102 protein-coding genes and 1 tRNA gene (1 of these 103 only partly in view) are annotated in these 114,888 nt (G+C 74.2%); 72 read left to right on the top strand and 31 right to left on the bottom strand.

Going from position 1 to position 114,888, the window contains the following annotated elements; translation table 11 throughout:
• The 6 genes in view from RSE42_RS13965 to RSE42_RS13940 are tightly spaced (at most 11 nt apart) and all read left to right on the top strand, a layout consistent with a single transcriptional unit that may run on beyond the window.
• Positions 1-557, top strand: partial view of a glycosyltransferase family 4 protein gene (locus RSE42_RS13965; RefSeq protein ID WP_415296674.1) — the 3' end only. Its footprint begins 625 nt before the window's first position; only the last 557 of its 1,182 coding nucleotides appear in the window; its start codon lies off the left edge, out of view; the stop codon is at positions 555-557.
• Positions 554-2,332, top strand: coding sequence for an ABC transporter ATP-binding protein (locus RSE42_RS13960; RefSeq protein ID WP_415296673.1), 1,779 nt, complete (start codon positions 554-556; stop codon positions 2,330-2,332). Before RSE42_RS13965 ends, RSE42_RS13960 begins: the two co-directional genes overlap by 4 nt.
• The gene (locus RSE42_RS13955; RefSeq protein WP_415296671.1) at positions 2,329-3,426 is read left to right on the top strand and encodes a glycosyltransferase family 2 protein; all 1,098 of its coding nucleotides are present in this window, start codon (positions 2,329-2,331) and stop codon (positions 3,424-3,426) included. The genes RSE42_RS13960 and RSE42_RS13955 overlap by 4 nt, the downstream gene beginning before the upstream one ends.
• Entirely contained in the window at positions 3,423-4,673 is a 1,251-nt protein-coding gene (locus RSE42_RS13950; RefSeq protein ID WP_155098538.1) for a glycosyltransferase, read from the top strand. The genes RSE42_RS13955 and RSE42_RS13950 overlap by 4 nt, the downstream gene beginning before the upstream one ends.
• A complete protein-coding gene (locus tag RSE42_RS13945) occupies positions 4,670-5,806 on the top strand; it encodes a glycosyltransferase family 1 protein (RefSeq protein WP_415296669.1) in 1,137 nt (378 codons plus the stop codon). Before RSE42_RS13950 ends, RSE42_RS13945 begins: the two co-directional genes overlap by 4 nt.
• Before the next feature lie 11 nt (positions 5,807-5,817).
• Positions 5,818-6,951 (top strand): glycosyltransferase family 1 protein, encoded by a 1,134-nt coding sequence (locus RSE42_RS13940; protein ID WP_415296667.1) that lies wholly within the window; start codon positions 5,818-5,820, stop codon positions 6,949-6,951.
• A 102-nt stretch (positions 6,952-7,053) separates the two neighbouring features.
• On the opposite strand, the gene wecB is transcribed toward RSE42_RS13940, so the two are convergent.
• On the bottom strand, positions 7,054-8,118 hold the full coding sequence (gene wecB / locus RSE42_RS13935; RefSeq protein WP_415296665.1) for a non-hydrolyzing UDP-N-acetylglucosamine 2-epimerase: 1,065 nt from the start codon (positions 8,116-8,118) through the stop codon (positions 7,054-7,056).
• On the opposite strand from wecB, the gene RSE42_RS13930 reads away from it, so the two are divergent.
• The 10 genes from RSE42_RS13930 (at position 8,005) to RSE42_RS13885 (ending at position 20,409) form a co-directional block, all read left to right on the top strand.
• Entirely contained in the window at positions 8,005-9,270 is a 1,266-nt protein-coding gene (locus tag RSE42_RS13930) for a glycosyltransferase (RefSeq protein ID WP_415296663.1), read from the top strand. The genes wecB and RSE42_RS13930 overlap by 114 nt on opposite strands.
• Positions 9,267-10,352 (top strand): glycosyltransferase family 2 protein, encoded by a 1,086-nt coding sequence (locus RSE42_RS13925; RefSeq protein WP_415296661.1) that lies wholly within the window; start codon positions 9,267-9,269, stop codon positions 10,350-10,352. Before RSE42_RS13930 ends, RSE42_RS13925 begins: the two co-directional genes overlap by 4 nt.
• A gap of 56 nt (positions 10,353-10,408) precedes the next feature.
• Positions 10,409-11,707, top strand: a complete 1,299-nt coding sequence (locus tag RSE42_RS13920) for a nucleotide sugar dehydrogenase (protein WP_415296659.1) — start codon at positions 10,409-10,411, stop codon at positions 11,705-11,707.
• Positions 11,704-12,669, top strand: a complete 966-nt coding sequence (locus RSE42_RS13915; protein WP_391516236.1) for a glycosyltransferase — start codon at positions 11,704-11,706, stop codon at positions 12,667-12,669. The genes RSE42_RS13920 and RSE42_RS13915 overlap by 4 nt, the downstream gene beginning before the upstream one ends.
• Positions 12,666-13,553, top strand: a complete 888-nt coding sequence (locus RSE42_RS13910; RefSeq protein ID WP_415296658.1) for a glycosyltransferase — start codon at positions 12,666-12,668, stop codon at positions 13,551-13,553. The genes RSE42_RS13915 and RSE42_RS13910 overlap by 4 nt, the downstream gene beginning before the upstream one ends.
• Before the next feature lie 15 nt (positions 13,554-13,568).
• On the top strand, positions 13,569-15,542 hold the full coding sequence (locus RSE42_RS13905) for a DUF6541 family protein (protein ID WP_415296656.1): 1,974 nt from the start codon (positions 13,569-13,571) through the stop codon (positions 15,540-15,542).
• Positions 15,543-15,654: 112 nt separating this feature from the next.
• Positions 15,655-16,842: a UDP-galactopyranose mutase gene (gene glf, locus RSE42_RS13900; RefSeq protein ID WP_034650576.1), complete on the top strand. Its 1,188-nt coding sequence runs from the start codon at positions 15,655-15,657 to the stop codon at positions 16,840-16,842.
• Positions 16,839-18,836 (top strand): glycosyltransferase, encoded by a 1,998-nt coding sequence (locus tag RSE42_RS13895; protein ID WP_034650571.1) that lies wholly within the window; start codon positions 16,839-16,841, stop codon positions 18,834-18,836. Before glf ends, RSE42_RS13895 begins: the two co-directional genes overlap by 4 nt.
• A complete protein-coding gene (locus RSE42_RS13890) occupies positions 18,833-19,687 on the top strand; it encodes an ABC transporter permease (protein ID WP_034650568.1) in 855 nt (284 codons plus the stop codon). Before RSE42_RS13895 ends, RSE42_RS13890 begins: the two co-directional genes overlap by 4 nt.
• Complete coding sequence (locus tag RSE42_RS13885) at positions 19,687-20,409, top strand: ABC transporter ATP-binding protein (RefSeq protein ID WP_034650565.1); 723 nt, start codon at positions 19,687-19,689, stop codon at positions 20,407-20,409. Before RSE42_RS13890 ends, RSE42_RS13885 begins: the two co-directional genes overlap by 1 nt.
• A gap of 34 nt (positions 20,410-20,443) precedes the next feature.
• Here RSE42_RS13885 and RSE42_RS13880 read toward each other — a convergent pair whose 3' ends face one another.
• Positions 20,444-21,241 (bottom strand): TIGR03089 family protein, encoded by a 798-nt coding sequence (locus RSE42_RS13880; RefSeq protein WP_415296652.1) that lies wholly within the window; start codon positions 21,239-21,241, stop codon positions 20,444-20,446.
• A 178-nt stretch (positions 21,242-21,419) separates the two neighbouring features.
• Between RSE42_RS13880 and RSE42_RS13875 the strand changes: the two genes are divergently transcribed.
• The 3 genes from RSE42_RS13875 to RSE42_RS13865 all read left to right on the top strand — a co-directional run bounded on the left by RSE42_RS13875 (position 21,420) and on the right by RSE42_RS13865 (position 26,996).
• Entirely contained in the window at positions 21,420-21,749 is a 330-nt protein-coding gene (locus RSE42_RS13875) for a WhiB family transcriptional regulator (RefSeq protein WP_021482334.1), read from the top strand.
• A gap of 130 nt (positions 21,750-21,879) precedes the next feature.
• On the top strand, positions 21,880-25,245 hold the full coding sequence (locus RSE42_RS13870) for a glycosyltransferase (protein ID WP_415296650.1): 3,366 nt from the start codon (positions 21,880-21,882) through the stop codon (positions 25,243-25,245).
• A 5-nt stretch (positions 25,246-25,250) separates the two neighbouring features.
• A complete protein-coding gene (locus tag RSE42_RS13865) occupies positions 25,251-26,996 on the top strand; it encodes a DUF5719 family protein (RefSeq protein ID WP_415296649.1) in 1,746 nt (581 codons plus the stop codon).
• A 7-nt stretch (positions 26,997-27,003) separates the two neighbouring features.
• Here RSE42_RS13865 and RSE42_RS13860 read toward each other — a convergent pair whose 3' ends face one another.
• Positions 27,004-27,582 (bottom strand): metallopeptidase family protein, encoded by a 579-nt coding sequence (locus RSE42_RS13860; RefSeq protein WP_336244565.1) that lies wholly within the window; start codon positions 27,580-27,582, stop codon positions 27,004-27,006.
• 145 nt (positions 27,583-27,727) lie between these two features.
• Between RSE42_RS13860 and RSE42_RS13855 the strand changes: the two genes are divergently transcribed.
• Positions 27,728-28,081, top strand: coding sequence for a DUF3499 domain-containing protein (locus tag RSE42_RS13855; RefSeq protein ID WP_009863301.1), 354 nt, complete (start codon positions 27,728-27,730; stop codon positions 28,079-28,081).
• A gap of 1 nt (position 28,082) precedes the next feature.
• Here RSE42_RS13855 and RSE42_RS13850 read toward each other — a convergent pair whose 3' ends face one another.
• Positions 28,083-28,700 carry a dTDP-4-dehydrorhamnose 3,5-epimerase family protein gene (locus tag RSE42_RS13850; RefSeq protein WP_085387525.1) on the bottom strand — a complete coding sequence of 206 codons (618 nt, stop codon included), beginning with the start codon at positions 28,698-28,700 and terminating at the stop codon, positions 28,083-28,085.
• 38 nt (positions 28,701-28,738) lie between these two features.
• Between RSE42_RS13850 and rfbD the strand changes: the two genes are divergently transcribed.
• Complete coding sequence (gene rfbD / locus RSE42_RS13845; RefSeq protein ID WP_085388692.1) at positions 28,739-29,638, top strand: dTDP-4-dehydrorhamnose reductase; 900 nt, start codon at positions 28,739-28,741, stop codon at positions 29,636-29,638.
• Here rfbD and rfbA read toward each other — a convergent pair.
• Positions 29,611-30,474 carry a glucose-1-phosphate thymidylyltransferase RfbA gene (gene rfbA / locus RSE42_RS13840; protein ID WP_034651716.1) on the bottom strand — a complete coding sequence of 288 codons (864 nt, stop codon included), beginning with the start codon at positions 30,472-30,474 and terminating at the stop codon, positions 29,611-29,613. The genes rfbD and rfbA overlap by 28 nt on opposite strands.
• A 121-nt stretch (positions 30,475-30,595) precedes the next feature.
• On the opposite strand from rfbA, the gene rfbB reads away from it, so the two are divergent.
• Genes rfbB through RSE42_RS13825 form a run of 3 tightly spaced genes read left to right on the top strand, consistent with a single transcriptional unit; the run spans position 30,596 to position 33,290 of the window.
• Positions 30,596-31,591: a dTDP-glucose 4,6-dehydratase gene (gene rfbB / locus RSE42_RS13835; protein ID WP_415296646.1), complete on the top strand. Its 996-nt coding sequence runs from the start codon at positions 30,596-30,598 to the stop codon at positions 31,589-31,591.
• A 56-nt stretch (positions 31,592-31,647) separates the two neighbouring features.
• Positions 31,648-33,105 carry a phosphomannomutase/phosphoglucomutase gene (locus RSE42_RS13830; RefSeq protein ID WP_085387526.1) on the top strand — a complete coding sequence of 486 codons (1,458 nt, stop codon included), beginning with the start codon at positions 31,648-31,650 and terminating at the stop codon, positions 33,103-33,105.
• Complete coding sequence (locus RSE42_RS13825; RefSeq protein ID WP_021479800.1) at positions 33,102-33,290, top strand: Trm112 family protein; 189 nt, start codon at positions 33,102-33,104, stop codon at positions 33,288-33,290. The genes RSE42_RS13830 and RSE42_RS13825 overlap by 4 nt, the downstream gene beginning before the upstream one ends.
• 160 nt (positions 33,291-33,450) lie before the next feature.
• Here RSE42_RS13825 and RSE42_RS13820 read toward each other — a convergent pair whose 3' ends face one another.
• From RSE42_RS13820 to RSE42_RS13810, 3 genes are all read right to left on the bottom strand, one after another.
• On the bottom strand, positions 33,451-34,386 hold the full coding sequence (locus RSE42_RS13820; RefSeq protein ID WP_034651706.1) for a glycine betaine ABC transporter substrate-binding protein: 936 nt from the start codon (positions 34,384-34,386) through the stop codon (positions 33,451-33,453).
• Positions 34,387-34,484: 98 nt separating this feature from the next.
• Positions 34,485-35,354: an ABC transporter permease gene (locus RSE42_RS13815; RefSeq protein ID WP_061267508.1), complete on the bottom strand. Its 870-nt coding sequence runs from the start codon at positions 35,352-35,354 to the stop codon at positions 34,485-34,487.
• Positions 35,351-36,712, bottom strand: a complete 1,362-nt coding sequence (locus RSE42_RS13810; protein ID WP_081895783.1) for a quaternary amine ABC transporter ATP-binding protein — start codon at positions 36,710-36,712, stop codon at positions 35,351-35,353. Before RSE42_RS13810 ends, RSE42_RS13815 begins: the two co-directional genes overlap by 4 nt.
• A gap of 585 nt (positions 36,713-37,297) precedes the next feature.
• Between RSE42_RS13810 and ahcY the strand changes: the two genes are divergently transcribed.
• The 5 genes from ahcY to RSE42_RS13785 all read left to right on the top strand — a co-directional run bounded on the left by ahcY (position 37,298) and on the right by RSE42_RS13785 (position 43,430).
• Complete coding sequence (gene ahcY, locus RSE42_RS13805) at positions 37,298-38,851, top strand: adenosylhomocysteinase (RefSeq protein ID WP_370512506.1); 1,554 nt, start codon at positions 37,298-37,300, stop codon at positions 38,849-38,851.
• A 40-nt stretch (positions 38,852-38,891) separates the two neighbouring features.
• Positions 38,892-39,500, top strand: coding sequence for a hypothetical protein (locus RSE42_RS13800; protein ID WP_034651704.1), 609 nt, complete (start codon positions 38,892-38,894; stop codon positions 39,498-39,500).
• 82 nt (positions 39,501-39,582) lie between these two features.
• Positions 39,583-41,118: a sensor histidine kinase gene (locus RSE42_RS13795; protein WP_415296641.1), complete on the top strand. Its 1,536-nt coding sequence runs from the start codon at positions 39,583-39,585 to the stop codon at positions 41,116-41,118.
• Between the two features lie 115 nt (positions 41,119-41,233).
• Entirely contained in the window at positions 41,234-41,893 is a 660-nt protein-coding gene (locus RSE42_RS13790) for a response regulator transcription factor (protein ID WP_034651737.1), read from the top strand.
• Between the two features lie 184 nt (positions 41,894-42,077).
• On the top strand, positions 42,078-43,430 hold the full coding sequence (locus tag RSE42_RS13785) for an acyltransferase family protein (protein WP_415296639.1): 1,353 nt from the start codon (positions 42,078-42,080) through the stop codon (positions 43,428-43,430).
• Here the strand turns inward: RSE42_RS13785 and RSE42_RS13780 are convergent.
• The gene (locus RSE42_RS13780; protein ID WP_034654446.1) at positions 43,403-44,221 is read right to left on the bottom strand and encodes an RDD family protein; all 819 of its coding nucleotides are present in this window, start codon (positions 44,219-44,221) and stop codon (positions 43,403-43,405) included. The two genes, RSE42_RS13785 and RSE42_RS13780, sit on opposite strands and share 28 nt — an antisense overlap.
• A gap of 86 nt (positions 44,222-44,307) precedes the next feature.
• On the opposite strand from RSE42_RS13780, the gene RSE42_RS13775 reads away from it, so the two are divergent.
• Positions 44,308-45,297, top strand: a complete 990-nt coding sequence (locus RSE42_RS13775) for a stage II sporulation protein M (RefSeq protein WP_396052412.1) — start codon at positions 44,308-44,310, stop codon at positions 45,295-45,297.
• Positions 45,298-45,308: 11 nt separating this feature from the next.
• On the opposite strand, the gene RSE42_RS13770 is transcribed toward RSE42_RS13775, so the two are convergent.
• The 7 genes from RSE42_RS13770 to RSE42_RS13740 form a co-directional block, all read right to left on the bottom strand.
• Positions 45,309-46,649 (bottom strand): winged helix DNA-binding domain-containing protein, encoded by a 1,341-nt coding sequence (locus RSE42_RS13770; protein ID WP_415296637.1) that lies wholly within the window; start codon positions 46,647-46,649, stop codon positions 45,309-45,311.
• A 7-nt stretch (positions 46,650-46,656) separates the two neighbouring features.
• Positions 46,657-46,779 carry a hypothetical protein gene (locus RSE42_RS13765; protein ID WP_255179365.1) on the bottom strand — a complete coding sequence of 41 codons (123 nt, stop codon included), beginning with the start codon at positions 46,777-46,779 and terminating at the stop codon, positions 46,657-46,659.
• Between the two features lie 504 nt (positions 46,780-47,283).
• Positions 47,284-48,576, bottom strand: a complete 1,293-nt coding sequence (locus RSE42_RS13760; protein WP_085387531.1) for a DUF58 domain-containing protein — start codon at positions 48,574-48,576, stop codon at positions 47,284-47,286.
• A gap of 10 nt (positions 48,577-48,586) precedes the next feature.
• Complete coding sequence (locus RSE42_RS13755; RefSeq protein ID WP_034656053.1) at positions 48,587-49,561, bottom strand: AAA family ATPase; 975 nt, start codon at positions 49,559-49,561, stop codon at positions 48,587-48,589.
• Between the two features lie 197 nt (positions 49,562-49,758).
• Positions 49,759-51,027 (bottom strand): DUF4350 domain-containing protein, encoded by a 1,269-nt coding sequence (locus RSE42_RS13750; protein ID WP_232322743.1) that lies wholly within the window; start codon positions 51,025-51,027, stop codon positions 49,759-49,761.
• Positions 51,024-51,686, bottom strand: a complete 663-nt coding sequence (locus RSE42_RS13745) for a DUF4129 domain-containing protein (RefSeq protein ID WP_085387532.1) — start codon at positions 51,684-51,686, stop codon at positions 51,024-51,026. Before RSE42_RS13745 ends, RSE42_RS13750 begins: the two co-directional genes overlap by 4 nt.
• Positions 51,683-53,125 carry a hypothetical protein gene (locus RSE42_RS13740; RefSeq protein WP_415296633.1) on the bottom strand — a complete coding sequence of 481 codons (1,443 nt, stop codon included), beginning with the start codon at positions 53,123-53,125 and terminating at the stop codon, positions 51,683-51,685. Before RSE42_RS13740 ends, RSE42_RS13745 begins: the two co-directional genes overlap by 4 nt.
• A gap of 204 nt (positions 53,126-53,329) precedes the next feature.
• On the opposite strand from RSE42_RS13740, the gene mtrA reads away from it, so the two are divergent.
• The 7 genes from mtrA (at position 53,330) to secA (ending at position 64,492) form a co-directional block, all read left to right on the top strand.
• A complete protein-coding gene (gene mtrA, locus RSE42_RS13735; protein WP_034655451.1) occupies positions 53,330-54,013 on the top strand; it encodes an MtrAB system response regulator MtrA in 684 nt (227 codons plus the stop codon).
• Complete coding sequence (gene mtrB, locus RSE42_RS13730) at positions 54,010-55,845, top strand: MtrAB system histidine kinase MtrB (RefSeq protein WP_415296631.1); 1,836 nt, start codon at positions 54,010-54,012, stop codon at positions 55,843-55,845. The genes mtrA and mtrB overlap by 4 nt, the downstream gene beginning before the upstream one ends.
• Positions 55,842-57,602, top strand: a complete 1,761-nt coding sequence (locus tag RSE42_RS13725) for an LpqB family beta-propeller domain-containing protein (RefSeq protein ID WP_144722713.1) — start codon at positions 55,842-55,844, stop codon at positions 57,600-57,602. Before mtrB ends, RSE42_RS13725 begins: the two co-directional genes overlap by 4 nt.
• Before the next feature lie 145 nt (positions 57,603-57,747).
• Positions 57,748-58,656, top strand: a complete 909-nt coding sequence (locus RSE42_RS13720) for a ComF family protein (RefSeq protein ID WP_415296629.1) — start codon at positions 57,748-57,750, stop codon at positions 58,654-58,656.
• A gap of 270 nt (positions 58,657-58,926) precedes the next feature.
• The gene (hpf, locus tag RSE42_RS13715; RefSeq protein WP_021482087.1) at positions 58,927-59,580 is read left to right on the top strand and encodes a ribosome hibernation-promoting factor, HPF/YfiA family; all 654 of its coding nucleotides are present in this window, start codon (positions 58,927-58,929) and stop codon (positions 59,578-59,580) included.
• A 322-nt stretch (positions 59,581-59,902) separates the two neighbouring features.
• A complete protein-coding gene (locus tag RSE42_RS13710; protein ID WP_409141587.1) occupies positions 59,903-61,147 on the top strand; it encodes a winged helix-turn-helix domain-containing protein in 1,245 nt (414 codons plus the stop codon).
• A gap of 279 nt (positions 61,148-61,426) precedes the next feature.
• Positions 61,427-64,492: a preprotein translocase subunit SecA gene (secA, locus tag RSE42_RS13705; protein ID WP_085387536.1), complete on the top strand. Its 3,066-nt coding sequence runs from the start codon at positions 61,427-61,429 to the stop codon at positions 64,490-64,492.
• A gap of 139 nt (positions 64,493-64,631) precedes the next feature.
• On the opposite strand, the gene RSE42_RS13700 is transcribed toward secA, so the two are convergent.
• Both RSE42_RS13700 and RSE42_RS13695 read right to left on the bottom strand, forming a co-directional pair.
• Positions 64,632-65,222, bottom strand: coding sequence for an Rv3235 family protein (locus tag RSE42_RS13700; protein ID WP_415296626.1), 591 nt, complete (start codon positions 65,220-65,222; stop codon positions 64,632-64,634).
• Between the two features lie 28 nt (positions 65,223-65,250).
• Positions 65,251-66,459, bottom strand: a complete 1,209-nt coding sequence (locus RSE42_RS13695) for a hypothetical protein (protein ID WP_415296624.1) — start codon at positions 66,457-66,459, stop codon at positions 65,251-65,253.
• Positions 66,460-66,626: 167 nt separating this feature from the next.
• On the opposite strand from RSE42_RS13695, the gene RSE42_RS13690 reads away from it, so the two are divergent.
• Positions 66,627-67,166 (top strand): hypothetical protein, encoded by a 540-nt coding sequence (locus RSE42_RS13690; protein WP_415296622.1) that lies wholly within the window; start codon positions 66,627-66,629, stop codon positions 67,164-67,166.
• A gap of 92 nt (positions 67,167-67,258) precedes the next feature.
• Here RSE42_RS13690 and RSE42_RS13685 read toward each other — a convergent pair whose 3' ends face one another.
• Entirely contained in the window at positions 67,259-67,474 is a 216-nt protein-coding gene (locus RSE42_RS13685) for a helix-turn-helix domain-containing protein (protein WP_061269161.1), read from the bottom strand.
• A gap of 125 nt (positions 67,475-67,599) precedes the next feature.
• Here RSE42_RS13685 and RSE42_RS13680 point away from each other — a divergent pair, with 125 nt between their 5' ends.
• From RSE42_RS13680 to RSE42_RS13670, 3 genes are read left to right on the top strand one after another with little or no spacing between them, the layout of a single operon-like run.
• On the top strand, positions 67,600-68,301 hold the full coding sequence (locus RSE42_RS13680) for a hypothetical protein (RefSeq protein WP_085387539.1): 702 nt from the start codon (positions 67,600-67,602) through the stop codon (positions 68,299-68,301).
• Positions 68,298-69,674 (top strand): AAA family ATPase, encoded by a 1,377-nt coding sequence (locus RSE42_RS13675; protein WP_085387540.1) that lies wholly within the window; start codon positions 68,298-68,300, stop codon positions 69,672-69,674. The genes RSE42_RS13680 and RSE42_RS13675 overlap by 4 nt, the downstream gene beginning before the upstream one ends.
• Before the next feature lie 4 nt (positions 69,675-69,678).
• Positions 69,679-70,209, top strand: coding sequence for a DUF6912 family protein (locus RSE42_RS13670; protein WP_085387541.1), 531 nt, complete (start codon positions 69,679-69,681; stop codon positions 70,207-70,209).
• Positions 70,210-70,267: 58 nt separating this feature from the next.
• Here RSE42_RS13670 and hisN read toward each other — a convergent pair whose 3' ends face one another.
• The 4 genes from hisN to RSE42_RS13650 all read right to left on the bottom strand — a co-directional run bounded on the left by hisN (position 70,268) and on the right by RSE42_RS13650 (position 74,246).
• On the bottom strand, positions 70,268-71,062 hold the full coding sequence (hisN, locus tag RSE42_RS13665) for a histidinol-phosphatase (protein ID WP_021482063.1): 795 nt from the start codon (positions 71,060-71,062) through the stop codon (positions 70,268-70,270).
• 58 nt (positions 71,063-71,120) lie between these two features.
• Positions 71,121-72,188, bottom strand: a complete 1,068-nt coding sequence (gene rsgA, locus RSE42_RS13660) for a ribosome small subunit-dependent GTPase A (RefSeq protein ID WP_034655119.1) — start codon at positions 72,186-72,188, stop codon at positions 71,121-71,123.
• Positions 72,188-73,537, bottom strand: coding sequence for a 3-phosphoshikimate 1-carboxyvinyltransferase (gene aroA / locus RSE42_RS13655; RefSeq protein WP_043655878.1), 1,350 nt, complete (start codon positions 73,535-73,537; stop codon positions 72,188-72,190). The genes rsgA and aroA overlap by 1 nt, the downstream gene beginning before the upstream one ends.
• A gap of 82 nt (positions 73,538-73,619) precedes the next feature.
• On the bottom strand, positions 73,620-74,246 hold the full coding sequence (locus RSE42_RS13650; protein ID WP_009862310.1) for a DoxX family membrane protein: 627 nt from the start codon (positions 74,244-74,246) through the stop codon (positions 73,620-73,622).
• A gap of 304 nt (positions 74,247-74,550) precedes the next feature.
• Here RSE42_RS13650 and RSE42_RS13645 point away from each other — a divergent pair, with 304 nt between their 5' ends.
• Positions 74,551-75,282 (top strand): sigma-70 family RNA polymerase sigma factor, encoded by a 732-nt coding sequence (locus RSE42_RS13645; protein ID WP_354807208.1) that lies wholly within the window; start codon positions 74,551-74,553, stop codon positions 75,280-75,282.
• Positions 75,279-75,614: a mycothiol system anti-sigma-R factor gene (gene rsrA, locus RSE42_RS13640; protein ID WP_021483111.1), complete on the top strand. Its 336-nt coding sequence runs from the start codon at positions 75,279-75,281 to the stop codon at positions 75,612-75,614. The genes RSE42_RS13645 and rsrA overlap by 4 nt, the downstream gene beginning before the upstream one ends.
• Before the next feature lie 109 nt (positions 75,615-75,723).
• Here the strand turns inward: rsrA and RSE42_RS13635 are convergent, their stop codons facing one another.
• Positions 75,724-75,798 carry a 50S ribosomal protein bL37 gene (locus tag RSE42_RS13635; protein WP_099052597.1) on the bottom strand — a complete coding sequence of 25 codons (75 nt, stop codon included), beginning with the start codon at positions 75,796-75,798 and terminating at the stop codon, positions 75,724-75,726.
• Positions 75,799-76,030: 232 nt separating this feature from the next.
• On the opposite strand from RSE42_RS13635, the gene RSE42_RS13630 reads away from it, so the two are divergent.
• From RSE42_RS13630 to RSE42_RS13620, 3 genes are read left to right on the top strand one after another with little or no spacing between them, the layout of a single operon-like run.
• Positions 76,031-76,960, top strand: a complete 930-nt coding sequence (locus RSE42_RS13630) for a DUF4097 family beta strand repeat-containing protein (RefSeq protein WP_395413137.1) — start codon at positions 76,031-76,033, stop codon at positions 76,958-76,960.
• Positions 76,960-77,559, top strand: a complete 600-nt coding sequence (locus tag RSE42_RS13625) for a PadR family transcriptional regulator (protein ID WP_076405974.1) — start codon at positions 76,960-76,962, stop codon at positions 77,557-77,559. Before RSE42_RS13630 ends, RSE42_RS13625 begins: the two co-directional genes overlap by 1 nt.
• A 50-nt stretch (positions 77,560-77,609) precedes the next feature.
• Entirely contained in the window at positions 77,610-78,413 is an 804-nt protein-coding gene (locus RSE42_RS13620; protein WP_061269170.1) for a DUF4097 family beta strand repeat-containing protein, read from the top strand.
• A 71-nt stretch (positions 78,414-78,484) separates the two neighbouring features.
• Here RSE42_RS13620 and RSE42_RS13615 read toward each other — a convergent pair whose 3' ends face one another.
• Positions 78,485-79,108, bottom strand: coding sequence for a GDSL-type esterase/lipase family protein (locus RSE42_RS13615; RefSeq protein WP_031316757.1), 624 nt, complete (start codon positions 79,106-79,108; stop codon positions 78,485-78,487).
• Between the two features lie 88 nt (positions 79,109-79,196).
• Positions 79,197-80,111 (bottom strand): aldose 1-epimerase family protein, encoded by a 915-nt coding sequence (locus RSE42_RS13610; RefSeq protein ID WP_415296617.1) that lies wholly within the window; start codon positions 80,109-80,111, stop codon positions 79,197-79,199.
• Between the two features lie 108 nt (positions 80,112-80,219).
• Between RSE42_RS13610 and RSE42_RS13605 the strand changes: the two genes are divergently transcribed.
• Entirely contained in the window at positions 80,220-81,215 is a 996-nt protein-coding gene (locus RSE42_RS13605; RefSeq protein ID WP_043655897.1) for an aldo/keto reductase, read from the top strand.
• 102 nt (positions 81,216-81,317) lie between these two features.
• Here the strand turns inward: RSE42_RS13605 and RSE42_RS13600 are convergent, their stop codons facing one another.
• The 3 genes from RSE42_RS13600 to RSE42_RS13590 all read right to left on the bottom strand — a co-directional run bounded on the left by RSE42_RS13600 (position 81,318) and on the right by RSE42_RS13590 (position 87,545).
• Positions 81,318-85,196, bottom strand: a complete 3,879-nt coding sequence (locus tag RSE42_RS13600; RefSeq protein ID WP_415296616.1) for a multifunctional oxoglutarate decarboxylase/oxoglutarate dehydrogenase thiamine pyrophosphate-binding subunit/dihydrolipoyllysine-residue succinyltransferase subunit — start codon at positions 85,194-85,196, stop codon at positions 81,318-81,320.
• Between the two features lie 349 nt (positions 85,197-85,545).
• Positions 85,546-86,742: a sensor histidine kinase gene (locus RSE42_RS13595; protein WP_137281208.1), complete on the bottom strand. Its 1,197-nt coding sequence runs from the start codon at positions 86,740-86,742 to the stop codon at positions 85,546-85,548.
• A complete protein-coding gene (locus RSE42_RS13590; protein ID WP_228075110.1) occupies positions 86,739-87,545 on the bottom strand; it encodes a response regulator transcription factor in 807 nt (268 codons plus the stop codon). Before RSE42_RS13590 ends, RSE42_RS13595 begins: the two co-directional genes overlap by 4 nt.
• Positions 87,546-87,731: 186 nt before the next feature.
• On the opposite strand from RSE42_RS13590, the gene RSE42_RS13585 reads away from it, so the two are divergent.
• The 4 genes from RSE42_RS13585 to RSE42_RS13570 all read left to right on the top strand — a co-directional run bounded on the left by RSE42_RS13585 (position 87,732) and on the right by RSE42_RS13570 (position 91,729).
• Positions 87,732-89,108: a hemolysin family protein gene (locus tag RSE42_RS13585; RefSeq protein WP_415296613.1), complete on the top strand. Its 1,377-nt coding sequence runs from the start codon at positions 87,732-87,734 to the stop codon at positions 89,106-89,108.
• Positions 89,105-90,148, top strand: a complete 1,044-nt coding sequence (locus RSE42_RS13580) for a hemolysin family protein (protein ID WP_415296611.1) — start codon at positions 89,105-89,107, stop codon at positions 90,146-90,148. Before RSE42_RS13585 ends, RSE42_RS13580 begins: the two co-directional genes overlap by 4 nt.
• 155 nt (positions 90,149-90,303) lie before the next feature.
• Positions 90,304-91,110 carry a D-alanyl-D-alanine carboxypeptidase family protein gene (locus tag RSE42_RS13575; RefSeq protein ID WP_085387548.1) on the top strand — a complete coding sequence of 269 codons (807 nt, stop codon included), beginning with the start codon at positions 90,304-90,306 and terminating at the stop codon, positions 91,108-91,110.
• 55 nt (positions 91,111-91,165) lie between these two features.
• Positions 91,166-91,729: a hypothetical protein gene (locus RSE42_RS13570; protein ID WP_144722700.1), complete on the top strand. Its 564-nt coding sequence runs from the start codon at positions 91,166-91,168 to the stop codon at positions 91,727-91,729.
• 39 nt (positions 91,730-91,768) lie between these two features.
• Here RSE42_RS13570 and RSE42_RS13565 read toward each other — a convergent pair whose 3' ends face one another.
• Entirely contained in the window at positions 91,769-92,401 is a 633-nt protein-coding gene (locus RSE42_RS13565; protein ID WP_034655122.1) for a CYTH domain-containing protein, read from the bottom strand.
• Between the two features lie 112 nt (positions 92,402-92,513).
• Positions 92,514-92,586: transfer RNA gene (locus RSE42_RS13560), tRNA-Arg, on the bottom strand.
• A gap of 204 nt (positions 92,587-92,790) precedes the next feature.
• Here RSE42_RS13560 and argS point away from each other — a divergent pair.
• From argS to RSE42_RS13455, 21 genes are all read left to right on the top strand, one after another.
• Positions 92,791-94,476 carry an arginine--tRNA ligase gene (gene argS, locus RSE42_RS13555; RefSeq protein ID WP_415296609.1) on the top strand — a complete coding sequence of 562 codons (1,686 nt, stop codon included), beginning with the start codon at positions 92,791-92,793 and terminating at the stop codon, positions 94,474-94,476.
• On the top strand, positions 94,473-95,861 hold the full coding sequence (gene lysA, locus RSE42_RS13550) for a diaminopimelate decarboxylase (RefSeq protein WP_144722698.1): 1,389 nt from the start codon (positions 94,473-94,475) through the stop codon (positions 95,859-95,861). Before argS ends, lysA begins: the two co-directional genes overlap by 4 nt.
• A gap of 163 nt (positions 95,862-96,024) precedes the next feature.
• Positions 96,025-97,362, top strand: coding sequence for a homoserine dehydrogenase (locus tag RSE42_RS13545; protein WP_086150772.1), 1,338 nt, complete (start codon positions 96,025-96,027; stop codon positions 97,360-97,362).
• An 11-nt stretch (positions 97,363-97,373) separates the two neighbouring features.
• Positions 97,374-98,477, top strand: a complete 1,104-nt coding sequence (thrC, locus tag RSE42_RS13540; protein ID WP_175009213.1) for a threonine synthase — start codon at positions 97,374-97,376, stop codon at positions 98,475-98,477.
• Complete coding sequence (thrB, locus tag RSE42_RS13535) at positions 98,477-99,406, top strand: homoserine kinase (protein ID WP_175009166.1); 930 nt, start codon at positions 98,477-98,479, stop codon at positions 99,404-99,406. Before thrC ends, thrB begins: the two co-directional genes overlap by 1 nt.
• 249 nt (positions 99,407-99,655) lie before the next feature.
• Positions 99,656-101,776: a transcription termination factor Rho gene (rho, locus tag RSE42_RS13530; protein WP_137281212.1), complete on the top strand. Its 2,121-nt coding sequence runs from the start codon at positions 99,656-99,658 to the stop codon at positions 101,774-101,776.
• A gap of 164 nt (positions 101,777-101,940) precedes the next feature.
• Entirely contained in the window at positions 101,941-102,159 is a 219-nt protein-coding gene (rpmE, locus tag RSE42_RS13525) for a 50S ribosomal protein L31 (protein ID WP_021483241.1), read from the top strand.
• Positions 102,160-102,362: 203 nt separating this feature from the next.
• A complete protein-coding gene (prfA, locus tag RSE42_RS13520; RefSeq protein WP_043655669.1) occupies positions 102,363-103,466 on the top strand; it encodes a peptide chain release factor 1 in 1,104 nt (367 codons plus the stop codon).
• A gap of 1 nt (position 103,467) precedes the next feature.
• Positions 103,468-104,487 (top strand): peptide chain release factor N(5)-glutamine methyltransferase, encoded by a 1,020-nt coding sequence (prmC, locus tag RSE42_RS13515; RefSeq protein WP_415296605.1) that lies wholly within the window; start codon positions 103,468-103,470, stop codon positions 104,485-104,487.
• Positions 104,484-105,254 carry an L-threonylcarbamoyladenylate synthase gene (locus RSE42_RS13510; RefSeq protein WP_081895890.1) on the top strand — a complete coding sequence of 257 codons (771 nt, stop codon included), beginning with the start codon at positions 104,484-104,486 and terminating at the stop codon, positions 105,252-105,254. Before prmC ends, RSE42_RS13510 begins: the two co-directional genes overlap by 4 nt.
• The gene (locus RSE42_RS13505) at positions 105,251-106,507 is read left to right on the top strand and encodes a glycosyltransferase family 4 protein (protein WP_081600065.1); all 1,257 of its coding nucleotides are present in this window, start codon (positions 105,251-105,253) and stop codon (positions 106,505-106,507) included. Before RSE42_RS13510 ends, RSE42_RS13505 begins: the two co-directional genes overlap by 4 nt.
• A complete protein-coding gene (locus RSE42_RS13500) occupies positions 106,504-107,055 on the top strand; it encodes a hypothetical protein (protein WP_232322745.1) in 552 nt (183 codons plus the stop codon). The genes RSE42_RS13505 and RSE42_RS13500 overlap by 4 nt, the downstream gene beginning before the upstream one ends.
• 238 nt (positions 107,056-107,293) lie before the next feature.
• Complete coding sequence (gene atpB, locus RSE42_RS13495) at positions 107,294-108,088, top strand: F0F1 ATP synthase subunit A (RefSeq protein ID WP_021482770.1); 795 nt, start codon at positions 107,294-107,296, stop codon at positions 108,086-108,088.
• A gap of 104 nt (positions 108,089-108,192) precedes the next feature.
• Positions 108,193-108,423: an ATP synthase F0 subunit C gene (locus RSE42_RS13490; protein WP_021482769.1), complete on the top strand. Its 231-nt coding sequence runs from the start codon at positions 108,193-108,195 to the stop codon at positions 108,421-108,423.
• Positions 108,423-109,031 carry a F0F1 ATP synthase subunit B gene (locus tag RSE42_RS13485; protein WP_034653505.1) on the top strand — a complete coding sequence of 203 codons (609 nt, stop codon included), beginning with the start codon at positions 108,423-108,425 and terminating at the stop codon, positions 109,029-109,031. The genes RSE42_RS13490 and RSE42_RS13485 overlap by 1 nt, the downstream gene beginning before the upstream one ends.
• Entirely contained in the window at positions 109,031-109,846 is an 816-nt protein-coding gene (locus tag RSE42_RS13480; RefSeq protein WP_043655661.1) for a F0F1 ATP synthase subunit delta, read from the top strand. Before RSE42_RS13485 ends, RSE42_RS13480 begins: the two co-directional genes overlap by 1 nt.
• Positions 109,847-109,955: 109 nt before the next feature.
• Positions 109,956-111,587: a F0F1 ATP synthase subunit alpha gene (gene atpA / locus RSE42_RS13475; RefSeq protein WP_034653508.1), complete on the top strand. Its 1,632-nt coding sequence runs from the start codon at positions 109,956-109,958 to the stop codon at positions 111,585-111,587.
• Positions 111,588-111,589: 2 nt separating this feature from the next.
• Positions 111,590-112,486: a F0F1 ATP synthase subunit gamma gene (locus tag RSE42_RS13470; protein WP_043655657.1), complete on the top strand. Its 897-nt coding sequence runs from the start codon at positions 111,590-111,592 to the stop codon at positions 112,484-112,486.
• Between the two features lie 91 nt (positions 112,487-112,577).
• A complete protein-coding gene (gene atpD / locus RSE42_RS13465) occupies positions 112,578-114,059 on the top strand; it encodes a F0F1 ATP synthase subunit beta (protein WP_021480886.1) in 1,482 nt (493 codons plus the stop codon).
• 132 nt (positions 114,060-114,191) lie between these two features.
• A complete protein-coding gene (locus RSE42_RS13460; RefSeq protein ID WP_021480887.1) occupies positions 114,192-114,458 on the top strand; it encodes a F0F1 ATP synthase subunit epsilon in 267 nt (88 codons plus the stop codon).
• 13 nt (positions 114,459-114,471) lie between these two features.
• Positions 114,472-114,888, top strand: a complete 417-nt coding sequence (locus RSE42_RS13455; RefSeq protein ID WP_034653511.1) for a DUF2550 domain-containing protein — start codon at positions 114,472-114,474, stop codon at positions 114,886-114,888.

Here is a 114,888-nt window from a genome sequence, read left to right as displayed (position 1 = left end):
TCGTCTACGCCGGGACCATGTCGCAGTGGCAAGGGGCCGAGGTGTTCGTCAGAGCGATGGCGCTCGTGCGCGAGAAGGTGCCCGACGCGGTCCTGGTGTATCTCGGTCAGGGAGCATCCTGGCAGACGATCGAACGCGAGGCCCGGAAGCTCCCTGACGGTGGGCGATGCGTGCGCATGCTGCCTCCTGTTCCTCCGGCTGAGGCGTCCGCGTGGCTTCGTGGAGCCCGGGCCGCCCTGGTCAGCATGAGACCGGGCGCCGGATACGACATGGCGTTCCCCACGAAGATCCTCGCCGGCCTGGCGTCCGGCGCACCTGTGCTCTACGCCGGCTCGGGCGTCGCGCGAACTGTGGTGGCGCAGCAAGGGCTCGGCCGCACCGCCGACTGGGACGACGAGAGCGTCGCGGCCGAAATGGTCACGATGCTCGAGAAGGCTCTCGACGGGGAGGAGCGCCGCCAGCTCGCTCGATGGGTCGACGCCAACGCGTCGTGGACCGCGCGTGCGAGCGAGGCTGCGAAGATCATCCGTGGGGCATTGTCGGAAGGAGCCCGATGAAGATCATCGTCGACCGGATCCGAGCGCTCCTTCCCTATCTCCCCCCAGGGGCACGAGCGTTCTTGGTGTGGCATGCGATCGTGTCCAGCCTCCTGGCGCTCGTCGACGTCGTGGCGCTCGGCTTGCTCGCCGCGGTGGTGAGCGTCATGGCGACAGGAGGCGAAGGGCAGGTCCCGTTGATTGGGAGGGTCGATTCGTCGCAGTACCCTTGGATCATCGTCGTTCTCGTGGCGCTGATCTTGCTGAAGTCGGCTGCCAACATCGCGCTCCAGTGGTTCGCCACGCGCAGGTTCGCGCATTTCGAGCTCGAGATTGGGGACCAGCTCTTCGCGTCGTATATGCGGGCGCCTTGGCTCGACCGCCTCAAGCGGACGACGTCGGAACTCGTGCGGCTGTCGGACGTGGGTATCGCGAACACAATCGCCGGTTTTCTCCTCCCCGTGCTGATGCTGCCGTCGCTCGTTGTGACTTTCGTCGCGCTCGTTGCGGTCCTTCTGCTCGCCCAACCCGTTACCGCGCTCGTCACGCTGTGCTATCTCGGTGGGATCGGAGCAATTCTCTACTTTTGGGTGGCGCGCAAGTCCCTGCAGGCAGGGCGTGTCAACCGGGACTACTCGATGCGCGTTGCGGGCCTAATGACTGAAATGGTCGGGGCGCTGAAGGAGATCACCCTCCGCGACAAGTTCGGCGAGGTCGCCTCCGTCATCCGGGAGAACCGTCAGCGTTCGACTCATGCGCGCGCCAACATCTCGTTCCTGGGTGCCGTACCCAGATTCGTAATAGACTCAGCGCTCGTGGGCGGGTTCCTCCTGGTCGGCGCTGTGAGCTACCTCGTCTCAGGGGCAGAAGGCGCGATCAGCGCGGTCGCCCTGTTCGCAGTCGCGGGGTTCCGCATGGTGCCGTCGTTGACCGGCTTTCAGGGTGTCGTGACGACGGCCACGTCGAACGCCGCCCACGTCTCCGCGGTGCTGGCGGATATCGAGATGGCGAAGACTTACACAGCACGTGCCGAGGAACTCGGGAAACACACCCTTCCCGACGACGCGGAACGAATCGTCTTCCGAGGGGTGACCTTCAATTACCCTGATCGGTCGGAGGCCGCGGTGCGGGATGTGAACCTGAGCATCGAGCTCGGCTCATCCGTTGCGCTCGTCGGTGCCTCCGGGTCCGGCAAGAGCACCCTGGTCGATCTCATGCTGGGACTGATCGTGCCTCAGAGAGGATCTATCCGCGTCGGGGACGCGCTGCTCGGAGACGTGCTCGGTGCATGGCGCAGGCGTGTGGGCTACGTGCCTCAAGACGTCGCCATCTTCGACGGCACCGTGGCGCAGAACGTCGCGCTCACGTGGGACGAGGAGATCGACAAGGACAAGGTTCGGGAGGCCCTCAGGCGGGCGCAGCTGCTCGACGCGGTGCTGGCGCGGCCCGGCGGGCTAGAGTCACGGGTCGGGGAACGCGGGCTCGCCCTCTCAGGCGGTCAGAGGCAGCGCCTGGGGATCGCGCGCGCACTGTTTGCTGATCCGCTGGTGCTCGTCATGGACGAGGCCACGAGTGCGCTCGACACCAAGACGGAGTCCGACGTGACGGCAGCGCTGCGTGCGCTGCACGGCGAGGTGACGCTTGTCTCTGTGGCGCACCGTCTGGCGACGATCCGTCATGCGGATCAGGTTTGTTTCATGAGCGACGGAAGACTCGTCGCGACCGGCTCGTTCGACGAGCTCGTCCGGGACGTGCCGGAGTTTGCGGTGCAGGCAACTCTGGCGGGCCTGGCATGAGCGGGCCGACCGTAGACGTGGTCATCGCGGTGCACGACTCTGCGCGCCCCCTGCGCCGCGCGATCGACTCAGTTCTCGACGGAGCGCCGTCTGGTGTTCGGGTGATCGTCGTCCGCCACGGGCTGCCGGCGGAGTCGTTCGGTGACCTCCGCGACGCCTACGAGGCGTCACTCGTGACATGGATCGACTTTGCGGACGGAGTCCGCAGCGCGGCGGGGCCGTTCACGGCCGGTGTCCAGGCGGCGACCGCGGAGTACGTGGGTCTCCTCGGCTCGGACGATCGCTTCGAGGCTGGCGCGTTAGCTCGCATGGTGGGGCGGGTCGCGACGGACCGTCCTGACGTCCTGGTCTATCCGATGCGATACGACGACGGCCCCCCGTTGGCCAACCCGCTGAGCCGCTGGCGGCGCGAGCGCCGCCTGGACCCCGTGCGTGACCGCCTCGCCTATCGGACCGCCCCTCTGGCGCTGTTCAGGAGGACGCTCGTGGACGATCTCGGGCTGCGGTTCACGCCGGGCGTCGCCACGGGTGAAGATGCGGAATTTTCGGCGAGGTTGTGGTTCGCCGACGTCCGCATCGACTTTCACCCGCGCGACCCGGGCTACGTGATCATGGCCGACGCCGGTACCCGTGTCACGATGACGGCGCGACCTTTTCGCCAGGACCTCGAGGCGTACCGCGGTCTCTTCGACTCGGACTGGATCCGTGGACTGGGGCCGCGAGAGCGCCACGCGTTCGTCGTCAAGACGGTCAGGGTCCACGTCTTGGGTGCCTTGCTTGCTCGAGCGTCCGGCGAGGCGTTCTCGGCGGACGACGTCGCAGCTGCTCGGGAGCTCGCGCAGATGGGCGTCCAGCTCGCTCCGCGGATGCTCGACCCGTTCTCTCGTGCGGATCGCGCGGTGCTGGACGTTCTGCTGGACGAGTCGACCGGACCTGACCGCATCCGGGCGGTCGGCGCCGAGCGCGGACGCGCGTCCCGTGTCGCCCGGTGGACGCCTCGGGCACCGTGGCGGATCTTCGATCGCGAAGGGACCCTGCGCCGTCTCGTACGCTACGTGACCTGGCCGGGGCGGAGGCAGGGGACCACGACGTGACGCGCTCCCGCCTCGTCCTCCTCACGAACGAGTACCCCTTCGCTCGTGGCGACGCAGCCTTCCTTGAGACGGAGGTGCCGCACCTCGCCTCCGCTTTCGACGACGTCGTGGTCTTCAACTACCCGCAACCCGGTGACGAGGAACTTGTCGCGATGCCGCCCGGCGTCAGGTACGGCGGCTCGGTCAAAGGCGGCAGTCGCCGACGTGCCCTGGGGCACCTGGCCGTGCCCTCGGTGGCGTCCCGCCTGCTCGGTATGCTCGTCCGCGAGTGGCGTGCCGGGCGCCTTCGGGGAAGGTGGCGGACCGAGACGATGGCGGCGCTGGCCAGCATCAAGCGCGGTCGAGACGCACGACTCCGGGCCGCGCTCCGCGAGCCGGGTTGGCGTACGACGGTCTACGCATACTGGGCTGCTGGGGCGGGGCTGGCGGTCGCGGGGCTGCCGAGATCGTCCGGACCGGTCGCGCTCCGGCTCCACCGGTACGACCTCTACGAAGAGGAGCAGAGGTCCGGTCAGCCTCTGCGGGCGAGCCTGATGAACCGGGCGGACGTCGTCCTAGCCATCTCCGAACATGGGCGCGACTACTTGCTGGAGCACTACCCTGAGCACGTTGACAGCTCGTGGATCGAGCTTTCTCGTTTGGGGACAGCGGACCACGGCGTGCAGCCGCAGCGGGTGGCCGGTGGGCCGCTCGTCGTCGTCTCGTGTTCGTCCCTCACGCCGGTGAAGCGCACGACGTTGATCCTGGACGCTGTCCATGCGCTGAGCCGGTCGCGCCCGGTTCGGTGGGTGCATCTCGGTGGCGGACCGCTCGAGCACGATCTCCGTGAGCGTGCGAGTGCGGTCGCCGATGCCGGGCTCGAGGTCGAATTGCGGGGCCAGATGAGCCACGACGAGGTGATCGACTTCTTCCGCAGCACCTCTGTCGACGTGTTCGTGAACGCGAGCGCGAGCGAAGGCGTCCCGGTGAGCATCATGGAGGCGCTCTCGTTCGACGTCCCCGTCGTCGCCACCGACGTCGGCGGTACTGGTGAGATCGTTGGCGAGGCGCACGCTTCTGGCATCCTGGTCGCCGCAGACGTCGAACCCAGCGAACTCGCGGCGTCGATCGAGCGGGCGTTCCTTGAACGTGAGCGGTTCGCGCCGCGCGAGACGTGGAGGCGTCTGAGCGACGCCGACGAGAACGGTCGGCGCACGGCGCAAGTCGTCGCGCACCTCACACCTCGACGGAAAGGTCAAGCCACGTGAGCGGATCGCCGCGTCCCTCTCTGCTCATCATCTCGTTTTCCCGCCTCGCGTCAGACGCACGCGTCCTGAAGCAGATCAAGCGGTTCGCGGGGATCTATGACGTGACGACGTGCGGCTACGGTCCACGGCCTGACCCGCGGGTAGAGCACGTCCGGATCGAGGACGAGCACTGGCGCACCCACCACGGTCGCTACATCACCCTGCGTACATATCCCCTCGCCCACCGGCTCACGCCCAAGGCGGTCGAGGCGCGGGCGAAGCTGCGCGGTCGCCGGTTCGACCTCGCGATCGCAAACGACCCCGACACCATTCCGCTTGCGTTCTCCTTCGTCCCGCAGCGGCGTGTGCTCGCAGACCTCCACGAGTACTCGCCCCGGCTCCACGAAGACGACGATGTGTGGCGTAGCCGGATCGGGCCCTACTACGCGTGGCTGTGCCGGCGGTACGGCACTCGTGCCGGCGCGGCCACCACGGTATCTCAGGGGCTCGCGGACGAGTACCAGCGCGAGATCGGGCTCCGTTGCGAAGTCGTGACGAACGCGGCTCCGTTCGCTGATCTCCGGCCGGGACCGGTCGGAGATCGGATCAGACTCGTACACAGCGGAGCGTGCCTGCGCAACCGGCAGCTCATGCTCCTGCTGGACGCTGTCGAACTAAGCTCCGCCCCGGTGTCCTTGGACCTGTACCTCGCGCCCAACGATCCGGGTTACCTCGACGAGCTCCGCAGCCGCGCGGGGGCCCTTCCGCACGTTCGCGTGAACGATGCCGTCCCGTACGCGGAACTCGTGCCGCTGCTCAACGGTTTCGACGTGGGAGTCCACCTCCTGCCACCAGTGAACTTCAACAACGCGTGGGCATTGCCCAACAAGTTCTTCGATTATGTCCAGGCCCGGCTGGGGTTGCTCGTCGGACCATCGCCAGAGATGGCTTCGGTGACCACGCAGAGAGGGCTGGGACTCGTCGCGCAGGGCTTCACGGCCGAGGATCTCGCAGCACAGATTGATCGGCTGACGCCGGAGACGGTCGCGTCGTTCAAGGCTGCCAGCGACCGAGCGGCGCGACCCCTCGCGGCGGACGCTCAGGTCGACGTGTGGGAGCGTACACTTGCCAGCTTGCTGGAGTCGGGCGCATGAGCCGTCCATCCGTGCTGATCATCTCGTTCTCGCGCATCGCGAGCGACGCGAGGGTGCTCAAGCAGGTCCGTCTCCTGAGTGAGAAGTTCGACGTGAGAACCTGCGGTCACGGCCCGCGGCCCGAGGGTGTGTCGGAGCACGTCGAGATTCCGGAGGAGTGCCAAGCCTGGGTGAAGGACGCGCGGTGGCTGCTCCTCCGGCAGTACAAGCGGGTCTACTGGACGAACGCGGCTGTCCGTGAGGCGCGAGCAAGGCTGACGGGACGCTGCTTCGACGTCGTGCTGGCAAACGATGTCGAGGCGGTCCCGCTCGCCCTCGCGCTCCGCCCACGCGGTGGGGTGCATGCCGACCTCCACGAGTACGCGCCAGGGATGCACTCCGAACTGCCTCGTTGGAGATGGTTCGTGGCCCCGTACTACCGTTGGTTGTGCCGGACGTACGTGACCCGGGCCAGCTCGACGACCACCGTGGGGCCCATGATCGCTGCAAGGTACGCGCAGGAGTTCGAGATCGATGCCGGGGTAGTTCTCAATGCGACCCCCTTCGTCGACCTCGCGGTGGGGGAAGTCGGTCGTCCGATCCGACTGGTCCACAGCGGGAACGCGATGGTCTCGCGCGGCCTGATGTCGGTCGTCCAGGCGGTCGAGGCATCGACGGCCGACGTGACGTTGGACCTTTACCTGATGCCCAACGAGCCGGAGCACCTCGCCGAACTAAAGAGGCGGGTAGCCGGCTCGGAGCGGGTGCGCGTGCTCGATCCCGTCCCTTACGCGCAACTTGTTGAGAGGCTCAACGAGTACGATGTGGGAATCCACGTCCTGCCGCCGATCAACGAGAACAACCGGTGGGCCCTGCCGAACAAGTTGTTTGACTACGTCCAGGCGCGACTCGCCGTGCTCGTGGGACCTTCACCTGAGATGGCCGCGATCGTCCGGGAGCGCGGCCTGGGCGCGGTCACCGAGGGTTTCACAGCGCAGGACCTGACGACGGTCCTCGACGGGCTGGCATCGGACGAGGTCATGGAGTGGAAGCGGTCGTCCGCCTCTGCCGCGCGCGACCTCTCGGCAGAGGCAGCGACGGCCCCGTGGCTCACTGCAATCCAACGCATCGCGGCCTCAGCCGAGACGGCTGACGACGTGCGGTAAAGGACCGCCGTTGGCCCGCTGTCCGCGGGGCGTAAGCCTGCCGCGTGGGGCCTCCGCAGTTGCACCTCAAGCGCTGGGATCGCGGGCCGGCCGCCGATCGCTTTACGCGCGCGCCTCGAGCGTCTTGATTACGCGGTGCGCGGCGTTGCCGTCGCCGTAGGGAGCGGTGTCGGTAGGTCGGGGAGCGGGCCGGCGGACGGCCGCGGAGATCTCGTCCGCGGTGTCGGCAAGGACGTTCCAGCCCAGGTCCACCGTCTCGACCCACTCGGTCTCGGTGCGGACGGTCGTGCACGGGACCCGCAGGAGGAACGCCTCCTTCTGGAGACCGCCCGAGTCCGTCACCACCCCGGCGCTCGCGAGCACGGCGGCGACGAGGTCGGGATAGGCGAGCGGAGCGTGCACCCGCAGCGAACCCTGTTCGAGGGCGACGCCGTGGACAGCGGCCTTGGCGACCACGCGAGGGTGCGCCAGGAGGACCACAGGGCGGTCCAGCGTCGAGAGGGCTGCGGCGATCGCGCCGAGCCGCTGCGGGTCGTCGGTGTTCTCGGCGCGGTGGAGCGTCGCCACGTAGTACCCGCCGCGCTCGAGGGAGAGCTCCGTCCGGAGGCCGACAGGTTGCTCTGCGACCGTGTCGCGCACCTGGAACAGGACGTCCGTCATCACGTCGCCCACGAGGACCGACCGCTCGGCGAGACCCTCGGCCGCGAGGTGGCCCATGGCGACGTCGGTGGGCGCGAGGCACAGGTCCGCGGCGTGGTCGGTGAGGACCCGATTGTGCTCCTCGGGCATGCGCCGGTTGAACGACCTCAGGCCCGCCTCGAGGTGGGCGAGGCGGAAGTGCAGCTTCACCGCGGCGACGGCGGCCGCGAGGGTCGAGTTGGTGTCGCCGTAGGCGAGCACCCAGTCCGGACGGTGCTCCTCGAGCACCCCGTCGAGCGCGCCCAGGATGGCGCCCGTCTGGACGCCGTGGCTTCCGGACCCCACTCCGAGGTGGACGTCCGGGTCAGGGATCTCGAGATCCTGGAAGAACACGTCGGACAGCATCGGGTCATAGTGCTGGCCGGTGTGCACGATGACGTGCTCGACGCCTGCCGCGGACGCGGCGCGGGCGATCGGGGCGAGCTTGACGAACTGGGGACGGGCGCCGACGACACTGAGGAGCTTCACGGGCGACGATGCTATCCGGTCGCCCTGGTACCGTCCTCCGTGATGAAGATCGTCGCCGTGACCACGTGGTACCCGACCGGGTTGAGCCCGTCGCTCGGTGCGTTCGTCGAGAAGGACGTCGAGGTGCTCGCGCGGGACCACGAGGTCGAGGTCGTCCACCTCGTGCCGCCGTCCCTCCACGACGGGGAGTCCGTGGTCGAGCGGGGCGATGTTCGCGTTCACCGGGTGGTCATGTCGACCCAGAGGCCCGACCACGTAGCGCGCGCGGCGCGTGAGCTGCGTCCCCTCCTTCGTGATGCGGACCTCGTCCACACGATGGCCTTCTCCGCGCTCCTTCCCTTCGCGCTCGGTCGCCCCGATGCGCCCTGGGTCCACACCGAGCACTGGTCGGGCCTGACGAACCCGGGCACGTTGCCGGCGGTCTGGCAGGTCGCCCTGCCGGTGCTGCGACCTCTGCTCGCGCGACCCGACGTCGTCACCGCGGTGTGCGAGTACCTGGCGCGCCCGATCCGCGACGTCCGGTCGGGCAGGACCGCCATCGTCCCGTGCATCGTGCCGAGCCCGACGCCCCTCGCGCCACGTCCCGAACGGGGCGAGGTGCTGCGCCTGGCTGCCGTCGGCGGTCTCATCGACAGGAAGGACCCGGTCCTGGCGGTCGAGACGGTGGCGGCGCTCCGGGAGCGGGACGTCGTGGCGGAGCTCACGTGGGTCGGTTCCGGACCGTTGAGGGACCGTGTCCTCGGGCGGGCGGACGAGCTGGGGGTCGCCGACCGGGTCCACCTGCCGGGCGTGCAGGACGCGACGGGCGTCTCTGACGTCCTCGCGGGTGCCGACATGTTCTTCCTGCCCACGCGTGCCGACAACTTCTGCGTCTCCGCCGCGGAGGCTCTGGTGCACGGACGTCCCGTCGTCGTCGGGGCGACCGGCGGCCAGGGCGAGTACATCCGTTCCGAGGTGGGCAGCCTGGTGGACGTCCAGGACGCCGGAGCGTACGCGGACGCCATCGTCGCGACGGATGCTCGGACCCGGTCGCTCGACGCCGCGGAGATCGCTGCCACGATCGGGGACCGGTTCAGCCCCGAGTCGGTGCAGCAGGGTTACGCCGACGCCTACCGGGACGCTGCGGGCGCCCGGCGAGAGGCGGGCAGGTGACACCTCGGGAGGTCGACGTCGTGGTGGCCGTCCACGACCCTCGTCGTCCGGTGGCCCGCGCGGTCGCCTCGGTGCTCGCCCAGGACGACGTCCACGCACGGGTCACGGTCGTGTGCCACAACACCGATCCTGCCGTGATCGTCGAGGCGCTCGGTGCAGTGCACGCGGCGGGCGGCGACGACCGGGTGCGGACGCTCGAGCTGTACGACGGCGTGCCGAGTCCTGCCGGGCCGTTCAACCTCGGGCTCGACCGCGCCGAGGCGCCTTACGTGAGCATCATGGGGTCCGACGACTGGCTCGAGCGCGGCGCGCTCGCGTCCTGGCTGGAGCTCGCGCGGCGTACGAGCGCGGAGGTGGTGATCCCGCGCCTCGCGCACGCGAACGGTGCGCGGGTCCCGACGCCGGCGGCGCGACCTGGTCGTGTCCGGGACCTCGGCCTCGTCGAGGACCGTCTCTCCTACCGGAGCGCTCCGCTCGGGCTCGTGCGTCGTGAGACGGTCGACAGGCTCGGGCTCCGCATGCGCGAAGGTCTGCGCGTGGGCGAGGACGTCGCCTTCGCGACCGCGCTGTGGGCCGGCGCGAAGGTCGCGTTCGACCGGCGGGGCCCGGCCTACGTCATCGGTGACGACGCGGTCGAGCGTGTGACCTACACCCCCCGCCCGATCGCCGACGAGCTGGCCTTCGTCCTCGACCTCGTCGCCCTGCCGTGGTTCACCGCGCTTCCACCGGCCGCCCGTCGGGCGATCGCCGTCAAGGTCGTGCGCATCCACGTCTTCGGAGCGGTTTTCCATCGGCAGGAACGCGAGCTGTGGACGAGCGAGGAACGTCGTGACCTGAGCGCGGTCGTCCACGCGCTCGACGCCGCCGCGCCGCACTACGACCGGGTTCTCTCGCTCGCCGACCGAAAGCTCCTCGACCTCGCGCGCTCGCGCACCGGGACGGCCGATGCGCTGATCGCGGCGTCGGTCAGGAGGCGGCACCACGGACGCCCGGCGACCGTCCTCACGCGCGACCTGTCGCGTCTCCTCGCGCGCGAGGCCCCAGCGCGCTTCATGGCTGCGTCGTTTCTGACGACGCGTTGAGCACGCCTATTGTTCTCTCGGACCACCATCCTGCCGACGCACCTCTGAGGACCACCATGCGCATCGCCGTCATCGCCCTGGGCAAGATCGGGCTTCCCCTTGCTGTCCAGTTCGCCGACCAAGGGCACGACGTCGTGGGCGTCGACGTCAACCCTGCCGTCGTCGACAAGGTCAACGCCGGGGTGGAGCCGTTCCCCGGCGAGGCCCACCTCCAGGAGAAGCTCACGGAGCTCGTCCCCGCGGGCCGGCTGCGCGCGACGACCGACTACGGGGACGCGGTGCCGGGTGCGGACGCCGTCGTGCTGGTGGTGCCGCTCTTCGTCGACGAGGAGACGGCGCAGCCCGACTTCGGCTGGATGGACGCCGCGACGCGGTCGCTGGCGGAGCACCTGACCCCCGGGACCCTCGTGTCGTACGAGACGACGCTGCCCGTCGGCACCACGCGCAACCGCTGGAAGCCGCTCCTGGAGGAGGTCTCCGGCCTGCGCGAGGGCGAGGACTTCCACCTCGTCTTCTCGCCGGAGCGCGTGCTGACGGGACGGGTGTTCGCGGACCTGCGTCGCTACCCGAAGCTCGTCGGAGGGCTCTCGGAGGCCGGCGCGCAGCGGGCCCGGGAGTTCTACGAGGCGGTCCTCACGTTCGACGAGCGCGACGACCTCGCCCGTCCGAACGGGGTGTGGGACCTGGGGTCCGCCGAGGCGGCGGAGCTCGCCAAGCTCGCCGAGACGACCTACCGGGACGTCAACATCGGCCTCGCGAACCAGTTCGCCCTGTTCGCCGACGAGCACGCCATCGACGTGTACTCCGTGATCGAGGCGTGCAACTCCCAGCCGTACAGCCACATCCACCGCCCGGGCATCGCGGTCGGGGGTCACTGCATCCCGGTGTACCCCCGCCTCTACCTGTCGGTCGACCCGAAGGCGTCGATCGTCCGCGAGGCCCGCGCCGTGAACGCCGCGATGCCGGACCGCGTGGTCGAGCGCGCCGCCGAGGTGCTGGGCGACCTCTCGGGGCTGCGCGCCGTGGTGCTCGGGGCCGCGTACCGCGGCGGGGTGAAGGAGACGGCGTTCTCCGGCGTGTTCGCCACCGTCCGGGCGCTCGAGGAGCGAGGCGCGACCGTCGTCGTCCACGACCCGCTCTACTCCGACGACGAGCTGCGGTCGCTGGGCCTCGAGCCGTACGCGTACGGCGACGCCGCCGACCTCGCCGTCGTGCAGACCGACCACGCGGAGTACGCGGAGCTGGGTCCGGACCGCCTGCCGGGGGTCCGCCTCGTCGTGGACGGGCGTCGGGTCACCGACGCCGCGCGCTGGTCCGGCACGCCGCGCATCGTGCTCGGGGGCGGGACGGCGTGACCACCTCGGGCGGCGCGCCGGCGCGGGTCGTCGCGGTCGTCGTCGCGTACGCGCGCCGGGACCTGCTCGTGGAGGCGCTCGACGCGCTCGCCGTCCAGACGCGGCCGGTGGACGCGGTGCTCGTCGTGGACAACGCGTCGCCGGACGACTCGGCGGTCGTCGCCGCGACCCACCGCGTGGCGCCGACCGTGCTGGAGCTGGCACGCAACACCGGCGGTGCCGGGGGCTTCGCCGTCGGCCTCGCGCACGCGGTCGAGGAGATGGCCGCCGACCTGGTCTGGCTCATGGACGACGACACGATCCCGACGCCGGGGGCGCTGCAGGAGCTCCTGGCCGCGCGCGACGGCTACGGGGGGCCCGTCGCGCTCCTGGGGAGCCGCGTGGTGTGGACCGACGGCCGCGACCACCCGATGAACACGCCGCGGCGGCGGCCGGGCGCGGCGGGCGCCGAGGTGCGGTCCGCGGCCTCGGTCGCGGCGGTGCCGGTACGGTCCTCCTCGTTCGTCTCGATGCTCGTCGACGCGCGCGCGGTCCGGCACCACGGGCTGCCCGTGGCGGACTACTTCATCTGGAACGACGACTTCGAGTACTCCGCCCGCCTGCTGCGCTCGGGGACCGGCCTGCACGTGCCGCGGAGCGTCGTCGAGCACCGGACGAAGACCTTCGGGGCGACGGACGCCGACCCCGGTCCTCGGTTCTACTACGAGGTGCGCAACAAGATCTGGATGCTCACCCGCTCGTCGTCGCTCTCGCCGTCGGAGCGGGTGCTGTACGCCGGGGCCAGCGCACGACGGTGGCTGCGCACCGCCGCGCGCTCGCAGGACCGGCGCACGCTCCTGGCGGCCGGGGTGAAAGGGCTGCGGGACGGGGTGTTCCGCCGCCCGCGGCCCAACAGCCGGGTCCTCGCCGGGCTCGGTCCGGTCAGCGCCTCGGTCGAGCGGCTCGAACGGTCCACGGCGTGACGACGACGCCGTTCTCCGTCCTGCTCCCGTACTACCGCAGCGACGACCCCGAGCACCTGCGGAGGTCGTTCCTCTCGGTGACGGCCGACCAGACGCTCCCGCCGGACGAGGTGGTGCTGGTGCAGGACGGGCCGACGGGCCCGGAGCTCGACGAGGCCGTCCTCGCGCTCGTCGCCGCCTCCGCCGTCCCGGTCGACCACGTCCGGCTCGACGCGAACGTCGGCCTCGCCCGCGCCCTGGAGGCCGGCCTCGTGCGCTGTCGTCACGAGGTCGTCGCCCGGCAGGACGCCGACGACGTCTCGCGCCCGGAGCGCTTCGCCGCCCAGCTGCCGCTCCTCGAGCGCGGGTTCGACCTCGTGGGCAGCGCCATCGAGGAGCTCGACGACAGCCGGCCCGGCGACGGGCTCGTCCGCGTGCCTCCCACGACGCAGGCGGAGATCGTGCGACGGGCCCGGTTCGCGTCCCCGTTCAACCACCCGACCGTGGTGTTCCGTCGCAGCGCGGTCCGTGAGGCCGGTGGCTACGAGCACCTCGACCTCCTCGAGGACTACTGGCTCTTCGCCCGCATGATCGCGCGCGGTGCCCGGGTGGCGAACGTCCCCGACCCCCTCGTGCTGTACCGCGTCGACGCCGGGGCCTACCGACGGCGCGGCGGACGCCGGCTCCTGCGGTCCGAGATCGAGCTGCAGCGGCGCATGCGGGCGATCGGGTTCACGACGCTCGCGCAGTTCGTGCGCAACGTTCTCGTCCGGGGCGGATATCGTGTCCTGGGCGAACCGGTCCGGCGTGCCCTGTATCGGGCATGGGTCGCGGTGGCGGTCCGACGGGAGCCGCTGATGCCCGCCCGGCACGCGAACCGCCGGGCGAGGTCCCGTCGTGAGTGAAGAATCGAGGGCTCGGTGAGCTGGTGGTCCGTCCTGGACGAGCTCGGGTGGGCGCTGCTGTTCCTGTTCGGGCCGGGCCTCGCCGTCGGCGCGGCGCTCGGCCTGCGGCGCGTCTGGTTGCTCGCTGTCGCCCCTGCGGCGAGCGTCGCAGTGCTCGGCGCCGGCGCGGTGCTCCTCGATCTCGTCGGGATGCCGTGGGGCCGGCTCGGTGCGCTCGTGGTCACGGTGGTCGCGGTGGTGTGCGTGCTGGGTCTGCGACGCCTGCTCGGCAGCCGCTGGCCGACCGACGCCGCCTCCCCGCCCTCCACGCTGTGGACCCTCGTGGGTCTCGTCGTGTCGGCTCCCCTCGCGGCGCTCCCGATCAAGCGCGGCATGATCGACCCCGGGATGCCCGCCCAGACGTGGGACACGCCCTTCCACGTGAACGCGGTGCGATGGATCCTGGAGACGGGTGACGGGTCGACGCTCCACCTCGGCGCGGTGTCGAGCAACCCGCAGGTCGAGCGCTTCTACCCGGCCGGGTGGCACGACCTCGTCGCGCTCGTCGTCGGCGACTCGATCCCCGCCGCGGTGAACGTCACGGCCATCGTGGTGGCCGCGGTCGTCTGGCCGCTGGGGCTGGCCTGCCTGGTCGGCGCCGTCGTGCCGATGAGCCGCCTCGCGCCTGTCGTGGCGATGTGCCTGGGCGGTGCGTTCATCGCGTTCCCCGCTCGTATCCAGTCGGTCGGGACGCTCTGGCCCAACGCGCTCGCCTTCGCGCTCGTGCCGGTCGCGCTCGCCCTGACCGTTCGGCTGACGGGGATGCGACGTGCCGCGCTGCCGGGGGCCGACCCCGGCAGCAGACCCGCGGTGCTGACGGGGCTCGTGGCCGTGCTCGGCGGGGTCACGGTCTGCCACCCCAACGGGCTGCTCGCCTACGTGGTGCTCAGCGCCCCGCTGTGGGCGGCGGCGTGGTGGCGTGCCGCACGCGGCTACCGCGAGGCTTCCCGGGCGGTGCGGTCGGTCGTGGTCGGGATCCCTGTCGCGGTCGTCGTGCTGGCCGTCGTCCTCCTGTTCTCCCCTCTGGTCCGCTCGGTGTCGTCGTACCGGCGTGAGCATCTCGAAGGGCGCCTCGACGCCGTCCTCAGCGTCGTCACCGACTCCCAGCAGGGCGCCATGCTCTACGGGAACACGGACCGCGCCTGGTGGCTGCTCGGCCTCGTGGTCCTGGGGATCCTCACGACGTTCCTGCTGCGCCGGGGGCGGTGGCTCACGGTCAGCCTGCTGATCGTGCTGGGCATGTACACGCTCACCGTCGCGCCGCTGCCCGCGCTCCAGTGGGTCGTCGGCCCGTGGTACTCGGACCCCTTGCGCATCGGGGCGCTCTGCGTGGTGGTGATGGCACCGTTGACCGCGCTCGGTCTGGTGGGTGCGGGCGAGGCGGTCCGCCGCGCCCTGGACGGCCGCGGTGCCGGTCGGGCCGCGGTCGCGGCCGAGGTGGTCACCGCCGTCGCCCTCGTCGCGGTGGTCGTCGGCAGCGGGTGGCTGCGTGCGGACGGACGGCAGTGGATGTACGACCTCTACTACGCCGACCCCGAGGGCCGCTGGGGCATGGTCACGCAGGACGAGCTCGACATGATCGACCGCCTCGAGGACGAGCTGCCGGACGACGCGGTCGTGCTGGGGTCCCCCTTCACCGGCGCGCCGTTCGTCTACGGGCTCACCGGTCACGACGTCGTGTTCCCGCACATCAGCGGGAGCTGGGGGCCGGACGAGTTGCTCCTCGCGACGGAGCTCGACTCGCGGAGCGACGTCGACGACGTCTGCGCAGCGCTGGAGCGGACCGGGGTGACGCACCTCTACACGGACTCCCGGCCCTACTGGCCGGAGAACGAGAACCAGGTCCGCTACGAGGCTCTTCTCGACGACCCCGAGGACCTGCCGCTCGGTCTCGAGCTCGTCGACGAGGGCGGGTCGGCGCGGGTGTACGCGATCACGTCCTGCGGGTAGTCCTCGCGCGTGAACGTTCCGTGTTGACCGTTCCCCGCGACCCGCTGCGGGCATTCCCGGCCGTGCCGGTCACGTAGGCTGTCCCGGCCAGCGTGCTACCTAAGGAGATTGAGTGGACGCCGACCTTGTCGTTGTCGGTTCGGGTTTCTTCGGCCTGACCGTCGCGGAGCGGATCGCCGCAGAGTTCGACCGGAAGGTCCTCGTGATCGACCGCCGGTCCCACATCGGTGGCAACGCCTACAGCGAGGCCGAGGAGTCGACCGGGATCGAGGTGCACCGCTACGGCGCGCACCTGTTCCACACGTCGAACGAACGGGTCTGGGAGTACGTCAACCGCTTCACGGCGTTCACGAGCTACGTGCACCGCGTGTACACCACGCACCGTGGCGAGGTCTTCCCGATGCCGATCAACCTCGGCACGATCAACCAGTTCTTCCGTTCGGCGCACGGCCCCGACGCCGCGCGCGCGCTCGTCAAGGAGCTGTCCGCCGAGCTCGGCGGCAAGAAGCCGGAGAACCTCGACGAGCAGGGGGTCTCGCTCATCGGGCGCCCGCTGTACGAGGCCTTCATCCGTGAGTACACGGCGAAGCAGTGGCAGACGGACCCGCGCGAGCTGCCCGCGTCGATCATCTCGAGGCTGCCGGTGCGGTACACGTACGACAACCGGTACTTCAACGACACGCACGAGGGTCTGCCGGTCGACGGCTACACGGCGTGGCTCGAGCGCATGGCCGACCACAAGAACATCGAGGTGCGTCTGGGCGTCGACTTCTTCGACGAGTCCCAGCCGGTGAGCAAGGGCAACGTGGTGGGGAACGTGCCGGTCGTCTACACGGGGCCGGTCGACCGCTACTTCGACTATGCCGAGGGCGACCTGTCGTGGCGCACGCTCGACTTCGAGGAGGAGGTCCTCCCGGTCGGTGACTTCCAGGGCACCCCGGTGATGAACTACGCCGACGCGGACGTGCCGTACACGCGCATCCACGAGTTCCGGCACTTCCACCCTGAGCGGGACTACCCCACGGACAAGACGGTGATCATGCGGGAGTTCTCCCGCTTCGCCGACCGCGCCGACGAGCCGTACTACCCGGTGAACACGCCGGCGGACCGGGAGCGCCTCCTCAAGTACCGCGACCTCGCGGCGGGGGAGACGGACGTGATCTTCGGCGGCCGGCTCGGTACCTACAAGTACCTCGACATGCACATGGCCATCGGAGCAGCGCTCTCCGTGGTCGACAACAAGCTTGCGCCGCACTTCGGCGGGGGCACGCGAATCGAGAGCGGAGGGGTCGACGCGTGACGGCGACCGAGGAGCAGCAGACGACGACGCAGAGCGGGACCATGCGGACGGTCCAGCGGGTCATCTTCCCGGTGGAGTCCGACTCCGACAGCCTGGCCCTCTACGTCGAGGCGGGGGAGGCGCGACCGGCACCGTCCAAGACGGACTTCGAGTCGCTCCGGACGGGCGCGGGCGCGGGCGCGGCCCCCCGCGTCTCCGAGTCCGTCCGTGCCCAGGACATCCGCAGCCGTCTGTCGATGAGCGTCCGGGCCGGGCGCCGCGTCTCGTTCGGCAGCTACTTCAACGCGTTCCCCGCCGGGTACTGGCGCCGGTGGACCGTGGTGCGCTCCGTCCGGCTGACCGCCGAGCTCGTGGGCAACGGGAACCTCACGGTCTACCGCTCGAACGCGAAGGGCGCCCAGCACCGGGTGGAGTCGTTCCACGTGGAGGGGCGCCAGACGATCTCGGTGGACCTCCCGCTCGACCGGTTCGGTGACGGCGGGTGGTACTGGTTCGACCTCATCGGCGGCACCGAGCCCCTGGTGCTCGAGCGCGCGGTGTGGGAGGTCGAGGACGAGGCGGCTCGGCACGGCCGGACGTCGCTCGGCATCACGACGTTCAACCGACCGGACTTCTGCCTCGAGACGATCCGCAGCGTGGCCGAGAACGACTCCGTACGTGCGCTCCTCGACGAGCTGATCATCGTCGACCAGGGGTCGCAGCGCGTCGAGGACGAGGACGGCTTCGCCGACGTGGCGGCGGAGATGGGCGACCAGCTCCGCATCATCAAGCAGGCCAACATCGGCGGCTCGGGCGGTTTCTCGCGCGCCATGTACGAGACCGTCACCGCCGGCCGCAGCGACTACGTGATCCTCCTCGACGACGACATCGTCCTCGAGCCGGAGAGCATCCTGCGGCTCGTGACGTTCGCGGACTTCACGCGGGTGCCGACGCTCGTCGGCGGGCACATGTTCGACATGTACAACCGCTCGGTCCTGCACACCTTCGGCGAGATCGTCGAGCCGTGGCGCATCCAGCCCGGCGTCCCGCACCCGGACATGGAGAACGGCCACGACTTCCGCGAGAGCGGGCTCCGGGCCACCTCGTGGCTGCACCGGCGCGCGGACGTGGACTACAACGGCTGGTGGATGTGCCTCATCCCCACCGAGGTGATCCGGACGATCGGCCTGTCCCTCCCGGTCTTCATCAAGTGGGACGACGCCGAGTACGGCCTGCGTGCGCGGGCGCACGGCTTCCCGACGGTCTCGCTCCCCGGGGCGGCCGTCTGGCACGTGTCGTGGGGGGACAAGGACGACCTCGTGGGATGGCAGTCGTACTTCCACGAGCGCAACCGGCTCATCACGGCGCTGCTCTACTCTCTGTACGAGCGGGGCGGGCGGGTGCTCCGCGAGTCCACGTACATGGACGTCAAGCACCTGATCTCGATGCAGTACTACACCGAGCAGGGGCGCATCCTCGCGATGCGGGACGTCCTCGCTGGTCCGGACGGCCTGCACGGGATGATCGGGACGAAGCTCCCGGAGATCCGTCGGCTCACGCAGGACTTCACGGACGCCCAGCTCAAGCCCGACCTCGACGAGTTCCCCGCGCCCGCGGCGGCGAAGCCCCGGAACAAGGGGCGTGGCGTCCAGATGCCCAGCCGCCTGATGCTGGGGCCGTGGGCGGCGAAGACCGTCGTCCGGCAGATCGCGAAGCCGGTCCCGGAGAACAAGCGGGAGCGTCCCGAGGCCGTCGTCCCGCACCAGGACGCCCGGTGGTGGCGCCTGTCGCAGTACGACTCCGCGATCGTCTCCAACGCCGAGGGCACCGGTGTCTCCTGGCACCGGAGGGACCCGCGGGTCGTGCGCACGATGCTCACCGAGGCCGTGAAGCTCCACGCGGAGCTCTTCGCGCGGTGGGGCGACCTGCGGACCACCTACCGTGACGCGCTCCCGCGCATCACGTCCGTCGAGGCGTGGGAGCGGACCTTCTCCGACAACCCGCCGTCGTCGTGAACGCACCGGCTCCGCTCGTCGCCCCCGGGCAGGGCAGAGGTCTCCTCGACGTCCTCGACCGACGGTTCCTGCTCCGCCTGATCGTCCGCAAGGAGCTCCGGGTCCGCTACCGCGGGTCGGTGCTGGGGATGGCCTGGTCGTACGTCAAGCCGGCGACCCAGTTCGCCGTGTTCTTCGTGGCGATGGGTCTGTTCCTCCGGCTGGGCGACCAGATCGAGGACTACGCGGTCTACCTCTTCTCGGGCATCGTCGTCATCAACTTCTTCGGCGAGGGCTTCGGCAACGCGACGCGCTCCATCGTCTGGAACGCGCCGCTCGTGCGGAAGATCTACCTGCCGCGCGAGCTGTTCCCCGTGGCGTCGATCTACGTCTCGGCGGTCCACTTCTTCCCGCAGCTCGTCGTCCTGCTGGTCGGTACGGTGATCGCGGGGTGGAGGCCGAACCCGGCGGAGGTCGCGGCGGGTCTGCTGGGGCTGGTGATCATCGCGACGCTCGCGCTCGGGCTGGGGCTCCTGGCCGGTGCGATCAACGTCTTCTACCGCGACGCCGAGAACTTCGTCGACCTCATCGTGATGGTCGCCACCTGGGCGTCCCCGATCCTGTACAGCTGGGAGATGGTCCGGGACACGCTGCCCGGCTGGCTCTTCACCGTCTACCAGCTCAACCCCATCACGGCCGCCGTGGAGCTGTTCCACTACTGCTTCTGGTTCCCCGCCACGTCGCGTACCGCCGCGATGCCGCCGAACCTGTGGATGTGGGGCTTCGTCGGCCTCGCCATCTCGGTCGTGGTCGTGTTCCTCGGGCAGTCCGTTTTCCGGCGCCTCGAGGGGCGCTTCGCGCAGGAGCTGTGATGACGTCGTCCATCGAGATCTCTCACGTCCAGAAGCGGTTCACGCTGCGGCACAACCGCTCTCTCAAGGAGCTGGCCGTCGCGATGGTCCGGGGCAAGGACCTGTCCGACACCTTCCTCGCGCTCGACGACGTCTCGCTCACCGTCGAGGAGGGCGAGACGGTCGCGCTGCTGGGGTTCAACGGCTCCGGCAAGTCGACCCTGCTCAAGCTCATCTCCGGCGTGCTGCAGCCCGACGCGGGCTCGATCGGCACGCGGGGGCGGGTCGCGGGTCTCATCGAGGTCGGTGCCGGCTTCCACCCCGACCTGACCGGTCGCGAGAACGTCCTGCTGAACGGTGCGATCCTCGGGATGTCCGAGAAGCAGGTGGAGCAGCGGTTCGACGAGATCGTCGCGTTCAGCGAGATCGAGAAGTTCATCGACACCGAGGTGAAGTTCTACTCCTCCGGCATGTTCCTGCGGCTCGCGTTCGCCGTCGCGGTGCACTCCGACCCGGAGGTCTTCCTCATCGACGAGATCCTCGCGGTGGGGGACGAGCCGTTCCAGCGCAAGTGTCTCGAGCGTGTGCGCCAGCTGCGCGACGAGGGCCGCACGCTGGTGATCGTCAGCCACGACCTCGACATGGTCGCCGACCTGTGCGACCGCGGCGTCCTCCTCGAGAAGGGTGTGGTCGTCGCGGACGGCGAGTCGCACGCCGTCGTGGAGAAGATGCGCGGCGACTGACGGCCCGCGCGGTCTCTCGGCCCGGCCGAGCGCGTCAGCGGGTGACGCGCTCGGTCGACACGAGACGCTGGAGCCGCTGCTCGTCGGCCGACAGCAGACCGGCCGTGGCAGGGGAGAGCACGACCGCGGACCCGTCGGCGGCCAGGAGGGCGAGAACCTCGCGCAGCGTGGAGGCGACCGAGCCGACCTCCAGCCCGACGAGGGCGCGCGGCCCCGGCCCGGCATCCCCGACGCCGGCGGAGGGCGGCACGAGGCTCTCGTGGCGGACGACGAGGGGTCCGCCCGCGCGCGGGTCCACGAGCGCGTCCAGCGTCGGATCCGGCTCGGGTGCCCAGCCGAGCTGGTCCCCGTAGCTCATCACCGCCGACGCGGCGTCGATCGCCCCGGGGGGCAGAGCGTCGTCGAACCGGCGCGCCAGGGCAGGGAGAGCCACGGCGACGAGCTCCGCGCCGGAACCCGTCCACGCGTCGGGACGGTGCGTGACGACCACCTCGGCGTGCGTGGTGCCCGGACCGGTGGCATTCTCGTCGACCAGGCCCACGGTGGCTCCCACGCGCCATGCAGCCAACGCCCAGACGACGGTGCGCCAATGCACGGGAAGATCGAGAACGACCCGCGTTCCGGGGCCGGCGTCGAATTCCTCGACGAGCAGGTTCGTGGTCTTGTTGACCCAGTTCTCGAGCACCGCGCCGGAGAGCTCGACGCGCTCGCCTTCGTCCCCGTACCACGTGAGACGGGGTCGACCCGGGTCGCGCGTGACGAGTCGGAGCAGGTCAGAGACGTGGGCAGGACGGCCGTCGCGAGGGGCGCGGGCGTGGGGAGCGGTCACCATGGACACCACCCTAGGGCGCTGATATCGACACCCGAGATGTGGTGGTTTCACCCGGGCCCTCCGCGGGGCTATCACATTTCGGCTTGACGCCCGCGGATGACACGCGTGTAATTTCTTCAATGCAGTTTCCTGCCTGGTTCTCGCTCGAGGCCCGGCGAACGGCATGAAGGGGCGAGCAATGTGGAACATGCTGGACGGGACGGGCGGGGTCTTCCCCTCCGACGCTGAGCGAGAGGTGGAGCGCGTGGCACCGGTGCTGCCGCTCTTCGGTGAGCCGGTCGACGACTCGCTCATGGGGTGGCAGGAGCGTGCGCTGTGCGCCCAGACGGACCCGGAGGCCTTCTTCCCGGAGAAGGGCGGGTCCACGCGCGAGGCGAAGAAGGTCTGCACGGGCTGCGAGGTCCGGGCCGAGTGCCTGGAGTACGCGCTCGAGCACGACGAGCGCTTCGGCATCTGGGGCGGGCTCTCCGAGCGGGAGCGCCGCAAGCTCAAGCGCCGCGTCGTCTGACGACCGGGCCTCGGCCCGGAGGCTCGTCGGCGTCGCCGACGGGGCCGTCGTGACGGGTGGCCGACACCCGCCACACCGGGGCGCGCAAATGCCGCGCCTGGAGCCGTGTCCGTCGCATGATCGACGGGACATGACTTCCTCCGACCTCACCACGTCCGCGCGCAGCGCCCGTCCCGGCGACGTCACGCCGGGGGCCGCCGCGCGCGCCGCCGCCGTGCCGGGCGTCGTCGCGGCACCCGGGATCGTCGCCGCCGTGACGGGCGCGCTGCCCGTCGTGACCACGGTCACGGCGGTCGTCGTGACGCGCGGCCGCACCCCGTTCCTCGCCCACACGCTGGCGGCGCTGCGCGCCCAGACGACGAGCCCGCACGAGGTCGTCGTCGTCGACGCCGCGACCGGCGACGCGAGCAGCGAGCACCAGGGCCTGCAGCTCGGGGACGCGCGCTTCGTCGCGGCACCGCGCGCCCGCTCGTTCGGCGACGCGGTCGACACGGCCCTCGCGAACGTCGAGCCCGGTACGTGGCTCTGGCTCCTGCACGACGACTCGGCCCCTGCGCCCGACGCCCTCGCCGAGCTGCTGCGCGCCGTCGAGCACTCGAGCGCGGTCGCGGTGGCCGGCCCCAAGCAGGAGCGCTGGGTGCCCGGCACCGACGCGCAGCTCGCGGCGCCGTTCGAGCCGGGCACGGTCAGCCGCCTCGTCGAGGTGGGCGTGACCACGACGCCGCTCGGCCGCCGCCTGACCGGCATCGACGAGGACGAGGTCGACCAGGGGCAGCACGACGTGCGCGAGGACGTGCTCGCCGTCGGGCTCGCCGGGGCGCTCGTGCGGCGGACCGTGTGGCAGGAGCTCGGCGGGACCGACCCCGAGCTCGGCCCGTTCGGCGACGGCCTGGACCTGTGCCGGCGGGCGCGCCTCGCGGGGCACCGGGTCGTCGTCGTGCCGTCGGCCGTGGTGCGGCACGCGCAGGCGTCCCTGCTCGGACTGCGCGAGCGTCGGCGCGGGACGACGGCGCTCCCCGCCCCGGACCCCGACGCGTCGTCGGCGGCGCGCCGTCACTCCCAGCTCCACGCGCGGCTCGTCGGCGTCGCGGCACCGTGGCTCCCGTTCGTCGCGCTCGCGATGGTCGTCGGCGCACCCTTCCACGCCGCGTTCCGGCTGCTCGTCAAGCAGCCGGGGCAGGCCCGGGACGAGCTGCTCGCGCCGCTGTGGGCGCTCGTGCGGGTCGGGCCCGTCGTGCGGGCGCGCCGCGTGGCGCGCCGGACCCGGACGCTCCCGCGCCGAGCGCTGCGCCCGCTGCGCGGCACGTGGCGCGAGGTGCTCGTCGAGCGGCGCGACCGCCGGCTCGCGCGCGCCGAGCAGCGGCGCACCGCGTGGGCGCCGACCGACATCGAGCGGCGCGAGCTGCGTGCCCTCGCGGTGCGGCGTCGGGCCGGGCTCGCCGGGGCCGCCGTCGTGCTGGCGGGGTTCACCGCCGTCGTGTTCGGGCCGCTGGCGGGGGCTCTCCTCGCGGGCGGTCGGCTCGTCGGCGGCTCGCTCCTCCCGGCCACGGGGACGCTCGGGGACGTGTGGCGCGCGGCGACGACGGGCTGGGTCACCACGGGGCTCGGCGCGCCCGCGCCGGCGGACCCGTTCGTGTCCGCGCTGGTCCCGGCGTCCCTGCTCGCCGGCGGCGCCACGCAGACCGCCGTGAACCTGCTCGTCCCCGCGTGCTTCCTCGCGGCCGGCCTGGGCGCGTGGTTCGCCGCGGGCGCGGTCACGCGCTCCGTGCCGCTCCGAGCCTGGGCGACGCTCGTCTGGGTCGCCGCTCCCGCGCTCCTCACCGCCGTGGGTGCCGGCCGGGTCGGCGCCGTCCTCGTGCACGCGACGCTCCCGTGGCTCGCGCTCGCGGTCGTCCGCGCGCTCGGGCTCCAGCGGCTCGACGTCGTCGCGCCCCCGACGCAGGACGTCGTCCGCCGGGGCGCGCGCCGCGAGCCGGGGTCGCTCGCGGCCGCCGCGACCGCGGGCCTGCTGTTCGCGGTCGCCGTCGCCGGGGCGCCCGTGCTCCTGCCCGTCGGTGTGGTCGTGCTCGTCGTCGTGGCGCTCGGGGTCCGGGCGCACCGCCGCTACCTCGCCCTCGTCCCCGTGCCGGCCCTCGTGCTCTTCGCCCCGTTCCTCGTGCACGTCGCCCGCACCGCGGGCGACGGCGGGTGGCGACTGCTGCTCGCCGACCCGGGCGCGCCGGTCGCGGCGACGCCCGCCGCGCCGTGGCAGCAGCTCCTGGGGCTGCCGACCGCGCCCGAGGCGTGGTTCGGGCTCGACGGGAGCGGCGCAGGCGAGCTCCTCGCGCGCTGGGCTCCGTTCGCCGCCGGCGCGGTCGTGGTCCTGCTCGCCGTGCTCGCCGTGCTGCGCGGCCGCCGTCTGGCCGTGGGCGCGTGGTTCGTCGCGGCGCTCGGGCTGGCCGCCGCCGTCCTCGCCGGGTCGACCGTCGTGGCCGCCGGGGCGTCGCCCGACGCCCCGGTCACGGGGTGGCCCGGCGCCGGGCTGTCGCTCGCGCTGCTCGCCCTGCTCGGCGCTGCGCTCCTCGGTGTCCCGCGATGGCCCGGTGCCGGCGCCCCGGGCTGGCGGGCAGGCGCCGTCGTCGCGCTCGCCCTGGTCGTCACCCTGCTGCCCCTGGGGACCGCCGCGTCGTGGACCGTGGGCGTGCTCGACCGCGACGACGCCCGGGTCGGCTCGGTCGTGGCCACGACCGAGCCGGTGGTGCCGCCGGTCGGCCGCCAGATGCAGTCCTCGCCGCGCCAGGCGCGCGTGCTCACCCTGGAGCACGGTCCAGGTGGCGTCGTCGAGTACGCGGCGCTGCGCTCGGACGGTCCGCAGGCGGTCGACTCGTCGGTCGTCGTGCACGCGTGGCAGGCTGCCGACCCCGCGGTGACCGAGGGCGAGCTGCCCCGGCTCGTCGCGGAGCTCGTCTCCGGGACCTCGGCGGACGTCGCCGACGGCCTGGGCCGTCTGGGCGTCGGGGCCGTGCTCCTGCCCGCGTCCGCGCCGGAGGACCAGGCGCGGGCCGAGCTGGTCGCCCGGCTCGACATGGTGCCGGGGCTCGAGCGCATGACGGAGGGCCGCTCGGCGCTGCTCTGGCGCGTCGTGCCCGAGGGAGGCGAGCCGTCGTGGGCGCGCGTCGAGTCCGGCGCGGGCGTCGAGCCGCTGGCCGCGGACCGCGACGCGCTGCGCCCGGTCGTCACGACCGTGCCCGAGGGGGGCGAGGACCGGCAGGTCGTCCTCGCGGAGGACGCGTCGTCCGGGTGGCGCGCGACGCTCGACGGCCGCCCGCTGGAGGCGGTCGACCCGGCGACGACCGGTGGGCTGCAGGCCTTCGCCCTGGGCGCCGACGCCGGGCGGCTCGAGGTGTACCACGCCGCGGACCACCGGTCCGGCTGGATGGCGGCGGCGGGCGTGACCCTGGTCGTGTACGTGCTGCTCGCGGTGCCGGTCCGGCGCCGTCGCGCGGGAACGAGGTAGGAACGGTGACGACGACGAACGGGACGAGCCCCGACGAGGCTCCGGAGACGGACGCGCGCCCCGGGCGCGCCCGGGCGGTGGTGCGCCGCGTCACGACGACGGGCGCCGGGCTGGTCGGCATCCTGGCGGTGGGCGCGGTCGTCGTGCTCGGGAGCACGGGCGCGGCGCTCCTGCCCGCGGCACCGGCCCCGGCGGACCCCGTCGAGGAGGTCACGGTCGAGCCCGCCCAGGAGGTCTCGGTCTGCCCGGGACCGGCGCGGCTCACCGACCCCGAGACGGTCGGTGACGCGCAGTTCGGTCCCGCCCCGGTCGGCACGACCAGCCGGCTGCGCGCGGTCTTCGAGGGCGAGGGGACCGCCGGGCTCGGCGTGCTCGACGGCGGCGACCTCGAGGAGCAGGAGATCGCGCCCGGGCCGGGCGCCGACGCGACCGTGGGCGACGTCGAGGACCCCGCGCACGGCGCCGTCCTGACGGTGCGCCCCGTCCAGGACTCGTCCCCGCGCGTGGCCGCGTCCGTCGGTTCCGTGACGACCGACGGCGACCTGCGCGGGCTCGCCGCGGCGAGCTGCTCGCGGCCGGGCATCAGCCAGTGGCTCGTGGGCGGGAGCACCGAGATCGGCAGCAGCTCGCAGCTCGTGCTGCAGAACCCCGGCCTCACGCCCGCGGTCGTCCAGGTGCAGGTCTGGGGGCAGGGGGGCGAGGTCGTGCTCTCCGGCGGCGGGCAGCAGCTCGTCGGTCCGGGCCAGGAGGTCGTGACCCTGGTCGAGGCGGCGGCCCCCGAGCAGCGCCGCCTGGTCGTCCACGTGGCCGCGTCGGGCGGCCTCGTGTCGGCGTACCTGCAGCACTCGACGCTCGACGGCCTGGTGCCGCTCGGCGTCGACCACGTGGTCCCGGGCGCGGAGCCGACGACGGACCTCGCGCTGGCGGGCGTCACGAGCGTCGGGGAGGCGGTCGACGACCCGCACGCGCCGCAGCTGCGCCTGCTCGCCCCGGGCGAGGAGGCCGGGACCGCGCGCGTCACGGTCTACGGCGAGGACGGCGCCGTGCCCCTGCGCGGGGCCGAGGAGGTCGCGCTCACGCCCGGCGTCGTCACGGACGTGTCGCTCGGTGGCTTGCCCGCGGGCGCGTACGCCGTCTCCGTGCACGCCGACGTCCCCGTCGTCGGCGGCGCGTCCGTCGACCGCCGGGGCGAGCCGGACCCCGACCTGCTCCACGAGGAGCGGCAGTACGACCGCGCCTGGGTCGCGGCGCGACCGCTGCCGCCCGTGGAGGACGCGGAGAGTGCCGACGAGAGCGCCGGGTCCGGCGACGACACGTCCCCTGCCGGTCAGGTGGCGCTCGTCCCGGGCACGTCCTCCGCGCTCACGCTCGCCGCCGTCCCCGCGGCGCGTGCCGACGAGGACGAGCCGGCAGGCTCGATCGAGCTCCTCGTCCGCGTCTTCGACGAGAGCGGCGCGGAGGCGGGCACGACGACCCTGACCCTCCGCGCGGGCACGACGCAGACGCTCGACCCGGCCACGGTGCGGGCGGAAGGGTCGGAGGCCGTCCCCGCGGCGGTGACGGTCGACGTCGTCGGGGAGGACGACGGCCTGCTCCCCGTCTGGTCGCTCACGGCGAGCGCAGGCCCGCCGAGCGGCGACGAGGGCGACGGCGCGCCGAGCCTCGTGTCGGTGCTCCTGCCGGTCACGGACGCGCCCGCCGCCCACGAGGTCGCGGTCCGCGCGTCGGACACCGCCGGGCTCGGACGCTAGGCGACGGTCAGCGGTCGCCCGTGTAGCGCGGGTCGATCTCCTCGGGGGTGCGGGCCAGCAGGTGCGCGACCTGCTCGACGAGCACGTCGCGGACGAGGTCCTCGAGGTCCTCGGCGTCGAAAGCGCGCGCCTCGACGGGCCGCCGGTAGACCACGATGCGGGCGGGCTGGCCCGACTCGGCCGGGAAGCACCGGCCGAGCGGCACGCCGCCGTCCTCCCAGGGCGCCGGGTCCGACGGCGGGACGTCCTCCACCGCGAACTCCGTCCCGCGCAGCTGCTTCGCCCACGAGCGCTGCACGCGCTCCACGACGTCGAGCACGACGTCGTCGAACTTCTCCGCGCGCGTGCGGCTCGCGGGCGCGGTCGGCGGCAGGAGAGGACCCCGGATGCCGCGTCCCCGGCGGTCGCGGCGTCGCGGCACCGGGCCGTGGCCGCCCGGCCCCGGGGCGCGCGGCGGGATGACGAGCTCGTCGAACGAGACCGGGGGAGGGGTGACGGCGCTGCGTCGCGACCAGCGGTCGCGGGCCCGGCGCCCGGCGCCGGCCGGGTCGGGGCGCGAGCCGGGGGACGATGAGTTGCCACGCACACCCCGACTCTAGTCGGCCGCCGCCCGACGCACCGGGGCTCGTCGGGCTCCGGGACGAACCCGGCCGCGACCAGCCACGGCCCGGAGCGGGGGCGGACGGCGTGTGCCGTCTCCACGATCCCTCCGGAAGGCGTAAGGTCAGGCCGTGAGATCCGTCAGGCAGTGCTCGCGCACGGCGTGCGTCCGTGCCGCCGTCGCGACCCTCACCTACGTCTACGCCGACTCCACGGCGGTCCTGGGCCCGCTCGCGCACCTCGCCGAGCCGCACAGCTACGACCTGTGCGCCGAGCACGCGGAGCGGCTCACCGCGCCGCGCGGCTGGGAGGTCGTGCGCCTGTCGCCGCAGTTCGTCGAGACCGGTCCCAGCGACGACGACCTCTCGGCGCTCGCCGACGCCGTCCGCGAGGCGGGCAAGGTCCGCACCGAGCCGGAGCCGCCGGACGTCACCGAGGTCGGACGCCGAGGGCACCTGCGGGTCCTGCGCGCCGAGGCCGACTGACCTACCCCTGCAGCGTCCGGACGAACGCGGCGACCTCGTCCGCGCGGGGGAGGGATCCCGCCGCGAGCGCCTCCCGCAGGGACGGCGCCGCCGCGTCCTTCGCGGAGAACGACGGCACGAGGGCGCGCCCGTCCGGACCGGTGGTCGGCCACTCGATGGCGAGCTCGGGGTCGGTCGGGTCGACGCCGTGCTCCCGCTCGGGGGCGTACCCGCTCGAGCACAGGTAGACGACGGTCGCGCCGTCCTCGAGCGCCATGAACGCGTGCCCCACGCCCTCGGGGAGGAACACGGCGCGGCGCTCGCGGGCGTCCAGCAGGACCGCGTCCCAGCGCCCGAAGGTGGGCGACCCGACGCGGAGGTCGACCACGACGTCGAGCACGGACCCCGTGACGCAGGTCACGTACTTCGCCTGCCCGGGCGGTACGTCGGCGTAGTGGATCCCGCGCACGACGCCCGCCCTCGACACCGAGGCGTTCGCCTGGGCGAGGTCGAGGTCGCGCCCCGTCGCCTCGCGCAGGGCCGCGGCCGTGAACCACTCGAGGAAGACCCCCCGGTCGTCGGCGTGCTGGCGCGGCAGCAGCTCCCACGCGCCGGGGACGGTGAGCTCACGGACGTTCATGGTGCTCCTCGGTAGGGTGCCGTGCGGAGGTGGTCGTGGTGCGGTGGGCGGTGACAGGGGCCGGCGGGATGCTCGGGGCCGAGGTGGTGGCGCTGCTGCGCGCCGGCGGGGAGCCCGTGCGCGCGCTCGACCGCGCGGCGCTCGACGTCACGGACGGGGACGCCGTCGCGCGCGCGCTCGCCGGCGCGGACGTCGTGGTGAGCTGTGCGGCGTACACGGCCGTCGACGCCGCCGAGGCGGACGAGGCGACGGCCTTCGCCGTCAACGCCGTCGGGGCCCAGCACGTCGCCCGCGCGGCGGTTCGCCACGGGGCCCGGCTCGTGCACGTGTCGACGGACTACGTCTTCGACGGCGGGCCCGCCGCCGTCGGGGTCCCGTACGCCGAGGACGCGCCGCTGGCGCCCCGGTCCGCGTACGGCCGGACGAAGGCCGCCGGGGAGTGGGCCGTGCGGACCGAGCACCCGGACGCCCTCGTGGTCCGCACGGCGTGGCTCTACGGCGCGCACGGCGCGTGCTTCCCGCGGACGATCGCCCGGGTGGCGCGCGAGCGCGGAGCCCTCGAGGTCGTCGACGACCAGGTGGGGCAGCCGACGTGGGCGCGGGACCTCGCCGACCTCGTCGTGCGGCTGGTGCGGTCCCCGGCGCCGGGCGGCGTCTACCACGGCACGGCGCAGGGCCGGGCGTCCTGGTGGGACCTCGCTCGCGAGGTCGTCGCCGCGGCCGGGCTCGACCCGGCGATCGTCCGCCCCGTCCCCAGCGCCGCGTCCGCCCGCCCCGCGCCGCGGCCGGCGTGGTCCGTGCTCGGCCACGAGGCGCTGCGCCGGGCCGGCGTCGAGCCCGTCGGCGACTGGCGCGAGCGCTGGGTCGTCGCGGCGGCCGACGTGCTCGCCGGAGCCTCGGCCCCGGGCGCTCACGCGTCGAGCAGCGACAGCAGGTAGGTGCCGTAGCGCGACCGGCCCAGCGCGGCCGCACGCTCGCGCAGGCCGTCGTCGTCGAGGAACCCGCGGCGCCAGGCGACCTCCTCGGGGGCCCCGATCTTCAGGCCCTGCCGGTTCTCGATCGTGCGGACGAAGTCGCTCGCGTCGAGGAGCGAGTCGACCGTCCCGGTGTCGAGCCAGGCGGTCCCGCGCGGCAGGACCTCGACCTGGAGCCGGCCCTCGCGCAGGTAGTGCAGGTTCACGTCCGTGATCTCGTACTCGCCGCGCGCCGAGGGCCGCAGCGAGCGGGCGACGTCGACGACGTCCGCCGAGTAGAAGTACAGGCCCGGCACCGCGTAGCTGCTCCGCGGGTGCACGGGCTTCTCCTCGATGCTCAGGGCGCGTCCCGACCCGTCGAACTCGACCACGCCGTACGCCGTCGGGTCCGAGACGCGGTAGGCGAAGACGGCGCCGCCGTCGATCTCGGCGAACCGCTGGAGCCGGTCGCCGAGGCCGGGCCCGTAGAAGATGTTGTCGCCGAGGACGAGCGCGGCGGAGTCCCCGTCGAGGAAGTCCGCGCCGAGCACGAACGCCTGGGCGAGCCCGTTCGGCTCCGCCTGCACCGCGTAGGAGATGGAGATGCCGAACTGCGAGCCGTCGCCCAGCAGGCGCGTGAACGCGGCGGCGTCGTGCGGTGTCGTGATGACGAGCACGTCCCGCACCCCGGCCAGCAGCAGCGTGGAGAGCGGGTAGTACACCATCGGCTTGTCGTAGACGGGCAGGAGCTGCTTGCTCACCCCGAGCGTGATCGGGTGCAGGCGCGTGCCCGCGCCTCCTGCCAGGACGATCCCCTTCATCCCGGCAGGCTCTCACGACAGCCCCGTGCCGCGGCGGGTGAAATGCCGCCGCGGACCCCGGGGCCGGGGCCCGCCGTCGATAGACTCGCCGCGCCAGGAGGACGGATCGAGGAGGTCGGCTGTGCGGGTGCTCGTGACCGGCGGCGCCGGCTTCATCGGGGCGAACTTCGTGCATCGCACGGTCGAGACGCGGCCCGACGCCGCGGTGGTCGTGCTCGACGCCCTCACGTACGCGGGGGACGCGCGGTCCCTCGACCCGGTGCGCGACCGCGTCGAGCTCGTCGAGGGCGACGTCGCGGACGCCGACCTGGTGGACCGGCTCGTGGGCGAGGCCGACCTCGTGGTCCACTTCGCCGCGGAGTCGCACAACGACAACTCCCTGCGGGACCCGTCCCCGTTCGTCCGGACCAACGTGCTCGGCACGTTCACCCTGCTCGAGGCGGTGCGCCGCCACGACGTGCGGCTGCACCACGTCTCGACGGACGAGGTGTACGGCGACCTCGAGCTCGACGACGTCGCGCGCTTCACGGAGACGACCCCGTACAACCCCTCGTCGCCCTACTCCTCGACGAAGGCGTCGAGCGACCTGCTGGTGCGGGCGTGGGTGCGCTCGTTCGGCGTGCGCGCGACGATCTCGAACTGCTCGAACAACTACGGGCCGTACCAGCACGTCGAGAAGTTCATCCCGCGGCAGATCACCAACCTGCTCGACGGCGGGCGTCCCAAGGTCTACGGGGCGGGCGCGAACGTGCGGGACTGGATCCACGTCGACGACCACAACGACGCGGTGTGGGCGATCGTCGAGCGGGGCGCCGTGGGCGAGACCTACCTCGTCGGGGCGGACGGCGAGCGGTCCAACCTGCAGGTCGTCCAGGACCTGCTCGAGATCTTCGGCCGCGACCGTGACGACTACGAGCTCGTCGCGGACCGTGCGGGGCACGACCTGCGCTACGCGATCGACGCCACGCGGCTGCGGACCGAGCTGGGGTGGGAGCCCGCCTTCAACTCGTTCGGCGACGGTCTCGCCCGGACGGTGGACTGGTACCGCGAGCACGAGGAGTGGTGGCGCCCGGCGAAGGCGCGGACCGAGGAGCGGTACGCGGCGGCCGGGCAGTAGCACGCGCAGCAGCCGTCGCCGTCGCACGCGGTGCACCCGCGGATAGGGTGGGTCGCGTGAGCACCGACCTCTCCCACCTCATCAAGGCGTACGACGTCCGCGGCACCGTCCCGGACCAGCTGAACCCGGAGGTGGCCCGGGCCGTCGGCGCGGCGTTCGCGCGGGCCGTGGTGCTGCCGGAGGCCCCGGCCGGCACGCGGGCCAGCGCCGTGCTGGGGCACGACATGCGCGACTCGGGCCCGGAGCTCGTCGACGCGTTCGCCGCGGGGCTCACGGCCGCGGGGGTGGACGTGACGCGCATCGGGCTGTGCTCGACGGACGGTCTCTACCACGCGTCCGGGGTGCTGGGCGTCCCCGGGGCCATGTTCACCGCGAGCCACAACCCCGCCGTCTACAACGGCATCAAGCTGTGCCGCGCGGGCGCGCGCCCGGTCGGCCAGGACACGGGCCTGATCGACGTACGGACCCTCGCGGAGGGGTACCTGGACGGCGGTCTCCCGCCCGCTGCCGAGGAGCCCGGCACCGTCACGGACCGCGACATGCTCGCGGAGTACGCGGCGTTCCTGCGCGGCCTCGTCGACCTGTCGGGCATCCGTCCGCTCAAGGTCGTCGTCGACGCCGGCAACGGGATGGGTGGGCACACCGTGCCGGCCGTGCTGGGCACGGGCGCGGGACTGCCCGCCCTGCCGCTCGACGTCGTGCCGCTCTACTTCGAGCTCGACGGCACGTTCCCGAACCACGAGGCGAACCCGCTGGACCCGAAGAACCTCGTGGACCTGCAGGCGGCCGTGGTCGAGCACGGGGCCGACCTCGGGCTCGCGTTCGACGGCGACGCCGACCGCTGCTTCGTCGTGGACGAGCGCGGCGAGCCGGTCTCCCCGTCCGCCGTCACGGCGCTGGTCGGCCTGCGGGAGGTCGCGAAGGAGCTCGAGGCCGGGCGCACCCCCACGGTGATCCACAACCTCATCACCTCGCGCGCCGTCCCCGACTTCCTCGGGGCGGCCGGCGCGCGCACGGTCCGCACGCGCGTGGGCCACTCGTTCATCAAGGCGCAGATGGCGGAGCACGACGCCGTGTTCGGGGGCGAGCACAGCGCCCACTACTACTTCCGCGACTTCTTCTTCGCGGACACCGGGATGCTGGCGGCGATGCACGTCCTGGCCGCGCTCGGGTCGCAGCCGCACGCGCTGTCCGACCTCGCGGAGATGTACGAGCCCTACGTCGCCTCGGGGGAGATCAACTCGACCGTGGCGGACGTCCCGGCGGCGCGTGCGCGCGTCGTCGAGGCGTACGTGACCCAGCAGGGGGCCGGCCCGGTCGAGGTCGACGAGCTCGACGGCCTGACGGTCTCCCACTGGGGCTCTCACCCGCAGTGGTGGTTCAACCTGCGGGCGTCCAACACGGAGCCGCTCCTGCGGCTCAACGTCGAGGCCGCTGACGAGGACATCATGGAGAAGGTGCGCGACGACGTCCTGTCGCTCGTGCGCACGGACGACGACGAGGAGCGAGCATGAGCCTGCAGATCGACCCCTGGGTGCGCGAGGCGCTGCGGTGCCCGGTGACGGGCGCCCGCCTCGTGGACGGGACGAGCCCCTCCGGCGAGCCGGAGCTGCACTCGACCGACCCGGGGCGTCCGCTCGCGTACCCCGTGCGCGACGGCATCCCGGTGCTGCTGGAGGACGACGCGCGCGAGCTCTGAGGGCACCGCGTCCCGCAGCACGACCGAAGGCCGGCCCCCGCCAGGGAGCCGGCCTTCGGCGTCGGGCACCGAGGGTGCCCGCACGGCTGCGGCGAACCGGGACCGCAGCCCGTCCGGGACGGGCCCTGCCGGGCCCGTCGGAGCGCGGGTGGTCGGGGCGTCAGACGCCCGCGGCCTCCTTGAGGTCGTCGACGAACGTCGGGTTCTCCTCGAGCCACGCCTCGACGGCGGCCTGCTCGTCGGCGTACTCGTCGGAGTTGAACATCATGTTCTCGAGCGAGAACAGCTGCTCGTCGTCGAGGGAGAACGCGCCGAGCATCTTCGTCAGCGTCGGGTAGCGCTCCTCGAAGTCGGACGAGCCCCACATGTGGATCTTCTCCGCCTCGCCGAGCGCGCCCTCGGGGTCCTCGAGGTCGCGGACGGGGAACTCGTCGTAGGCCCAGTGCGGGCGCCACAGCGTGACCGCGATGTTCTCGCCGCTGTCGGTCGCGCCCTTGAGCTCGGCGAGCATCGCGGGGGTGGAGGAGATGGAGTAGTCCATGTCCTCGAGGCCGTAGGTGGGGATGACCTGGTCCTGGGTGATCTCGGTCAGGCCGGCGCCCGCCTCGATGCCGACGAGCTTGTTGCCGTACTCGTCGGACATGGCCGCGAGGTCCTCGAGGGACTGCGCGGGGGAGTCCTCGTTCACCGCGATGGTGAGCTTGGCGTCGTCGTACCAGTAGCCGAGGTCGGTGATCTCGCCGCCGTACTTCTTCTCGTACGACGCGTGCGTGTAGGGCAGCCAGACGTCGAGCGTGAGGTCGAAGTCCCCGCCGACGAGGCCGGTGTAGACGACGCCGACGTCGGCGGTCTGCGTCGACACGTCGTAGCCCTCGTCCTCGAGGATGGTGGTCCACAGGTGGGAGACGGCGATGCCCTCGTCCCAGCCGGACGGGATGCCGATGGAGACGGACGTCTCGTCCTCGCCGGTGGAGGAGGCGCCGTCGCCGGAGCCGCCCGAGCCGGAGTCGGACGCGCAGCCGGTGAGCGCGAGGCCGAGGACGGCGGTCGCGGCGACGGCGGCGGTGCGGGTGGTGCGCTTGCGTGCGGGGGTCATGCGTTCCTTCCGTGGGCCGGGGGGCCCGGTCGGGGTGCCCGACGGCGGGTGCGTGGGGCGGGGTCCCGGCGTGCGGCCGGGGACGGTGGGTGGCGCGGTCAGACGCGCGCCGCGGCGAGGGCGCGCGCCACGGGGGCGCGGTCGCCGAGCGCGGAGGTCACGCGGTCGAGGAACATCGCGAGGATGACGACGGCGAGGCCTGCCTCGAACCCGAGCGCCACGTCGACGCGCTGGAGCGCGGCGACGACGTCCTCGCCCAGGCCGCCGGCGCCGACCATGCCGGCGATGACGACCATGGAGAGCGAGAGCATGATGACCTGGTTGACGCCCGCCATGATCGTGGGCAGGGCGAGCGGGAGCTGGATCTGGCGCAGGATGCGGCCGGGGGTCGAGCCGAACGCCTGGCCGGCCTCGACCACCTCCTTGTCGACCTGCCGGATGCCCAGCTCGGTGAACCGGACGCCGGGGGCCATGGCGAAGACGATCGTCGCGATGATCCCGGGCACGGGCCCGGTGAGGAAGATGACGACGGTCGGGATGAGGTAGACGAACGCCGGCATGGTCTGCATGAAGTCGAGCACGGGCCGCACGACGGCGGAGACGCGGTCGTTGCGCGCGGCCCAGATGCCGAGCGGGATCGCGATGGCGATCGCGAGGACGGCGGACAGCAGGACGAGCGCGAGGGTGTCCATCGCGTTGTCCCACTGGTTCACGCCCGCGATGAGGACGAAGCCGACGAGCGTGCCGACCGCGAGCCGCCAGCCCTTGACGAAGAACGCCAGCGCGGCGAGGGCGATCGCGACGACCCAGAACGGCGGGCCGGAGAGCACGGCGTCGAGCCCGTCGTAGACGCCCACGAGGACGTCCTTGATGAACCGGAAGAGCGGGCGGAACGTGGTGGTGACCCAGCCGACGAAGGCGTCGACCCACTCGCCGAGCGGGATGCGGGGGACGAGGGTGTCGTTCACGCGGCACCGCCTTCCGTCGGGGCGGCCGCGAGCGGGGCGGAGCCCTCCGCCGGCGCGTCCTGGACGACGGGCGTCTGCCCGAGGTCGATCTCGCCGGTCTTCGGCTGGTCGCCGGGGACCATGGCCTCGAGGAGCGTGACGCGGGGGACGACGCCGACGAGGCGGCCCTGCTCGTCCGTGACCGCGACGGGCAGCGGCGACTCCGCGGCGGGGGCGAAGACCTCCGCGAGCGGGGTGTCGGGGGAGACGGGCGCGACGCCCTGGCGCACGAGGCCGTCGAGGCTGTCCTGGCCCTTCTTCAGGGCGGCGACCGCGTCCTCGTCGCGCACGACGCCCTGGAGGCGGCGCTGGCGGTCGACGACGTACGCGGCCGAGACCTGCGCCTCGCGCATCGTGCGGCTCGCCTGGCGGGGACCGCCGGAGAGCGGGACGACGACGGCGGGGCGCACCATGACGGACGACGCCGTGAGGACGCGCGTGCGGTCCACGTCGGCGACGAACTGGGCGACATAGTCGTTCGCGGGGTCGGACAGGATCTGCTCGGCGGTGCCGATCTGCACGATCCGGCCGTCGCGCATGACGGCGATCCGGTCGCCGAGGTGCATCGCCTCGTTGAGGTCGTGCGTGATGAAGACGATCGTCTTGCCGAGCGTCTGCTGGAGCTCGAGGAGCTGCTCCTGCATCTCGCGCCGGATGAGCGGGTCGAGCGCGGAGAACGCCTCGTCCATGAGCAGGACGTCGGTGTCGGCGGCGAGCGCGCGGGCGAGCCCGACGCGCTGGCGCATGCCGCCGGAGAGCTGCGAGGGCAGGGAGTCCTCCCAGCCGCCGAGCCCGACGAGGCCGAGCGCGGTGCGGGCCTTCTCGCGGCGCTCCGCCTTGCCGACGCCCTGGATCTCCAGGGGGTAGGCGGCGTTGTCGAGCACCGTGCGGTGGGGCAGGAGCGCGAAGTGCTGGAAGACCATCGACACGTGCTTGCGGCGCAGCGCGCGCATCTGCTTGGCGTCGGCCTGGGCGAGGTCGGTGCCGCCGAGCAGCACGTGCCCGGACGTCGGCTTCCACAGCCCGTTGAGCATGCGGATGAGCGTCGACTTGCCGGAGCCCGAGAGGCCCATGACGACGAAGATCTCGCCCTGCTTCACGTCGAACGACGCGTCGATGACCGCGGCGGTGCCGAGCGGCTTGACGTCGTCGCGGCTCGCGCCCTGCTCGAGGCGGCGGATCGCCTCGACGGGGCGGCGCCCGAAGACCTTGTAGACGTCGCGGACCGAGAGCGCGGTCGCGCGGTCGTCGGTGCCGACGGTCGCGGCGCCGGCGTGCGCGGCCGGGTCGGTCGGCACGGGTGTGCTGAGAGCTGTCATGCGGTGGGTGTCGCCACCTTCCGGTCGTGGACCAGCGTCACGCCCCTCCGGAGCACCCGGGTGCGGGCGCTCGACGAGAGGGCACGGCAGGAGGCCCCGGGTGCGAGGACGTCCTCCCTGGGGTGGCGCGTCCGGCCGGTTGCCCCCGCAGGGGCCGGCGCACACAGGGCCTCACGCTGATCCGATGTCAATCGGTTCGCGCCCACCCTGCCTGATTCGAGGTTCAACTTCTACCCAGGACCCCCGCACCGGGGGCGATTCCAGGACGATTCTTGACCGAGCATCGTTGGAATGGTGCGGATGACGGCGGAACCGGGATCGTTATCCCTTCGTGATCTTGAGATGGTCAAGCGTTCGTGTTACGCGCGCGCCCGGGCGCGCGCGCCGGACGAACGGTGGTGCTCCGGGACCGGGCGGTCCGCGCCCCGGCCGGACGGCGTCGTCCTCGGTAGGCTGGTGCCGGGCGGGCCGCGGTCCCGTCCCGCGCGGACGGGAGCCCCCAGCGCAGCAACCGACCAGTCATCGGCAGCCACCGCGGAGCCGGCACCACCGGCCCCGCCGGCACCGAGAACGCACAGGAGAACCATGTCCACCACAGCGCAGGCCCCGACCTCCGGCGCCACCCCCGGCTTCGACGAGATCCCCGGCCGGTACAAGGTCCGCGACCTGTCCCTGGCCGAGGCGGGCCGCCACCAGCTCCGCCTCGCCGAGCACGAGATGCCCGGCCTCATGGCGCTGCGCGCCGAGTACGGGGAGTCGCAGCCGCTCGCGGGCGCCCGCATCGCTGGCTCCCTGCACATGACCGTGCAGACGGCCGTCCTCATCGAGACGCTCGTCGCGCTCGGCGCGCAGGTGCGCTGGGCGAGCTGCAACATCTTCTCGACGCAGGACGAGGCGGCGGCCGCCGTCGTCGTCGGACCGCACGGGACGCCCGAGGACCCGCAGGGCGTCCCGGTGTTCGCGTGGAAGGGCGAGAGCCTCGAGGAGTACTGGGACTGCACCGAGCAGATCCTCGTGTGGCCGGGGGACGAGTCGCCCAACCTCATCCTCGACGACGGCGGCGACGCCACGATGCTCGTCCACCTGGGCCTGCAGTACGAGCGCGCGGGCGTCGTCCCGCCGGACACGCTCCCGGGCGAGCCGGACCACACCCACGAGATGAACGTCGTGCGCGGGGTGCTGCGCCGCGCGCTCGAGGCCGACCCGCTGCGCTGGACGACGATCGCGCAGGAGATCCAGGGCGTCACCGAGGAGACGACGACGGGCGTGCACCGCCTCTACCAGCTCGCCGAGTCGGGCGAGCTGCTCTTCCCGGCGATCAACGTCAACGACTCGGTCACCAAGTCGAAGTTCGACAACAAGTACGGCATCCGCCACTCGCTGCCCGACGGCATCAACCGCGCGACCGACGTCCTCATGGGCGGCAAGGTCGCGTTCGTCGCGGGCTACGGCGACGTCGGCAAGGGCGCGGCCGAGGCGTTCCGCGGCCAGGGCGCGCGCGTCATCGTGTCCGAGGTCGACCCGATCTGCGCGCTCCAGGCCGCGATGGACGGCTACCAGGTCGCCCGGATCGAGGACGTGCTCGGCGAGGCCGACTTCTTCATCACGACCACGGGCAACAAGGACGTCATCCGCGCCGAGCACCTCGTCGCGATGAAGGACAAGGCCGTCGTCGGCAACATCGGCCACTTCGACAACGAGATCGACATGGCCGGCCTCGCCGAGGTGCCCGGGGTGTCGCGCACCGAGATCAAGCCCCAGGTCCACGAGTGGACGTTCGCGGAGCCGGGCCCCGACGGCCAGCCCGCGGGCCGCTCGGTCGTCGTGCTCTCCGAGGGCCGCCTGCTCAACCTCGGGAACGCCACGGGCCACCCGTCGTTCGTCATGAGCAACTCGTTCTCGAACCAGGTGATCGGCCAGATCGAGCTCTACGAGGACGCGACGGCCGCCGCGCGCGAGGGGCGCGAGCGCGCCTACGCACGCCAGGTCTACCGTCTGCCCAAGGTGCTCGACGAGAAGGTCGCGCGCCTGCACCTCGACGCGCTCGGCGTCCGGCTCACCGAGCTCTCGCCGTCCCAGGCGGACTACCTGGGCGTCCCCGTCGAGGGGCCGTACAAGCCGGAGCACTACCGCTACTGAGCACTGCCCCGAGTCGTCCGGCACGCGCCGAGGAGGTCGCATGGACCCGTCGTCCGACGAGCGCACGCCGGTCGTGCCCTCGCCCCCCGCGGGCGAGGGCACGACGGGGCCGGCCGACGAGGTGCGCGACGAGCCGCCGCCCGGCCGGGTGCGGCCGCTGTGGCACCGCGTGGGCGACCGCTGGGAGCGCGAGCCCCCGCACGACCTCCTGTACGGCGCGATCGTCGCGGGGTTCGTCATGGCGGTCTCCAGCGTGCACGCCCCGACGGGCGACCGCGTCGTGCTCGCGACGACCCTCGTGGCGGTGGGCTACTGGCTCGCGCACTGCTACGTGGACGCGGTGAGCGGACGCTTCCACGACACCGGGCACTCGCTGTGGGGCCGCACGGTCGTCGCGCTGAGGTCCAACGTCGGGGTGCTCCTCGGCGCGCTCCCCGGGATCGTCGTGTACCTCGTGGCGCTCGCGGCCGGGCTCGACGCCGAGGGCGCCGCCCTCGTCGCGGTGTGGTTCACGGTCGTCCTGCTCGGCGTGGTGGGGTTCCTCGCCGCGTACCGCGCGGGGGCGCGCGGAGGCCTGCTGGTGGGAGAGACGCTGCTCGCCGCGGCGTTCGGCGGCGTGGTCATCGCGGTCAAGTACCTGCTGCACTGACGGGAGGCACGGGGGTTGTCCCCACCGGGGTGCGGCGGACGCCACCCTGTCGTCGCCGCACGCGCGCGCCCAGACTGGCACCATGACTGCCGTGACCCCTGACCAGCCGAGCGTCGTGCCCGCGGGCGATCCCTCGCCGGGCGTGCCCGACGCGGTCGTACCGACGCCGCACCCCTCCGCGGTGCCGTCGTCGCCCGCCGCGCCGTCGGACCCCTCGGCGTCCGCCGTGGCCGCCGCGCCCGGGGTCCCGGGCGCGTTCGCGGGCTCGCAGCCCGACCCGCGGTACGTGGACCACCGCGAGCGGGTCGGCTTCGCGCGCGCACCGTTCGCGGGGCGCACGTGGCGCGAGTACGGGTACCTCTCGCTCGCGCTCCTGCTGGCGCCCTTCGCGTTCTCCTACGGGCTGTTCTCCGTGGTCTTCCTCGTCGCGATGATCGTGCCCGTCCTGGGCCTCGTCGTCGCGGGGTGGGTCGTGGTCGGCGGGCGCGGCTGGGGCTCGATGTACCGGTCGCTCGCGCGGTCCCTGCTCGGGGTCGACGTCGCCGCCCCCGCCCCGTACACGCGCCGCCGCGGCTTCTGGAGCACGCTGTGGAGCGGGATCGGCGACGGCACGGGGTGGCGGGCCGTGCTGTTCCTCCTCGTGACGTTCCCGCTCGCCATCCTGTCCTTCGTCGTGAGCACGGTCTTCCTCGCCGTCGGGCTGGGCGGCATGACGCACTGGATCTGGTCGCGCTGGCTCCCGCTGCAGCAGGCCGCAGACGGGTCGTGGCACCGCGGCGCGCAGTTCGGCGTCGACTGGTACGTCGACACCCCGGCGCGCCAGCTCGGCCTCGTGCTCGTCGGGGCGCTCTTCCTCTGGGTGTGGCCCCACGTCACGCGCGCGTTCGCGCACCTCTTCCGCGTGCTCACCGTGGCGCTGCTCGGCCCCACGCTGTCCAGCCTGCGCGTCGCCGACCTCGAGGAGTCGCGCGGCCGCACGGTCGAGGACGCCGACGCGAAGCTGCGCCGCATCGAGCGCGACCTGCACGACGGCACCCAGGCGCGCCTCGTCGCCGTCGCGATGCAGCTCGGCGAGGCCAAGGAGCAGCTCGCGGCGGGCGGCGACGCGGGCGACGCGCTCGAGCTCGTCGACCTCGCGCACTCGTCGACCAAGGAGGCGCTGGTCGAGCTGCGCGAGCTCGCGCGCGGCATCCACCCGCCGGCACTCGACAACGGCCTCGCGGTCGCGCTCGAGACCCTCGCGGCGCGCTCGCCGCTGCCGGTGACGGTCGACGTCGACCCGGCCGTCGAGGCGTCCGGCCGGCTCGCCCCCGCGGTCGAGTCGATCGCGTACTTCTGCGTCGCCGAGCTCGTGACGAACGCGGTCAAGCACGCGCGCGCGTCGGGCGTGTACGTGCTCGTGGAGCGCCAGGGCGGCGGCCGGGGGGCCCGCCTGCGCCTGCGGGTGCGCGACGACGGCCAGGGCGGCGCGCGCGTCGTGCAGCCGGGCTCCGACGGTCACCGCTCGGGGCTCGCCGGCCTCGCGGAGCGCGTGCGCTCCGTGGACGGCTCGCTCGAGCTCACGAGCCCCGTCGGCGGGCCGACGGTCGTCACGGTCCTCCTGCCCGTCCGGGTCTGACGTGCTGCGCACGGACGGGACGGTCCTGCCCGGGCGGCGGGGCGGCGTCGGGCAGGATGTCCCCGGGGCACCGCGCCCGCCCGGGCCGCCCGGCCCGCCCGACCGGAAGGACACCATGCGGCTCGTCATCGCCGAGGACTCCGCCATCCTGCGCGACGGTCTCGTCGCGCTCGTCACCCGCCGCGGCCACGAGGTCGCGGCGGCGGTCGCGGACGGCGACGAGCTCGTCGCGCAGGTCGCGCGGCTCGCGGCGCAGGACGCGCTGCCGGACGTCGCCGTCGTCGACATCCGCATGCCCCCGACGTTCACGGACGAGGGGCTGCGCGCCGCCCTCGCGCTGCGCGCGGCGCACCCCGACCTCGGGGTGCTGCTGTTCTCCCAGTACGTCGAGACGCGGTTCGCGAGCGAGCTGCTCACGGGCGGGGCGCGCGGCGTCGGCTACCTCCTCAAGGACCGGGTCGCGGACGTCGGCGAGTTCGTCGACGCGCTCACGCGCATCGCCGCGGGCCAGACCGTCCTCGACCCGGAGGTCGTGAGCCAGCTCATGGGCGCGTCGCGGTCCGACGACGGTCTCGCGCGCCTCACGCCGCGCGAGACCGAGGTGCTCGAGCTCATGGCGCAGGGCCGGTCGAACTCCGCCATCGCGGAGGCCCTGTTCCTCTCGTACGGCGCGGTCGAGAAGAACGTCACCTCGATCTTCGGCAAGCTCGGGCTCCCGCAGGACGCCGGCGACCACCGCCGCGTCCTCGCGGTGCTGCGCTACCTCAAGGTCTGAGCGGCTCTCAGAGGGGCTCCAGGTCTCAGCGGCTTCAGGTCCGAGCGGCGGGGGACAACCCCCCGGAACCTGGGTGGACGACCGCCACGCGGTCGGGGGACCGTCCCGTACCGGGACGAAGGGGATGTTTCGAGACTGGTGAGCACCGGGAGACCTCCCGGACCCGCCGACCGAGGAGCATCCCGTGGCCGTCCTGTCGCCACCCCCCGCCCGACCCCGCGCGTCGTCGCCCGTCCTCCCGGCCGCGCGCCGGACCGGGGGCGGCGGCCCGCCCGCCCCGCGCCCGGACCGGCCCGGCGCGGCGGCCGCGGCGGGCGAGGGACCGCGTCGCCCGTCGCGCGACGTGTTCGTCGACGCCGTGCGCGCCGTGGCGACCCTGAGCGTCCTCACGGTGCACTGGCTCATGGCGGACGCGACGTGGGACGGCGAGCAGCTCCGGATCGGGAACGCCCTCGCGCACGGCGCCGGGTGGGCCGTGACGTGGGTGCTCCAGGTGCTCGCCCTGCTGTTCTTCGCGGCGGGCGCCTCGGCGGCGTACGGGCTGCGGCGTGCCGGCGGCCCTGGCGGGACCGCGGCCCGGGGCCGGGTCGTGACCCGCCCGAGCGCCGTCGCCGACCTGGCCGACGGCGTCCGCCTCGCGAGCGCCCGGCTGCCGCGCCTGCTGCGGCCGGTGGCCGTCTTCGTCGGGGCGTGGGTGGTCGCCGTCGGCGTCCCGCTGGCCGTCGGGCTCCCGGCCGACGCCGTCCGCTCGCTCGCGACGCTCGCGCCGCAGCTCCTGTGGTTCCTCGCGGTCTACCTCGGTCTCGTCGTGCTCACGCCGCTCCTGCGTCGGGCGCTGCACGCCGCCGGCTGGTGGGCCGTCGCCGGGCTCGCGGCGGCCCCGCTCGTGGTCGAGGCCCTGCGGTTCGGCGCCGGGCTCGAGCGGCTCGCGCTCGTGAACGTGGTGCTCGTGTGGGCCGTGCCCTACGCGGTCGGGCTCCTCTACGCCGACGCCCGCTCGGGCCTGCGGGTCGTGCGCCGGGGCCGCGTCGTCCCCGTCGCCGTCGTGCCGCGGTCCCGCGTGCTCGTGGCCGTCGGGCTCGCCGCGGCGGCCCTCGCCGCCCTGCTCGTCGCCGTCGGGCCCTACCCGGTCTCGCTCATCGGCATGCCGGGCGACGCGATGTCCAACCTCGGGCCGCCGACCGCGCCCGTCGTGCTGCACGCCGTCGCGCTCGTCGCGCTCGCGCTCGCCGCGCGGAGACCGCTCGTGCGCTGGGCCGACGGCCGGGGGCGGTCCGTCGTGCGCGGTCTCGCGCGGCGCTCGATGACCGTGTACCTGTGGCACCTCACCGCGATGGTGGTCGTGGTCGGGGTCGTCCTCGTGGTGCTCGGGCAGGAGCTCCCGGCCGTGGGCGGCGCCGACTGGTGGGCGAGCCGGCCCGTCTGGTTCGGCGCGTTCGCCGTCGTGCTCGTCGGGATCGCGCGCGTCGTCGGGCGCTTCGAGGACGCTCCGACGGGCCGCCGCGCGCGTCAGCGCGTCGGGTCGGGCACCGAGTAGGGGAGCCGGTGGAGCAGCTCGGCCTGCTCCCGCGCGGCGGCCTGCGCACGGTGGGCCGTCGCGCGGTCCCGGTCGCGGCGCTCGGTGAGCACGGCGAGCAGGAACGTCTCGGGGTGGGTGCCGGGCGGCGGGCCCGGAGCGACGTACCGCTCGACCTGGCCCGCGAGCTCCTGGCCCAGCCGCGCGCGCGACGCCGGGTGCAGGCGGTCGGCGCGCCCGAGGAACTGCCGGGCGGCCAGCGCGAGGCCGTCCGGCAGCCGGCGCATGTCCGCGTGCGCGGCCCACGCGGCGAGGTAGGGCGGCATCGCGAGCGGGGCGAGCGTCGGTCGCCCGCCCCGCACCCGGATCGCGTACGTGCCCGCCGCCATGTCGCCGAGCCGCTTGCCCTTGTCGTTCGTCAGCGACGCGACGAGCGCGACCGAGCCGAACGTGAGCCAGATCTCGCCGACCCCGACGAGCGCCCGCAGGAACGCGTGCCGGAACCGGACCGGGCCGCCGTCGTCGCGCACGACCCGGATGCCGAGCGCGAGCTTGCCGAGCGAGCGCCCGCGCGAGAGCGTCTCGACCGTCGTCGGGATGACGACCATGACGAGGACCGAGAACGCGATGAGGATCGCGGTGACCAGGTCGAGCTCGAGCGAGCCCAGCGAGGCGCCGAGCACGAAGAGCGTCGCGACGAAGAACACGAGCACGACGAGCAGGTCGAGCGCGAGCGCCAGCCCGCGCGTCACGAACGACGCCGGTCGCGCGTCCAGGACCACGCCCTCGCCGATCACGATGCCCTCGCGCACGCTCGCTCCCGTCCTCGCCGTCGCGGGTCCTGCCCGCCCGTCGGTCGGCGCACCGGCGGCACGCCCCGTGTGGCAGGGTATCGGTCGTGGACCTCGACGCCTTCACCGACGTGCACGGCGCGGAGTGGGACCGCCTCGACGCGCTCGTCCGCCGCCGCACGCTCGACGGCGCGGAGGCCGACGAGCTCGTCCGGCTCTACCAGGCCGTCGCGACGCACCTGTCGACCGTGCGCTCCGTCGCGCCGGACCCGGTGCTCATCTCGCGCCTGTCCGTGCTCCTCGGGCGCGCCCGCACGCGCATCGCGGGCGCGCACGAGCCCGCGTGGCGCGACGTCGTGCGGTTCCTCACGGTGTCCCTCCCGGCCGCGCTCTACCGGATCCGGTGGTGGTCGGTCGGCGTGACCGCCGCGTGCCTCCTCGTCGCGCTCGTCGCGGGCGTCTGGGTCGCGACCACGCCCGAGGGCCTCGCCTCCATGGGCCCGCCCAGCACCCAGGAGGAGTACGTGAACGACGCGTTCGCGTCCTACTACGACCCGGGCGTCGACTTCGCCGCCGTCGTGTGGACGAACAACGCGCGGATCGCGGCCTTCTGCGTGGGCCTCGGGATCACGGGGGTGTTCCCCGCGTGGGTCCTGTTCCAGAACGCGGTCGGCATCGGCTCGATCGGCGGCATGATGGCCGCGCACGGCGAGCTCGCGCTCTTCCTCCAGCTCATCGCGCCCCACGGGCTGCTCGAGCTCATGTCGATCTTCGTCGCCGGCGCCGCCGGGCTGCGGATCTTCTGGGCGTGGATCGACCCCGGCCCCCTGCCGCGCTCGCGCGCCCTCGCGCAGGAGGGCCGGGCGCTCGTCACCGTCGCGATCGGCCTCGCGATCGCGCTCGCGGTCTCCGGCGTCATCGAGGGCTTCGTCACCGGGTCGGAGCTGCCGTGGTGGCTCAAGATCGTGATCGGGGCGGTCGCGCTCGCGGCGTTCTGGGTCTACACGATCGTGCTCGGCCGCCGCGCGGTCCGGGCCGGGGAGACGGGCGACCTCACGGCCGACCACGCGGGCGACACCGCGCCCGTCGCGGCCTGACCCGCGACGCCTCAGCCGTCGACGACGACGCGCGCCCGCGCGTCCGGCCACCCGCACCGCACCCAGTCCTCGGCGCGCGCGACGACCTCGTCGCGCACCGCGGGATCGCGCAGGCGGTCGGCGAGGCTCGGCGCCTCGCCGCCGGGCGCGCCGGGGCCGCTCCGTGCGCGCAGCGGCCGCACCTCGACGTGCACGACGACGTCCGTCCCGTCGGCCGGGCGCGTCCCGTCGGCCGGGTCCGCCGCTCGGGCGCCGCGCGCGGCCGGGGCCGCTGCTCGGGCGCTGGGGGTGCCCGGGTCCGCTGCTCGGGCGCTGCGCGCCGCCGGTGCCGCCCGGCGGGCCGTCCAGGCGCCCGCGACGCGGCCGTCGACGAGGACCGCCGCCGCGACCTGACCGTTGACGCTCACGACGCTCGTGACCGGCAGGTCCCCGAGGACGCGCGTGCGGTCGTCGTGGGACAGGAGCAGGTTGTCGAAGTCGCCCGCGAGGACCACGGGCACGGGCTCGTCGCCCGGCGGGCGCGGCGCGTCGGGCAGGTCGAGGAGCTCGGTGCCGGCCGGGCCGGTGAACGTCACGAGCTCGGGCCGCAGCACGTCGACCGCGGCGCGCAGCCGGGTCAGGCCCGCCCAGCGCTGCGCGTCGGCCACCGACGCCGGGCCGAACGCCGCGAGGTACCGGCGCACGAGCCGCACGCGCGCCGCGAGCGTCGCGTCCGGGTCCGTGGCGTGCGCGACGGCGTCGAGGGCGTCGTCGGACCGCCCGAGCCAGGCCTGCGCCGTCGTCCAGGTGGTCGTCGTGCCCGCGCCGCTCGCGCCCCACAGGCCGCGGGGCGGGACCTGCACGAGCGGGAGCAGGCAGCGCGCCGCGTACGCGAGGTGCTTCGGGTCGACGTCGGGCCACCGCTCCGCGAGTCGCCGCCCCAGCTCGACCGACGTCAGCGGCTCCGCGAGCAGGTCGCGCGCCGCGCGCTCGAGGTCGTCGAGGTCGACGTGCGCGAGCGCGGTCCCGTGCTGGTTCCGCGACCGCAGGTAGGTCGCCAGGCCGGGGCGGGCGAGCGCCGTCAGCTCGAGCGCGTCGTCGGCCGCGACGAGGTGCACCGTGCCGCGCAGCGTCGCGACGCGCACCACCTGGCGGTCGAGCAGGCGGTCGCCCAGGTCGTCCGGCGCGAAGCCCGCCAGGCGCGACCAGAGCGCCGGGTACGGCGACGACGGGACCTGCGACTGCAGGCCGACGAGGTGCCGCACCTCGTCCAGCACGGTCGCGTCGCGCGGGTCCGCGAGGTGCTGGCGCGCGAGCAGCGCCCGGTTGAGGTCGTCGTGGCTCAGCCGCGGCCCGAACCGCTCGTCGGCCATCGGCCCGTCAGGACAGGACGATCGCGAGCGCCGGGACGAGGAACGTCGCGAGCAGCGCCACCACGACGATGATCGCGACGCGACGGTTGCGCCGGACGCGCTGCCGGGGATCGGTCGGCTGCCAGGCCACGGGAGCCTCCTGAGGTCGGGATGGACGTGCTGGACGACCCTACCTCCCGCCCCTGACGGTCGGGGGAGAGGGCCCCTGCACCACCTCCCGCGAGGTAGAGCCGTGGTTCCGCGAGGTAGCGCGGTGGTTCCGCGAGGTAGCGCGGTGGTTCCGCGAGGTAGAGCGGTGGTTCCGCCAGGTAGAGGCGTGGTCGCCCAGGGTGGGCCTGCCCACGCTCGGAGGGACGACGACGTCGGGCCACCTCAGACGGGTTGCGCGCCGACCGGACGGTCGTGGCGCCCGACAGGGCGCTTCTGGTGGCCCGGCGCCGCAGACGGAGCCGGGATCCCTGCTCGGCGAACCCGGGCACCCTCGTCCCGTGAGACCTGGCCTCTACCTCGCGCGGCCTCGGCTCTACCTCGTGGGACGACGCCTCTACCTCGTGAGACCGGGCCTCTACCTCGTGCGACCGTGGCTCTACCTCGCGCGACCACCGGCTCCGGCTCGGTGGCCCCCGGCGGGGGCTCAGAGGCGGCCGGCCGCCTTGAGCGCGAGGTAGGTGTCGGCGAGGCGGGGGGCGAGGTCGTCGGGGAGGGCGTCGACGACCTCGACGCCGCGCTGGCGCAGGACCGTCGTCACGGCGGCGCGCTCGATCTCGCCGCGCGCGGCGGCCGCGGCGTCGTACACCTCGGCGGTCCCGGTGCGGTCGTCGCGCAGGGCGGCGACCTCGGGGTCGCCCGCCGCGGCGAGCACGACCTGGTGCTTGGCCGTGAGCTGCCCGACGACGGGCAGCAGGCCGGACTCGACGGCGGCGGCGTCGAGCGTCGACAGGAGCACGACGAGCGCGCGCTGCGACAGGCGCTCGTGGACGGTGCCGACGAGGCCGGGCCAGTCGGTCTCGAGGAGCGCGGGCTCGAGCGGCGCGAGGGCGTCCGCCATGGCGGGCATGAGGCGCGGCCCGGCGGCCCCCGCGACGCGCGAGCGCACGGTGCGGTCGTAGGCGACGAGCTCGACGCGGTCCCCGGCGCGCCCCGCGAGCGCGGCGAGCAGGAGCGCCGCCTCGATGCTCGCGTCGAGGCGCGGCGCGTCCCCGACGCGCGCCGCGGACGTGCGGGACGTGTCGACGACGATGAGCACGCGGCGGTCGCGCTCGGGCCGCCACGTGCGCACGACCATGTCCCGGCCGCGCGCCGACGCGCGCCAGTCGATCGAGCGGACGTCGTCGCCGAGCACGTACTCGCGCAGCGAGTCGAACTCGGTGCCCTCGCCGCGCACCTGCACCGCGGCGCGCCCGTCCATCTCGCGCAGGCGCGCGAGGCGGCTCGGGAGGTGGCGTCGCGACGCGAACTCGGGGAGCACGCGCAGCCGCCCGGGCACGGGGATCGACGCCTGGCGCGCGGCGAGCCGCAGCGGGCCGAACGAGCGGATCGTCACGCGGTCCGCGACGCGCTCGCCGCGGCGCGTCGGGACGAGCACGGTCGTCACGCGCGTCGCCTCGCCGGGCGGCAGGTCGACGTCGTGCCGGTTGACCTGGGTCCCCGCGGACGGCGGCCACGCGTCGCGCACGAGCGCGCGCAGCCGCCGCGGGGCGAGGTTCGTCAGCGTGAGCCGGGACGCCGTCGCGTCGGTGAGCCGCACGGAGCCCGCGACGCGCCGCTCGATCGCGACACGCCGCGGGGACGCCGCGAGGGCCGCGTCGAGCGCGCACAGCGCGACGACGAGCAGCGTCCACACGAGCACCGTCCCCGGCACGGGGACGAGCAGCACGGGGACGATCCCGAGCGCCGCCAGCACGACGGCGCGCCACGTCAGGGCCACGAGCGACGCCTCAGCGGGGGACGGGGACGGACGCGAGCACGGTGTCGAGCACGCTCTCGGCCGTCACGCCCTCCAGCTCGGCCTCGGGCCGCAGCTGCACGCGGTGGCGCAGCGTGGGGTGCGCGAGGGCCTTGACGTCGTCCGGCGTCACGTAGGAGCGGCCCGAGAGCCACGCCCACGCGCGCGACGTGGCGAGCAGCGCCGTGGCACCGCGCGGGGACACGCCGAGGGACAGCGAGGGGGAGTGGCGCGTCGCGCGGCACACGTCGACGGCGTAGCCGAGCACCTCGCGCGCGACCTGGACGCGTGCGACCTCCGCGCGGGCGCGGTCGAGCACGTCGCGCCCGGCGACGGCGCGCACCCCGGCGCCCGCGAGGTCGCGCGGGTTGAAGCCGGCGGCGTGCCGTGCGAGCACCTCGACCTCCTGCTCGCGCTCCGGCAGCGGCAGCACGACCTTGAGCAGGAAGCGGTCGAGCTGCGCCTCGGGCAGCGGGTACGTGCCCTCGTACTCGACGGGGTTCTGCGTCGCGATGACGAGGAAGGGGTCGGGCAGCGGGCGCGGCGTCCCGTCGACCGAGACCTGCCGCTCCTCCATGGCCTCCAGGAGCGACGCCTGGGTCTTGGGGGGCGTGCGGTTGATCTCGTCGGCGAGCAGGAGGTTCGTGAAGACCGGGCCCTCGCGGAACGAGAACTCGGCGGTCCGCGCGTCGTACACGAGCGAGCCCGTGACGTCGCCGGGCATGAGGTCGGGCGTGAACTGCACGCGCTTCGTGCCGAGGTCGAGCGACGCGGCGAGCGTGCGCACGAGCAGCGTCTTGGCGACGCCGGGCACGCCCTCGAGCAGCACGTGGCCCTTGCAGAGCAGCGCGATGAGCAGGCTCGTCACGGCGCCGTCCTGCCCGACGACGGCCTTGCCGACCTCGCTGCGGACGGCGGCGAGCGCCTGCCGCAGCTCGGGCGACGGCGCGGGCGGGGCGTCGTGCACCGGTGCGGGGGTCGGGGTCGGGGCCGGCGTGGCGGGCGCATGGCCCTGGGCGTACGGCGCCTGCGGGGCGGGTGCCTGCGGTCCGGGCCGGTGCGCGGGCTGGCCGGCGGCCGCGCTCACGCGGTCGGCGGCGCCCGGGTCCTGGGCGGGCGGCGCGTAGCGGTCGGGCTGCGGCACGGAGCCGTCGGGGTGGTGCGTCACGAGTGGTAGACCTCGCTCTCGATCCGGTCAAGGTGACGCGCGAGCTCGAGCAGCGCCGCGTCGTCGGCGGGTGGTGGTCCGTACAGGAGCTGGGCGACCTGGTCGCCCGGCCGACCCGTCGCGCGGGCGACGGCGTCGACGACGGTGGGGGCGTCGGCCGAGCGGGGCAGGCCGAGGCGGTGCGCGAGGCGGTCGGCGGCGCTCGCGCGCAGCCCCGCGGCGGCGTGGCCGCGCGCCCCGGCGCGCCGGTAGAGGCGGCCGCGACCGCGCGTCGTCTCGGCGGCGCGCACGATCACCGGCAGGTCCTCCGTGACGAGGGGGCCCAGCCGGCGGCCGCGCCACAGCACGACCACGAGCAGCACGACGAGCGCCTGGAGGGCGACGACGCCGAACCACGGCGGCAGGGACAGGCCGGGGGTCGTGCTCCCGTCGTCGGCGAGCGACGTGTCGAACGGGTCGGGCACGAGCCACACGAGTCGGTCGTGCGCGCCGAGCGTCCAGAGCGCGAGCGCGGCGTTGCCGTCCTCGGTGACCGAGTCGTTGCGCAGGACGGCGGGCGTGTCCACCGCGCGCACCGTGCGCCCGTCGGCCTCGTGCACGAGGTAGGCGCCCAGGGACGGGTCGTCGGGGGAGGGGAAGCAGAGGACGGTCGCGTCGTCGAGCGCGACGAAGCCGACACCGTCGGAGCGGATCGAGCCCGCGGCCTGCGCGGCCGGGTCCGCGCAGCGCGCCGGTCGTGCCGACCCGCCGGAGCCCCAGTCGTACGCGAGCTCCGCGCCGCCGTCGGTCGCGGCGGCGAGCAGGTGGTCGGGCGGCGCGACGAGCACGAGGTCGGCGGGGGTCCCGACGAGCGCGTCCACCTGCTCGTCGAGCAGGTAGTCGCCCTGCGCGACGAGGAGCGTGCCGCCCTCCTCGGCGGCGCGCACCGCGTCGGCGACCGTGCGCACGTAGGTGACCTCGACGCCCTGGTCGCCCAGCACCTGCGCGACCGCGCGCGCCCCGGCGGGGCCCGGGTTGTCCGGTGCGAGCGGTGTGGCCGACGTCGCGGGCCGCGCGAGCGCCGTCAGCCCGGCGAGCAGCAGCAGCGCGCCGACGACGGCGACGGGCCAGCGCGCCCGGCGCCAGCGGCTGCGGGCCCGCGAGCGGGCGGTCGTGCCGTCGCCGACGACGGGCACGTAGGCGGTCGTCACGGCCCGCGGGTCGCCCGCCGCGCCCGCGGAGGGCGCCGCGCCGGGCGGTACGGAGGACGTCGTCGGGGCGCTCATGCGCCGTCACCGGGCGCGGACGCGGCGAGCTCCGCACGGAGCGCGGGGCGCGTCGCGAGCGTCCGCTCGTCGAGCGCGCGCAGGAAGGCGTCCGCCTCCGGGCCCACGGTCACGGCGCCGTACGCGACGTCGTCGAACAGGTGCGCGCCGCGCTCGAGCCCGTCGGCGACGTCGGGCAGGCGCTCGCCCGCCGTCCGCGCGGCCTCCCACGCGGTCCGTCCGGGACGCGGGTCGAGGACCGCGCGCTCCTCCAGCGAGCGCACGACGCCGCGGAAGCGTTCGAGCGCGGCGGTCGCCCAGTCGGCGCGCGCCGCGGCGGCGTCGGCCGCGGCGCGCATCTCGGCCGCGGTGCGCGCGTCGTCGTCGAGCACGACCACCGAGGCCTTCGCCCGGCGCGACAGGCGCACCGGACCGGCGACCCAGTAGGCCACCGCCGCGACCAGGGCGACCGCCACGACGACGACCACCGCCGTCAGCGGGCCGCCGAGGTCGAGCGTGGGCGCGCCGTCGAACAGTCCCTGGAGCCACTCGAGGAACCGCTGCAGGAGCGACGGGTCCGTGCGGTACTCCGGCCCGGCGAGCTCGCCGACGAGCCACCGCCGGGCCTCGTCGGCGCCGGGCTGCACGGGCACGTCGGCCGCGAGCGACCGCACGGTCATGCGGGCGGCTGCTCGCTCGCCGCCGCGGCGAGCTCGACGTCCAGGCCCTCGCGGCGCATGCGCACGTCGATGTAGAGCAGGGCGACGATGCAGCCCAGGAAGACCGAGGTGAGGATCATCGAGAGCGCGACGCCGATCGCCTGCACGAGGTGGTACAGGAAGGTCTGGCCCGCCATGAGCAGGAACGACGCGGCGAGGCTCGCGGGGTACGCGACGATGCCGGAGACGAAGCTCATCGCCACGAGGGCGAGCAGGTAGATGCCGAACAACCGCCAGAAGCTGCCGCGGGTGAGCAGCCACGCCCGCTTGACGGTCCGCCAGAACGGCTGCCCCTCCAGCGCCAGGGCGGGAGGCACGAGGCCGGTCCGCGTCCCGACCCAGACGAGGAGCACGGGCCAGGCGAGCAGGGCGACGACGATGAGGAACGCGCCGAGCCCCTCGGAGACCGCGAAGCCCGCGACGACGAGGAGCGTGGCCAGGCCGAGCGCCACGGACGCAGCCAGGCCCGTCAGCAGGGGGAACGCGATGAGGAACCACGTGCGCCGTCCGACCTGGGACCAGACCTCGCCGACGCCGGCCTTGCGCCCGATCGCGGACTGGCCGACGGAGACCGTGAGGAGACCCGCGATGATCGGCGCGGCGAAGAACGTGGTCACCTGGATGCCGAGGGAGCTCGCGAGCGTCGTGGCGAAGCTCTCGTCGAAGCCGGGGAAGGTGGCCTCGTCCAGCACGACGTCGAAGTACTGGGCGACGTAGCCGGAGAACGCCCAGCCGAGGAAGGTGCCGAGCAGCGTCGCCACCACGACGACGAGCGCGCTCATGCCGAGCACGACCCGGGGGTTGTGGCGGATCGCGCCGAACGCGCCGTCGAAGATCTCGCCGAGCGAGAGCGGGCGCAGCGGGATGATGCCGGGCTTCGCCGCGGCCGGCGCGTAGGGCGCGCCCGCGAGGCCGGGCGGCGGGCCGTAGCCCGGCGCGCCGTACTGCTGCTGCCCGTACTGGCCCTGCCCGAACTGCTGCTGGCCGTAACCCGGCTGCTGGCCGTACCCCGGCTGCTGGCCGTATCCGGGCTGGCCGTACCCCGGTTGCTGCTGGTCGTACCCCGGCTGGCCGTACCCCGGTTGCTGCTGGCCGTACCCCGGCTGCTGGCCGTAGCCCGGCTGTCCCGGAGCGGCGCCGGGCGCACCCCACGCGCCGGGTGCGGGCGGCTGGTCCGTCGGCGGGTGCTGACCGGGCTCCTGGCCGGGCGCGTACTGGCCGTACCGCGGCTGCGGCGCCGACGAGCCGGGCGCACCGTAGCCGGGGGCGCCGTACGAGGGCGCGCCCCAGCCGCTCGTGTCGCCGCCCGGACCGGGCGCGGCGGGCGGCGTGGGGCCGGGGGCCGCCGTCGGGTCGGGCGTGGCACCGTCCGGCGTGCCGGAGGTGTCGGGTGTGCTCATGTGCTCGTGGTCCCCCGCGATCGGCTCGGGCGTCGGTCCAGGCCGCCGGGCGAGGATCGGCAACGGCGGCGAGGCCACCCTAGTACGCGGCCCTGCGCGGCGGCCGACCGGCTCGCGCCGCCGGGTGCGCCCCGCCCGCGGGTTCACCCTCGCCGCGGGGCCCGGCCGCCCCGACGTCGGGCCCGTCGATGGCAAGATGTCCGCATGAAGGTTCGTGTGCTCGTGGTGGACGACGACACCGCCCTGGCCGAGATGATCGGCATCGTCCTGCGCTCCGAGGGCTTCGAACCGGTGTTCTGCGCGGACGGCGACCTCGCGCTCGAGACGTTCCGCACCACGCAGCCGGACCTGGTCCTGCTCGACCTCATGCTCCCGGGCAAGGACGGCACGGAGGTGTGCCGCCTCATCCGGGCGGAGTCGGGCGTCCCGATCATCATGCTCACCGCGAAGAGCGACACGGTCGACGTCGTGCTCGGCCTGGAGTCGGGTGCCGACGACTACATCTCCAAGCCGTTCAAGCCCAAGGAGCTCGTCGCCCGCATCCGGGCGCGCCTGCGTCGCACGGAGGAGCCCGCCCCGGAGCACCTGTCCATCGGCGACGTCGAGATCGACGTCACGGGGCACCGCGTCTCGCGCGGCGGCGAGCAGGTGTCCCTGACCCCGCTCGAGTTCGACCTCCTCGTCGCGCTCGCGCGCAAGCCGTGGCAGGTCTTCACGCGCGAGGTGCTCCTCGAGAAGGTCTGGGGCTACCGGCACGCGGCGGACACGCGGCTCGTCAACGTCCACGTGCAGCGCCTGCGCTCGAAGATCGAGCACGACCCGGAGAACCCGGAGATCGTCCTCACGGTGCGCGGCGTCGGCTACAAGGCGGGCGCGACCCGCACGTGAGCACGACGGCCGGCTCCGCCGACGGGCGAGGGCTCTGGCGCCGCGTCCGGCGCCGGGCGCGCGCGACCGTCCGCCGCGTGGTGTGGCGCTGGCGCTCGTCGATGCAGCTCCGCGTCGTCACGTCGGCGCTCGTCGTCGGCGTGCTGACCGTCGGGGCGCTCGGCGCCTACCTCACCGACGCCATGCGCGACGGCCTCTACGAGCGGCGTGCCGCCGAGCTCGACCAGGAGAGCGCCCAGTCCACGCAGCAGGCGCGCCGCACGCTCGACGCGTCGCCCGCGTCGACGCCGACCGAGGCCCAGTCGCTCCTCTTCGACCTCTTCTCCATGCTCCAGACCACCGGGTCCTCGCGCGACGTCTTCCTCTGGCAGTCCGGCGGGTCGGGCACGGTCGGCTTCCTCGACCAGTCGACCGACCAGCAGCTCGACGGCCTCGTGTCGCCCGAGATGCGCGCGGCGACCGTCGCGGCGGACGGCGAGCAGTACCTCCAGTCGGTCGCGATCCCGGTCGACCCGGCGCACCCGGAGTCGTCGGGGGTGGTGCCCGGCATCGTCGTGGGCTCGACCGTCGAGGTGCCGGTCGCGGGCACGTACGAGCTCTACTACCTCTACGACCTCGAGGCCGACCAGGAGACGCTGCGCTTCCTCCAGTCGGTCCTGCTCGTGGGGGCCCTCGTGCTGCTCGCCCTGCTCGTCGGCATCACGGCGCTCGTCACGCGCCAGGCGGTGCTCCCGGTGCGCCAGGCCGCGAGCGTCGCGGAACGGCTCGCGGACGGCCGCCTCGACGAGCGGCTCCCGGTCAAGGGCCACGACGAGATGGCGTCCCTCGCGCACTCGTTCAACGAGATGGCGCAGAGCCTCCAGGAGCAGATCGGGCGCATGGAGGAGCTGTCGATGCTCCAGCGCCGGTTCGTCTCGGACGTGTCCCACGAGCTGCGCACGCCGCTCACCACGATCCGCATGGCCTCCGAGGTGCTGCACGCGTCGCGCGAGGACTTCGACCCGGTCTCGCGACGCTCGACCGAGCTCCTGCAGGCCCAGCTCGACCGGTTCGAGGACCTGCTCGCCGACCTGCTCGAGATCAGCCGGTTCGACGCCGGCGCCGCGGTCCTCGACGCCGAGCGGCGCGACCTGCGCGACGTGGTGAACGCCGCCGTCGACCACGCCGCCCCGCTCGCCGAGCGCAAGAGCGTGTGGCTGTCGGTCCACCTCGGCGACGAGCCCGTCACGGCCGACATCGACCCGCGGCGGGTCGAGCGCATCGTGCGCAACCTCGTCGTCAACGCGGTCGAGCACGCCGAGGAGCGGCCGGTCGAGATCACGGTCGACGGCGACGGGCACGCCGTCGCGGTGACGGTCCGCGACCACGGGGTCGGGATGACGACCGACGAGGTCCAGCACGTGTTCGACCGCTTCTGGCGTGCGGACCCCGCTCGCGCCCGCACGACCGGCGGCACCGGCCTCGGGCTCGCGATCTCGCTGGAGGACGCGCACCTGCACGGCGGGTGGCTCGAGGCGTGGGGCCGCCCCGGCCGGGGCGCGAGCTTCCGGCTCACGCTCCCGCGGCGCGCCGGGATCCGGCTCCAGTCGTCCCCCCTGCCGCTCGTCTCCGAGGCGGCCGCCGGCCGCGGGCTGCCCGCGGAGTGGAGCGTGCGGACGCCGGTCGTCGAGGACGTCGAGGGCACGGCGGGCCCCGCCGACCTGCCGTCGGTCACGGGCGGCATCCCCGTCGTCATCCCGCGCGACCACGCGCCCCAGCCCGGCCGGGCGACGGTGCCCGGCTCCGGCGGCGGTCCGGCCGCCGGCCCCGACGACGTCCAGGAGGGGCGATGACCACGACGGGGACCGTGCGGCGTCCGACCGCGGGGCGCGAGGACCTGCGGCGCCGGGTCGGGCGCGCGCTCGCGGCCGGGCTCGCGGCCGTGGGGGTCGCCGCCCTCGCGGCGTGCGCCTCGATCCCCACGTCCGGGCCCGTCGTCGAGGGCGAGGCGACGCCGGAGGACCCGGGCCAGCCGTTCGTCAGCGCCGCCTCGCCCCGCCGCGACGCCTCGCCGGACCAGATCGTCCGCGGCTTCCTGGCCGCCCAGGCCCAGGGCGCGCGCGGCTCGTTCGACGTCGCGTCCGAGTTCCTCACGCGCGACGCGCAGGACGACTGGTCGCCCGTCTCCCAGGTCGCGATCCTCGAGGACGTGCCGCAGCTCGACGTGGACGAGGCCGCGATCGAGGGCGGCACGACGACGGTCCGCGCCACCGCCGACGTCGTGGGCACCGTCGACGAGCGCGGCGTCTACACGGAGCAGGCGCCCGGCCGGACCACCGAGGTCTCCTACGGCCTCGTCCGCGACGCCGACGACCAGTGGCGCATCGACGTGGTCGACGACGGGCTGACGATCACGGCCACGAACTTCGCCCGCACCTTCAAGCAGGCCAACCTCTACTTCCCGACCCTCGACCGGGCCTACCTCGTGCCCGACGCCCGCTGGTTCCCGAGCCGGAACTGGCAGGCGCTCGCGGTCCGCGAGACGCTGCGCGGCCCGGCGGACTGGCTCGCGGGGTCCGTCGCGACGGTCGCGCCCGAGGGCACCTCGCTGAGCATCGACTCCGTGCCCCCGGGGGAGGGCAGGGTCGCGGTGCCCCTCACCGACCCGGTGACCGCGGCGTCGCCGGCCGACCGCGCGATGCTCATCGCGCAGCTCCAGGCCTCGCTCGGCGTGCCCGTCGACATCACGGTGGGCGTCGGCGGCTCGGAGCTCTCGGCCGACGACGTCCCGACCATCGGCGTCGCCACCACGCCCGACGAGCCGGTCGTGCTCTCGGGCGACCAGGTCATGAGCCTGGAGGGGCGCACGACGCGGGCGGTGACGTCGGCCGCCCCGCTCGCCGGGCTCCAGCCCACCGCGCTCGCCTTCCGCGGCCGGGCCGACGACGCCACGTACGTCGTGCGGGACGGTGCCGCGCGGCTCGTCACGGCGCCGACGGCGGAGGCCGGGCCCGTCACGCTCCTCACCGGGACGAGCCTCGTCGCGCCGTCGATCGACCGGTTCCAGTACGTCTGGAGCGGCCCGCAGGTGCAGGCAGGGTCGTTGCAGGTCGTGGACCTGCGGGAGGCCGGCAGCGACGCGGCGGTCTCCGAGGTGGCCGCGCCGTGGCTCGACGGGCGCACCGTGATGTCGCTGCGGGTCGCGCCCGACGGCGCCCGGGTGGCCGTCGTCAGCGACTCGGGGTCCGGGGCGCAGGTCCACGTCGCGGGCATCGTCCGCGACGAGACCGGCCGGCCGACCCAGCTCTCCGCACCGGTCCGGGTCGGGCAGCCGATCGCCGCCGCGACACAGGTGACGTGGGTCGACCGCGCGCTCCTCGGGGTGCTCGGCCGGGCGTCCGGCGAGTCCGAGGTCGTCGTCCAGCGGGTGCCCGTCGGGGGGCCGACGGTCGCCGCCTCGCCCGTCGAGGGCGCCGTCTCGCTCGCGTCGGCCACGGGCGTCGGCACGACGCTCGTCGGGACGAGCGACAGCAGCCTGTACGCCGCGGGCACGTCGAGCCTCTGGACCAAGATCGCCACCGAGGTCCGGCTGCCCACGTACCCCGGCTGAGACGCCGCGCGCCCGGTGGCGCGAGGCGCGCCGGGCGACCACAGGCTCCCGGACGGCGCGGGTCGGGAGCCCGCGGTGCGCGCGTCGTCCACAGGTGGCCGGTCCGCCGGTGCCGGACGCTCGCGCCACCGGGCACGCTGGCCCGGTGCTCCTCGCCGCCCTCGACGACGTCGCCCGCCTCGTCCTGCCCGTCGCGTGCCCCGGCTGCGACGCGCCCGACGTCCGGTGGTGCGAGCCCTGCCTCGCGCCGCTGCGCGCCCCGCTCCGGCGGCGCGAGCGTGGGGCGCCCCGCCTCGACCGGCTCGACGGCGTCGCGCCCCTGCCGGTGTGGGCGCCGGCGGCGTACACGGGGCCAGTGCGCGGCGTCGTCGTCGCCTGGAAGGACCGCGGCAGGGCGGACCTCGACCGGCCGCTCGCGGACGCCGCGTGGCGCGCGGGCACCGCGCTGGGGTCGGTGCTCGGAGCCGTGCTCGGGCAGGGGCGCGGCACCGCGCTCGGTCCCGCGCTCGGGTCTGGGGTCGGGGCGGTCCCGGGGGAGGGGTCCCGGGGGTGCCCGGTCCTCGTCGTCCCGGCACCGACGACGCGGGCCGCGCGTCGCGCCCGCGGGCGCGACCCCGTCGCCCTGCTCGCGCGTGCGGTCGCCGCCGGACTCGACACCTCGGGAACCCCCGCCCGGAGCGCCGCGCTCCTCGTGCACCGCGGGCGCGCCCGGGACCAGGTCGGGCTCGGCTCGCGGGCGCGCGGGGCCCGTCTCGGCACGGTCGCCGTCGCCCCCGGGAAGCTCCTCGGGGCCGGTGCCGGAGGGCTCGTCCGACCGCTCGTCGGACCGTCCGCCGGAGCGCGTCGAGGACGGCCCGGGCGGCGCCCGTCGACCGGTGCACCGGCACCGGTCGTGGCGTGCCTCCTCGTCGACGACGTCGTCACCACGGGAGCCACCCTCGCCGCGTGCGAGAGGGCTCTGACCAGCGCGGGCGCTCTCGTGCTGGGCGCCGTCGCGCTCGCCGCGACCCCGTCGCCGGGCGAACGACGGCGGTCCGCCGGGCAGCCTCCGTGAGGTCCGCGCCGCGCGGGTCGAAGGTCCCCTCGTTCACCTCCCGTTGGTGCTGCCGACACCCCGGGCCCGGGGTTAGGCTGAGGGCCAGTCGCCGCGGACGACGGACGTGCAGGACACGTGCGCCGCCGCGCGAGCGTACCGAGCGCGCGGCCCTGCGCCGCAAGGAGGTGGTAGCCCACCGCACCCGGCAGCGGGTGCTCCTACCGAATCCGAACGCGGCGCCCGGACGCACCGGGCCGGGCGTCGCACTAGATCCTCGCGGAGGCTCACATGGAGATCGTCGTCGTCGGCAGGCACACGGAAGTGGCAGACCGCTTCCGCCGGCACGTGGAGGACAAGCTCGCCAAGGTCCAGCAGCTCGCGCCCACGGCGCAGCGCGTGGACGTCGAGGTCACCCACGAGAACAACCCGAGGCTCTCGGGGGTCCGCGAACGCGTCGAGCTCACCGTGCGGGCCAAGGGACCCGTCGTCCGCGCCGAGGCCGCGGCCGACGACCGGTTCGGCGCCCTCGACCTCGCGATGGACAAGCTCGCGGAACGGCTGCGCCGCGCCCGCGACCGTCGCAAGGACCACCGCAACCACACCGTCGTGCCGCCCGTCGACGTGCGTCCCTACGACCCGGCCACGCACGAGGCACCCCCGCCGCCGGCGCCGACCGCGCCGACCGCGCCCGGGGAGGCCGTCGAGACGACGCTCGGCGACTCGCCCGTCGTCATCCGGCAGAAGCTGCACACCGCGGAGCCCATGACGGTGGACGACGCGCTGTACGAGATGGAGATGGTCGGCCACGACTTCTTCCTCTTCGTCGACATCGAGACGTCGCGCCCGTCCGTCGCCTACCGCCGCCGCGGCTGGACGTACGGCGTCGTCGCGCTCGACACGTCCTGCGACTGCGCCGACGCCTCGGTCGAGAAGAGCGCCTGACCGCACCTGACGCGCCCGGACCCTCGAGGGTCCGGGCGCGTCGTGCTGTCCGGACCCGTCGCCCGCTGACCCGCCCCCGCTGCCCGCTGCCCGCTGCCCGCTGCCCACCGTCCGCCGCCCGCCGACCGCCGCCCGCCGACCGCCGCCGACCAGGCGATCCCGGTCGGCCGAGCAGGTGGTCGTGGCGGGTCCGGCCGCCGGGACGCGCCAGGACCGCCTGCTCGGGGGGAGCGGGTGGGTGGGCGGGCGGGCAACGGGTCGGCGTGTGGGTGGGGGCGGGCAGGATCGGAGGGTGGTCGCCACGCCGTCGAGGTCCGAGTCGATGTCCCTGTCCCAGGCGCGCCGTGTCGCGCTCGCCGCGCAAGGGCTGCACCGGGAGCGCCCGGACGGCGGCGCGCGTGCCGGGTCCGGGGGCCGTGCACCGACGATGCGGCAGGTCCAGGGCGTCATCGACCGCCTGGGGCTCCTCCAGATCGACTCGGTCAACGTGCTCGCGCGGGCGCACCTCATGCCGCTGTACGCGCGGCTCGGCCCGTACGACACGGCGCTGCTCGACCGCGCGGCGGGCCGTGCGCCGCGTCGGCTCGTGGAGACGTGGGCGCACGTCGCGTCCTACGTGCCGCCCAGCACGTGGCCGCTGCTCGAGTGGCGCCGCCGTCGGTACCGCACGGAGGCGTGGGGCACCATCAGCGCGGTCGAGATGAGCCACTCCGAGGCGGTCCAGGACGTGCGGCGGCTCGTCACGGAGCGCGGCCCGATCACCGCGAGCGAGGTGCACGAGATCCTCGAGACCGAGGGGCGGGCGCACCCGCGCGACCGCTCGCAGTGGGGCTGGAACTGGACGGTCGCGAAGCGCGCGCTCGAGTTCCTCTTCTTCACGGGGGAGATCACGTCCGCGCGGCGCAACGGCGCGTTCGAGCGCTGCTACGACCTCACGGAGCGCGTGCTCCCGCCGGAGGTCGTCGCGGCGCCGCCGGTCGCGGACGCCGACGCCGTCCGGGCGCTGCTCGAGATCGGCGCCCGCGCGCACGGGGTCGGGACGCTGCGCTGCTTCCGCGACTACTTCCGGCTCAAGGGGCCCGCGGTGCGGACGGCGCTCGACGAGCTCGTCGAGGCGGGCACCCTGCGCCCGGTGACCGTGCGGGGCTGGGACGAGCCGACCTACCTGCACGCGGACGCGGCGCTCCCGCGGCGCGCGACGGGGACGACGCTGCTCAACCCGTTCGACCCGCTCGTGTTCGAGCGGACCCGCCTCGAGCGGCTGTTCGACGTGCACTACCGGATCGAGATCTACGTGCCCGCGGCGAAGCGGGTCCACGGCTACTACGTCCTGCCCTTCCTCGAGGGCGAGGCGCTCACCGCGCGCGTCGACCTCAAGGCCGACCGTCGGGCCGGGGTGCTGCGGGTGCAGTCGGCGCACCGCGAGCAGGCGGCCGGGCCGCAGACGGCGGCGCGCCTCGCCGCCGAGCTGCACGTGCTGGGCCGGTGGCTCGGGGTGCCGGAGGTCGACGTCGCCCCGGTGGGGGACCTGGCGCCCGCGCTCGCCGCCGAGGTCGCGGCGCACTGACGTCGTCGCTGGCGTCGCCGCCGCCGCGGTCGTCCCGACCGCCTCGTCGGCGGTGGACGAGGCGCCCGGCCCGGGTGGCCCTCGCCGTAGGCTGGCGGACGACGTCGCGGGGGAGAGGTTCGTCGTCGGCGAAACCCGGACGGGACCGGCGCGGCCCCGACTCCCCTACGATGTTGTGTGACGTTGCCGACGTCCGCTGCCGTGCGCGCCCGCGCGGCAGAGCGTCGGCTCTGCTCCCGGACCAGCCGGCCCGGGCACCGATCGATACGGGAGTCCTGCGTGCCTTCGATCCTCGACAAGGTCCTTCGCATCGGCGAGGGCCGGATCCTCAAGAAGCTGTCCGGCATCGCCGACCAGGTGAACAAGCTCGAGCCCGGCTTCGAGGATCTCACCGACGAGGAGCTGCGGGAGGAGACCGACCGCTTCAAGGCGCGCCTCGAGGCGGGCGAGACCCTCGACGACCTGCTCCCCGAGGCGTTCGCCGCGGTGCGCGAGGCATCGCGACGCACGCTCGGCCAGCGGCACTTCGACGTCCAGCTCATGGGCGGCGCGGCGCTGCACCTCGGCAACATCGCCGAGATGAAGACCGGTGAGGGCAAGACCCTCGTCGCGACGACGGCCGCGTACCTCAACGCGCTCGAGGGCAAGGGCGTCCACGTCGTCACGGTGAACGACTACCTGGCGAAGTACCAGTCCGAGCTCATGGGCCGCGTGTACCGCTTCCTGGGCCTGTCGACCGGCGTCATCCTGTCCGGCCAGACGCCGGCGCAGCGGCGCGAGCAGTACGCCGCCGACATCACGTACGGGACGAACAACGAGTTCGGCTTCGACTACCTGCGCGACAACATGGCGTGGTCCACGGACGACCTCGTGCAGCGCGGCCACAACTTCGCGATCGTCGACGAGGTCGACTCGATCCTCATCGACGAGGCGCGCACCCCGCTCATCATCTCGGGCCCGGCCTCGGGCGACACGAACCGCTGGTTCGGCGAGTTCGCCAAGGTCGTGCGCCGTCTCAACCCCGGGACGGACTACGAGGTCGACGAGAAGAAGCGCACGGTCGGCGTGCTCGAGCCCGGCATCGAGAAGGTCGAGGACTACCTCGGCATCGACAACCTGTACGAGTCGCTCAACACGCCGCTCATCGGGTTCCTCAACAACGCCATCAAGGCGAAGGAGCTCTTCAAGCGCGACAAGGACTACGTCGTGCTCAACGGCGAGGTCATGATCGTCGACGAGCACACGGGCCGCATCCTGCCCGGGCGCCGGTACAACGAGGGCATGCACCAGGCCATCGAGGCCAAGGAGGGCGTGCAGATCAAGGCGGAGAACCAGACGCTCGCCACGATCACGCTCCAGAACTACTTCCGCCTGTACTCCAAGCTCGCGGGCATGACCGGTACCGCCGACACCGAGGCGGCCGAGTTCCAGGGCACCTACAAGCTCGGCGTCGTGCCGATCCCGACGAACCGCCCGATGCAGCGCGTCGACCAGCCCGACCTCGTCTACAAGAACGAGGAGGGCAAGTTCGACGCCGTCGTCGCGGACATCGTCGAGCGCCACGCCCAGGGCCAGCCGGTGCTCGTCGGCACGACGAGCGTCGAGAAGTCGGAGCTCCTGTCGTCCAAGCTGAAGAAGCAGGGCGTGCCGCACGAGGTCCTCAACGCGAAGCAGCACGAGCGCGAGGCGGCGATCGTCGCGCTCGCGGGCCGCAAGGGCGCCGTGACGGTCGCGACGAACATGGCCGGCCGCGGTACGGACATCATGCTCGGCGGCAACGCCGAGTTCATGGCGGTCGCGGACCTCGCGGCGCGCGGCCTGGACGCGGCGGAGAACCCGGAGGAGTACGAGGCCGCCTGGCCCGACGCCCTGGAGAAGGCGAAGGCCGCAGTCGCCGCGGAGCACGACGAGGTCCGCGAGCTCGGAGGTCTCTACGTCCTCGGCACGGAGCGGCACGAGTCGCGCCGTATCGACAACCAGCTCCGTGGTCGTTCCGGCCGTCAGGGCGACCCGGGCGAGTCCCGGTTCTACCTGTCCATGCAGGACGACCTCATGCGCCTGTTCAACTCGACCCTCGCCGAGTCGATGATGAACCGCGCCGGGTTCCCCGACGACGTGCCGCTCGAGTCGAAGATGGTGACGCGCGGCATCGCGAGCGCGCAGGGTCAGGTCGAGTCCCGCAACTTCGAGATCCGCAAGAACGTCCTCAAGTACGACGACGTCCTGTCGCGCCAGCGCACCGTCATCTACGACGAGCGCCGCCGCGTGCTCGAGGGCGAGGACCTGCAGGAGCAGGTGCAGCACTTCCTCACCGACGTGGTCACCGCGTACGTCGAGGGCGCCACGGCCGAGGGCAACCCGGAGAGCTGGGACCTCGAGGGGCTGTGGACCGCGCTCAAGGCGGTGTTCCCCATCTCCATCACGGTGGACGAGGTCGTGGAGCAGGCCGGCGGCGAGACGCGCCTCACGAGCGAGATGCTGCTCGAGGAGATCCTCTCGGACGCCCGCATCGCCTACCAGAACCGCGAGGAGCAGCTCGGCGCGGCGAACATGCGCCAGCTCGAGCGCCGCGTGACGCTCTCGGTCCTCGACCGCAAGTGGCGCGAGCACCTCTACGAGATGGACTACCTCAAGGAGGGCATCGGGCTGCGCGCGATGGCGCAGCGCGACCCGCTGGTCGAGTACCAGCGCGAGGGCTTCCAGCTCTTCCAGGCGATGACCGAGGCCATCAAGGAGGAGACGGTCGGGTACCTCTTCAACCTCGAGGTCAAGGTCGCCGAGCCGGGCGCGGCCACGGGCCAGGCGCCGGCGATCTCCGTCGCGGGTGCGGCGCAGGCCGCGCAGTCGGCCGCGGGCCAGGCGCTCGGCGGCGCGGCGGGTGCCGCGTCGGCGGGTGCGGCGGCCGGTCTCGCGGCGGCGGCGCAGCGCGACGCGGCTCCGACGCAGGACGCGCCCGTCGACGGCGCCCCCGTCGCGGACGAGCCGGTCGAGGACGCCTCCGTGGAGGACGCGCCCGTCGAGGACGCGCCGGTCGCGCCGGAGCCGGTGGCGGCGCGTGCCGCGGCCGAGGGCCCTGGTGGCGACCGCCCCGGCACGCTCATCGCGAAGGGCCTCGACGGCCCCGACCGTCAGGTCCCGCTGTCGTACACCGCCCCGAGCGAGGACGGCACGGGCCAGGCCGTGGTGTCGGGCGACGCGGGCCGACGCTCGCGCCGTGCGCTGCACGGCGAGGCGACGGCGGTCGAGAGCGACGGCCGGACCTTCCCGGGCACGCCCCGCAACGCGCAGTGTCCGTGCGGCTCCGGCAAGAAGTACAAGGTCTGCCACGGCCAGAACGAGGCCTGACCGGGCACCCGTCCGCCGGGTGCCCTGACGACGACGGCGAGGCGTCCACCTGCGGGTGGGCGCCTCGCCGTCGTCGTGCCCAGCCAGGGAAGGGCGTCTGGTCCGGGAAGGGTGTCGTCGTGCCCGGTCCGGGAAGGGCTCAGCCGATCTCGAGCGCGACCACGCGCCAGGCTCCGCGGCGCGCCTCCAGCCGCGCCGCGGCGGCGCGGACCCGGTCTCCGTCCTGGACGACGACCGTCCCCTCGGCGACGCCGTCGCCGATCCGCAGGACCCGCGCGCGGCGGACGGCGACCGGGCGGGCCGGGTTCTCGCCGGGGCCGTCAGCCACGAGCCGGGCGCGCCGGGCGAGCGCCTCGTAGATCTCCGGCGACACCCACCGTGCGAGCTGTCCCACCGTGCGCTCGCCCCGGACGACCTCGACCGCAGCCCGGACCACGGCGCAGCACAGCGCGGTCGGGTCCGGCAGGGGCACAGGCGTCGTCGGGCGCCCGAGGGGACGACCCCGGACGACGTGCTGCGGCACGCGGGCCGCCGTCGGCTCGGTCACGTCGACCGTGGCGACGGTCGGGTCGCCGAGGCAGCGGAGCAGCCGCGCCGGCGGGGCGGACGGGACGCTCGTCGAGCGGAGCGGGCGGACCGTGGCCCCGCTCGAGGGCAGGGCCGTCGGTGCGGCCGTGGGCGTCACGGTGGTGACCGGGGCGTGCGCGCCGGCCAGCAGGGGAGCGGTCATGGTGGGGCTCCTTCGAGGTCGGCGGTGGTCAGGCGGACGGTGCGACGAGGACCTGGCCCGGCCGGACGAGGTCGGGGTCCGCGCCCACGACGTGGGCGTTCGTCGCGTGCCAGCGCTCCACCGCCTCTGCGACCTGCCCGTCGGTGGACCCCGCGGGCAGGTGCCGGGCGGCGATCGACCACAGCGAGTCGCCGCGGATGACGACCACCTCCGGCGCGGCCTCCGGACCTGGCACATCTCGCGTCACGGCCAGCGCCGCGTCGCGCTGGCGGGCGGCGTCCGACGAGGCCCCCTCTGCGGCGGCCGTCGGTCCCGCCGCGCCGGAAGCCTCTGCCCGCTGGCCGAGGTCGCCCGCCCCGGCGGCGTGCGTCCCTCCGGAGTTCGCGGCGTCGCCCGCACCAGCGCTCTCCGCGCTGGTCGACGGCGTCGCGCCGGTCGCCGCGGAGGTGGCACCGTGCGAGCGGTGGGGGTCCTGCGACGTGCCGGCGTCCCCCGGCACCCCGGAGGGCGGCACCGAAGGCGCCGGCACGGACGACGGCGGCAGGGACGACGGCGGCAGGGACGACGGCGGCAGGGACGACGGCGGCAGGGACGACGGCGGCAGGGACGACGGCGGCACCGAGGTGACCGGCGCGGGCTGGCCTGGCGCGGCGTCCGCCCGGGTGCTCGACGGACCGCCGGAACCCGTCGTGGAGCCGTCCACCGCGGCGGACGAGGCGCCGGGGGTCGTCCCGGACGTCGAAGCGGCGCTCTCCGAGGCGCCGTTCCCTGACGCCGTGCCCTCGCCCCCGGCGACGGCACCGCTGGGTCGCCACCCGAGATCGACGGCGACGACGCCCGGGTCGTCCGCCGGGGTGGCCGCGTGCGCCGTCCCGCCGGCGACGAGCAGGCCCGCGCCGACGGTGGCGCCGACGGCGGCGCGCGCCGCGTGCCGGACGACGGCCGGCGCCGCGCGGCGCAGGAGGCGTTCTCCCGTCGTCCAGGACCGCCCGGCGGCCTCGGCAGCCACGCAGGCCACCGCGACGAGCGCACTGAGCGCGACCCAGAGGGCGGCCAGCGCGCCCACCGACACCGCGCCGAGCTCCACCCAGGGCTCGACGCGGTGCGTCGGGAGCGCGGCGACGAGGTGCAGCGCCCGGAGCGACAGGACGGTCGTCGCGCCGCCCAGGACGAGGACGAGCGCAAGGAGGGCGAGCAGACCCCCGGCTCGTCGGGATGCAGCAGTACCCCGGTCCATCGTTGCCCCCTGCCTGCCGTCGCGCACTCGACGGCTTTTGATGTCGTTTGGTGTCGTTTGATGACGACACGTCGATCTAAGCGCGCAGGATCGACGCCTGTCCAGGCCCGTCCCGTGATGTGGACGACGGAGGGTCGGGTGCGGTGGCGCCCCGCTACGGTGTGCCGATGCGATGGGACGCCCTGTTCGACGACCTCGCGGCGCAGCTCGCCGCGGCGGAGTCGCAGGACCGCGTCGCCGCGGTCGCCGACCTGACCCGGGCGGAGCACGCGACGGTGCTCCTCACCGAGCGGCTGCGCGCCGCGCCGGGGCCCGTGACGCTCGAGCTCCGCGACGCGTCGGCGGTGACCGGCGAGGTGCGGGAGGTCGCGCAGGAGTGGGCGCTGGTCGTCGACGGCCGCCGGCAGCACCTCGTCCCGCTGGACGCCGTGGTCGCGGTGCGAGGTCTCGGGCGGCACGCCGACCCGCCGCGCTCGTCCCGGTCGGCGACGCTCGGCCTCGGGCACGCGCTGCGTGCGCTCCAGCGGGACCGGAGACCGGTCCAGGTGCGGACGGCCGCCGGGTCCTACTCCGGGTGGGTCGCCCGGGTGGGGAAGGACCATCTCGACCTCGAGCCGTCGCCCGGCAGCGCGCACGGCGCGCGGGTCGTGCCCTGGTCGGCCGTCGTGTGCGTCAGCGAGGCGGAGGCGGGGTACGTGCCGAGGTGAGCGCGCGGCAGGGGGAGCCGGGGGAGCAGGGACGCCGTCGCACGACGGCGTGGGGACGCGGCACGGGGCGGCGGAGGCGCGACGGCGCGCCGTCAGCCGTCGAAGTCGCCCGCCTCGATGCGCTGGCGCGTCTGCGCGTACATGCGCTGGATGTACGCCTCGAGCTCGCTCACCTCGACCCGCCACTGGCCGCGTCCGCCCACCTGGATCGCGGGCAGCTCTCCCGACCGGACGAGCGCGTACGCCTGCGCCGCCGAGATGTTGAGCTCGTCCGTGACGTCGGCGAGGGTGAGGAACCGCTGGGGCATGGCGTCAGTCTGGCACGCGCACGCCCCGTCGAGGTGCTCGTCCACAGGCCCTGCCACGCGCCCCGCCGACCGGGAATCATGAAGCCGCGGCACGTGCGACGTGCCGACCACCGAGGGGGAGATGGATGACGACGACCGTGGAACGACCCGTCCCGGGGGCCGCGACGCCCCCGCCCGCCGCGCGGCTGCGGCGGCCGGGCTGGAAGGACCCGCGGCTGCTCGTGGGGGTCGTCGTGGTGGCGCTGTCGGTCGCGCTGGGGTCCTGGGCCGTGAGCAGCGCGAGCCGGACGGTCGCGGTGTACGCGGCCGGGACGCCGCTGACGCCCGGCACCACCGTCGGTGCGGCCGAGCTGCGCACGGTCGAGGTGCGGCTGGGCGCGCAGACCGACCGCTACCTGCTCGTCGAGGACGGGCTCCCGGACGAGGCGGTCGTCCTGCGGACGGTGGCCGCGGGCGAGCTCGTCCCCGCGACGGCGCTCGGCGCCGCCACCGACCTCGCGGTGCGGGCGGTCGCGGTGCCGGTCACCTCGGGCCTCTCGGAGCGGATCGTGCCCGGCGCCGACGTCGACCTCTGGCACGTCCCGGAGGCCGCCGCCGCACCGTCCCCGGACGCTGCGCAGGACGCCCCGGACGGATCGGGCGCCGTGCCGGAGATGCTCGTCGGCGGCGTCACGGTCGCCCAGGTCGACGAGGGCGAGGGCACGCTCGTGGTCGGCGGGCCGACGACGGTGCACCTGCTCGTCGAGGTCGACGACCTCCCCGCCGTGCTCGCCGCCGTCGCGGGGGAGGGCACCCTCGCGCTGGTCCCGGTCGGCGGTGCGGGGTGAGCGGCGCGACCACGGTCACGACGGTCCTGTGCGCGGTCCGCGGGGCGCGCGAGGCGGAGGTCGTCACGACGCTCGACGCGTCGGGGCTGCGGGTGACGCGGCGCTGCGCGGACGTCGTCGAGCTGCTCGCCGCGGCGGCCGCGGGGGCCGGGCGGGTCGCCGTCGTCTCGCACGACCTCCCGGCGCTGGACCGGCAGGCCGTGGCCGACCTGCACGCGCACGACGTCCGGGTCGTCGCGCTCGCCCCCGGGGGCACGTGGGAGGAGGACCGGCTGCGGGCCCACGGGGTGGACACCGTGGTGGACGTGGACCGGTCCCCGGGCACCCTGTGCGACGCCGTCCGGGCGGTCGTGCCGGCCCGCACCGCGCACGCGGGCCCGCCCGGCGCGCCCGCCCGCGTCCTGGCGCCCGTGCCGGCCGACGGCGAGGGCGACCGGCGCGACGGCCGGACCGTCGCCGTCTGGGGCCCGACCGGGGCGCCGGGCCGCACGACCGTCGCGACGAACCTCGCGGTCGAGCTCGCGGGCCCGGCACCCGCGGGGCGGCCCCGGCGGCACCGCGCCGCACGCCGGGCGCACGAGGTCGACGCGGCTGCCACGGCCGCCGTCGGGCCTCCGGCCGAGGTGCTGCTCGTCGACGCGGACACGTACGGCGGGACGGTCGCGCAGCGCCTCGGGCTGCTCGACGAGTCCCCGGGGCTCGCCGCCGCGGCCCGCAGCGCCGGTCAGGGTGTGCTCGACGCCGCGGGCCTCCGCGCGCTGGCCCCGGTGCTCGTGCCCCGCGTCCGCGTCCTCACGGGCCTCGCCCGGGCGGCGCGCTGGCCCGAGCTGCCGGGCCCGTCGCTCGACGCGGTGTGGCAGGTGGCGCGGTCGGTCGGGGACTGGACCGTCGTCGACTGCGGCTTCGGCATCGAGCAGGACGAGCTGCTCAGCTACGACACCCGCGCCCCGCAGCGCCACGACGCGACGCTCAGCGCGCTGGGCGCCGCGGACGTGGTCGTGGTCGTGGGCGGCGGGGACCCGGTCGGGCTCCAGCGCCTCGTCCGCGCGCTCGACGAGCTGGGAGAGTCCGGGGCGGCGGCCGCCGCGGCCCGCGTCGTCGTCGTGAACCGGGTGCGGGCGAGCGTCGTCGGGCCACGGCCCGAGCGCGCGGTGCGCGACGCGATGGCGCGGTACGCCGGCGTCGAGGACCTGCACGTCGTCCCGGAGGACACCGCCGTCGACGTGGCGCTCCGGGAGGGGAGGACGCTCGGCGAGACCGCCCCGGCGAGCCCTGCCCGGCGCGCGCTGGCCCGGCTCGCGGAGGCAGTGCGGGAGGCCGCCCCGTCCGGGCGTGGTGCGGCGCCCGGACCGGTGCTCGAGGCGGCACACTGAACCCATGCGCATCTATCTCCCCGCGACGCTCGACGAGCTCGACGCCGTCACCGTGACCGCCGACGCCGCCCGCTGGACCGTCGCCCCGCGCGGCGCCCACGCCGTGACCGCCGCGCTGACGCGTGCGCTGCCCGACGAGGACGAGGAGGGTCTCGAGTACGCGGCGGCGCTCGAGGCGGCGGACGACTCGCTCGCGCTCGTCGCGTCGCGCCCGGACGCGCCGCGGCAGCGGCTCGTCGTCACGCTCGAGGTGCCCGACGGCGCGGTCCAGGTCGTGGGGGCCGAGGACTCCGACGACGAGGACGCGCCCGCCCCGAGCGCCGTCGAGGTGCTGCGCACGGTGCCCGACGTCGCGATCGTGTGCGTGCACGTCGACGAGCCGGAGGCGGTCGCGGACGTCGAGGCCGTGCTCACCGCGGCGGACGACGACGGTCCCGACGCGGACGCGGCGCTCGACGCGGCCATCGAGCGCGTGGGCGAGCGCGACCTGCTCTGGTACGACTGGTCCGAGCTCAAGGACGTGCCGCGCGGCTGAGACCGGGACGAACCCGGGGCGGACCGAACCTGGGACGCCGCAGGGGTGACGGGCCCCGTCAGCCCAGGCGGCCCAGCACCTCGTCGTGCAGCAGGCCGTTCGTCGCGACGGCGTTCCCGCCCCACGGGCCGTCGGCGCCGTCGAGCGACGTGAACCGCCCGCCCGCCTCGGTGACGATCGGCACGAGCGCGGCCATGTCGTAGAGCTCGAGCTCGGGCTCGGCGGCCGCGTCGACCGCGCCCTCGGCGACGAGCATGTACGACCAGAAGTCGCCGTAGCCGCGCGTGCGCCACGCGCCGCGCATGAGGTCGAGGAACGGCTCGAGCTTCCCACGCTCCTCCCAGCCGTCGAGCGACGCGTAGGCGAGCGACGCGTCGGACCACGACGAGACGCCCGAGACGTGCAGGCGCGACGCGGCGGCGAGCGACTTGCCCGTCCACGCGCCGGTGCCCTTCGAGGCCCACCAGCGCCGGCCGAGCGCGGGCGCGGACACCAGCCCGACGACGACCTCGTCGCCGTCGGCGAGCGCGATGAGCGTGGCCCACACGGGGACGCCGCGCACGAAGTTCTTCGTCCCGTCGATCGGGTCGACGATCCAGCGCCGGGCGCCGTGGCCCGTCTCGCCGTACTCCTCGCCCACGATCGCGTCGCGGCCGCGGGCCCGGCCGAGCTGGCCGCGGATGATCTCCTCGGCGGTCCGGTCGGCGTCGCTCACGGGCGTCGAGTCGGGCTTGGACTCGACGTGCAGGTCGAGCGCCTTGAAGCGCGACAGGGTGTGGGCGTCGACCTGGTCGGCGATCACGTGGGCGAGGCGCAGGTCGTCGTCGTAGCCGCGCGTCGAGGGGGGCGTCATGGCTCACACCGTAGCGGTGCGCGCACGGGCCGGGGGAGGCGCCGCGCGGGGTGCGGGCTCAGGCGGCGCCGGTGCGCGAGGCGAGCACGCGCCGGAACGACTCGAGCCGCGCCGCGCGGGCGTCGCGGGTGGCGTCGTCCGGGGAGTCCGCCACCCAGTCGTCGAGCGCGCAGTCCGGGGCGTCGTCGAGGTGGGTGCACCCGCGCGGGCATGCGGCGGCGACGGCGTCGAGGTCCTCGAACGCGCGCAGCAGGTGGTCGACCTGCACGTGCGCGAGCCCGAACGACCGCACGCCCGGGGTGTCGATGACCCACCCGCCGCCCGGCAGGCGCAGCGCGACCGCCGACGTCGACGTGTGCCGGCCGCGCCCCGTGACGTCGTTGACGTGCCCCGTCGCGCGCCGGGCGTCGGGCACGAGCGCGTTGACGAGCGTCGACTTCCCCACGCCCGAGTGCCCGACGAACACCGACGTGCGCCCGGCCAGCGCCTCGCGGACGGCGTCGAGCGGCTCGATGGCCCAGCCGTCGGGCGCGAGGCCGTCGGGCGCGCGCCGCGTGACGACGACGGAGACGCCGAGCGGCTCGTACAGCGCGCGCAGCGGCGCCGGGTCGGCGAGGTCCGCCTTGGTGAGGCACAGCAGGACGTCCATGCCGGCGTCGTACGCGGCGACGACGCACCGGTCGATCATGCGCGTGCGCGGCTCGGGCTCGGCGAGGGCGGTGACGACCACGAGCTGGTCCGCGTTCGCGACGATGACGCGCTCGTACGGGTCGGTGTCGTCGGCGGTGCGGCGCAGCACCGACGACCGCTCCTGGATGCGGACGATGCGCGCGAGCGAGCCGTCGTCCCCGGTGACGTCGCCGACGAGGTCGACGCGGTCCCCGCACACGATCCGCGTGCGCCCGAGCTCGCGCGCCTTCATGGCGAGGACGGTGCGCTCGTCCTCGGCGCCGACGACCGTCCCGTCGTCGGTCCCGCCCACGAGCAGCGTGTACCGCCCCCGGTCCACGCCCGTGACGAACCCGGTCACCGCGTCCGCGTGCTCGGGGCGCTGCTTGGTGCGCGGGCGGCTGCCGCGCTTGCCGGGGCGCGAGCGGAAGTCGGACTCGTCCGGGACGCGGGCCATCAGCGGGCCGCCGCCCCCGAGCCGCCGAGCATCCGCTCCCACATGCCCGCGAAGCCGGGGAGCGTCTTGGCCGTCGTCGCGACGTTCTCGACGCCGACGCCCGGCACGCGCAGCCCGATCACGGCGGCCGAGGTCGCCATGCGGTGGTCGTGGTAGGTGCGGAAGACGGCGCCGTGCAGGGGGCGCGGCGTGATGACGAGCCCGTCGCGCGTCTCCTCGGCCTGCCCGCCGAGCCGCGTGATCTCGGCTGCGAGCGCGGCCAGGCGGTCGGTCTCGTGCCCGCGCAGGTGCGCGATGCCGCGCAGGCGGCTGGGCCCGTCGGCGAGGGCCGCGAGCGCGGCGATCGTGGGGGCGAGCTCGCCGGCGGCGTGGAGGTCCACGTCGACGCCGCGCACCTCGCCCGTGCCCGTCACGGTGAGCACGTCGCCGTCGAGGGACGACGTGGCGCCCATGGTCTCGAGCAGCTCGGGGACCATCGCGCCGGGCTGCGTGGTCGCCGTCGGCCAGCCCGTGACGCGCACGGTGCCCCCGGCGACGAGCGCGGCCGCGAGGAACGGCGCGGCGTTCGACAGGTCGGGCTCGACCTGCACGTCGCGCGCCGCGATCGCCCCCGGCTCGACGCGCCAGATCGCCGGGCGCGAGTCGTCGACGACGACCCCGACCTCCCGCAGGACCTCCACCGTCATCTCGATGTGCGGCATGCTCGGCAGCGTGTGCCCGACGTGCCGGACCGTGAGGCCCTGGTCGTAGCGCGCCGCCGCGAGGAGCAGCCCGGAGACGAACTGGCTCGACGCCGACGCGTCGATGTCGACGGACCCGCCCCGGACCCGGCCGCGCCCGCGCACGGTGAACGGGAGCGTCGTAGGCAGGCTGCCGCCGTCGTCGCCCGCAACCGGGACGTCCAGCGCGCTGAGGGCCGCCACCACCGGGCCCATGGGCCGCACCCGCGCGCCCTCGTCGCCGTCGAACCGCACCGCGCCGTCCGCCAGCGCCGCGACCGGCGGGAGGAAGCGCATGACCGTCCCGGCGAGGCCGCAGTCGACGTCGACCGGTCCGCGCAGGGCGCCGGGCGTGACGTGCAGCTCGGTCGGCGACGCGCCCTCCTCGATCCCGACGCCCAGCGCGCGCAGCGCGGCGATCATGAGGTCGGCGTCGCGGCTCCGCAGCGCGCCGCGCAGCGTCCCGGGGCCGTCGGCGAGCGCCGCGAGCACGAGCAGCCGGTTCGTCAGCGACTTCGACCCCGGGACCTCGACCGTCGCGTCGAGCGGCCCGCGCGCCGTGGGCGCGACCCAGGCGTCGGCCGGGGCGGGGGACGGTGCGTCGGTGGGCGCGGAGGGCTGCGTCGTCATGGCGTCCAGGCTAGTGGAGCGTCGTGGCCCGACGGCGGCCGGTCCCGCCGGGCGGACGGGCGCGGCCGTGCGGTGCGACGCGTCAGGCGACCTTGGCGCGGACGGCGGCCCCGGCGTCGTGCACGGCGCCCGCGGTGCTGCTCGCGGCGTGCTGCGCGGCGTCCTGGGCGGCCTTCGCGGCGCGGCGAGCCGAGCGCGACACGTCCTTCGCGGTGCTCTTCGCCCCCGCGACGACGGCCTCCTGCTTCGCCTGCTTGGCGAGCGCGAGGTCGTGCCGCGCCCGCTCGAGACGCCACTGGACGCCCGGGCGGCCCTCGTAGTCGGCGCCCGCGATGAGCGCGGCCCCGATCGCGCCGACGTTCGCGACGAACTTCCGCGTCCGCTCGGTGCGCGTGGCCTCGCCGCCCGTGAACGGCTGGTTGACGACGGCGAGCGGGACCGTGAGCGCGGCGAGTGCGAGCGCGGCGGTCCGGGGCGCCTTGCCGACGGCGAGGCATAGGCCCGCGACCGCCGTCGCCGCGCCGTGGGCGCGGACGAGCGTCGTCACCTGCCGCTCGCTGAGCGGGGCCTCGATGCCGACGCGCTTCTCGACGAGCTCGACGCCCGCGCGCGCGGCCCGCACGTGCTCCGCCGGCTTGAGCGCGGCCTGGACCCCGTCGTAGACGAACCACGAGGCCAGCATGGGCCTCGCGAGGTGACGCAGCAGCATCGGTTCTCTCCTCATCGCTGGTGACTCGCCGGTGCCCTGGGCGGGCGTCCTCCGGTGGGTCCCAGCCTGCCGCGCCCCCCGGGACGGCGCCACCCGCGGCGGTGCCCGGGCCGGGAATGCCTGGGGGCGCTCGCGGGTTGCACCCCTCGTGACCGCCCTGCTCCAGACTCCCGCACCCGCCGCCCGGGTCGCGTCGACGACCCCGGCGCCGGACGCCGCGTTCGCCGCCGCGTGGTCGGTGCCGAGCCGTGCGCGGGACGCCTCATCGAACACCCAGACGAACGGGGGACTAGGCTCGTTGTTGATGACAGAGCGAATCTCCGGCAGCGACGTCTCCGGCAGCCCTGCGACGACGTCGGGAACGACGCCGGACGACGGTGCGCCCGCCGGCACGATGCCGCCCGCCGACGCGACGGACGCCGAGGACACGAACCGCGCCCCGGAGGCCGAGAGCGACGCCGCGCGCGCCGCCCGGTTCGAGCGGGACGCCCTGCAGTACCTCGACCAGCTGTACTCCGCCGCGCTGCGGATGACGCGCAACCCCTCGGACGCCGAGGACCTGGTGCAGGAGACGTTCGCGAAGGCGTTCGCGGCGTTCCACCAGTACCGCCCGGGCACGAACCTCAAGGCGTGGCTGTACCGGATCCTCACGAACACGTTCATCAACACGTACCGCAAGAAGCAGCGCGAGCCGCAGCAGGCGCAGACGGACGACGTCGAGGACTGGCAGATCGCGCGCGCGGCGTCGCACACGTCGCAGGGCCTGCGCTCGGCCGAGGCGGAGGCGCTCGACCGCCTGCCGGACTCGGACGTCAAGCGCGCGCTCCAGGAGCTCCCCGAGGACCGGCGCATGGTCGTGTACTACGCCGACGTCGAGGGCTTCCCGTACAAGGAGATCGCGGAGATCATGGGGACACCGATCGGCACGGTCATGTCCCGCCTGCACCGAGGCAGGCGCCAGCTGCGCGAGCTGCTGGCCGACTACGCCGCGAGGCGAGGACTGGTGGGCGCGAAGAGCCCCGGAGGTGAGTCGTGAGCACGTCAGAGACCCGTGAGCCCGGACGGGGTCCGGTCGAGGAGCCGGTGACCCCGATCCCGCACTCGACCGCGGGCGAGTCCGAGTGCGAGCACGCGCTCACGCACCTGTACGAGTACCTGGACTCCGAGATGACGCCCGACGACGAGCTGCGCATGCGCCAGCACGTCGCGCACTGCTCGCCGTGCCTGGCCGAGCTGAGCGTCGAGGAGCTCGTCAAGCAGCTCGTGCGCCGCTCGTGCCACGAGAAGGCGCCGGCGGGGCTGCGGGAGCGCATCCACACGCAGCTCACCGTGATGGTCACGACGACGACGGTCGTCGAGACGCGCTGACCCGAGCCCGGGGCCAGCCCCGAGGGCCTGCGCGCACGAGAGAGGGCCCGGACCGACGACGTCGGTCCGGGCCCTCTTCCGTGCTCCCGCTCGCGGGGGCTGCGCCGTCTCAGGCGTTGGGGCGCTTGCCGTGGTTCGCGGCGTTGCCCTTGCGGCTGCGACGCTTGCGTCCGCGCTTGCTCATGGTGTTCTCCTGACGGTCGGGGAGTGCTGCCGGTCTCGGCGGTTCTCGACGGGTGTCGACGTGGAACGACCGGTCTCGGCGTGTCCAGTCCGTCTCCCATGGTCCCACACGCGACCCCTTGTCACGGTCGAGCACGCGATATATCGTGTCTGGCGGAACGAGATATATCGCGAGCGCCTGCCCGGCCGTCCTGGTCGACCCGGCGCGCGCGGCGACCAGGACGGAGCGCGGGATGACGCAGGAGCTCTGGACCCTCACCGGTCCGCAGGCCATCGACCTCGCGCTCGTGCGCCGGCTCGACGCGACGATGATCGGCGGGCGCATCGACGTCGTCGCGCACGAGGACCCGGCACGGACCGACGCGCGCGTCGAGGTGCACTCGGTGAGCGGGCGCGCGCTCGAGGTGCGGCTCGACGGGACGACGCTCCGGGTGGGCTACGGCCCGTTCGAGGCGGGCTGGAAGGGCTTCCTCGAGCGCTTCCGCACGTACACCGGCAAGGACGCCGCGGAGGTCCACGTCGCCGTCCCGGCGGGCGCGCAGGTCGAGGTCGCGACCGTGCAGGGCGAGGCGCTCGTCGCGGGCGCCCGCGAGGGCGTGCGGCTCGCGACCGTGTCCGGCGCCGTCATGACGAGCCGGACGCGCGGCCCGCTGCGCGTCGACACCGTCTCCGGCGAGGTCGCCGCGAGCGAGCACGACGGCCCGGTCCGGATGGAGTCCGTCTCCGGCGGCCTCACCGCGACGGGTGCCCTGCGCTCGCTGCGGCTCGACTCGGTCTCCGGCTCCGTGACCGTGGACACGCGCACGACGCCGGACGAGATCACGGTGAGCGCCGTCTCCGCCGACGTGCTCGTGCGCCTGCCCGACCCGGACGCGATGGACTACGCCGTGCGCTGCCTCAGCGGCCGGCTCGTCGTCGACGGGGAGGAGCAGCGCGGGTCCGCGCGCTCCTTCCACCGCGCGGCGCGGCTCGGCGCGGGCGCGCCCGTCCGCGTCTCGGCCGTCTCGGGCGACGTCACCGTGCTGCGGGGGACGGCCGGGACGTCGTCCGCCCCGGCCGACGCGCCCCCGGTGCAGGACGCGGCCCCGGACGCCCCGGCGTGGGGCAGCCCCGGTGCTCCCGCCGGGCGACCGGCTCCCGCGAGCGGCCCGGTGGACCGCTGATGGCCACCGTCTTCGCCCACGGCCAGCTCCGGCTCTACCTGCTCGCGCTCCTCGCGTCCGGGCCCAAGCACGGGTACGAGCTCATCACCGAGCTCTCCGAGCGGTTCGGGGGCACCTACCGCCCGAGCGCCGGGACGATCTACCCGCGCCTCGCGCGGCTCGAGGACGAGGGCCTGGTCCACCGCAGCGCCGACGGGCGCAAGACGACGTACGAGCTGACCCCCGCGGGGCGCGCCGAGATCGAGGCGCGGCGCGCGGACGTCGCGGCGCTCGAGCACGGCATCGCCGAGACGGTGCGCCAGCGCGCCGAGGCGCTGCGCGCCGACGTGCAGGGCTCGCTGCGGGGCCTGCGCGCCGAGCTCGCCGCCGCCGCCCAGACGGCGCGCGCCCGCCCGCGCGACGGCGAGCACGACACCCGGCGTCGCGAGTCGACCGCGCGCCGTGCCGAGGCGGAGGCCGTGCTGCAGCGCTTCCGCGACGAGCTCCGCGCGGACCTGCGCCGGGCGGACGCGACCGGCGGCGTGCCCGAGCTGACGGTCGACACGCTGCGCACCGTGCTCGACAGCGCGCGCCGCGCCGTGCGGTCCACCCTGCCCTGACGTCCCGAGACCACCGACCACGCACCAGAGAACCGAACGAGGAGAAGCGCATGAGCACCGAGTCCTGGGTCATCAACGCCCCCCGGAGCGTCGACGTCGCGGACGTCCGGCGCGTCGTCGTCCAGCTCACGGACGGGTCGGTCGACGTCGTCGCCGACCCCGGCCGCGAGAGCGGGGCGCACCTCGACGTGAGCGAGGTGTCCGAGCGCCCGCTGCAGGTGAGCGTGCACGACGGCGAGCTGCGCGTCGGGTACGACTTCGCCGGCATCGAGGGCCTCGTCGACCGCGCGAAGGGCCTGCGCGACAAGGACCGCGCCGTCGTGCGGGTCACCGTGCCCGCGAGCGTCCCGCTCAAGGTGACGACCGCGCGCGCCGCGGCGACCGTCGTCGGGACGCGGGCGGACGTGTCCGTCACGACCGGGACCGGCGCCGTCCGCGTCCAGGGCGTCTCGGGCACGGCGTCGGTCCGCACGGCCACCGGCTCCGTCGACGTCGGCGAGCACGTCGGCGACGTCCACGTGACCACCGCGTCCGGCACCGTCACGCTCGGCGGCACGCTCGGGCGCGTGTCGGTCAGCACCGTCACGAGCGGCGTCGAGGTCGTCGCGCGCGAGAGCACCCCGCTCGTCGACGCGCGCACGGTCTCGGGCGACGTGGCCGTGCGCCTCGGCGCCGGCTCGGCCGTGAACCTCAAGGCCCGCAGCGTCACCGGCAAGGCCGTGCTCGACGGCGTGCGGCTCGACTCCAGCGCGCAGCGCACCACGTCCGTCGACCACGTCGACCAGCACGGCGCGGGCGGCGCCTACGTGTCGGCGAGCACCGTCTCGGGCGACCTCACGGTCTCGCGCGGCTGAGCGGTACCGCCCCGACGCCGAGGGGGAGGCGTGGTCCGCGACTCGCCTCCCCCTCGTGCATCCCTGCGGGCTCAGACGGTGTCGTCGGGCAGCCCGAGCCACGCGTGCCAGCCGGTGTGCAGCACGAGCCACGCCATGAGCCCGTAGCCCGCCTGGCCGGGGAAGCCGTTCCCGCTCTGCGCGAGGTCGGCGAGCCACTGCTCGTGCGTGACGAGCGGGCTGAACGTGTCGACGTAGGGGACGCGGCGCCGGTTCGCGACGTCCGAGAACGCGTGGGACAGCTCCGCGAGGCGCTCCGCGTCCTGAGCGTGGCCCGGCGGCGGCCCGACGACGAACGTCGGCAGGCGGTGGGACTCCGCGACGTCGAGCACGTTCGCGAGGTTGAGGCGCGAGCGCGCGACCGACAGCCCCGCGTCGAGGTCGTGGCGGCCGAGGCCGATGACGAGGCGGTTGTCGACGTCCGGCTCGGGGGAGAACCGGCGCGCGGTCTCCGCCTCCCAGCGCTGGCTGAGGGCCGTCGTCGTCTCGCCGGGGATAGCGAGCGGGAACACGTACGCCGGCTGGGGGAAGCGCGTGCGCGCGACGACGCGCCCCGCCCACCCCAGGGCCTTCGCGTCGCCGACGCCGGCGCTCAGCTCGTCGCCGACGACGCAGATCCGTACCTCACGACTCACCGCGTCTTCCACGAGCGCCATTCTCCCCGACGCGGGCCGCGCGGGTCGATCCGAGCCGGTGCGGACGGCGTGTCGACCCGCGCGGGGACCGCCGCGGCGGCCGGACGCCTCAGGCCAGCGTCGCTCCCCAGGTCACCTCGTGGGACGCGCCGGGCTCGAGCCGGACGAGGCGCTCGCCCGTCCGGAACGCGTCCGCGACGCAGCTCATCGGCTCGGCGGCGACGCCGGTGCGGCGGAACGCGACGTCGCCGACGTGGTCGCCCGTGCAGACCTGCCACGTGTCCATCGAGCCGTCCATCCACACGGCGGCCGTGCGGCCGTCGGGCGCGGTGAGGCGGATCCAGGACAGCCCGTCCTCGTCGCGCAGCACGTCGACGTACGCGTCGTCGAGGTCGACGCCCGCGAGCAGGCGCGGCTCGCGCAGGTCGAACGTGCCGGTGGCGGGCTCGGTGCCGGTCGGCAGGAGCCGCTCGTCGGTCGTGACGCGGGTCGCCGCGTCCAGGCGCAGCGTGCACGCGTCGAGGTTCGCGCCGTCGGCCGAGAGCCACGGGTGGAAGCCGACGCCGTACGGGGCGGTCGCCGTGCCGACGTTCGTCGTGCGGACGTGGACGCGCAGCCCCGCGTCGTCGAGCGAGTACGTCACGCGCGCGACGAGGTCGAACGGGTAGCCCGGCGACGGCGGCAGGTGCAGCTCGAGCGTCGCGCGCGCGGCCTCGTGCTCGACGACCGTCCAGCGCTGCCAGCACGCGAGGCCGTGCAGCGCGGTCCCGCGGTCCGGCTCCGAGATCGGGACCTGGTACGTCGTGCCGTCGACCGTGTATTGCCCGTCGCGCAGCCGGTTGGGCCAGGGGAGCAGGACGGCGCCGTTGAACGCGGGCGACACCTCGTCCTCGCCGAAGGGCGTGAAGACCGGCCGGCCCCCCACCGCGTACTCGCGGACGGCCGCTCCGACCTCGGTGATCGTCGCTGCGTGGTCGCCGTGGGCGATGCGGACCTGGGCTCCTGAGGGGGCATGGGTGTTCACGCTCACATACGGTACTCGGCGTGCGCGGGTGCGCGATGCGCCCACGCCCGTCAGACTCGTTGCCCGGGTGTGTCTTCCGGCGCACCCGACGCAGCACGAGGAGGAACGATGGAACGACAGGTGCTCGGGCGGACGGGACGGCTCGTCTCGGTCGTCGGACTGGGAACCTGGCAGCTCGGCGCCGACTGGGGCGACGTGAGCGAGGACGACGCGCGCGCCGTCCTCGACGCCTCCGCGCAGGCCGGCGTGACGTTCTTCGACACCGCGGACGTCTACGGCGACGGGCGCAGCGAGCAGATCATCGGCTCCTACCTCGCCGACAACCCCGGCCACGGGATCACGGTCGCCACGAAGATGGGCCGCCGGGAGCCGCAGGACGCCGACAACTACACGCTCGCCAAGTTCCGCGAGTGGGTCGACCGCTCGCGCCGCAACCTGCGGACCGACCGGCTGGACCTCGTGCAGCTGCACTGCCCGCCGACCGCCGTCTACTCGCGCGACGAGGTCTACGACGGCCTCGACACGCTCGTCGCCGAGGGCGCGATTGCGAGCTACGGCGTGAGCGTCGAGACCGTGGACGAGGCCCTCACGGCCATCGCGCGTCCCCACGTCGCCACGGTGCAGATCATCCTCAACGCGTTCCGGCTCAAGCCGCTCGACGCGGTGCTGCCCGCGGCGTCCGACGCCGGCGTCGGCGTCATCGCGCGCGTCCCGCTCGCGTCCGGGCTGCTGTCCGGGAAGTACACGAAGGACACGACGTTCGCCGCGGACGACCACCGCACGTACAACCGCGACGGCAGCGCGTTCGACGTCGGCGAGACGTTCTCGGGCGTCGACTTCGAGACCGGCGTCCAGGCGGCGGCCGAGTTCACCACGCTCGTGCACGACGTCGTCGGGCAGGACCTCACCCCGGCCCAGGTGGCCATCGCGTGGGTCTGGCAGCAGCCGGGCGTGTCGACCGTCATCCCCGGCGCGCGCAACGTCGAGCAGGCGCGGTCGAACGCCGCCGCGGGCGACGCGGACGTCCTCGGCCCGCTCTTCACGTCGGGCGTGCGCGAGATCTACGACCGCTACCTGCGCGAGAAGATCCACGACCGCTGGTAGGTCGGCAGGACCGGCCCCCGGTCCGACGGCGACGGCGCACCGACGACGAAGGCCCCCTCCGGGCGGAGGGGGCCTTCGTCGTGCGCGGGTCGTGCGGGCCGGTCAGCGGGCGAACGCCTGCTCCAGCAGCACGGCCTGCTGCGCCTGGTGCTTCTTCGCCGTGCCGGCGGCCGTGGAGGCCGACGCCGGGCGGGAGACGACGCTCACGCGCGGCAGGTCCTCGGGCAGGTTGATGTGCACGAACGACCAGGCACCCTGGTTCTCGGGCTCGTCCTGGACCCAGACGACCTCGGCGCCCGGGTACTTCGCGAGCTCGGCCCGGATGCCGTCGACGTCGAGCGGGTACAGCTGCTCGAGGCGGACCAGCGCCACGCCCTCGTCGCCGCGCTTGGTGCGCTCGGCGAGCAGGTCGTAGTAGACGCGGCCCGTGCACAGGAGCACGCGGTCGACCTTCGCCGGGTCGGCCGACGCGTCCGGGATCACCGGGCGGAACGTGCCGGTCGTGAAGTCCTCGACGCTCGACGCGGCCGCCTTGAGGCGCAGCAGCTGCTTCGGCGTGAAGACGATGAGCGGACGACGCGGGCGGGCGTACGCCTGCCGGCGGAGCAGGTGGAAGTACGACGCCGGCGTGGAGGGCTGCGCGACCGTCATGTTGTCCTCGGCCGCGAGCTGGAGGAAGCGCTCGATGCGCGCGGACGAGTGGTCCGGCCCCTGGCCCTCGTAGCCGTGGGGGAGGAGCATGACGACCGAGGAGTACTGGCCCCACTTCTGCTCGGCCGACGAGATGAACTCGTCGATCACCGTCTGGGCGCCGTTGACGAAGTCGCCGAACTGCGCCTCCCACAGCACGAGCGCGTCGGGGCGCTCGACCGAGTAGCCGTACTCGAACCCGAGCGCGGCGTACTCCGAGAGCGACGAGTCGTAGACCCAGAACTTCGCCTGGTCCGCCGACAGGTACAGCAGCGGCGTCCACTCGGCGCCCGTCTCGCGGTCGTGCAGGACGGCGTGACGCTGCACGAACGTGCCACGGCGCGAGTCCTGGCCGGCGAGGCGCACCGGGGTGCCCTCGACGAGGAGCGAGCCGAACGCGGCGAGCTCGCCGAAGCCCCAGTCGATGTTGCCCTCGACGGACATCTGCCGGCGCTTCTCGAGGAGCTGCGCGAGCTTCGGGTGGACGGTGAAGCCCTCCGGCGGCGCGACGTGCACCTGGCCGACGCGCTCGAGGACCGAGCGGTCGATCGCCGTCTTCCAGCCGACCATGGTGCCGGCGTCCTCGAGCTGGGACTCCGGGCGCTCGAGACCGGCGACCGGCTCGCGGTCCGCGGCGGGCGTGAAGCCGCCCTCCTTGGTCTCGGTGAAGACGCGCTCGAGCTGGGCCTGGTAGTCCTGGAGGACGTGCTCGGCCTCCTCGAGCGTGATGTCCCCGCGCGCGACGAGGTTCTCGGTGTACAGCTTGCGCACCGAGCGCTTCGCCTCGATGAGGTTGTACATGAGCGGCTGCGTCATCGAGGGGTCGTCGCCCTCGTTGTGACCGCGGCGGCGGTAGCAGATCATGTCGATGATCACGTCGCGGTCGAACTGCTCGCGGAACGCGAAGGCGAGCTCGGCGACGCGCACGCACGCCTCGGGGTCGTCGCCGTTCACGTGGAAGATCGGGACCTGGTAGCCCTTGGCGACGTCGGTCGCGTACGTCGTCGAGCGCGACGACGACGGGCCCGTGGTGAAGCCGACCTGGTTGTTGATGATGACGTGCACGGTGCCGCCGGTGCGGTAGCCGCGCAGCTGCGCGAGGTTGAGCACCTCGGGCACGACGCCCTGGCCCGCGAAGGCCGCGTCGCCGTGGATGAGGATCGGCAGCACGGAGAAGCCGTCGCCGCCCAGGTCGATGCGGTCCTGCTTGGCGCGCACGATGCCCTCGAGCACCGGGTCGACCGCCTCGAGGTGCGAGGGGTTCGCCGCGAGGTAGACCTTGGTCGTCGCGCCGGTCTCGGCCGTGAAGACGCCCTCGGTGCCGAGGTGGTACTTCACGTCGCCCGAGCCCTGGACGCTCTTCGGGTCGAGGTTGCCCTCGAACTCCGCGAAGATCTGCGCGTAGCTCTTGCCCGCGATGTTGGCGAGCACGTTGAGCCGCCCGCGGTGCGCCATGCCGATGCCGACCTCGTCGAGGCCGTTCTCGGCGGCCTTCGACAGGATCGCGTCGAGCAGCGGGATGAGCGCCTCGCCGCCCTCGAGCGAGAAGCGCTTCTGCCCGACGAACTTCGTCTGCAGGAACGTCTCGAACGCCTCGGCGGAGTTGAGGCGGCGCAGGATGCGGAGCTGGTCCTCGCGCGGCGTGCGCGCGTACCCGGACTCGAGGCGCTCCTGGAGCCACTTGCGCTGCGTGCGGTCGGCGAGGTGCATGTACTCCACGCCGACGGTGCGGCAGTAGGAGTCGCGCAGCAGGCCGAGGATGTCGCGCAGCGTCGACTTGGTGCGGCCGCCGAACCCGCCCGTGGGGAACGTGCGGTCGAGGTCCCACAGCGTCATGCCGTGGTTCTGGATGTCGAGGTCGCCGTGCTTGCGCTGGCGGTACGCGAGCGGGTCGGTGTCGGCCATGAGGTGGCCGCGCGAGCGGTAGGAGTGCACCAGCTCGGCGATCTTGGCGGGCTTGGCCGCCTCGATCTCGGCGTCCGTCGTGTTGTCGCGGACCCAGCGCACCGGCTCGTAGGGGATGCGCAGCGCGGCGAACACGCGGTCGTAGAAGCCGTCCTCGCCGAGGAGCTTCTGCGACAGGATGCGCAGGAACTCGCCGGACTGCGCGCCCTGGATGATGCGGTGGTCGTAGGTCGACGTGATCGTCAGGACCTTCGAGATGCCCAGGCGGGCGAGCCGCTCGGTCGAGGCGCCCGCGAACTCCGCGGGGTAGTCCATCGCGCCGACACCGATGATCGTGCCCTGACCCTGCATGAGGCGGGGCACCGAGTGCACGGTGCCGATGCCGCCCGGGTTGGTGAGCGAGATCGTGGTGCCCGCGAAGTCGTCGACGCCGAGCTTGCCACCGCGCGCACGGCGCACGAGGTCCTCGTAGGCCGCCCAGAACTGGGCGAAGTCCATCGTCTCGGCCTTCTTGATGCTCGGCACGAGGAGCTGGCGCGAGCCGTCCGGCTTCGCCAGGTCGATCGCGAGCCCGAAGTTCACGTGCGCGGGCTGGTTGATCGCGGGCTTGCCCTCGATCTGCGTGTAGCTCGCGTTCATCACCGGCATGTCGGCCAGCGCCTCGACGAGCGCGAAGCCGATGAGGTGCGTGAACGAGATCTTGCCGCCGCGACCGCGCGCGAGGTGGTTGTTGATGACGATGCGGTTGTCGACCATGAGCTTGGCCGGCACCGCGCGCACCGACGTCGCCGTCGGCACCTGGATGCTGGCCTCCATGTTCGTCACGACGCGCGCGGCCGGGCCGCGGAGCTTCTGCACGTCGTCCGTGGCCTGGTCCTCGGGCGCGGGGGCGCCGGCGACCTTGCGCGCGGGCACCTGGGCGTACGGCGCCGTCGCGGGCTGGGCGGTCGCGACGGGGCGCGACGCGTGCACGGCCTCGACCGCGGCGTTGACCGCCGGGTCGGCCGGGAGCTTCGGCGGCTTGACGCGCTGCGCGGCCTCGGCGGCGGCCGAGCCGTCCGTCACGGCGGTCGGCGCCGCGGGTGCCGGCGCGGTGGGCGCCGCCGGAGCGGGCGAGCCGTTCGCCGGCGCCGCGGCCGGGCGCGACCCGTTCGCGGGTGCCGCGGCTGGGACGGACCCGTTCGCGGGCGCCGCCGGGGCGTCGCTCGTGGTGTCGGCGTCCGAGCGCTCCGCAGGGCGGTAGTCCTCGAAGAAGTCCCACCACGCGGGGTCTACCGCGTTCTTGTCCTGGAGGTACTGCTCGTACAGCTCGTCGACGAGCCACTCGTTCGCTCCGAACACGGAGCTTGCGTCGCTGATCGCCTCTGACTCAGCCTTCGGGGACACGCGAGGATCGCCCACTTTCACACACAGGTCGCTGTCGGTCACAGCCCGCGACCGTGGCACGACGGCGCACCGCTGCTGCGGCGCCCCCGACGTCGGCACGGGCTCGTCCGGGTTCCGGACCACTCCAGCCTAGGCCCTCGTCGTCGGCCTCGGGCGTTGGGCCGAGCGTTCCGGCGCGGCCTGTTCGCGGGTTCTTCACGCCGTGTCTGGGCCAGGCAAACGTGACCCCACGCGCACCTCGTCGGAGGGCAAGATCGCGGAATTCCACGCCATCCCGAGGTATCTCCGCGCGGCGGTGTGACGCATCTCACGCCCGAGCGCGGGCGGTGCGCGCGCTGTCAGGACGGAGTCACCGCACGTCGGGGTGCGCCGTGTACGACGCGTCCCCGTCCTCGGGCGGGAACGGCGCGGAGCCCGCGTGCGCGGGCAGCGTGACGCGCATCGTCGCCCCCCGGCGCGAGTCCGCGACCTCGATCCGGCCGCCGTGCAGGTCCACCGCCCAGCGCACGATCGCGAGCCCGATCCCCGTGCCGCCCGTCGAGCCGCCCGTCGTCGTGTGCGCGCCCGTCGCGCTGGCCCGGGCGAACCGCTCGAAGATCCGCTCGCGGTCCTCCTTGGCGATCCCCGGGCCCTCGTCGACGACCTCCAGCACGACGTCGTCGTCCACCGGGTACGCCTCGAGCCGGATCTCCCCGCCCTGCGGCGAGTGCCGGATCGCGTTCTGCAGGAGGTTGGTCACGACCTGGTGCAGCCGCTCGCGGTCCGCCTCGAGCACGAGGTCCGGGGGCGTGACGTCGACGACGTAGCGCAGCTGCTTGCCCGCCTCGACCATCGACACGGCCTCGGCGTTCTCCTCGAGGAAGTCGCCGACGTCGATCTGGGTGATGTTGAGCGCCGCCGCCCCCGCCTCGATGCGCGACAGGTCCAGGAGGTACGCGACGAGCCGCGTGAGGCGCTCGGTCTGCGCGAGCGACATCTCCATCGTCGCGGGCGTCGGGGGCGTCACCCCGTCCACGACGTTCTCGAGCTGGGCCTGGAGCGCCGCGATCGGGGTGCGCAGCTCGTGCGAGACGTTCGCGATGAGCTCGCGGCGCACCTGGTCGCTCGTCGCGAGGTCCTCCGCCATGACGTTGAACGCCACCGCGAGCTGGCCCACCTCGTCGCGGCTCGTGGCGCGCACGCGCCGCGTGTAGTCGCCGTCGGCCATCGCCCGGGCGGCGGCGGTCATCTCCCGCAGGGGCGACGTCATACCGCGCGCGAGGAGCTGCGTGAGCAGCAGCGACAGCACGATCGCGAGCGGGAACGTGCGTGACGGCCCGAGCTGGTTCTGCAGCCCGATCCACGTGATGAGGACGGCGAGCGTCACCGTCGCGGCGACCAGCACGCCGAGCTTGATCTTCAGCGAGCGGAACGAGTCGAGCGGCCGGACGTCCGGGAGGTGCGGCCGGATCGTGTGGGCCCGGTGCGGTCCCGGCCGCGCCGGGCCGGGGGCCTGCGCCTGCCCCGGGTCCGTGCCGCCGGCGGGGTCGGCGGGGGAGGAGGTCATCCGGCGGGCGGCTCGAACGCGTAGCCGACGCCGTGGACCGTGCGGATGAGGTCCGCACCGAGCTTGCGGCGCAGCGCCTTGATGTGGGAGTCGACGGTGCGCGTCCCGCTGGCGTCGGCCCAGTCCCACACCTCGGCGAGCAGGCGCTCGCGCGTGAGGACCGTCTTCGGCGAGCTCGCGAGCATGACGAGCAGCTCGAACTCGGTGGGCGTGAGGTGGACCTCCTCGCCCGCGCGGTAGACGCGGCGCTGGGCCTTGTCGATCGTCACGTCGCCCACCGTCATGGGCGGGTCGCTCGGGGCGGAGCTCGCGGCCTGCGTGGCGCGGTCGACGCGGCGCAGCAGCGCCTTGATGCGCGCGACGAGCTCGCGCATGGAGAACGGCTTCGTCATGTAGTCGTCCGCGCCGACGCCGAGCCCGATGAGCATGTCGGTCTCGTCGTCGCGCGCGGTGAGCATGAGGATCGGCACGGGCTGCTCCGCCTGGATGCGGCGCGTGACCTCGAGGCCGTCGATGCCGGGGAGCATGACGTCGAGGACGATCGCGTCCGGGCGCAGGCGCGCCGCGGCGTCGACGGCGGACAGGCCGTCGCGCGCGACCTCGACGCGCCAGCCCTCCGCGCTCAGCCGCTGCGCGATGGCGGTCGCGATCGCGGGCTCGTCCTCGACGACGAGGACCGTGGCCGCCTGCTGCGGGGTGCCGCCGCCGGCCACCGGGGCGGTCGTGGGCACGGGCCCGCGGCCGGGGACGGGACCGGCCCCCGCGCCGGTCGGTGCTGCGCTCGCTGCCCTCGGATCTGCCATGGGATACAGCGTGGCACACGTCGGCCCAGGTCGGCCGGATTTCGTCGTCGTGGGAGGACCAGGTCGCGCGCTCGTGCGGTGCCGCCCGGGGGCCGCCGGGCCGTCCCTCCCGGGCGCCGCGCGACGGGCGAGCGCTAACATCGTCGGCACGATGAAGAGCACCTCCCGATATCGGTGGAGCACCTCGTGGTAGGCGACTGGGTCATGGTCGCGCTCGGGGTGCTCCTCACCGCAGGTACCGCCGTCTTCGTGGCCAGCGAGTTCTCCCTGGTCACCCTCGACCCCGCCGTCCTCCCCGCCGGGGACGACGCCGACCAGGAGGGCGACAGACGCGGCTCCCCGCCGTCGGGCGGGACGGGCGGCCCCGACCGCCGCGACCGCAGCGTCCGGGCCGGGCTCAAGCACCTGTCGACCGAGCTCTCCTCGGCGCAGGTCGGCATCACCCTCACGACCATCCTCCTCGGGTACACCGCGCAGCCCGCGCTCCTCGCGCTCTTCGGGGACGCCCTGAGCTCGACGCCGCTCGGCCACGCGGCCTCCGCGGTCCTCGCGGGCGTGCTCGCGCTGCTCGTCGTGAACTTCGTCTCGATGCTCTTCGGCGAGCTCATCCCGAAGAACTTCGCGCTCAGCGCGCCCTACGCCACCGCGCGGCAGGTCGTGCCCGTGCAGCGGCAGTTCACCAAGCTGTTCCGGCCGGTCATCGCCGTGCTCAACGGCTCGGCGAACGCGATCCTGCGCCGCGTCGGCGTCGAGCCGCGCGAGGAGCTGTCGGGCGCCCGCTCGGCGTCCGAGCTCGCCGCCCTCGTGCGCCGCTCCGCCCAGGAGGGCACGCTCGACGTCTCCGTCGCGACCCTCCTCACCAACTCGATCGAGCTCGACGAGCTGAGCGCCGTCGACGTCATGACCGACCGCATGCGCATGGTCGTCGTGGACCGGGACGCGACCGCCGCGGACGTCGTCGACGCCGCCCGGCGCACCGGGCACTCGCGGTTCCCCGTCATCGGCGAGGACCGTGACGACGTCGTCGGCCTCGTCCACCTGCGCCGCGCCGTCGCCGTCCCCTACGAGCGGCGCCACGAGGTCCCCGCGGCGGCCCTCATGGCCGACGCCTCGCGCGTGCCCGAGACGGTGCGGCTCGGGCCGCTCCTCGTCGAGCTCCGCGGCTTCGGCCTCCAGATGGCGGTCGTGGTCGACGAGTACGGCGGCACCTCGGGCGTCGTCACGCTCGAGGACGTCGTCGAGGAGCTCGTGGGCGACGTCGCGGACGAGCACGACCCCCGGCGCTCCGGCGCTGCCCGCCGCGCGGACGGCTCGTGGCTCGTGCCCGGCGTCATGCGGCCCGACGAGCTCACCGAGGTCACCGGGCTGCGCGTCCCCGAGGACGGCGCCTACGAGACGCTCGGCGGCCTCGTCATGGCCCGCCTCGGCCGCGTCCCCGAGCCCGGCGACGAGATCGCCGCGGGCGAGGGTCGGTACCGCGTGGTGCTGCGCGTGGAGGCGATGGAGGGGCGGCGCGTCGAGCGGCTCTCGGTCCGCGCGACACCGACGGAGGGGGACGCGTGAGCTCGACCACCGCGCTCCTCGTCGCGCTCCTCCTGCTCGCCGGCAACGCGTTCTTCGTCGGCGCCGAGTTCGCGGTGATCTCCGCGCGCCGCTCGGCGATCGAGCCGCTCGCCGCGCAGGGCAACCGCCGCGCCCAGACGGTCCTGTGGGCGATGGAGCACGTGTCGCTCATGCTCGCGTGCGCCCAGCTCGGCGTGACCGCCTGCTCCACGGGTCTGGGCGTCGTCGCGGAGCCGGCCATCGCGCACCTCATCGAGGACCCGCTGCACGCGCTCGGCGTGAGCACCGCGCTCGCGCACCCGATCGCGTTCGTCGTGGCGCTCGCGATCGTCGTCTACCTGCACGTGGTGCTCGGCGAGATGGTCCCGAAGAACCTCGCGGTCTCCGGGCCCGAGACGGCCGTCATGTGGTTCGGTCCGCCGCTCGTGTGGATCGGGCGCGTGCTGCGCCCCGTCATCGTCGCGCTCAACTGGCTCGCGAACCACGCGGTGCGCGCCACGGGCGTCGAGCCGAAGGACGAGGTGGCGTCGGCGTTCACCGCCGAGGAGGTGCAGTCCATCGTCGAGCACTCCCAGGCCGAGGGCGTGCTGCGCGACGAGCAGGGGCTGCTGTCCGGGGCCATCGAGTTCTCCGAGCGCACCGCGCAGGACGTCATGGTCCCCGTCGCGGACCTCGTCACCGTCACCGAGGGGTGCACGCCCGACGAGGTCGAACGCCTGGTCGCCAAGACCGGCTTCTCCCGGTTCGCCGTCGCGGACGTCACGGGCGACCTCGTGGGCTACCTGCACGTCAAGGACGTGCTCTACGCGGACGAGACGACGCGCGAGGCCCCGGTCCCGTCGTGGCGCGTGCGGGCGCTCGCGGCCGCCGCGCCCGACGACGAGGTGGAGGACGCGCTGCGCGCCATGCAGCGCTCGGGGGCGCACCTGGCGCGCGTCGACGGTCCCGAGGGCGGGGGCGCGCTCGGGGTGGTCTTCCTCGAGGACATCCTCGAGGAGCTCGTCGGCGAGGTGCGCGACGCGATGCAGCGCCGGCACTAGGCCGGCGTCCCGGCCGGCGCGAGGGTGCCCGAGGGCGCTCCGCCGAGGCTCTGAGCAGGGGACTTGGCATCGCCGGAGCCCTTCGTTACTGTTCCGTGATTGATCGGTCATCGGTGGCTCGGAGCCACCCCGACGACGTGAGAGGCAGGTGGCGGGTGGAGTCGCAGCACGGCGCACCCGCCCTCGACTCACGACGGGCCCGGCGCGAGGCGGAGCAGGGCTCCCGGCGTCGCCGCCCCCAGGCACAGGTCTCCAGCCAGCACCGCTGGGTGCCGCGCGTCGCCGTCCTCGGGACGCTCGCCGCCGCGACCATCGCGATGCCGCTCTCCGCGGGCGCCGACGACGCGCTCGGCAGCGGGTCGCCCTTCGAGCCGGAGACCCGCCCCGTCGGCCCGAGCGCGCTCGACCTCGCGACCGCCGCCGCGACCGCACCCGCCGTCTCCCCGAGCGTCGCCGCCGCGCCCCGCGTCGAGGTGCGCCGCGAGGCGGCCTCCCGCTCCGCCGCGCGCGACCCGCTGCCGGGCTGCGACCCGACCGTCCGGCCCGAGGGCACGAACGGCAAGCTCGACGAGCACGCCCTGTGCGAGCTGTGGCAGGCGGACGAGCACCTGCGACCCGACGCGGCCGTCGCGCTCTCCGCGATGAACGAGGCGTTCCGGGCCACCTTCGGCCGGGACCTCTGCCTCGTGTCGTCGTACCGCACGCTCTCGACGCAGGTCTCGCTCAAGTCCTCCCGCGGCGCCTTCGCGGCGCCCCCCGGCTGGTCCATGCACGGGTGGGGGCTCGCGATCGACCTCTGCTCCGTGGAGACCGGCTCGCGCGAGGTCTACGCGTGGATCAACCAGAACGGCGCCACGTACGGCTGGGCCAACCCGGCGTGGGCCAAGCGCGGCGGCAGCGGCGCCTACGAGCCCTGGCACTTCGAGTTCGTCCAGGGCGTCGAGGAGATCCAGAACTCCTGACGCGCCCCCGGCCGGCCGCCCCGCGCCCGGCCGCCCCGCGCCGTATCGTCGGACCGTGGCCGACCTGCTCCTCGCCGCGGTCGTCCTGCGCCGTCCCGAGCACGCGCTCGCCGCGCAGGTGCTGAGCCTCGCCGTAGGCGGCCTCGTCCGCGTGGAGCCGACGGCGCCCGGCGAGCCTCCCGTCCTCGTCCTCCTCGACGCGTCGCGTGCCTCCGAGCGCGAGCACCTCGCCCTGTCGACCCTCTTCGGCGGGACGGCGGGCGAGGGCGCGCGCGTCGCGCTCGACCCCTCCGACGACGCCCTGCGCCTCCGCGTGCACGACGCCGCCCGCCGGGTCTTGCGTAGCGCCCGCCACGACGGCTACCTGGAGGCGGGACGGTCACGCCGGCTCACGGAGAAGGGCGACGCGGTGCGGGCCGACCTCGTCGCGCTGGAGGACGCCGTCGAGCGCGAGGTCGCGGAGGCGCGCGCGCACGACCGGGCGCGCGAGCACGTGTCGCCCGGCGCGCTGCCGTGGGCGGTCCTGTTCGGGCACGAGCCCGGGTGGGTGCCGGTCGACGGGCGCACGGTCCGGTTCGACGTCGCCGCGGTGTGCGCGGCTGCGGACGCGCTGCGCTGACCCGAGGACCGGGCGTCCGGGCGCGTGCCCGCGCGGTGCCTACGGGCCGGAGAGCCGCTCGTTGCGGCCGAAGTCCTGGAGGAACCGCGGGCCGGACGCGGCGAGCTCGGCCTCGAACTCCTCGCGCCACGCGCCGTAGGGGCGGCCCGCGAGCGCGTCGTTGGAGAACCGGGGGTCGTCCGTGAGCTCGGTGACGCAGAAGGCGGGGATCTGCAGGTCCGTGACGGGACCGGTGCGCTCGCACTCCGCGACGACGAGCGGGTGGTTCGCCCCGCCGAACACGTCGACGACCCAGCCGTCGGCCCCGACCCACACGGAGTAGCGGGTCTTGACGACGCGCGCACCGCCGCGGCGGATCATCTGGACGCCCACCGCCACGTCGACCTCGCGCTCCGCCTCGTAGCGCGTGCCGCCGGCCATCGGGCCCTTGACGGTGAGCGTGCACAGGTCGACGGCGGGGGCGTAGCGGTCGAGGAGCCGGACCGGGTCGGTCGTCGCGTCCATCGTCGCGTCGACCGTGGGCACCTTCGCGCGCAGCCGCAGCGCGTACCCCTCGTCGGCCAGGTAGTAGCTCTGCACGATGAGCGCGGGCGCGTCGCGCAGGTCCTCGGGCAGCTCGCGCACGAGGAACCGGCGCTCGAACTCGAAGTCCCCGTAGCCGCCGTCGGTCATGGGCCCACCGTAGCGGGAGCGCGCGGGTCGTGGCGGGACCTCGCGCAGCGGGTCCGGAGACGGCGCGAGCCCGGCCGCGCGAGGCGGGCCGGGCTCGTGGGAGCGGTGCGGGTGCCCTCGATAGGATTCGAACCTACGACCTTCTGCTCCGGAGGCAGACGCTCTATCCACTGAGCTACGAGGGCGAGCGCCGACGGTGACCGCCGACGCGATGCACGAGACTACCAGCCCGCGCGGGGTGCGCCGACCTCCGGGCCCACCTCCGGCCGGACCCCTGGGCCGACTCCGCCCCAGCCCTGCGCCAGCCCTGCGCCAGCACTGCGCCGACCCGGCGCCGGCCCGGCGAAATCCCGCGACGGACGGTGCCCGCGCCTCGGTAGAATCGCCCGGTGACCCCCGACGAGCTCTCCGAAGCGCTGAGCGCTGCCCTGGCCGCCGCCGTCGCCGACGGCACCCTCGCCCTGGACCCGACCGCGGTCCCCGAGCGCGTCCACGTGGAGCGACCCCGCCAGCGCGAGCACGGCGACTGGGCCACGAACGTCGCGCTGCAGCTCGCGAAGAAGGCGGGCACGACGCCGCGCGCGCTCGCCGAGGACCTCGCGCGCCGCCTCGCCGCGCACCCGGGCATCCGGGCCGTGGACGTCGCCGGCCCCGGCTTCCTCAACATCACGCTCGACGCGGCCGCCGCGGGCGAGCTCGCGCGCACCATCGTCGAGGCCGGCCCGGCGTACGGGCGCGGCGACTCCGCGGCGGGCAAGAAGGTCAACCTCGAGTTCGTCTCCGCGAACCCGACCGGGCCCATCCACATCGGTGGCGTCCGCTGGGCCGCCGTTGGCGACTCGCTCGCGCGCGTGCTCGAGGCGAGCGGCGCGGACGTGACGCGGGAGTACTACTTCAACGACCACGGCGCCCAGATCGACCGCTTCGCGCGCTCGCTCCTCGCGCGCTCGCGCGGCCAGGAGGCGCCGGAGGACGGGTACGGCGGCGAGTACATCACCGAGATCGCCGACGCGGTCGTCGCCGACGCCCTCGCCGCGGGCGACCCCGACCCGCGCACGCTCCCGGACGCCGAGGCGCAGGAGGTGTTCCGCGCGCGCGGCGTCGAGCGCATGTTCGGCGAGATCAAGGCGTCGCTCCACGACTTCGGCGTCGACTTCGACGTCTACTTCCACGAGGACTCGCTGCACGAGTCGGGCGCCGTCGAGCGCGCCGTCGAGCGCCTGCGCGCGTCCGGTCACATGTTCGAGAAGGACGGCGCGACCTGGCTGCGCACGACCGACTTCGGCGACGACAAGGACCGCGTCGTCATCAAGTCCGACGGCGAGGCGGCCTACATCGCGGGCGACATCGCCTACTACCTCGACAAGCGCGAGCGCGGCTTCGACGAGGTCATCATCATGCTCGGCGCCGACCACCACGGGTACGTCGGCCGCATGATGGCGGTCTGCGCGGCCTTCGGCGACACCCCGGGGAAGAACCTGCAGCTCCTCATCGGGCAGATGGTCAACCTCGTCAAGGACGGCCAGCCCGTGCGCATGTCCAAGCGCGCCGGGACGGTCGTGACGCTGGAGGACCTGGTGGACGCCGTCGGCGTCGACGCCGCGCGCTACTCGCTCGCGCGCTCGTCCGCGGACCAGAACATCGACCTCGACCTCGACCTGCTCGCGCGGGCGACGAACGAGAACCCCGTCTACTACGTGCAGTACGCGCACTCGCGCACCGCGGCGGTGGACCGCAACGCGGCCGACCGCGGCGTCGCGCGCGCCGACGGGTTCGAGCCCGCGCTGCTCGACCACCCGAGCGAGGCGGCGCTCGTCGGGCGTCTCACCGAGTTCCCGCGCATCGTCGCCCAGGCGGCCGAGCTGCGCGAGCCGCACCGCGTCGCGCGCTACCTCGAGGCCCTGGCCGGCGACTACCACACGTGGTACCAGCAGAAGTCGCAGCGCGTGCTGCCGTACCCGGACGAGGAGGTCACGGACACGCACCGCACGCGCCTGTGGCTCAACGACGCGGTGCGCCAGGTCCTCGCCAACGGCCTGGGGCTGCTCGGCGTGAGCGCGCCGGAGCGCATGTGAGCACGGGCCTGCCGGGACACCCCGGCGAGCCGTGGTCGCGCGGCGTGCGGCGCCGGGACGACGGCGCGGTCGAGGTCGCGGGCGTCGACGTCCACGACCTCGCGGCCGAGCACGGGACGCCCGCGTACGTGCTCGACGAGGCGGACTTCCGCGCCCGGGCGCGCGCGTACCGGACGGCGTTCGAGACGGCGTTCCGCGCCGTCGGGTCGGACGTCGACGTGTACTACGCGGGCAAGGCGCTGCTCACCGTGGCCGTCGCGCGCTGGGCGCGCGAGGAGGGCCTGCGCGTCGACACCGCGAGCGGGGGAGAGCTCGCCGTCGCGCTGCGCGCCGGCGTCCCCGGCCCGGAGATCGGCCTGCACGGCAACAACAAGTCCGACGCCGAGATCGGCCGGGCGCTCGACGAGGGCGTGGGCCGGATCATCGTCGACTCGCTCGTCGAGGTCGAGAGGGTCGCACGTCTCGCGGGGGAGCGCGGCGTCGTCGCGCCCGTCATGGTCCGCGTGACGACGGGCGTCCACGCGGGCGGGCACGAGTACATCTCGACCGCGCACGAGGACCAGAAGTTCGGGCTGTCGATCGCCGCGCCCCGCCCCGCGGACGGCGGCGCGGCCGGCGACTCCCCGGCGATGGCGGCGCTGCTCGACGTCGTCGCGCGCCCCGAGCTGCACCTGCTCGGGATCCACTCGCACATCGGCTCCCAGATCCTCGACCCCTCGGGCTTCGAGGTCGCGGCGCGCGCCGTGCTGGAGCTGCGGGCGCGGCTCGCGGCCCGCTCCGGCGTCCTCGTCGACGAGGTCGACATCGGCGGCGGCTACGGCATCGCGTACCTCCCGGGCGACGTCGCGCTCGACCCGGAGCGCGTCGCGAAGGACGTCGCGCGCGCGGTCGAGGCGGTGGCCGCGGAGCTCGGCACGCCGCTGCCGCGGTTCTCGATCGAGCCGGGGCGCGCGATCGTCGGGCCGGCCGGCCTCACGCTCTACACGGTCGGCACGGTGAAGCCCGTGACGCTCGACGACGGGCGCGTGCGCACGTACGTGTCGGTGGACGGCGGCATGAGCGACAACATCCGCCCCGCGCTCTACGCGGCGCAGTACCACGCGGAGGTCGTCGGCCGCGCGTCCGAGGCCCGGCCCGTGCTCGCGCGCGTCGTGGGCAAGCACTGCGAGAGCGGCGACATCGTCGTCCACGAGGTGCAGCTCCCCGGGGACGTGCGCGCGGGCGACCTGCTCGCGGTGCCCGCCACGGGGGCCTACGGCCGCTCGATGGCGTCGAACTACAACCTCCTGACGCGTCCGCCCGTGGTCGCCGTGCACGACGGCGCGAGCCGCGTCCTCGTGCGGCGCGAGACCGTCGAGGACCTGCTGGCGCTCGACGAGGGCTGACGCCCACCGGGTCGTGCCCGCGGGTCGGCATCCGACCTGTGGGCACGCCCCGGGCGGGCGCGCGCGTCGCCGTATCCTGTGCCTGCGGCTCCCGAGCCACCCGGGCACGACCCGGGCCGCGCCCGGCGCCGCACCCGCCCTGACCACCCGAGGAAGGTCCGTCGTGCCGTCTGCCGCCGAGTCCCATCCGCCCCTGCGCGTCGCCCTGCTGGGGTGCGGCGTCGTCGGCACCCAGGTCGCGCGGCTGCTCACGGAGCAGGCCGACGACCTCGCGTCCCGGGTCGGTGCGCCCCTGGAGCTCGTCGGGATCGCGGTCCGCGACGCGTCCGCCCCGCGCGACGCCGCGGTGGACCGGTCGCTGCTCACGGAGGACGCGGCGAGCCTCGTCGAGCGCGCCGACATCGTCGTCGAGGTGATGGGCGGCACGGAGCCCGCGCGGTCGCTGCTGCTGCGCGCGATCGAGGCGGGCGCCGCCGTCGTGACGGCGAACAAGGCCCTCCTCGCCGAGGACGGCCCCACGCTCTACAAGGCGGCCGACGCCGCCGGGGTGGACATCTACTTCGAGGCCGCCGTCGCGGGCGCCATCCCGATCGTGCGCCCGGTGCGCGAGTCGCTCGCGGGCGACCGCGTGCGCCGCGTGCTCGGCATCGTCAACGGGACGACCAACTACGTGCTCGACCAGATGGCCACGACGGGCCGGGGCCTCGACGAGGCCGTCCGGGAGGCGCAGGACCTCGGCTACGCGGAGGCGGACCCGACGGCCGACGTCGAGGGGTACGACGCCGCGGCCAAGGCGGCGATCCTCGCGAGCCTCGCGTTCCACACGCGCGTGTCGCTCGACGACGTCGCGCGCGAGGGCATCCTCGCCGTCACGGCCGACGACGTCGCGTGGGCCGCGCAGACGGGCCACGTCATCAAGCTGCTCGCCATCGCCGAGCGGCGCGACGGCGGGGCGACCGGGGAGGCGGGCGTGTCGGTGCGCGTGCACCCGGCGCTCGTGCCGACCTCGCACCCGCTCGCGAACGTGCGCGGCTCGTTCAACGCCGTGTTCGTGGAGGCCGAGTCCGCGGGCGAGCTCATGTTCTACGGGCGCGGGGCGGGCGGCGCCCCGACGGCGTCGGCCGTGCTCGGCGACGTCGTCTCCGCCGCCCGCCACCGCGTGCTCGGGGGCAAGGGGCCGCAGGAGTCCACGTACGCCGAGCTCCCGATCCTCCCGCCGAGCGCCGCGGTCACGCGCTACCAGGTGCGGCTCGACGTCGAGGACCGCCCCGGCGTGCTCGCGCAGGTCGCGCACGCGCTCGCCGAGCACGGCGTGTCCATCGAGGCGGTCCGCCAGCCGACGGCGCGCGGCGCGGCGGACGTCGCCGAGCCCGGCGTCGCGGAGCTCCTCATCACCACGCACGCGGCGCCCGAGTCGGCGCTGTCGGCCACCGTCGCGGCGGTCGCCGAGCTCGAGCCCGTCCGCACGATCACGTCCGTCCTGAGAGTCGAGGGAGCCTGATGGCCCACGAGATGGCCCACCAGTGGCAAGGCATCATCGCCGAGTACCGTGACCGGCTGCCCGCGCACGTGTCCGAGCGCATCGTCACGCTCGGTGAGGGAGGCACGCCGCTCGTCGAGGCGCCGGCCCTGTCGGCGCGCACGGGTGCCCAGGTCTTCGTCAAGGTCGAGGGCATGAACCCGACGGGGTCGTTCAAGGACCGCGGCATGACGACGGCGATCTCCGCGGCCGCCGGGCGCGGCGCGCAGGCGGTCGTGTGCGCGTCCACGGGCAACACGTCGGCGTCGGCGGCCGCCTACGCCGTGCGCGCGGGCATGACGTGCGCGGTGCTCGTCCCGGACGGCAAGATCGCGATGGGCAAGCTGAGCCAGGCGATCGCCCACGGCGCGCGCCTGCTCCAGGTCGACGGCAACTTCGACGACTGCCTCGTCGCGGCGCGCAAGCTCGCCGAGGCGTACCCGGTCGAGCTCGTGAACTCGGTCAACCCCGACCGCATCGAGGGCCAGAAGACGGGCGCCTTCGAGATCGTCGACGCGCTCGGAGACGCCCCGGACATCCACGCGCTGCCCGTCGGCAACGCGGGGAACATCACCGCGTACTGGAAGGGCTTCCGCGAGTACGCCGGCCAGGGCGTCGCGGGGCACGCGGGGGAGGGCCTGCCGGCCGTCGCGACGCGCACGCCGCAGATGTGGGGCTTCCAGGCGGCGGGCGCCGCGCCGATCGTCGCGGGCCACCCGATCACGGAGCCCGAGACCGTCGCGACCGCCATCCGCATCGGCAACCCCGCGTCGTGGGAGCTCGCCGAGGCCGCGCGCGACGAGTCGGGCGGCGTCATCGAGGCCGTCTCCGACGAGCAGATCCTCGCGGCGCACCGCGTCCTGTCGAGCGAGGTCGGCGTGTTCGTCGAGCCCGCGTCGGCCGCCGGCGTCGCCGGGATCCTCGCGCGCGCCGAGCGCGGGCTCGTGCCCGCCGGCGCGCGGATCGTCGTCACGGTCACCGGGCACGGTCTCAAGGACCCGCAGTGGGCGCTGCGCACGCTCGACGGCACCGAGGTCCAGCCGACGCGCGTGACCGCCGACGTCGTGTCCATCGCCGACGCCCTCGGGCTCGACTGATGCAGCTCGGCGCGGACCACGTACGGGTGCGCGTCCCGGCGACGAGCGCGAACCTCGGCCCCGGCTTCGACGCGCTGGGCCTCGCGCTCGCGCTCCACGACGTGCTCGAGGTGCGCGCGCTCGCGAGCGACGACGTCGTGGTCGACGTCGAGGGCGAGGGCGCGGGGGAGGTGCCCGGCGACGCGTCGCACCTGGTGGTGCGCGCACTGCGGGCCGCGCTCGACGTGGCGGGTGCGCCGCAGACGGGCCTGCACCTGACGTGCGTCAACCGCGTCCCGCACGGGCGGGGCCTCGGGTCGTCCGCCGCGGCCGTCGTCGCGGGCATCGTCGCGGCGCGCGCGCTCGTCGCCGACCCGTCGGTCCTCGACGACGACGTCGCGCTCGGCCTCGCGACCGCGATCGAGGGGCACCCCGACAACGCGGCGCCCGCGCTGCTCGGCGGCGCGACCGTCGCGTGGGAGAGCGGGACGCCCGGATCCGGGGCGCGCGCCGTCCGGCTCGACGTGCATCCCGACCTGCGGGCGACGGTGCTGGTCCCCTCGGCGCGGCTCGCGACGAGCCGCGCGCGCGGCGTGCTCCCCGCGCACGTGCCGCACGCCGACGCGGCGTTCAACGCGGGGCGGTCGGCCCTGCTGGTCGAGGCGCTCACGCGACGCCCCGACCTGCTCCTCGACGCGACCGACGACCGGCTCCACCAGGGGTACCGCGCCGGCGTCATGCCGACGACGTCGGAGCTCGTCCGCGCGCTGCGGGCGCGAGGGCTCGCGGCGACGGTGTCGGGTGCCGGTCCTACCGTCCTCGTCCTGTCCGGGGCGGACCGCCTCGACGAGGTCGCGGGCGTCGCGGACGAGCTCGTCGGGGGGAGCGCGGACTGGTCGGTCAGCCGCCTCGACGTCGACACGCGCGGGGTCGTGGCCGAACGGCTCTGAGCGCTGTCCTGCCGGTGCTAGGATGGTCCCAGCCTTCGGTCACGCTCTCGCATCAGCAGTCGAGCGTTCTCCAGCGCGGAAGTGCCGCGACAGAGCCCGTCCGAGAGAAGGCAATCCAGCCCGCGTCAGATGACGTCGTCGTACCACTGACGCGTGGTGACACCTGCGCACCGGCCGTCACGGCCGGGCGTCGACCACCCGCGGTCCGCCCTCTGAGAGACGGACGCAAACGAGGGGGAAGGGTCCTTCGTGACAGACACCATCGACACCGCCACGAGCAGCGCGACCGCTGCCGGCGGTACCGCCCGGAACGGCGCGCTCTCCACGCTGCGCCTCCCGGAGCTGCAGGCGCTCGCGTCGCAGCTCGGGGTCAAGGGCACGTCCAAGATGCGGAAGGGCGATCTCGTGGACGTCATCCGCGCCCGCACGGGCGAGCAGGGTGCCTCCGAGCGCCCCGCCGCGTCCCGGCGCGACACGGACGCGGCGACCGCCGCGTCGCGTGAGACGAACGAGGCGCCCGTCGCCTCGGGGCGCGGCCGCAGCCGCCGCGCCGAGCGGCCCGCGGCGAGCCCCGCGGCCGGCACCGACTCCCCGGCGACGCGTCAGGACGCGCCGTCGGCCGCGAGCCGCGAGGAGCGCACCGCCGCTCCCGTGCTCGACCTCCCGGTGCGCGCCGACGAGCAGCGCACGGAGCAGCGCGGCGAGCGCCGCGACGGCCGCCGCGACGCGCGGTCGGAGGCCGCGGCCGCGGTCGCCGAGGCCCTCGGCGAGGGCGTGCGCACGCGCGACACCGCGAACGAGTCGCCCGACGAGCGTGCGGCGCGCGCCGCGGCCGCCGTCGGCCTGGTCACGGGCGAGCGCGGCTCGCGCCGTGCGGGCCGCGGTGCCGGTGCCCCGCGCACGGGCGAGGGCGACGGCGACGCGCCGCGCGCCGACCGTCAGCGCGACCAGCAGGGCGGCGAGCGCCAGCGTGAGCAGCAGCCGGAGAAGCAGTCCGGTCAGCAGTCCGGCCAGCAGGGCCGGGGCGAGCGTCAGGGCGACCGCCGTGACGACCGCCAGCTCCTGGACGACGAGCGCGGCGGGCGCCGCCGTCGGGGCCGCGACCGCGGTCGCGACCGCGACCGCAAGCGCGGCCGCAACCGCCAGGGACCGGACCTCTCGGGCCTCGACGACATCGAGGTCAACGAGGACGACGTCCTGCTCCCCGTCGCGGGCATCCTCGACATCCTCGACAACTACGCGTTCGTCCGCACCAGCGGCTACCTGCCGGGCAACAACGACGTCTACGTGTCGCTCGGCCAGGTGAAGAAGGCCGGGCTGCGTCGCGGCGACGCCGTGACGGGCGCCGTGCGCCAGCCGCGCGAGGGCGAGAACCAGGGCAACACCGCGCGCCAGAAGTTCAACGCGCTCGTGCGCCTGGACACGGTCAACGGCATGTCGCCGGAGGAGGCGCGCGAGCGTCCGGAGTTCAACCGGCTCACGCCGCTGTACCCGCAGGAGCGCCTGCGCCTCGAGAACTCCGAGGCCACGCGTCTCACGCCGCGCGTCATCGACATCGTCGCGCCGATCGGCAAGGGCCAGCGCGGTCTCATCGTCGCGCCGCCCAAGGCCGGCAAGACGATCATCATGCAGCAGATCGCCAACGCGATCGCCGCGAACAACCCCGAGGTCCACCTCATGGTGGTGCTCGTGGACGAGCGGCCCGAAGAGGTCACCGACATGGAGCGGACGGTCCGCGGCGAGGTCATCGCCTCGACGTTCGACCGCCCCGCGTCGGACCACACGATCGTCGCCGAGCTCGCGATCGAGCGCGCGAAGCGCCTGGTCGAGCTCGGCCAGGACGTCGTGGTGCTCCTCGACTCGCTCACCCGCCTGTCGCGCGCGTACAACCTCGCGGCGCCGGCCTCGGGCCGCATCCTGTCCGGTGGTGTGGACGCGTCCGCGCTCTACCCGCCGAAGCGGTTCTTCGGCGCGGCGCGCAACATCGAGAACGGCGGCTCCCTGACGATCCTCGCCTCGGCGCTCGTGGAGACGGGCTCGAAGATGGACGAGGTCATCTTCGAGGAGTTCAAGGGCACGGGGAACATGGAGCTCCGCCTGTCCCGGAACCTCGCGGACAAGCGCATCTTCCCGGCCGTGGACGTCAACGCGTCCGGCACGCGCCGCGAGGAGATCCTCATGTCGCAGGACGAGCTGAAGATCATCTACAAGCTCCGCCGCGTCATGGGCGCCCTCGACCAGCAGCAGGCGATCGAGCTGCTGCTCGGCCAGCTCAAGAAGACGCAGACGAACGTCGAGTTCCTGCTGCACGTCCAGAAGACGACGCCCGGCGGGCTGGCCGACGACGACAACGTCGGCCGCACGATCTGACGCGTCACCCGGTCACCGACGGCGGGTGGCCCCGGGAAGTTCTCGGGGCCCCCGCGCGTTCTGGCACAATGGTTCGTCGGCCTGCGCTCGTCAGGCCGCCTGTCGCCGGTTCACAGGTGCGGTAGCCGCACCTGACCCGGAGACGTCACCCCAAGGAGAAAACCGTGAAGTCTGGTATCCACCCCGAGTACGTCGTCACCGAGGTGACGTGCACCTGCGGGAACACGTTCGTGACGCGCAGCACCGAGGCGTCGGGCAAGATCAGCTCCGACGTGTGCAGCGCCTGCCACCCGTTCTACACGGGCAAGCAGAAGATCCTCGACACCGGTGGCCGCGTGGCCCGCTTCCAGGCGCGCTACGGCAAGAAGGACGCCGACAAGTAGCAGCACCGCAGCGCCGGTGGTCCGAGCCCGACAACCTCTCCAGGGGCAGTCGGTGCGCTCGGACCACCGGCGCTGTCGCGTTGTCGGGGGCCGGTCGGAACGCCGGGCCCCGGTGACGCGCCCGCGTGCGACCGCACGCCCGGCGCCCGCGCGCCGCGCCGCGACCGCCGTCCCGCATCGCCGTACCGCCCGAGGAGCCGTCCGTGACCGAGTCGTTCGCCGCCGTCGTGCCGCTGCTGGCCGAGCACGCCGAGATCGAGGCGCAGCTCGCCGACCCGGCCGTCCACGCCGACGCGGGCCGCGCCCGCACGCTCGGGCGGCGCTACGCCGAGCTGAACCAGGTCGTGGGCGCGTACCGGGCGTGGCGCGAGGCGAGCGACGACGCCGAGGCCGCGGCCGAGCTCGCCGCGCTGGGCGGCGACGACGGCGACGCGTTCGCCGACGAGCTCCCGGGCCTGCGCGCCACCGAGGAGGAGGCGCGCGAGCGCCTGCGCCGCGTGCTCGTCCCGCGCGACCCCGACGACGGCCGCGACGTCATCCTCGAGATCAAGGCGGGCGAGGGCGGCGAGGAGTCGGCACTGTTCGCGGGCGACCTGCTGCGCATGTACCTGCGGTACGCCGAGCGCCGCGGCTGGAAGACGGAGGTCCTGGAGTCGACCGACTCCGACCTCGGCGGCTACAAGGACGTCCAGGTCGCGGTGAAGGCGCGCAGCACGCCGTCCGACCCGGCCGAGGGCGTCTGGGCCAACCTCAAGTACGAGGGCGGCGTGCACCGGGTCCAGCGCGTGCCCGTGACGGAGTCGCAGGGCCGCATCCACACGTCTGCCGCCGGCGTGCTCGTGTTCCCCGAGGTCGAGGACGCGGGCGAGGTCGAGATCGACCCGAACGACCTGCGCATCGACGTCTACCGCTCGTCGGGCCCGGGCGGGCAGTCGGTCAACACGACCGACTCCGCGGTGCGGATCACGCACCTGCCGACGGGGATCGTCGTGTCGATGCAGAACGAGAAGTCGCAGCTCCAGAACCGGGAGCAGGCGATGCGCGTGCTGCGCGCGCGTCTGCTCGCCGCGCAGCAGGAGGCGGCCGCCGCGGAGGCGGCGGACCTGCGGCGCTCCCAGGTGCGGACGGTCGACCGCTCCGAGCGCATCCGCACGTACAACTTCCCGGAGAACCGCATCGCGGACCACCGCACCGGGTACAAGGCGTACAACCTCGACCAGGTGCTCGACGGCGACCTCGACCCCGTCGTGCGCTCGGCCGTGGAGGCGGACGAGGCGGCCCGGCTCGCCGCCGCGGGCGAGGCCTGAGATGGGCGACGCGCGCACCGAGCGGTCCGTGCCCGCCGCGCTCACCGCGGACGACCTGCGGCGCGCGGTGCGGGCCGCCGAGGGGATCCTCGTGGAGGCCGGCGTCCCGTCCGCGCGCCACGACGCGGAGGCCCTCGCGGCCTGGAGCCTCGGCCTGCCGCGCCTCGAGTGGTACCGGCTCCCCGCGGGCGACGCCCCGCTCGCCCCCGCGCTCCCGACGGGCGCGACCGACCGCTTCCTCGCCGACTTCGCGGACGCGGTGGAGCGCCGACGAGGGCGTGAGCCGCTCCAGCGCATCGTCGGGCACACCGTGTTCCGGCACGTCACGGTCGAGGTGCTCGACGACGTCTTCGTGCCCCGCCCGGAGACGGAGACGGTCGCGCAGGTCGCGATCGACGAGGCGGCACGGCTCCTCGGCGACCCGGGCCGCGCGGACCGGCCGCCGCTCGTCGTGGACCTGTGCTGCGGGTCGGGCGTCATCGGGATCAGCGTCGACGTCGAGGTGCCGGGCTCGCGCGTCGTCGCGGTCGACCTCTCGCCCGACGCCGTCCGCGCGACGACGGCGAACGCCGCGCGCGTGGGGTCGGGCACCCAGCGCACGCTCGTCGGCGACGTGGGCGACCCGGCCCTGCTCGCCGAGCTCGACGGGACGGTCGACGTCGTCGTGTCGAACCCGCCGTACATCCCGCCGGACGCGGTGCCGGTCGACCCCGAGGTCCGCGACCACGACCCCGACCTGGCGCTCTACGGTCGCGGCGCCGACGGGCTGGAGGTGCCGCGCGCCGTCGTGCGCGCCGCCGCGCGCCTGCTGCGGCCCGGCGGCCTGTTCGTCATGGAGCACGCGGAGGTGCAGGCGGCCGACGTGCGGGCCGCCGCCCGCGCCGCAGGCGCGTTCGTCGAGGTGCGCACCCTGACGGACCTCACGGGCCGCGACCGCATGGTCGTGGCGCGCCGAGCCGGTGCCGTCGGTGCCGCCGATGACCCAGGGTCCCCGCACGGGCGTGGAAGGATGGACCCGTGAGCTCCGTCCACCCCGTGACCGACCCGAACACCTGGGGCGCCGGCATCGACGAGGCGGTCAACGCGATCTCCCGCGGTGGCCTCGTCGTGCTGCCCACCGACACCGTCTACGGCATCGGCGCCGACGCCTTCGACGCCGAGGCGGTGTCCGCGCTGCTCGCCGCGAAGGGCCGCGGCCGGCACATGCCGCCGCCGGTTCTCGTCCCGGACGCGCGCACGCTCGACGGCCTCGCCACCGACGTGCCCGACGACGCCCGCCGCCTCGTCGAGGCGTTCTGGCCCGGCGGGTTCACGATCATCCTGCGGGCCCAGCCGTCGCTCGCGTGGGACCTCGGCGAGACGCACGGCACGGTCGCGCTGCGCATGCCCGACCACCCGGCCGCGCTCGCGCTCCTGCGCCGCACCGGGCCCCTCGCCGTGTCGTCCGCGAACGCGACGGGCCGCCCCGCCGCGCTGCACGTCGACGACGCGCGCGAGCAGCTCGGCAGCGCCGTCGGCGTCTACCTCGACGGCGGGACGGCGCCCGGGGGAGTGGCGTCCACGATCGTCGACGCGACGTCCGGCGCGCTGCGCGTCGTGCGGCAGGGGGCCGTGACGCTCGAGCAGCTGCGCGAGGTCGCGCCCGTCCTCGGCCCCGACGACGAGCCGGCCGCGGACGCCGCCCCGGAGCCGCAGGAGACGGTGCCCGTCGAGGCTGCCGTCCCCGACGCGCCCGCCGAGACCCGAGGCTCCGGCGACGCCGGGGAGCCGGAGGCGAACGGCGGGTGAGGGTCTACCTGCTCGTGATGCTCGTCGCCGCCGCGGTGACGTTCCTCGCGACACCCTTCGCGCGCTGGGTCGCGCTGCGCACGGGCGCCATCACGGCGGTGCGCGACCGCGACGTCCACACGATCCCGACCCCCCGGCTCGGCGGTCTCGCGATGCTGCTGGGGCTGGTGGTGGCGGTCGTCTTCGCGTCGCAGATGCCCTTCCTCGAGAGCGTCTTCGTCGGCGAGGTCGCGGGGCAGATGGTCGCCGACGCCCGGATCTGGGGGATCGTCGGCGCCGCGGCGATCGTCTGCCTGCTCGGCATCGCCGACGACATCTGGGACCTCGACTGGATGACCAAGCTCGCGGGCCAGGTGCTCGCGGCCGGGCTCATGGCGAGCCAGGGCGTCGTGCTGTTCACGCTGCCCATCCCCATCGGGGAGCAGCAGCTCATCTGGTCCTCGCGCCTCCAGCTCGTCGCCACGATCCTCGTGGTCGTGGTGGCCATGAACGCCGTGAACTTCGTGGACGGCCTCGACGGCCTCGCGGCCGGCCTCGTCGCGATCGGGGGCGCCGCGTTCTTCGTCTACTCGTACGTGCTCACGCAGAAGGCGAGCGCCGACGACTACTCGAGCCTCGCGACCCTCGTCATCGCGGCCCTCGTCGGCATCTGCGTCGGGTTCCTGCCGCACAACTTCCATCCCGCCCGGATCTTCATGGGGGACTCGGGCTCGATGGTCCTCGGCCTCGTGTTCTCCGCCGCGGCGATCGTCGTGACGGGCCGGGTCGACACGACCACGCTCTCCGGGGCGCAGCAGATCCCGGCGTTCATCCCGCTCCTCCTGCCGCTCGCGGTGATCCTCCTGCCGCTGCTCGACATGGCCATGGCGGTCGTGCGCCGCGTCGCGCGCGGCAAGTCCCCGTTCCACCCGGACCGCATGCACCTGCACCACCGGATGCTCGCGATCGGGCACTCGCACCGGCGCGCCGTGCTCATCCTCTACGTGTGGACGGCCGTGTTCGCGTTCGCCGCCGTCGCGCTGGTCCAGTGGCACTGGCACGGCGTCGCCGCAGGGCTCGCCGGGGCCGTCGTGGCCGCGGCGCTCCTCACGCTCGGACCGCTGCGCACGCGCGGGCGGTTCCTCGACGACGACGCCGCCGCGGCGGTCGACGTCCCGCCGGCCCTCGCGCCCCCCACCTCCTCCGCGCCCGGGTCCAGCGATCCGGCCGCGTCGTCCGCCGTCCCCACCCCGCCGAAGGAAGCCCTGAGATGACGACGAGCCAGCCCGAGCCCGCCCGCCCGGACGACCGACCGGACGCCAGGCCGGAGGGCAGGCCGGACGGCACGGTGGACGGCAGGTCGGGCAGCACGGCGACCGAGGGCCCCGTCGAGCAGACGATCGGCGCGCACGGCCGCGCCGTGCGTGCGGTGTTCCGCACCGCCCTGCGCGACGTGCTGGTGCTGCTCGGCGCGCTGACCGTGCTCGGCGTCGCGGTCGGTGCGCTCGTCGCGGGGCTACCGGGCGTCTGGGGCGCGCTCCTGGGCGTGGGCGTCGCCCTGATCTTCTCCGCGACCACGGTCTGGACGATGCTGCGCACCGTCGACTCCAGCCCGACGACGACGGCCGCGATCGTCATGGCGAGCTGGCTCGGCAAGATGATGGTGCTGATCGCCGTCCTCGTCGTGCTGCGCGGCATGGACTTCTACGACCGGTGGGTGTTCGCCGGGGTGCTGCTCGTCGGCGTGATCGGCTCCGCCGCGCTCGACTACCGGGCCGTGAGCAGGGGACGGATCCCGTACGTCGACCCCGCGGCGCGCTGACGTACCACCGGCGCGCCGCCGACGTACCACGGGGCCGCCGCGCGGGGGGAGGGACCCTCGTCCCGCAGCATGAGCAAAATGTCACAAGCGGCCGGGAACGGCGAGAGCACGCGGATCCATACGTTAGGCTACTGGCGAATCCATGACGGCCAGGTCCGACGGCGTGCCCACCCACGGGTGACGGCTGCCCGGACCACACGACCATTGGGAGTCCACCCTGTCCACGCTTGCGACCCCCGTGCTCCTCGCTGCATCCGAGAGCGAAGGTGGCTTCCACGCGCCGTCCATCGCCGACTTCTTCCCGCCGGCGATCCTCTTCGAGGGCACCATCTTCCAGATCGACCGGATCTGGATCGTCCGGATCGTGGCCACGATCGTCCTCCTCGCGATCTTCGTCGTCGCCGCGCGTCGGGCGCGCCTGGTCCCCGGGCGCTTCCAGAACGCGATCGAGATGATGCTGGACTTCGTCCGGGTCCAGATCGTCGAGGAGATCATGGGCAAGGAGCACGCCAAGCGCTTCGTCCCCATGATCACGACGATCTTCTTCGCGGTCCTCGCCTTCAACCTCACGGGCATCATCCCCGGCCTCAACATGGCCGGTACCGCCCGCATGGGCCTGCCCTTCCTGCTCGCGCTGTGGGTGCTCGTCACCTACTGGGCCGTGGGCATCAAGGCGCACGGCCTCGGCGGCTACCTCAAGAACAGCCTCTTCCCCCCGGGGATCCCGGCGCCGATCTACCTGATCGTCACCCCGATCGAGCTGCTCCAGATCCTCATCATCCGGCCGGCCTCGCTCGCGATCCGTCTCGTCGCCAACATGGTCGCCGGCCACATCATGCTGGTCCTGTGCTTCGCCGCGACGCAGTACTTCGTCTTCGAGGCGGTCCCCGCGATGAAGGCCTTCGGCGTCCTGACGCTCGCCGGCGGGCTGATCTTCACGCTCTTCGAGCTCCTCGTCGCGGCCCTGCAGGCCTACATCTTCGCGCTCCTCGCGTCGGTGTACCTGAACATCGCGCTCGAAGAGGAGCACTGACCCGAGGCCGCACCGCGCGCCCCGACCGACCCTCTCCCACCACGCACCACTCAATGTGACGCCCGGCCGACCGGTCGGGCGCCCAACGGAAGGAACGAGCACACGTGGACGTCACCACCCTCGCCGAGGTCTCCGGCAGCATCAACACGATCGGTTACGGCATCGCCGCGATCGGCCCGGGCATCGGCCTCGGCATCCTCATCGGCAAGACCGTCGAGGGCATGGCCCGCCAGCCTGAGGTCGCCGGCCAGCTCCGCGCCACCATGTTCCTCGGTGTCGCGTTCGTCGAGCTGCTCGCGCTGCTCGGGCTCGTCGCCGGCTTCCTCTTCCAGTGATGACGGCGCTGGCTGACGCCGCGCTGACCCTCGCGGCGGAGACCGGCGAGGAGCCGGCAGGCATCGACCTGTTCCTCCCCGCCGGCTACGACATCCTGTGGTCGGCCGTCGTCCTCGTCATCATCGCGGTCGTCTTCTACAAGGCGGTCCTGCCGAAGTTCCAGGCGGTCCTGGACGAGCGCACCGCGAAGATCGAGGGCGGTCTGGCCAAGGCGGAGTCCGCCCAGGCCGAGGCCGCGGCGGCGCTGGCGGAGTACCACCAGCAGCTCCAGGAGGCACGCACCGAGGCGGCGAAGATCCGTGAGGAGGCGCGCGCCGAGGGCTCGGCGATCGTCTCCGACCTGCGGGCCAAGGCGTCCGACGACGCCGCGCGCATCGTCGAGACGGCGCACCGCCAGATCGAGGCCGAGCGCCAGCAGGCCGCGGTCTCGCTGCGCAACGACGTCGGTCTGCTCGCGACGGAGCTCGCCTCCAAGATCGTGGGCGAGTCGCTCGCCGACTCGGCACGCCAGAGCCGCGTCGTCGACCGCTTCCTCGACGAGCTCGAGGCCGCGGGTCCCGCGGCGGCGAGCGCGGCGGGCACCGGTCCCGGCACCGAGGAGCGCTGATGCGCGGAACGAGCGGCGAGTCCCTGACGCAGGCGCGGGACCGGTTCGAGCCGGTCCTGCGCTCGGCGGGCGAGAGCGCGCTCGCGCTCGGCGAGCAGCTCTTCGCGGTCACGGCGGCGCTCGACGAGTCGGCGCCGCTGCGGCGCTCGCTCGCCGACCCGTCCCGCTCCGGTGCGGACAAGGCGGCGCTGGTCACGGCCGTCCTCGCGTCGGGCTTCGACGAGCGCGTCGTCGACCTCATGGCCGGCCTCGTCCGGTCGCGGTGGTCGCGCGAGAGCGACCTCGCGGACGCGACCGAGCGCCTCGGTCTGGAGGCGGTCCTCGCGTCCGCCCAGTCCCGTGGTGCGCTCGAGCAGGTCGAGGACGAGCTCTTCCGGACGTCGCGCGCGCTCGTCGGGCAGCGCGAGGCACGGCAGATCCTCTCCGACGACACGATCGACCCCGAGCGTCGCGCCGCCTTCGTGCACGCGCTGCTCGGCGGGAAGGCCGACCGTGCGACCGAGGTGCTCGCGGTCCACGCGACGCGCGCGCTGCGCGGGCGCCGGTTCGTCCCGACGCTGGGCTGGATCGGTGAGGTCGCGGCCGAGCGTCGGCAGCGGCTCGTCGCCTCCGTGACGTCGGCGACGGTGCTCACGCAGGCACAGCTCGACCGCCTCTCGGCGCTGCTCGAGCGGGCCTACGGGCGGGCCGTGCAGCTCAACGTCACGGTCGACCCCGCCGTCCTCGGCGGGATGCGCGTCCAGGTCGGTGCCGACGTCGTGGACTCCACGGTGCTGGCCCGGCTGGCCGACGCGCGCCGACGTCTCGTGAGCTGACCGGCCCACCCTTCCGACCGACGACCGTCCTGCCGGCCACCGGCCGCACAACCGACAAACGTTCGACCGCACCCGAACCACGAGGTGCGGCCACGACAGGAGAAGAGCAATGGCTGAGCTGACGATCCGGCCGGAGGAGATCCGGGCCGCTCTGGACAGCTTCGTGAAGTCCTACGAGCCCGAGGGCGCCGTGTCCGAGGAGGTGGGCCGGGTCACCCTGGCCGCCGACGGCATCGCCCAGGTCGAGGGTCTCCCGGGCGCGATGGCCAACGAGCTGCTGCGCTTCGAGGACGGGACCCTCGGTCTCGCCCTCAACCTCGACGTCCGCGAGATCGGTGTCGTCGTGCTCGGCGAGTTCACCGGCATCGAGGAGGGGCAGGAGGTCCGTCGCACGGGCGAGGTCCTCTCCGTCCCGGTCGGTGACGGCTACCTCGGTCGCGTCGTCGACCCGCTGGGCAACCCGATCGACGGCCTCGGCGAGGTCGCGACGGAGGGCCGCCGCGCCCTCGAGCTCCAGGCGCCCGGTGTCATGGCGCGCAAGTCGGTCCACGAGCCCCTCCAGACGGGCCTCAAGGCGATCGACTCGATGATCCCGATCGGCCGCGGTCAGCGTCAGCTGATCATCGGCGACCGCCAGACGGGCAAGACGGCGATCGCGATCGACACGATCATCAACCAGAAGGCGAACTGGGAGTCGGGCGACCCGACCAAGCAGGTCCGCTGCATCTACGTCGCCATCGGCCAGAAGGGCTCGACGATCGCGTCGGTCCGCGGCGCGCTCGAGGAGGCCGGCGCGCTCGAGTACACGACGATCGTCGCGGCCCCGGCGTCCGACCCGGCGGGCTTCAAGTACCTCGCCCCCTACACCGGCTCGGCCATCGGCCAGCACTGGATGTACGGCGGCAAGCACGTCCTCATCGTGTTCGACGACCTGTCGAAGCAGGCCGAGGCGTACCGCGCCGTGTCGCTGCTGCTGCGCCGCCCGCCGGGCCGCGAGGCGTACCCCGGTGACGTCTTCTACCTGCACTCCCGCCTCCTCGAGCGTTGCGCGAAGCTCTCGGACGAGCTGGGCGCGGGCTCGATGACGGGTCTGCCGGTCATCGAGACGAAGGCGAACGACGTCTCGGCGTACATCCCGACGAACGTCATCTCCATCACGGACGGGCAGATCTTCCTCCAGTCCGACCTCTTCAACGCGGACCAGCGTCCGGCCGTCGACGTCGGCATCTCGGTGTCGCGCGTCGGTGGTGACGCCCAGGTCAAGGCGATGAAGAAGGTCTCGGGCACGCTGAAGCTCGAGCTCGCGCAGTACCGCTCGCTCGAGGCGTTCGCGATGTTCGCGTCCGACCTCGACGCGGCGTCGCGCGGCCAGCTCCAGCGTGGTGCGGTCCTCATGGAGCTGCTCAAGCAGGGCCAGTACTCGCCGTTCCCGGTCGAGGAGCAGGTCGCGTCGATCTGGGCCGGCACCAAGGGCAAGCTCGACGACGTCCCCGTCGAGGACGTGCGCCGCTTCGAGTCCGAGATGCTCGACCACCTGCGCCGCAACACGGACGTCTTCTCGACGATCGTCGAGACGGGCAAGCTCGAGGACGCGACCGAGGCGCAGCTCTCGGAGGCGGTCGACGCCTTCCGTGCCGGCTTCCTCAAGGGTGACGGCACGCCGCTCGTCGGCGGCGACACCGAGGACGAGACCGAGACGGAGATCGAGCAGGAGCAGATCGTCCGGCAGAAGAGGGCCTGAGCATGGCCGGATCCCAGCGCGTCTACAAGCAGCGGATCAAGTCGACGCAGTCGCTCAAGAAGATGTTCCGCGCGCAGGAGCTCATCGCCGCGTCGCGCATCGGCAAGGCCCGCGACCGCACCGCGGCCGCGGCGCCGTACGCCCGGGCGATCACCCGGGCGGTGTCGGCCGTCGCGACGCACACGACGACGCAGCACCCGCTGACGAGCGAGCGCACGGACACCAACCGTGTCGCGGTGCTCGTCGTCGCGTCCGACCGCGGCATGGCCGGCGCCTACTCGGCGTCGATCATCCGCGAGACGGAGCGCCTCGTGGAGCGGCTCACCGCCGAGGGCAAGGAGGTCGCGCTCTACGCGGCCGGCCGTCGGGCGATCCAGTACTACACGTTCCGCGGGCGCGAGCTCGCGGGCACGTGGTCGTACGGGTCGGACGCCCCCAACGCGGAGGTCGCCGGCGAGATCGCCGAGACCCTGCTCGGGGCCTTCCTCGCGCCGGCCGCCGAGGGCGGCGTGAGCGAGCTGCACATCGTCTACACGCAGTTCGTCAACATGGTCACGCAGCGCCCCCGCGTCGTGCGGATGCTCCCGCTCGAGGTCGTCGAGGGCGTCGCCCCCGCCGGCAAGCACGACGTGCTCCCGCTGTACGACTTCGAGCCCTCGCCGGAGGCGGTGCTCGACGCGCTGCTCCCGCGCTACGTCCGCAGCCGGATCTTCAGCTGCCTCCTCGAGGCGGCGGCGTCCGAGCTCGCGGCGCGGCAGCGGGCGATGCACACCGCGACGGACAACGCGGAGGACCTCATCCGCAACTACACGCGGCTCGCGAACCAGGCGCGCCAGGCGGACATCACCCAGGAGATCAGCGAGATCGTCTCGGGTGCCGACGCCCTGGCGGCGTCATGACGGGCCGCGCGGCCCGCGCGGCCAGCACCATCACCGACATCCTGACCGAACCCGCCGGGGACCACTCCGGCACTGCGAAGCGAGGCCAGCAATGACCGCCACCACCGTGGAAGCACAGGTCGAGCACTCCAGCGGTCCCGGCGTGGGCCGAGTCGCTCGTGTGATCGGCCCCGTCGTGGACATCGAGTTCCCGGCGGACGCCATCCCCGACATCTACAACGCGCTGACCGTCGACATCGACCTGTCGTCGCAGGGCGAGGGCGAGAAGTCGTTCACGCTCACGCTCGAGGTCGCCCAGCACCTGGGCGACTCGCTCATCCGTGCGATCGCCCTCAAGCCGACGGACGGCCTCGTCCGCGGCGCGCAGGTCACCGACACGGGCGCCCCGATCAGCGTCCCCGTCGGCGACGTCACCAAGGGCAAGGTCTTCAACGTCACGGGCGACGTCCTCAACGCCGAGCCCGGCGAGACGATCGAGATCACCGAGCGCTGGCCGATCCACCGCAAGCCCCCGGCGTTCGACCAGCTCGAGTCGAAGACCACGATGTTCGAGACGGGCATCAAGGTCATCGACCTCCTCACGCCGTACGTGCAGGGTGGGAAGATCGGCCTCTTCGGTGGTGCGGGCGTCGGCAAGACGGTCCTCATCCAGGAGATGATCCAGCGCGTCGCGCAGGACCACGGCGGTGTCTCGGTGTTCGCCGGCGTCGGCGAGCGCACGCGTGAGGGCAACGACCTCATCCACGAGATGGAGGACGCGGGCGTCTTCGACAAGACCGCCCTCGTCTTCGGCCAGATGGACGAGCCCCCGGGCACGCGTCTTCGCGTCGCGCTCTCCGCGCTGACCATGGCGGAGTACTTCCGTGACGTGAAGAAGCAGGACGTCCTCCTGTTCATCGACAACATCTTCCGCTTCACGCAGGCGGGTTCCGAGGTGTCGACGCTGCTCGGGCGCATGCCGTCCGCGGTCGGTTACCAGCCGAACCTCGCCGACGAGATGGGTCTGCTCCAGGAGCGCATCACCTCGACGCGTGGTCACTCGATCACGTCGCTCCAGGCGATCTACGTCCCTGCGGACGACTACACCGACCCGGCGCCGGCGACGACGTTCGCGCACCTCGACGCGACGACCGAGCTCTCCCGTGAGATCGCCTCGCGCGGTCTGTACCCCGCGGTGGACCCGCTCGCCTCGACGAGCCGCATCCTCGACCCGCGCTACGTGGGCCAGGAGCACTACGACGTCGCGACGCGCGTGAAGTCGATCCTGCAGCGCAACAAGGAGCTCCAGGACATCATCGCGATCCTCGGTGTGGACGAGCTCTCGGAGGAGGACAAGACGGTCGTCGCGCGCGCGCGCCGCATCCAGCAGTTCCTCTCCCAGAACACCTACATGGCGGAGAAGTTCACCGGCGTCGTGGGCTCGACGGTCCCGCTGAGCGAGACCATCGAGGCGTTCAAGAAGATCGCCGACGGCGAGTTCGACCACATCTCCGAGCAGGCCTTCTACAACATCGGTGGCCTCGAGGACCTCGAGCGCAACTGGGCCCGCATCCAGAAGGAGTACGGCGCCTGACCCGACGCTCGCACGGGGCCGGGCCGTACGGTCCGGCCCCGTGGGCGTCGCTCCCGACCCGGTCCGCCGCACGCGGACCGGGCGTCGTCCCGGACAGCACACCGGGCATGAACCGCCCATGAAGGAGTTCCCGTGGCACAGCTGAACGTCGACCTCGTGGCGGCGGACCGCAAGATCTGGTCGGGCCGCGCGCAGCGGGTCACGGCCCCCGCGGCGGACGGCGAGATCGGCATCCTCGCGGACCACTCGCCGCTGCTCTCCGTGCTGCAGGAGGGCTCGGTACGCATCGCGGGCGAGGGGGAGTCCCTCGAGGTCCGCGTCTCCGGCGGGTTCCTCTCCGTCGACTCGAACCAGGTCACGATCGTGGCGGACTCCGTCGAGTCCGTACCGGCCCGCTGACCTCCGCCCGACCATGACGCCCCTGGCCTGGATCGCGCTCGGACTGCTCGTCCTCGTCCTTGTCGCGATCGGGCTGGGGGTGTGGCGTCTGCGCGCCCTGTCGCACCGCGTCGGCTCGTTCGAGTGCGGCGCGCGGCGCGCGGGCGCCCCCGGGGCCCCGTGGGTCGCGGGCATCGCGCACTACGGCGTCGGCCGCATCGACTGGTGGCGGCTGTGGTCCGTGTCGCTGCGGCCCGCCCGCACCTGGTCCCGCTACGACCTCGTCATCGCGGGCCGTGAGCCGCTCGCCGGCGAGGCGTCCGACACCTACCTCGTCCGCTGCCGCTACCGCGGCCAGGACTTCGAGCTCACGATGTCGCGGGCCGCCTACGAGGGCCTCGCCTCCTGGCTGGAGGCCGCGCCTCCGGGGCGGCGCGACGTCGTCGTCTGA

It is taken from the genome of Cellulosimicrobium sp. SJTW-1, assembly GCF_047716875.1.
Classification (GTDB): domain Bacteria; phylum Actinomycetota; class Actinomycetes; order Actinomycetales; family Cellulomonadaceae; genus Cellulosimicrobium; species Cellulosimicrobium funkei.
The sequence above is the reverse complement of the archived record's forward strand: the minus strand, read 5'-3'. Positions and strand labels throughout refer to the sequence as shown.

Bases quoted from the DNA above. Each gene is read 5' to 3' on its own strand.
- RSE42_RS13700 (WP_415296626.1), bottom strand. From the start codon at position 65,222: ATGACCGCTCCCCTGCTGGCCGGCGCGCACGCCCCGGTCACCACCGTG.
- ahcY (WP_370512506.1), top strand. From the start codon at position 37,298: ATGTCCACCACAGCGCAGGCCCCGACCTCCGGCGCCACCCCCGGCTTC.
- RSE42_RS13690 (WP_415296622.1), top strand. From the start codon at position 66,627: ATGCGATGGGACGCCCTGTTCGACGACCTCGCGGCGCAGCTCGCCGCG.
- RSE42_RS13500 (WP_232322745.1), top strand. From the start codon at position 106,504: ATGACGACGAGCCAGCCCGAGCCCGCCCGCCCGGACGACCGACCGGAC.
- hpf (WP_021482087.1), top strand. From the start codon at position 58,927: ATGGAGATCGTCGTCGTCGGCAGGCACACGGAAGTGGCAGACCGCTTC.
- RSE42_RS13615 (WP_031316757.1), bottom strand. From the start codon at position 79,108: ATGGCGCTCGTGGAAGACGCGGTGAGTCGTGAGGTACGGATCTGCGTC.
- RSE42_RS13870 (WP_415296650.1), top strand. From the start codon at position 21,880: ATGACTTCCTCCGACCTCACCACGTCCGCGCGCAGCGCCCGTCCCGGC.
- RSE42_RS13850 (WP_085387525.1), bottom strand. From the start codon at position 28,700: ATGAACGTCCGTGAGCTCACCGTCCCCGGCGCGTGGGAGCTGCTGCCG.
- prmC (WP_415296605.1), top strand. From the start codon at position 103,468: ATGGGCGACGCGCGCACCGAGCGGTCCGTGCCCGCCGCGCTCACCGCG.
- atpA (WP_034653508.1), top strand. From the start codon at position 109,956: ATGGCTGAGCTGACGATCCGGCCGGAGGAGATCCGGGCCGCTCTGGAC.
- RSE42_RS13485 (WP_034653505.1), top strand. From the start codon at position 108,423: ATGACGGCGCTGGCTGACGCCGCGCTGACCCTCGCGGCGGAGACCGGC.
- RSE42_RS13790 (WP_034651737.1), top strand. From the start codon at position 41,234: ATGCGGCTCGTCATCGCCGAGGACTCCGCCATCCTGCGCGACGGTCTC.
- RSE42_RS13480 (WP_043655661.1), top strand. From the start codon at position 109,031: ATGCGCGGAACGAGCGGCGAGTCCCTGACGCAGGCGCGGGACCGGTTC.
- RSE42_RS13745 (WP_085387532.1), bottom strand. From the start codon at position 51,686: ATGACCGTGCGGTCGCTCGCGGCCGACGTGCCCGTGCAGCCCGGCGCC.
- RSE42_RS13625 (WP_076405974.1), top strand. From the start codon at position 76,960: ATGGCCACCGTCTTCGCCCACGGCCAGCTCCGGCTCTACCTGCTCGCG.
- RSE42_RS13605 (WP_043655897.1), top strand. From the start codon at position 80,220: ATGGAACGACAGGTGCTCGGGCGGACGGGACGGCTCGTCTCGGTCGTC.
- hisN (WP_021482063.1), bottom strand. From the start codon at position 71,062: ATGACGCCCCCCTCGACGCGCGGCTACGACGACGACCTGCGCCTCGCC.
- rsgA (WP_034655119.1), bottom strand. From the start codon at position 72,188: ATGGCCCGCGTCCCGGACGAGTCCGACTTCCGCTCGCGCCCCGGCAAG.
- RSE42_RS13565 (WP_034655122.1), bottom strand. From the start codon at position 92,401: ATGACCGACGGCGGCTACGGGGACTTCGAGTTCGAGCGCCGGTTCCTC.
- thrC (WP_175009213.1), top strand. From the start codon at position 97,374: ATGGCCCACCAGTGGCAAGGCATCATCGCCGAGTACCGTGACCGGCTG.
- RSE42_RS13710 (WP_409141587.1), top strand. From the start codon at position 59,903: ATGTCCCTGTCCCAGGCGCGCCGTGTCGCGCTCGCCGCGCAAGGGCTG.
- RSE42_RS13680 (WP_085387539.1), top strand. From the start codon at position 67,600: ATGACGACGACCGTGGAACGACCCGTCCCGGGGGCCGCGACGCCCCCG.
- RSE42_RS13795 (WP_415296641.1), top strand. From the start codon at position 39,583: ATGACTGCCGTGACCCCTGACCAGCCGAGCGTCGTGCCCGCGGGCGAT.
- RSE42_RS13620 (WP_061269170.1), top strand. From the start codon at position 77,610: ATGAGCACCGAGTCCTGGGTCATCAACGCCCCCCGGAGCGTCGACGTC.
- RSE42_RS13875 (WP_021482334.1), top strand. From the start codon at position 21,420: ATGTGGAACATGCTGGACGGGACGGGCGGGGTCTTCCCCTCCGACGCT.
- thrB (WP_175009166.1), top strand. From the start codon at position 98,477: ATGCAGCTCGGCGCGGACCACGTACGGGTGCGCGTCCCGGCGACGAGC.
- RSE42_RS13880 (WP_415296652.1), bottom strand. From the start codon at position 21,241: ATGGTGACCGCTCCCCACGCCCGCGCCCCTCGCGACGGCCGTCCTGCC.
- RSE42_RS13885 (WP_034650565.1), top strand. From the start codon at position 19,687: ATGACGTCGTCCATCGAGATCTCTCACGTCCAGAAGCGGTTCACGCTG.
- RSE42_RS13820 (WP_034651706.1), bottom strand. From the start codon at position 34,386: ATGACCCCCGCACGCAAGCGCACCACCCGCACCGCCGCCGTCGCCGCG.
- rfbA (WP_034651716.1), bottom strand. From the start codon at position 30,474: ATGAAGGGGATCGTCCTGGCAGGAGGCGCGGGCACGCGCCTGCACCCG.
- RSE42_RS13695 (WP_415296624.1), bottom strand. From the start codon at position 66,459: ATGGACCGGGGTACTGCTGCATCCCGACGAGCCGGGGGTCTGCTCGCC.
- RSE42_RS13810 (WP_081895783.1), bottom strand. From the start codon at position 36,712: ATGACAGCTCTCAGCACACCCGTGCCGACCGACCCGGCCGCGCACGCC.
- RSE42_RS13685 (WP_061269161.1), bottom strand. From the start codon at position 67,474: ATGCCCCAGCGGTTCCTCACCCTCGCCGACGTCACGGACGAGCTCAAC.
- RSE42_RS13740 (WP_415296633.1), bottom strand. From the start codon at position 53,125: ATGAGCACACCCGACACCTCCGGCACGCCGGACGGTGCCACGCCCGAC.
- RSE42_RS13670 (WP_085387541.1), top strand. From the start codon at position 69,679: ATGCGCATCTATCTCCCCGCGACGCTCGACGAGCTCGACGCCGTCACC.
- RSE42_RS13770 (WP_415296637.1), bottom strand. From the start codon at position 46,649: ATGGCCGACGAGCGGTTCGGGCCGCGGCTGAGCCACGACGACCTCAAC.
- mtrA (WP_034655451.1), top strand. From the start codon at position 53,330: ATGAAGGTTCGTGTGCTCGTGGTGGACGACGACACCGCCCTGGCCGAG.
- RSE42_RS13750 (WP_232322743.1), bottom strand. From the start codon at position 51,027: ATGAGCGCCCCGACGACGTCCTCCGTACCGCCCGGCGCGGCGCCCTCC.
- RSE42_RS13590 (WP_228075110.1), bottom strand. From the start codon at position 87,545: ATGGCAGATCCGAGGGCAGCGAGCGCAGCACCGACCGGCGCGGGGGCC.
- RSE42_RS13645 (WP_354807208.1), top strand. From the start codon at position 74,551: ATGACAGAGCGAATCTCCGGCAGCGACGTCTCCGGCAGCCCTGCGACG.
- aroA (WP_043655878.1), bottom strand. From the start codon at position 73,537: ATGACGACGCAGCCCTCCGCGCCCACCGACGCACCGTCCCCCGCCCCG.
- RSE42_RS13595 (WP_137281208.1), bottom strand. From the start codon at position 86,742: ATGACCTCCTCCCCCGCCGACCCCGCCGGCGGCACGGACCCGGGGCAG.
- RSE42_RS13650 (WP_009862310.1), bottom strand. From the start codon at position 74,246: ATGCTGCTGCGTCACCTCGCGAGGCCCATGCTGGCCTCGTGGTTCGTC.
- RSE42_RS13955 (WP_415296671.1), top strand. From the start codon at position 2,329: ATGAGCGGGCCGACCGTAGACGTGGTCATCGCGGTGCACGACTCTGCG.
- RSE42_RS13725 (WP_144722713.1), top strand. From the start codon at position 55,842: ATGACCACGACGGGGACCGTGCGGCGTCCGACCGCGGGGCGCGAGGAC.
- RSE42_RS13630 (WP_395413137.1), top strand. From the start codon at position 76,031: ATGACGCAGGAGCTCTGGACCCTCACCGGTCCGCAGGCCATCGACCTC.
- atpD (WP_021480886.1), top strand. From the start codon at position 112,578: ATGACCGCCACCACCGTGGAAGCACAGGTCGAGCACTCCAGCGGTCCC.
- RSE42_RS13960 (WP_415296673.1), top strand. From the start codon at position 554: ATGAAGATCATCGTCGACCGGATCCGAGCGCTCCTTCCCTATCTCCCC.
- RSE42_RS13455 (WP_034653511.1), top strand. From the start codon at position 114,472: ATGACGCCCCTGGCCTGGATCGCGCTCGGACTGCTCGTCCTCGTCCTT.
- RSE42_RS13800 (WP_034651704.1), top strand. From the start codon at position 38,892: ATGGACCCGTCGTCCGACGAGCGCACGCCGGTCGTGCCCTCGCCCCCC.
- RSE42_RS13825 (WP_021479800.1), top strand. From the start codon at position 33,102: ATGAGCCTGCAGATCGACCCCTGGGTGCGCGAGGCGCTGCGGTGCCCG.
- RSE42_RS13470 (WP_043655657.1), top strand. From the start codon at position 111,590: ATGGCCGGATCCCAGCGCGTCTACAAGCAGCGGATCAAGTCGACGCAG.
- RSE42_RS13920 (WP_415296659.1), top strand. From the start codon at position 10,409: ATGCGCATCGCCGTCATCGCCCTGGGCAAGATCGGGCTTCCCCTTGCT.